At 62.3% G+C, this 115343-nt stretch carries 104 protein-coding genes and 3 pseudogenes (2 of these 107 only partly in view); 70 read left to right on the top strand and 37 right to left on the bottom strand.

What is annotated here, in order from left to right; genetic code table 11:
- The 9 genes and pseudogenes from PSH87_RS16395 to PSH87_RS16355 all read left to right on the top strand — a co-directional run.
- Positions 1-535 (top strand): annotated as a pseudogene (locus PSH87_RS16395) (GGDEF domain-containing protein) (it extends 627 nt beyond the left edge of the window).
- A gap of 71 nt (positions 536-606) precedes the next feature.
- Positions 607-810 carry a hypothetical protein gene (locus tag PSH87_RS16390; RefSeq protein ID WP_017736014.1) on the top strand — a complete coding sequence of 68 codons (204 nt, stop codon included), beginning with the start codon at positions 607-609 and terminating at the stop codon, positions 808-810.
- A 174-nt stretch (positions 811-984) separates the two neighbouring features.
- Positions 985-1281: a putative quinol monooxygenase gene (locus PSH87_RS16385; RefSeq protein ID WP_017736013.1), complete on the top strand. Its 297-nt coding sequence runs from the start codon at positions 985-987 to the stop codon at positions 1279-1281.
- Positions 1282-1486: 205 nt separating this feature from the next.
- On the top strand, positions 1487-2125 hold the full coding sequence (locus tag PSH87_RS16380; RefSeq protein ID WP_017736012.1) for a hypothetical protein: 639 nt from the start codon (positions 1487-1489) through the stop codon (positions 2123-2125).
- A 109-nt stretch (positions 2126-2234) separates the two neighbouring features.
- Complete coding sequence (gene yddG, locus PSH87_RS16375) at positions 2235-3134, top strand: aromatic amino acid DMT transporter YddG (RefSeq protein WP_305430241.1); 900 nt, start codon at positions 2235-2237, stop codon at positions 3132-3134.
- 114 nt (positions 3135-3248) lie between these two features.
- A pseudogene (locus tag PSH87_RS16370) lies at positions 3249-3519 on the top strand (hypothetical protein).
- Positions 3520-3680: 161 nt separating this feature from the next.
- Positions 3681-5792 carry a TonB-dependent receptor domain-containing protein gene (locus tag PSH87_RS16365; RefSeq protein ID WP_305430240.1) on the top strand — a complete coding sequence of 704 codons (2112 nt, stop codon included), beginning with the start codon at positions 3681-3683 and terminating at the stop codon, positions 5790-5792.
- A gap of 579 nt (positions 5793-6371) precedes the next feature.
- Entirely contained in the window at positions 6372-6911 is a 540-nt protein-coding gene (locus PSH87_RS16360; protein ID WP_305430239.1) for a sigma-70 family RNA polymerase sigma factor, read from the top strand.
- On the top strand, positions 6911-7843 hold the full coding sequence (locus PSH87_RS16355; protein WP_017735074.1) for a FecR family protein: 933 nt from the start codon (positions 6911-6913) through the stop codon (positions 7841-7843). Before PSH87_RS16360 ends, PSH87_RS16355 begins: the two co-directional genes overlap by 1 nt.
- On the opposite strand, the gene PSH87_RS16350 is transcribed toward PSH87_RS16355, so the two are convergent.
- Positions 7840-9657, bottom strand: coding sequence for a sigma-54-dependent Fis family transcriptional regulator (locus PSH87_RS16350; RefSeq protein ID WP_017735075.1), 1818 nt, complete (start codon positions 9655-9657; stop codon positions 7840-7842). The two genes, PSH87_RS16355 and PSH87_RS16350, sit on opposite strands and share 4 nt — an antisense overlap.
- A 342-nt stretch (positions 9658-9999) precedes the next feature.
- Here PSH87_RS16350 and PSH87_RS16345 point away from each other — a divergent pair, with 342 nt between their 5' ends.
- From PSH87_RS16345 to PSH87_RS16320, 6 genes are read left to right on the top strand one after another with little or no spacing between them, the layout of a single operon-like run.
- Positions 10000-11094: an ABC transporter ATP-binding protein gene (locus tag PSH87_RS16345; RefSeq protein WP_305430237.1), complete on the top strand. Its 1095-nt coding sequence runs from the start codon at positions 10000-10002 to the stop codon at positions 11092-11094.
- On the top strand, positions 11094-12191 hold the full coding sequence (locus tag PSH87_RS16340; protein WP_017735077.1) for an ABC transporter ATP-binding protein: 1098 nt from the start codon (positions 11094-11096) through the stop codon (positions 12189-12191). Before PSH87_RS16345 ends, PSH87_RS16340 begins: the two co-directional genes overlap by 1 nt.
- Positions 12188-13054, top strand: a complete 867-nt coding sequence (locus PSH87_RS16335) for a carbohydrate ABC transporter permease (RefSeq protein WP_017735078.1) — start codon at positions 12188-12190, stop codon at positions 13052-13054. Before PSH87_RS16340 ends, PSH87_RS16335 begins: the two co-directional genes overlap by 4 nt.
- A gap of 10 nt (positions 13055-13064) precedes the next feature.
- Positions 13065-13865 carry a carbohydrate ABC transporter permease gene (locus PSH87_RS16330; protein WP_017735079.1) on the top strand — a complete coding sequence of 267 codons (801 nt, stop codon included), beginning with the start codon at positions 13065-13067 and terminating at the stop codon, positions 13863-13865.
- A 10-nt stretch (positions 13866-13875) separates the two neighbouring features.
- Positions 13876-14148, top strand: a complete 273-nt coding sequence (locus PSH87_RS16325) for a DUF2160 domain-containing protein (protein ID WP_017735080.1) — start codon at positions 13876-13878, stop codon at positions 14146-14148.
- Positions 14149-14180: 32 nt separating this feature from the next.
- Entirely contained in the window at positions 14181-15923 is a 1743-nt protein-coding gene (locus PSH87_RS16320; RefSeq protein ID WP_305430234.1) for an ABC transporter substrate-binding protein, read from the top strand.
- A 184-nt stretch (positions 15924-16107) separates the two neighbouring features.
- Here PSH87_RS16320 and PSH87_RS16315 read toward each other — a convergent pair whose 3' ends face one another.
- On the bottom strand, positions 16108-17007 hold the full coding sequence (locus tag PSH87_RS16315) for an AraC family transcriptional regulator N-terminal domain-containing protein (protein WP_017735082.1): 900 nt from the start codon (positions 17005-17007) through the stop codon (positions 16108-16110).
- A 129-nt stretch (positions 17008-17136) separates the two neighbouring features.
- Between PSH87_RS16315 and PSH87_RS16310 the strand changes: the two genes are divergently transcribed.
- The 4 genes from PSH87_RS16310 to PSH87_RS16295 are packed head-to-tail and all read left to right on the top strand — an operon-like array spanning position 17137 to position 19731.
- Positions 17137-17880: an SDR family NAD(P)-dependent oxidoreductase gene (locus tag PSH87_RS16310; protein ID WP_305430233.1), complete on the top strand. Its 744-nt coding sequence runs from the start codon at positions 17137-17139 to the stop codon at positions 17878-17880.
- A 16-nt stretch (positions 17881-17896) separates the two neighbouring features.
- Complete coding sequence (locus PSH87_RS16305; protein ID WP_017735084.1) at positions 17897-18298, top strand: VOC family protein; 402 nt, start codon at positions 17897-17899, stop codon at positions 18296-18298.
- Positions 18295-19254, top strand: a complete 960-nt coding sequence (locus tag PSH87_RS16300) for a trans-acting enoyl reductase family protein (RefSeq protein ID WP_017735085.1) — start codon at positions 18295-18297, stop codon at positions 19252-19254. Before PSH87_RS16305 ends, PSH87_RS16300 begins: the two co-directional genes overlap by 4 nt.
- Positions 19255-19272: 18 nt before the next feature.
- Entirely contained in the window at positions 19273-19731 is a 459-nt protein-coding gene (locus tag PSH87_RS16295) for a nuclear transport factor 2 family protein (RefSeq protein WP_017735086.1), read from the top strand.
- A 124-nt stretch (positions 19732-19855) separates the two neighbouring features.
- Here the strand turns inward: PSH87_RS16295 and PSH87_RS16290 are convergent, their stop codons facing one another.
- Both PSH87_RS16290 and PSH87_RS16285 read right to left on the bottom strand, forming a co-directional pair.
- Complete coding sequence (locus tag PSH87_RS16290; protein WP_305430230.1) at positions 19856-20281, bottom strand: hypothetical protein; 426 nt, start codon at positions 20279-20281, stop codon at positions 19856-19858.
- A gap of 86 nt (positions 20282-20367) precedes the next feature.
- Positions 20368-21264, bottom strand: coding sequence for a LysR substrate-binding domain-containing protein (locus tag PSH87_RS16285; RefSeq protein ID WP_207043974.1), 897 nt, complete (start codon positions 21262-21264; stop codon positions 20368-20370).
- Positions 21265-21436: 172 nt separating this feature from the next.
- Here PSH87_RS16285 and PSH87_RS16280 point away from each other — a divergent pair, with 172 nt between their 5' ends.
- The 7 genes from PSH87_RS16280 to PSH87_RS16250 all read left to right on the top strand — a co-directional run bounded on the left by PSH87_RS16280 (position 21437) and on the right by PSH87_RS16250 (position 28013).
- Entirely contained in the window at positions 21437-22384 is a 948-nt protein-coding gene (locus tag PSH87_RS16280) for a branched-chain amino acid ABC transporter permease (protein WP_305430228.1), read from the top strand.
- The gene (locus tag PSH87_RS16275) at positions 22381-23466 is read left to right on the top strand and encodes an ABC transporter ATP-binding protein (RefSeq protein ID WP_305430226.1); all 1086 of its coding nucleotides are present in this window, start codon (positions 22381-22383) and stop codon (positions 23464-23466) included. The genes PSH87_RS16280 and PSH87_RS16275 overlap by 4 nt, the downstream gene beginning before the upstream one ends.
- Positions 23463-24236: an ABC transporter ATP-binding protein gene (locus PSH87_RS16270; protein ID WP_305430225.1), complete on the top strand. Its 774-nt coding sequence runs from the start codon at positions 23463-23465 to the stop codon at positions 24234-24236. The genes PSH87_RS16275 and PSH87_RS16270 overlap by 4 nt, the downstream gene beginning before the upstream one ends.
- Positions 24229-24945, top strand: a complete 717-nt coding sequence (locus PSH87_RS16265; RefSeq protein ID WP_305430224.1) for an ABC transporter ATP-binding protein — start codon at positions 24229-24231, stop codon at positions 24943-24945. Before PSH87_RS16270 ends, PSH87_RS16265 begins: the two co-directional genes overlap by 8 nt.
- Before the next feature lie 66 nt (positions 24946-25011).
- Positions 25012-26151, top strand: coding sequence for a branched-chain amino acid ABC transporter substrate-binding protein (locus tag PSH87_RS16260; protein WP_305430223.1), 1140 nt, complete (start codon positions 25012-25014; stop codon positions 26149-26151).
- 154 nt (positions 26152-26305) lie between these two features.
- Positions 26306-26785, top strand: a complete 480-nt coding sequence (locus PSH87_RS16255; RefSeq protein WP_305430222.1) for an L-2-amino-thiazoline-4-carboxylic acid hydrolase — start codon at positions 26306-26308, stop codon at positions 26783-26785.
- Positions 26778-28013 (top strand): Zn-dependent hydrolase, encoded by a 1236-nt coding sequence (locus tag PSH87_RS16250; protein ID WP_305430221.1) that lies wholly within the window; start codon positions 26778-26780, stop codon positions 28011-28013. The genes PSH87_RS16255 and PSH87_RS16250 overlap by 8 nt, the downstream gene beginning before the upstream one ends.
- A 220-nt stretch (positions 28014-28233) precedes the next feature.
- Here PSH87_RS16250 and PSH87_RS16245 read toward each other — a convergent pair whose 3' ends face one another.
- Positions 28234-29022 (bottom strand): helix-turn-helix domain-containing protein, encoded by a 789-nt coding sequence (locus PSH87_RS16245; protein ID WP_017735101.1) that lies wholly within the window; start codon positions 29020-29022, stop codon positions 28234-28236.
- Between the two features lie 86 nt (positions 29023-29108).
- Between PSH87_RS16245 and PSH87_RS16240 the strand changes: the two genes are divergently transcribed.
- From PSH87_RS16240 to aqpZ, 9 genes are all read left to right on the top strand, one after another.
- On the top strand, positions 29109-30107 hold the full coding sequence (locus tag PSH87_RS16240) for a bile acid:sodium symporter family protein (protein WP_017735102.1): 999 nt from the start codon (positions 29109-29111) through the stop codon (positions 30105-30107).
- A 106-nt stretch (positions 30108-30213) separates the two neighbouring features.
- Positions 30214-30999: an EAL domain-containing protein gene (locus PSH87_RS16235; RefSeq protein ID WP_017735103.1), complete on the top strand. Its 786-nt coding sequence runs from the start codon at positions 30214-30216 to the stop codon at positions 30997-30999.
- 63 nt (positions 31000-31062) lie between these two features.
- Positions 31063-31689 (top strand): response regulator transcription factor, encoded by a 627-nt coding sequence (locus PSH87_RS16230; RefSeq protein WP_017735104.1) that lies wholly within the window; start codon positions 31063-31065, stop codon positions 31687-31689.
- Complete coding sequence (locus tag PSH87_RS16225) at positions 31690-35298, top strand: transporter substrate-binding domain-containing protein (protein WP_305430220.1); 3609 nt, start codon at positions 31690-31692, stop codon at positions 35296-35298.
- A 103-nt stretch (positions 35299-35401) separates the two neighbouring features.
- Complete coding sequence (locus PSH87_RS16220; protein ID WP_032864706.1) at positions 35402-36613, top strand: EAL domain-containing protein; 1212 nt, start codon at positions 35402-35404, stop codon at positions 36611-36613.
- Positions 36610-36882, top strand: coding sequence for a hypothetical protein (locus PSH87_RS16215; protein WP_017735107.1), 273 nt, complete (start codon positions 36610-36612; stop codon positions 36880-36882). The genes PSH87_RS16220 and PSH87_RS16215 overlap by 4 nt, the downstream gene beginning before the upstream one ends.
- Before the next feature lie 83 nt (positions 36883-36965).
- A complete protein-coding gene (locus PSH87_RS16210) occupies positions 36966-37325 on the top strand; it encodes a type 1 fimbrial protein (RefSeq protein WP_305430219.1) in 360 nt (119 codons plus the stop codon).
- Between the two features lie 123 nt (positions 37326-37448).
- Positions 37449-38633: a sugar transporter gene (locus PSH87_RS16205; protein WP_017735109.1), complete on the top strand. Its 1185-nt coding sequence runs from the start codon at positions 37449-37451 to the stop codon at positions 38631-38633.
- A gap of 90 nt (positions 38634-38723) precedes the next feature.
- Entirely contained in the window at positions 38724-39422 is a 699-nt protein-coding gene (gene aqpZ / locus PSH87_RS16200; protein ID WP_017735110.1) for an aquaporin Z, read from the top strand.
- 112 nt (positions 39423-39534) lie between these two features.
- Here aqpZ and PSH87_RS16195 read toward each other — a convergent pair whose 3' ends face one another.
- The 3 genes from PSH87_RS16195 to PSH87_RS16185 all read right to left on the bottom strand — a co-directional run bounded on the left by PSH87_RS16195 (position 39535) and on the right by PSH87_RS16185 (position 42306).
- On the bottom strand, positions 39535-40479 hold the full coding sequence (locus tag PSH87_RS16195; protein ID WP_017735111.1) for an aliphatic sulfonate ABC transporter substrate-binding protein: 945 nt from the start codon (positions 40477-40479) through the stop codon (positions 39535-39537).
- Positions 40480-41154: 675 nt separating this feature from the next.
- On the bottom strand, positions 41155-41463 hold the full coding sequence (locus tag PSH87_RS16190) for a hypothetical protein (RefSeq protein ID WP_305430216.1): 309 nt from the start codon (positions 41461-41463) through the stop codon (positions 41155-41157).
- Positions 41464-41583: 120 nt separating this feature from the next.
- Positions 41584-42306, bottom strand: coding sequence for a pirin family protein (locus PSH87_RS16185; protein WP_017736391.1), 723 nt, complete (start codon positions 42304-42306; stop codon positions 41584-41586).
- Between the two features lie 180 nt (positions 42307-42486).
- On the opposite strand from PSH87_RS16185, the gene PSH87_RS16180 reads away from it, so the two are divergent.
- Both PSH87_RS16180 and PSH87_RS16175 read left to right on the top strand, forming a co-directional pair.
- A complete protein-coding gene (locus PSH87_RS16180) occupies positions 42487-43437 on the top strand; it encodes a GlxA family transcriptional regulator (RefSeq protein WP_017736392.1) in 951 nt (316 codons plus the stop codon).
- A 95-nt stretch (positions 43438-43532) separates the two neighbouring features.
- Positions 43533-45038, top strand: a pseudogene (locus PSH87_RS16175) (winged helix-turn-helix domain-containing protein).
- Here PSH87_RS16175 and PSH87_RS16170 read toward each other — a convergent pair.
- Both PSH87_RS16170 and PSH87_RS16165 read right to left on the bottom strand, forming a co-directional pair.
- Complete coding sequence (locus PSH87_RS16170; protein WP_305434328.1) at positions 44985-47747, bottom strand: winged helix-turn-helix domain-containing protein; 2763 nt, start codon at positions 47745-47747, stop codon at positions 44985-44987. The pseudogene PSH87_RS16175 and the gene PSH87_RS16170 sit on opposite strands and share 54 nt — an antisense overlap.
- Before the next feature lie 57 nt (positions 47748-47804).
- A complete protein-coding gene (locus PSH87_RS16165; RefSeq protein ID WP_026136755.1) occupies positions 47805-48203 on the bottom strand; it encodes a helix-turn-helix domain-containing protein in 399 nt (132 codons plus the stop codon).
- A gap of 204 nt (positions 48204-48407) precedes the next feature.
- On the opposite strand from PSH87_RS16165, the gene PSH87_RS16160 reads away from it, so the two are divergent.
- The 6 genes from PSH87_RS16160 (at position 48408) to PSH87_RS16135 (ending at position 55349) form a co-directional block, all read left to right on the top strand.
- Complete coding sequence (locus tag PSH87_RS16160; RefSeq protein WP_017736396.1) at positions 48408-49316, top strand: LysR family transcriptional regulator; 909 nt, start codon at positions 48408-48410, stop codon at positions 49314-49316.
- 149 nt (positions 49317-49465) lie between these two features.
- Positions 49466-50425, top strand: a complete 960-nt coding sequence (locus PSH87_RS16155) for a hypothetical protein (RefSeq protein ID WP_305430215.1) — start codon at positions 49466-49468, stop codon at positions 50423-50425.
- Between the two features lie 821 nt (positions 50426-51246).
- On the top strand, positions 51247-51837 hold the full coding sequence (locus tag PSH87_RS16150) for an antibiotic biosynthesis monooxygenase (RefSeq protein WP_305430213.1): 591 nt from the start codon (positions 51247-51249) through the stop codon (positions 51835-51837).
- Positions 51834-53672 carry an amidohydrolase gene (locus tag PSH87_RS16145; RefSeq protein ID WP_305430212.1) on the top strand — a complete coding sequence of 613 codons (1839 nt, stop codon included), beginning with the start codon at positions 51834-51836 and terminating at the stop codon, positions 53670-53672. Before PSH87_RS16150 ends, PSH87_RS16145 begins: the two co-directional genes overlap by 4 nt.
- Positions 53673-53699: 27 nt before the next feature.
- Positions 53700-54314 carry an isochorismate family cysteine hydrolase YcaC gene (gene ycaC, locus PSH87_RS16140; RefSeq protein ID WP_016980087.1) on the top strand — a complete coding sequence of 205 codons (615 nt, stop codon included), beginning with the start codon at positions 53700-53702 and terminating at the stop codon, positions 54312-54314.
- A 153-nt stretch (positions 54315-54467) separates the two neighbouring features.
- Positions 54468-55349 carry a LysR family transcriptional regulator gene (locus PSH87_RS16135; RefSeq protein ID WP_305430210.1) on the top strand — a complete coding sequence of 294 codons (882 nt, stop codon included), beginning with the start codon at positions 54468-54470 and terminating at the stop codon, positions 55347-55349.
- On the opposite strand, the gene PSH87_RS16130 is transcribed toward PSH87_RS16135, so the two are convergent.
- Both PSH87_RS16130 and PSH87_RS16125 read right to left on the bottom strand, forming a co-directional pair.
- A complete protein-coding gene (locus PSH87_RS16130) occupies positions 55336-56373 on the bottom strand; it encodes an AraC family transcriptional regulator (protein ID WP_305430208.1) in 1038 nt (345 codons plus the stop codon). The genes PSH87_RS16135 and PSH87_RS16130 overlap by 14 nt on opposite strands.
- A 1-nt stretch (position 56374) precedes the next feature.
- On the bottom strand, positions 56375-57289 hold the full coding sequence (locus PSH87_RS16125; protein WP_017736159.1) for a GGDEF domain-containing protein: 915 nt from the start codon (positions 57287-57289) through the stop codon (positions 56375-56377).
- 403 nt (positions 57290-57692) lie between these two features.
- On the opposite strand from PSH87_RS16125, the gene PSH87_RS16120 reads away from it, so the two are divergent.
- From PSH87_RS16120 to PSH87_RS16100, 5 genes are all read left to right on the top strand, one after another.
- Positions 57693-60206: a TonB-dependent receptor gene (locus PSH87_RS16120; protein WP_017736160.1), complete on the top strand. Its 2514-nt coding sequence runs from the start codon at positions 57693-57695 to the stop codon at positions 60204-60206.
- A 143-nt stretch (positions 60207-60349) separates the two neighbouring features.
- Complete coding sequence (locus PSH87_RS16115) at positions 60350-62212, top strand: phytase (RefSeq protein WP_305430207.1); 1863 nt, start codon at positions 60350-60352, stop codon at positions 62210-62212.
- A 46-nt stretch (positions 62213-62258) separates the two neighbouring features.
- Complete coding sequence (gene tolQ / locus PSH87_RS16110; RefSeq protein WP_305430206.1) at positions 62259-62951, top strand: protein TolQ; 693 nt, start codon at positions 62259-62261, stop codon at positions 62949-62951.
- 15 nt (positions 62952-62966) lie between these two features.
- Entirely contained in the window at positions 62967-63413 is a 447-nt protein-coding gene (gene tolR, locus PSH87_RS16105; protein WP_207046889.1) for a protein TolR, read from the top strand.
- Positions 63410-64174 carry an energy transducer TonB gene (locus PSH87_RS16100; RefSeq protein ID WP_305430203.1) on the top strand — a complete coding sequence of 255 codons (765 nt, stop codon included), beginning with the start codon at positions 63410-63412 and terminating at the stop codon, positions 64172-64174. Before tolR ends, PSH87_RS16100 begins: the two co-directional genes overlap by 4 nt.
- 5 nt (positions 64175-64179) lie before the next feature.
- Here the strand turns inward: PSH87_RS16100 and PSH87_RS16095 are convergent, their stop codons facing one another.
- From PSH87_RS16095 to PSH87_RS16070, 6 genes are all read right to left on the bottom strand, one after another.
- Positions 64180-66300 carry a TonB-dependent receptor gene (locus PSH87_RS16095; protein ID WP_305430201.1) on the bottom strand — a complete coding sequence of 707 codons (2121 nt, stop codon included), beginning with the start codon at positions 66298-66300 and terminating at the stop codon, positions 64180-64182.
- Between the two features lie 295 nt (positions 66301-66595).
- A complete protein-coding gene (locus PSH87_RS16090) occupies positions 66596-67540 on the bottom strand; it encodes a D-isomer specific 2-hydroxyacid dehydrogenase family protein (protein ID WP_305430200.1) in 945 nt (314 codons plus the stop codon).
- Entirely contained in the window at positions 67537-68706 is a 1170-nt protein-coding gene (locus tag PSH87_RS16085) for an acyl-CoA dehydrogenase family protein (RefSeq protein ID WP_305430199.1), read from the bottom strand. Before PSH87_RS16085 ends, PSH87_RS16090 begins: the two co-directional genes overlap by 4 nt.
- A 142-nt stretch (positions 68707-68848) precedes the next feature.
- Positions 68849-69532: a peroxiredoxin-like family protein gene (locus PSH87_RS16080; protein ID WP_017736152.1), complete on the bottom strand. Its 684-nt coding sequence runs from the start codon at positions 69530-69532 to the stop codon at positions 68849-68851.
- Positions 69529-70878, bottom strand: a complete 1350-nt coding sequence (locus tag PSH87_RS16075; RefSeq protein ID WP_305430198.1) for an LLM class flavin-dependent oxidoreductase — start codon at positions 70876-70878, stop codon at positions 69529-69531. The genes PSH87_RS16080 and PSH87_RS16075 overlap by 4 nt, the downstream gene beginning before the upstream one ends.
- An 11-nt stretch (positions 70879-70889) precedes the next feature.
- Positions 70890-71864, bottom strand: coding sequence for an ABC transporter substrate-binding protein (locus PSH87_RS16070; protein ID WP_305430197.1), 975 nt, complete (start codon positions 71862-71864; stop codon positions 70890-70892).
- Between the two features lie 286 nt (positions 71865-72150).
- On the opposite strand from PSH87_RS16070, the gene PSH87_RS16065 reads away from it, so the two are divergent.
- The gene (locus tag PSH87_RS16065; RefSeq protein ID WP_305430195.1) at positions 72151-76458 is read left to right on the top strand and encodes an RHS repeat-associated core domain-containing protein; all 4308 of its coding nucleotides are present in this window, start codon (positions 72151-72153) and stop codon (positions 76456-76458) included.
- Positions 76459-76480: 22 nt separating this feature from the next.
- Positions 76481-76924, top strand: coding sequence for a hypothetical protein (locus PSH87_RS16060; RefSeq protein WP_081609221.1), 444 nt, complete (start codon positions 76481-76483; stop codon positions 76922-76924).
- 572 nt (positions 76925-77496) lie between these two features.
- Here the strand turns inward: PSH87_RS16060 and PSH87_RS16055 are convergent.
- From PSH87_RS16055 to PSH87_RS16035, 5 genes are all read right to left on the bottom strand, one after another.
- Positions 77497-77859 (bottom strand): ferredoxin family protein, encoded by a 363-nt coding sequence (locus tag PSH87_RS16055; protein WP_305430194.1) that lies wholly within the window; start codon positions 77857-77859, stop codon positions 77497-77499.
- Between the two features lie 133 nt (positions 77860-77992).
- Positions 77993-79510, bottom strand: a complete 1518-nt coding sequence (locus tag PSH87_RS16050; RefSeq protein WP_305430193.1) for an FAD-binding protein — start codon at positions 79508-79510, stop codon at positions 77993-77995.
- A 9-nt stretch (positions 79511-79519) separates the two neighbouring features.
- Complete coding sequence (locus PSH87_RS16045; protein WP_305430192.1) at positions 79520-79657, bottom strand: hypothetical protein; 138 nt, start codon at positions 79655-79657, stop codon at positions 79520-79522.
- Between the two features lie 90 nt (positions 79658-79747).
- Positions 79748-81331 carry a rhodanese homology domain-containing protein gene (locus PSH87_RS16040; protein ID WP_305430191.1) on the bottom strand — a complete coding sequence of 528 codons (1584 nt, stop codon included), beginning with the start codon at positions 81329-81331 and terminating at the stop codon, positions 79748-79750.
- The gene (locus PSH87_RS16035) at positions 81328-81939 is read right to left on the bottom strand and encodes a cysteine dioxygenase (protein WP_305430190.1); all 612 of its coding nucleotides are present in this window, start codon (positions 81937-81939) and stop codon (positions 81328-81330) included. The genes PSH87_RS16040 and PSH87_RS16035 overlap by 4 nt, the downstream gene beginning before the upstream one ends.
- A 214-nt stretch (positions 81940-82153) precedes the next feature.
- Between PSH87_RS16035 and PSH87_RS16030 the strand changes: the two genes are divergently transcribed.
- On the top strand, positions 82154-83059 hold the full coding sequence (locus PSH87_RS16030; RefSeq protein ID WP_017736142.1) for a LysR family transcriptional regulator: 906 nt from the start codon (positions 82154-82156) through the stop codon (positions 83057-83059).
- Between the two features lie 242 nt (positions 83060-83301).
- A complete protein-coding gene (locus tag PSH87_RS16025; RefSeq protein WP_305430188.1) occupies positions 83302-84096 on the top strand; it encodes a class II aldolase/adducin family protein in 795 nt (264 codons plus the stop codon).
- Between the two features lie 170 nt (positions 84097-84266).
- Here PSH87_RS16025 and PSH87_RS16020 read toward each other — a convergent pair whose 3' ends face one another.
- Both PSH87_RS16020 and PSH87_RS16015 read right to left on the bottom strand, forming a co-directional pair.
- Entirely contained in the window at positions 84267-85349 is a 1083-nt protein-coding gene (locus PSH87_RS16020; protein WP_305430187.1) for an LLM class flavin-dependent oxidoreductase, read from the bottom strand.
- A gap of 177 nt (positions 85350-85526) precedes the next feature.
- A complete protein-coding gene (locus PSH87_RS16015; protein ID WP_017738969.1) occupies positions 85527-86390 on the bottom strand; it encodes a helix-turn-helix domain-containing protein in 864 nt (287 codons plus the stop codon).
- A gap of 109 nt (positions 86391-86499) precedes the next feature.
- On the opposite strand from PSH87_RS16015, the gene PSH87_RS16010 reads away from it, so the two are divergent.
- Both PSH87_RS16010 and glsB read left to right on the top strand, forming a co-directional pair.
- Positions 86500-86910, top strand: a complete 411-nt coding sequence (locus PSH87_RS16010; RefSeq protein ID WP_305430186.1) for a hypothetical protein — start codon at positions 86500-86502, stop codon at positions 86908-86910.
- A gap of 111 nt (positions 86911-87021) precedes the next feature.
- Positions 87022-87930: a glutaminase B gene (gene glsB / locus PSH87_RS16005; RefSeq protein WP_305430184.1), complete on the top strand. Its 909-nt coding sequence runs from the start codon at positions 87022-87024 to the stop codon at positions 87928-87930.
- Positions 87931-88060: 130 nt separating this feature from the next.
- Here glsB and mddA read toward each other — a convergent pair whose 3' ends face one another.
- The 4 genes from mddA to PSH87_RS15985 all read right to left on the bottom strand — a co-directional run bounded on the left by mddA (position 88061) and on the right by PSH87_RS15985 (position 92256).
- Positions 88061-88852: a methanethiol S-methyltransferase gene (gene mddA, locus PSH87_RS16000; RefSeq protein WP_305430183.1), complete on the bottom strand. Its 792-nt coding sequence runs from the start codon at positions 88850-88852 to the stop codon at positions 88061-88063.
- Positions 88853-89104: 252 nt separating this feature from the next.
- Positions 89105-89344 carry a DUF6124 family protein gene (locus PSH87_RS15995; protein ID WP_017738965.1) on the bottom strand — a complete coding sequence of 80 codons (240 nt, stop codon included), beginning with the start codon at positions 89342-89344 and terminating at the stop codon, positions 89105-89107.
- 541 nt (positions 89345-89885) lie between these two features.
- The gene (locus PSH87_RS15990; protein ID WP_026137074.1) at positions 89886-91130 is read right to left on the bottom strand and encodes a saccharopine dehydrogenase family protein; all 1245 of its coding nucleotides are present in this window, start codon (positions 91128-91130) and stop codon (positions 89886-89888) included.
- 28 nt (positions 91131-91158) lie between these two features.
- Positions 91159-92256, bottom strand: coding sequence for a carboxynorspermidine decarboxylase (locus PSH87_RS15985; RefSeq protein WP_017738963.1), 1098 nt, complete (start codon positions 92254-92256; stop codon positions 91159-91161).
- Positions 92257-92536: 280 nt separating this feature from the next.
- On the opposite strand from PSH87_RS15985, the gene PSH87_RS15980 reads away from it, so the two are divergent.
- The 7 genes from PSH87_RS15980 to PSH87_RS15950 are packed head-to-tail and all read left to right on the top strand — an operon-like array spanning position 92537 to position 99352.
- Entirely contained in the window at positions 92537-93556 is a 1020-nt protein-coding gene (locus tag PSH87_RS15980) for a LacI family DNA-binding transcriptional regulator (protein ID WP_305430181.1), read from the top strand.
- Positions 93540-94544, top strand: a complete 1005-nt coding sequence (locus PSH87_RS15975; protein ID WP_305430180.1) for an ABC transporter substrate-binding protein — start codon at positions 93540-93542, stop codon at positions 94542-94544. The genes PSH87_RS15980 and PSH87_RS15975 overlap by 17 nt, the downstream gene beginning before the upstream one ends.
- On the top strand, positions 94545-95363 hold the full coding sequence (locus tag PSH87_RS15970; RefSeq protein WP_305430179.1) for an iron ABC transporter permease: 819 nt from the start codon (positions 94545-94547) through the stop codon (positions 95361-95363).
- Positions 95360-96154 carry an ABC transporter permease gene (locus tag PSH87_RS15965; RefSeq protein WP_305430177.1) on the top strand — a complete coding sequence of 265 codons (795 nt, stop codon included), beginning with the start codon at positions 95360-95362 and terminating at the stop codon, positions 96152-96154. Before PSH87_RS15970 ends, PSH87_RS15965 begins: the two co-directional genes overlap by 4 nt.
- Positions 96151-97182, top strand: coding sequence for an ABC transporter ATP-binding protein (locus PSH87_RS15960; protein WP_305430176.1), 1032 nt, complete (start codon positions 96151-96153; stop codon positions 97180-97182). Before PSH87_RS15965 ends, PSH87_RS15960 begins: the two co-directional genes overlap by 4 nt.
- Positions 97183-97191: 9 nt before the next feature.
- The gene (locus PSH87_RS15955; RefSeq protein WP_124528447.1) at positions 97192-98025 is read left to right on the top strand and encodes a phosphodiesterase; all 834 of its coding nucleotides are present in this window, start codon (positions 97192-97194) and stop codon (positions 98023-98025) included.
- A 7-nt stretch (positions 98026-98032) separates the two neighbouring features.
- On the top strand, positions 98033-99352 hold the full coding sequence (locus PSH87_RS15950; protein ID WP_305430175.1) for an OprD family porin: 1320 nt from the start codon (positions 98033-98035) through the stop codon (positions 99350-99352).
- A 282-nt stretch (positions 99353-99634) separates the two neighbouring features.
- Here the strand turns inward: PSH87_RS15950 and PSH87_RS15945 are convergent, their stop codons facing one another.
- On the bottom strand, positions 99635-100009 hold the full coding sequence (locus tag PSH87_RS15945; RefSeq protein WP_305430174.1) for a GFA family protein: 375 nt from the start codon (positions 100007-100009) through the stop codon (positions 99635-99637).
- A 166-nt stretch (positions 100010-100175) separates the two neighbouring features.
- Here PSH87_RS15945 and PSH87_RS15940 point away from each other — a divergent pair, with 166 nt between their 5' ends.
- Positions 100176-100784, top strand: a complete 609-nt coding sequence (locus PSH87_RS15940) for a LysE family translocator (RefSeq protein ID WP_305430173.1) — start codon at positions 100176-100178, stop codon at positions 100782-100784.
- Positions 100785-100881: 97 nt separating this feature from the next.
- Entirely contained in the window at positions 100882-103170 is a 2289-nt protein-coding gene (gene metE, locus PSH87_RS15935; RefSeq protein WP_305430172.1) for a 5-methyltetrahydropteroyltriglutamate--homocysteine S-methyltransferase, read from the top strand.
- 139 nt (positions 103171-103309) lie between these two features.
- Here the strand turns inward: metE and PSH87_RS15930 are convergent, their stop codons facing one another.
- Complete coding sequence (locus PSH87_RS15930; protein ID WP_305430171.1) at positions 103310-104464, bottom strand: DUF1624 domain-containing protein; 1155 nt, start codon at positions 104462-104464, stop codon at positions 103310-103312.
- A 246-nt stretch (positions 104465-104710) separates the two neighbouring features.
- On the opposite strand from PSH87_RS15930, the gene PSH87_RS15925 reads away from it, so the two are divergent.
- Positions 104711-105247, top strand: coding sequence for a DUF924 family protein (locus tag PSH87_RS15925; protein ID WP_017738948.1), 537 nt, complete (start codon positions 104711-104713; stop codon positions 105245-105247).
- 93 nt (positions 105248-105340) lie between these two features.
- Positions 105341-105973, top strand: coding sequence for a glutathione transferase (gene yfcF / locus PSH87_RS15920; protein WP_305430170.1), 633 nt, complete (start codon positions 105341-105343; stop codon positions 105971-105973).
- 3 nt (positions 105974-105976) lie between these two features.
- Here the strand turns inward: yfcF and PSH87_RS15915 are convergent, their stop codons facing one another.
- Positions 105977-106222 carry a hypothetical protein gene (locus tag PSH87_RS15915; protein WP_305430169.1) on the bottom strand — a complete coding sequence of 82 codons (246 nt, stop codon included), beginning with the start codon at positions 106220-106222 and terminating at the stop codon, positions 105977-105979.
- Positions 106223-106354: 132 nt separating this feature from the next.
- Between PSH87_RS15915 and PSH87_RS15910 the strand changes: the two genes are divergently transcribed.
- Both PSH87_RS15910 and PSH87_RS15905 read left to right on the top strand, forming a co-directional pair.
- A complete protein-coding gene (locus PSH87_RS15910; protein WP_017738945.1) occupies positions 106355-106999 on the top strand; it encodes a hypothetical protein in 645 nt (214 codons plus the stop codon).
- Between the two features lie 32 nt (positions 107000-107031).
- Positions 107032-107373, top strand: coding sequence for a hypothetical protein (locus tag PSH87_RS15905; protein WP_017738944.1), 342 nt, complete (start codon positions 107032-107034; stop codon positions 107371-107373).
- A 133-nt stretch (positions 107374-107506) separates the two neighbouring features.
- Here PSH87_RS15905 and PSH87_RS15900 read toward each other — a convergent pair whose 3' ends face one another.
- On the bottom strand, positions 107507-108253 hold the full coding sequence (locus tag PSH87_RS15900; protein ID WP_305430167.1) for a creatininase family protein: 747 nt from the start codon (positions 108251-108253) through the stop codon (positions 107507-107509).
- Between the two features lie 30 nt (positions 108254-108283).
- On the bottom strand, positions 108284-108997 hold the full coding sequence (locus tag PSH87_RS15895; RefSeq protein WP_305430165.1) for a murein L,D-transpeptidase catalytic domain family protein: 714 nt from the start codon (positions 108995-108997) through the stop codon (positions 108284-108286).
- A gap of 39 nt (positions 108998-109036) precedes the next feature.
- Here PSH87_RS15895 and PSH87_RS15890 point away from each other — a divergent pair, with 39 nt between their 5' ends.
- Complete coding sequence (locus PSH87_RS15890; RefSeq protein ID WP_305430164.1) at positions 109037-110614, top strand: murein L,D-transpeptidase; 1578 nt, start codon at positions 109037-109039, stop codon at positions 110612-110614.
- Here the strand turns inward: PSH87_RS15890 and PSH87_RS15885 are convergent.
- Positions 110611-111114, bottom strand: coding sequence for an AAA family ATPase (locus PSH87_RS15885; protein ID WP_305430163.1), 504 nt, complete (start codon positions 111112-111114; stop codon positions 110611-110613). The genes PSH87_RS15890 and PSH87_RS15885 overlap by 4 nt on opposite strands.
- 74 nt (positions 111115-111188) lie before the next feature.
- Here PSH87_RS15885 and dapF point away from each other — a divergent pair, with 74 nt between their 5' ends.
- Positions 111189-111995 carry a diaminopimelate epimerase gene (dapF, locus tag PSH87_RS15880; RefSeq protein WP_305430162.1) on the top strand — a complete coding sequence of 269 codons (807 nt, stop codon included), beginning with the start codon at positions 111189-111191 and terminating at the stop codon, positions 111993-111995.
- 150 nt (positions 111996-112145) lie between these two features.
- Here dapF and PSH87_RS15875 read toward each other — a convergent pair whose 3' ends face one another.
- Both PSH87_RS15875 and PSH87_RS15870 read right to left on the bottom strand, forming a co-directional pair.
- Positions 112146-113294: a PAS domain-containing sensor histidine kinase gene (locus PSH87_RS15875; protein WP_017738938.1), complete on the bottom strand. Its 1149-nt coding sequence runs from the start codon at positions 113292-113294 to the stop codon at positions 112146-112148.
- On the bottom strand, positions 113284-114099 hold the full coding sequence (locus tag PSH87_RS15870) for an alpha/beta fold hydrolase (RefSeq protein ID WP_305430160.1): 816 nt from the start codon (positions 114097-114099) through the stop codon (positions 113284-113286). Before PSH87_RS15870 ends, PSH87_RS15875 begins: the two co-directional genes overlap by 11 nt.
- 127 nt (positions 114100-114226) lie before the next feature.
- Between PSH87_RS15870 and PSH87_RS15865 the strand changes: the two genes are divergently transcribed.
- Positions 114227-115343 carry the 5' portion of a YgcG family protein gene (locus tag PSH87_RS15865; RefSeq protein ID WP_305430158.1) on the top strand. The gene runs 80 nt beyond the window's last position, so only the first 1117 of its 1197 coding nucleotides appear in the window; it begins with the start codon at positions 114227-114229; the stop codon falls past the right edge of the window.

The raw sequence follows: 115343 nt of genomic DNA, 5'->3' as shown, positions 1-115343 counted from the left end.
AGTGAATCGCGCTTTCAGTACCTGGCGTTGCGCGATGTGTTGACCGGCATTCTCAACCGTCGGGCGATCCTCGAACAGTTCGCCAAGGAGCTGGAGCGCGCACGTCGCGACGGCTCCAGTCTGGCGGTGGCGATGGTGGATATCGACCACTTCAAGCAGATCAATGATGTGCACGGCCATCTGGCGGGGGATGAAGTGATTGTTCACTGTGCCGGGCACCTGTCACAGCGTCTGCGCCAATCCGACAGCATCGGCCGTTATGGCGGCGAGGAGTTTCTGCTGTTGCTGCCGGGCACCAGCCCTGAAGGCGCGGTGGCGGTACTCGATGAGCTGCGCGCTTCGCTGGCCGAGACGCCGGCGGGGGTATGGGGCGTCAAGCATTGCGGTGCGGATCAGTATCGGTGTGTGTTGCGGGGTGCCAGGGGCGGCGTCCGACACCGCCGCCAGCCTGCTGGCCCGCGCGGATGCGGCGCTGTATGAGGCCAAGGGCATGGGGCGCAATACCTTGCGGTTGGCGCCGCCGCTGCCTGGCTAGGCTCGCCTCGGCCTGCTAGTGGCACGTGGGTGTTCGGGGTATTCTTGCGGCCGAACTCAAGGAGGCGTGACGTGAAAGGAATCAAAACGGAAACACTGCGAATGGTCGGACTTTTTATTGTTATCGCAATCGGAGGCGCCTTGCATGGCGCGGGCCTCGTCGGGTTCTGGGGAATGTTCGCGGTGATGATGGCGCCGCACGTGGTGTTTTACGCGTGGGATAACCGGGGCCGTTTTCGGAACTTCACCAAATCGCAGACAAAGAAAAGCCCGTGATGGGGAGCACGGGCTAAAAGGGATGTTCATTAGGAGCTGGTTTGACCATAAGCGCTTGACTGTGAAAACGGTGTGAAAGGACAGCACCTGGTGCGATCTTTTTGTAGGACTGTGCGACGGCTACGCGGCTGGCATACTCTGTGGGTTCTTTTCCCACATTGCAGGGTGTAGTCCATGTCAGATGAAGTACGGCTTGTCGTCATTATCACTACTCAGCCGGGTCGAGGTTCCGACCAGTTGGCGGCGTTTGAGACGCTGGCTCCGCTGGTCAGGGCTGAGGAGGGGTGCATTCAATACGACCTGCATCCCGTGGCGGGCAACCCTGACAGCTTTGTGCTGATCGAGAAGTGGGCATCAAAAGCCGCGCTGGAAGCCCACCACCGTACGGCTCATATGGAAGAAGCCAGTCGGCACAATCCTACATTCCGCGCCGGGCCTTCCACGGTTTTGCTGCTTGAGCCGGCGGTTTAAGCCATCGCCTATCGCACTTTTTCGCATTTCCCCGCTCTATCTGTGACCCAGCCACATTCATTCCCCGTGGACACAAGAGCGAGACCTGGTGCCGATAGATCACCTGAAAGCCAGATGTAAACGTCGCCGGACGCGTCAACCACTGCTCTTGGTTGCCGCGTTCCTGCTGTGTGTCGCCGGTTGCAGCCAGCAGCAGGCACAGGACATGGCCAAGCAGTTCAGCAACGGCAAGCCGGATGAGTTCTTCCAGACCAGCGTCGATCGCATGGCGACCCTGGGCATGCGCGACAACCTGCAAAGCCTGTATCTGCTGATGAACAAACTCTACCTGCGCAACCCCAGCCAATGGCGGCAATCGGGTTACCCGGATGCGGTGAGCGCGGCCCGGGAAATCCGCCTGGCGATCGAGAACCGCCGTTCACTGCCGGCCCTCGGCGAACGTCGCGACCTGGCTGCATTGAGTTACTCCCTGAGCCCCGAATTTCGCGGCGACCGGGTTGGCGCCTTCATCTATGCGATCGGCAGCATGATCGTCACCGCCCATGGCGGGCGCACCGAGTTCTACATCACTGACTCGATCAACCCGCAATTCGTCAGCAACGCTGCGCGCAACATCGAGAAGGCCACCTGGCTGCTCAGCCAGCGCCAGGATGCCAACGGGGTGTTGCTGCTGTTTTCCAATGAAATCTCGGAGGAGGGCAGCAACCTCAGCTTTGCCGTGGAGTTCGGCAAGATTGTTGCGCGGCTCGACCTGTTGACTCAGCTGCTGGATGAGCGCTACCGGCGTATCGGCGTCAACTATGCGCAGAGCTTGTTGCTGATGAATTTTCTGCCGGTGCAGTAGGCTCCTCACCTGTGCGGCTTTACATTCGTGTGGCTAAAAATGTCCAGTTGCAGCGTAATAGACGGCTTGCGCCGCATTTCATCCCTCCCGTTTTACCCACGAGGTTCCCATGCAGATCAACAGCGAGCGTGCAGCCACTGCATGCGGTTTGGTAGCGATTCTCCTGTGGAGTACCGCCGCCGGGCTTATCCGCAGTGTCAGTGAACTGTTCGGCCCATTGGGCGGCGCGGCGTTGATCTACACCTTGGGGGCGGTGTTGTTGGTGTTGTTCCTAGGACGGCCGCGGGTGCGCGCGACCTCTTGGTTCTATCTGATTGTGGGCAGTGCGCTGTTTGTGGCGTACGAATTGTGCCTGTCGCTGGCATTGGGTTACGCCAGCACTCGCAACCAGGCGATTGAGCTTGGGGTGGTGAACTACCTGTGGCCCTGCCTGACCGTTTTGCTCGCGATTGTCATGAATGGGCAGAAAGCCCGCTGGCTGATCCTGCCTGGCACCGCACTGGCGTTATTTGGCATCGTGTGGGTGGTGAGCGGTGATGGCCTGGCATTGGCCACCCTTGTCGCCAACGTGAGCACCAACCCCCTGAGCTACAGCCTCGCCCTGGGCTGCGCGGTCACGTTCGCGTTGTACTGCAACGTCACCCGGCGCTACGCCGGTGGGCAAAACCTGGTGATGCTGTTTTTTACCCTGGCCGCCGCTGTCCTTTGGTTGAAATACGCGCTGAGCACTGAAGTGCTGCCCGCGTTCACCCTCAACAGCAGCCTGCAACTGGGCGCGGCGGGCATCGCCATGGCCGGCGGCTACGCGCTGTGGAACCTGGGCATCCTGCGCGGCAACCTGACCCTGCTGGCCACGGCCTCGTATTCTGCGCCGGTGTTGTCGTCGGCATTTGCCGCCGTGTGGCTGGGGGCCCACCTGACCGCACAGTTCTGGCAGGGCGCCGTGTTGGTGACTGTGGGTTCGCTGATGTGCTGGCAAGCGACGCGCACGCGACCGAGTGATGTTTAGGAGTGCGCTGTTTCTCTTTCCTATGTAGGAATGGGCCTAACGTCACACAGGCGCCTTGAAACGCTTACTACTCGGCAATAGCCTCGGACTTTTCTTAAAAAATGAGTGCCTGCCTTGGGTAAGTCAAAAACGCGTTGGCCGACTGAACGCGAAATCCGCCTGCGATTTATCCTGTTTGCCGTGATTGACGTCGCGAGTGTTCAAGGCGTTTGCGCCGAGTTGTTACTGCCTGCGCATAAACTGCTGCGTGATTCGCCCACGGAAGTGCAGTTGTGCGAAACCCTTGCCGGGATTTTGGCTACCGAAGAAATGTATGGCTTTCGGTTTACCCAGGGGCTCAGAGGCGGATGAGTTGATGCAGACGCTGAATTTTCAGCGTGGCTAGATCGATTGTTTCCTTCGGGTGGCTGGCAAGTCCTGCATCGGACATCTTTTCCTGTTCCACCACGGCGCTGGTTCGTTAATCAGGCGTGACTTGCCGGGCGTCCCTGTCTTCCCATCTGGGCCCCGCCTTTTACGTCCCCCCGAATTCCAAGGACCCGCCCCATGTTGTTGCGCCAACCTCCGCTCCTGTTTGCCGCCCTGACCTTAAGCTCGCTGGTGCACGCCGAAGACCTGCAACTGGCCCCGGTCGAAGTCACCAGCAGCGAAGCCAGCGCCGGCGAAATCGCCGAGGCCCAGCTCAAGAGTGTGCCCGGTGGCACCAACTACATCGACATGAACAGCGTGCAGCAGGGGCGGGTCAGCACCAACGAGGACGTGTTCAAGTACCAGGCCGGGGTGTACGCCAAGGCGGCGAACAACGAAGGGGTGAAACTGTCGATCCGCGGTTCGGGCCTGAACCGCAGCCCCGGTTCCCATGGTTCGGGCTTGTATGAAATGTTCGATGGCCTGCCGCTGACCGGCCCTGGCGGCACGCCCTATGAGTTGAAAGACCCGCTCTGGCAAAGCCGCGTCGAAGTGCTGCGCGGCGCCAACGGTTTTGATCAGGGCGCGTTGGCCTTGGGCGGCGCGGTCAACTACGTGACCCGTACCGGCTATGACGCGCCCAAGCTGCAACTGCGTTATGAGGCGGGCAGCAAAGGCTACGCCCAGCGCGAGATCAGCTCCGGCCAGGTGCTGGGGGATGCCGATTACTACATCAGCCTTACCGACTCCGAATCCGACGGCTACCAGCGCCAGAGCGCCGCCACGGGCAAGGGCATGGCGGCCAATTTCGGCTACCGTTTCAGCCCGGAACTGGAGACCCGTTTCTATTTCCGCTACCGCGAAACCACCAACGACACCCCGGGCAAACTCACCCGCGCGCAGATCAGCCACGACCCCCGCGCCGCCAACAGCCTCAACGCCGCCCGCGACTCCAAGCGTCTGCAACCGGGCTCGACCTGGATCGCCAACAAGACCACCCTGCAACTGGATGACAATTCTCGCGTCGAGTTCGGCCTGGCGTATCACGACTATCCGATGGACCTGCGCGAAGGCACGATTCGCCTGAAAGTCGCCTACACCGACATCAGCAGCACCCTTAATTACATCCGCCAGGACACGCTGTTCGGCCACGACAGCAAAACCACGATCGGCCTGCGCACTACCCAGGCGATGCCCAACAACGGTGGCGCGGAATACGTGCGTATCCCGGCCGGCAACACTGCGACCTATGCCCCCGGCACCAAGACCCGCGACTACAGCTACCTGGGCTCCGACACCGTGCTGCATATCGGCAACGACCTGGAACTGGTGCCCGACCTGTGGCTGACCACCGGCCTTGCGGCGATCTACACCCGCCGTGAAACCGAAGTGACCTACCCGGACACCCATGCGCCGCTGAGCCAGCACGACTGGGACTACGCGCCGCGCATCGGCCTGCGTTACGACGTCAACCCGCAATTGCAGGTGTACGGCAACCTGAGCCGCTCGGTCGAGCCGCCGCATGCGTGGTCGATGATCTGGGGTTCCAACAAGTACTTCACCAGCGGTCCAGCCAAGGGCATGGCGCGCGAAGGCATAAGCCTGAAAAACCAGACCGCCACCACCCTGGAAATCGGCGGTCGCGGCGAACACGGGTTCGGCCAATGGGACCTGGCGCTGTACCGCTCCGAAGTGCGCCACGAACTGCTCACTGTGGAAACCCAGGCCCAAACAGGCACGACAAACGCCATCGTCGCTGAAAACAACGCCAGCCCCACCGTGCATCAGGGTGTTGAACTGAGCCTGCTCAGCCCGCTGTGGGACGGCGGCCGCAACGGCAAGCTGGCCCTGCGCCAGGCCTACACCTTCAGCGACTTCCACTACCGCGACGACGACCGCTTCGGCGGCAACACCTTGCCGGGCATCCCCAAACACTATTACCAGGGGCAACTGCGCTATAGCCATCCGACGGGGTTCTACAGCAGTTTCAACACTGAGCATTCGTCAAAAGTGGCAGTGGATTACGCCAACTCCTACAACGCCGCGTCCTACACGATTGTGGGCGCGACCTTCGGCTACGACGCGCCGAAACAGGACTGGCAAGCCTGGGTCGACCTGCGCAACCTCACCAACCGGCGTTACGCCAATACCATCACACCGGGCTATGACGACAAGGGTGTGGACATGGCGCGTTCCACGCCGGCGGATGGTCGCGGTATCTACACCGGTGTGTCCTGGAGCTGGCGCTGAGCCTGACCGGCCGCCATCGCAGGCAAGCCAGCTCCCACAGTTGAGCTGTGTGAGCCTGATCCCGCGAGCCATCCCCAATCCCCTGTGGGAGCGGGCTTGCCCGCGAAGGCGTCCTGTCAGCCAACACATATGTAGCTGACCCACTGCCATCGCAGGCAAGCCAGCTCCCACAGTTGAGCTGTGTGAGCCTGATCCCGCGAGCCATCCCCAATCCCCTGTGGGAGCGGGCTTGCCCGCGAAGGCGTCCTGTCAGCCAACACATATGTAGCTGACCCACTGCCATCGCAGGCAAGCCAGCTCCCACAGTTGAGCTGTGTGAGCCTGATCCTGCGAGCCATCCCCAATCCCCTGTGGGAGCGGGCTTGCCCGCGAAGGCGTCCTGTCAGCCAACACATATGCAGCTGACCCACTGCCATCGCAGGCAAGCCAGCTGCCACATTTTCGCCGGTGTGCATCTGATCCAAAGTGGCAACCCAATCCCACAGTGCCAGGCGCTGCCCAGCGGTTCTTGCTCATACTCCGTTTTACTGGCATTGTTCGCGCAATTGGTAATATTTCCCATTTGAGAAGTTTTTGCGCATGCATGACATTCCGGCCGTGCTGAACGATTCAACCCGTCAGCAGACCCTTGCGGCTATGTACAGCGAGCACCACGGCTGGTTGCACAACTGGCTGCGCAAAAAACTGGGCTGTTCGCAACACGCCGCCGACCTGGCCCACGACGCGTTCATCCGCGTGCTGCTGCTCGCCGAGCCGCACAACATCAAGGAACCCCGCGCCTTTCTTGCGACCACCGCCGGGCGCCTGCTGATCGATGGCGCGCGCCGCCGGCGTATCGAAAAAGCCTACATGGAAGCCCTGGTGATCCAGTGCGAAGACGCCGGCATGCCCGACCCGGCTGCGATCCATGTGGCGCTGCAAGCCCTGGAGCGTATCGCCGAGATGCTCGCCGGCTTGCCCGCCAAGGCCCGCGAGGCGTTCCTGTTGAGCCGTCTCGACGGGCTGACCTACAGCGAGATCGCCACGCGCCTGGAGGTGTCCTCCAGCACCGTCAAAAACTACATCTCCAGCGCTCTGGTGCACTGCTACCACAGCCTGCACGGAGCCGATCCGCTGTGATGAGCTCCGAACAAATCATTCAGCAGGCAGCGAATTGGCTGACCCGCCTGCACGACGAAGACGTCACCGAAGAGGACCGCCAAGCCTTCCACACCTGGTGCGACGCCGACCCACGGCATGCCGTCGCCATCGAGCGCATGCGCGGCCTGTGGGGCAGCCTGGAGACGTTGCCCGCCCAGCCTGCGCGCCGAGCCCTCAACCGCGCGTTCGCGCCGCAACGCTCGCGTGGCGCGCAGGCGGTCGGTGTGCTCGGCCTGGTGCTCTGCGGTTGGTTCGGCCTGCAACACCTGCCGCTGTGGATGGCCGACCAACGCACCGGCGTCGGCGAACGCCGCCAGATCGCCCTCGAAGACGGCAGCCAGCTACAGCTCAACAGCAATTCGGCGGTGGACGTGAAGTTCGACGGCCAGCAACGGGTGATTGAGCTGCTGCAAGGCGAGCTGTGGGTGGAGGTGGCCAAGGATGCACGACGGCCGTTCGTGGTGCACACCGACCAAGGCACGGCGACCGCGCTGGGCACCCGTTATCTGGTCAAGCGCGCGGCGGACGGCACGACCGTGGTGACAGTGATTGAATCCACCGTGGCCGTCAAAGGTGATAGCAGCGATGAGGTCAAGGTCACGGCCGGCCAGCGTGCGATCCTTGATCATGGCCGCGTCCAACCCGCGCAAGCCACCGGCAGCGCCGACCCGGACGCCTGGACCCGTGGCCTGCTCAAGGTCAACGACCAGCCCCTCGGCGACGTCCTGCAAACCCTGGCCAGCTACCGCCACGGCATGGTGCGCTTTGATCCCCAGGCGCTGCAGAACCTGCGGGTGTCCGGGGTGTTCAAGCTCGATGACACGGCGGCGGCCCTCGCGGCACTGGCAGACAACCTGCCGATCCAGGTGGAGTACTTCACCGACCTGCTGGTGGTGGTCAAGCCGCGCTAGCGCTCGTTCTGGCGCAGGCGCTTGTACAGGGTGTTGCGGCTGACGCCCAGTTCCCGCGCCAGGTGGGAAATATTCCCGCCGAGCGCCTTCAAGCGCTGGTTCAAGTCGATGCTGTCATCCAGCGATTCACCGGTTGGCAGTGGTGCCGGCACGTGCAAATCCACAAAAAAATCATCTGGCAGATGCTCCGCACGGATCGGCTGCTCCTCGGCCATCGCCAGCGCCACCTGCAACACGCTGCTCACCTGGCGCAAATTCCCCGGCCACGGGTGCTGCTCGAACAGCGCCAGCACCTCGGCGCTCAGCCCGGCCCATTGGGTTGGCTCGCGGTGCTGCTGCCACAGTTGCTGGAACAACGCCTGCTTGTCGGTGCGTTCGCGCAAGGGCGGCAGCTCCAGGGTCAGGCCACCGATGCGGTAGTACAAATCCTCACGAAACCGCCCGGCCTGCACCCACTCCCGCAGGGCGCGGTTGGTGGCAGAGATAATGCGCAGATCCACCGGGAACAACTCGCTGCTGCCCACAGGCTGCACGCAGCGTTCCTGCAAGACCCGCAGTAAACGCGCCTGGGTCGGCAGCGGCATGTCGCCGATTTCATCGAGGAACAGCGTGCCCTTGTCGGCCTTGCGGATCAGACCAATGCTGCCTTTCTGATTGGCGCCGGTGAACGCGCCTTTTTCGTACCCGAACAGTTCCGATTCCACCAGCTCCGCAGGAATCGCTGCACAGTTCACCGCGATAAATGCCTGCTGGCTGCGGGAACTGGCCTGGTGCAGGGCTTTGACGAACACCTCTTTGCCCACCCCGGTTTCGCCGTGGATCAGCAGCGGGATGTCCTTCTCCAGCAGGCGTTCGGCCTGGCGCACGGCTTTTTCCACGCGTTGGTCGCCAAAGTGCAAGGTTTTCAGCCCAATCGACGTAGGCTTTGGCGGCGTTGGTTGTGTGAATACTCGTGCCTGCACCGGCATCTGCTTGGGCCGTTTCAACAGGCACTGGAACCGATTGCGTCCCGCCGCCTGCAACGAGAACGGCAGTCCCTCCGGCTGGTTCAACAGCTCCAGCAGCGACACCTTGAACAAACGGTCGATCATCACCCGCGACAAGCTGATCCCCAGCAGGTTGTCCGCGCGGCGGTTGGCCGACAGCACCTGGCCGCTGTCGTCAAAGATCAGCAGGCCGGCCCATTGGCTGTCCAGGTTGTTCAGGCCGGTGTTGAAGGTCAATTGGAAATGCTCGCCGCGAAACAGGTTGAGGATCAGCCGGTTTTCCACGGTCTGGCTCATCATCTTGACCATGCCCAGGGTGTGGGAGGGCGGCAGGTAGCTGTCGCTGGACACGTCCAGCACGGCAATGATCTCGCGCTGCGCATCGAAGATCGGCGCCGCCGAACCGGTCATGAAGCGGTTGGCCTTGAGGAAGTGTTCGTCATGCTCGATATGCACGGCCTGGGCGCAGGCCAGCGCGGTGCCGATGGCATTGGTGCCGCTGGAGCACTCGCGCCAGCTGGCGCCGGGGTTGAAGCCGCGGGCCAGCTTTGGCTCGATGAAGCGCTGGGTACCCCATGACGTCAGCACCTGGCCCTGGTTGTCGGCCAGCATGATCAGGCAGTTGGAATTGCTCAGGATGTTTTCGTAGTAGGGCAGCACTTCCTGGTGGGTGGTCTGCACCAGCGAATGCTGGCTTTCCAGCAGTTGGCTGATGCCTTCGGCGGGCAGTTGGTCGAAGCTGGGGGCGCTTTGATGGTCCAGGCCAAACGCGCGGCAACGGCGCCAGGATTCCTGGATAAGGGTGTCGTGAGCCAAGGGTTCGGCCATGGGGTGACCTTCTTTTATTGTTATTTTTATACAGCCTTGCGCAGCTCCAATGTGGGAGCGGGCTTGCCCGCGATAGCGGTGGGTCAGTCACTGAATAGGCAAGCTGATACACCGTCATCGCGGGCAAGCCCGCTCCCACATGTTGCCTGTGTCGATGGCCAAGAGAGTGTTGTTCAGAACTGTTCATTGTCAACCCCCGAACTGTTCAGTTGTTCACCCCAATTGTTCACACCTGAACATGCCGTTCAAGCCAACTCCTCACACATCAAGCACTTGCAGTTTTGGCACGAAACTCGCTCTGACGAATGGCCAGATTCATTCCAATAATAAAAAGGTCGTGTCATGTCATTGACCCTGGAACATGTCTCCCGCGTCGTTGAAGGCCAAACCTGGATCGACGACGCCACCCTGCGTTTCGAGCCCGGCTCCTTTAACGTCCTGCTCGGCCGCACCCTGTCCGGCAAGACCAGCCTGATGCGCCTGATGGCCGGCCTGGACAAGCCCGACAGCGGCCGCATCCTGATGAATGGCGTGGATGTCACCCACAAACCGGTGCGCTTGCGCAACGTGTCGATGGTGTACCAGCAGTTCATCAACTACCCGACCATGACCGTTTTCGAAAACATCGCCTCGCCCTTGCGCCAGGCCGGTGTGGCCAACGAGTTGATCCAGAGCAAAGTGCTCGAAACCGCCAGAATGTTGCGCATCGAGAAATTCCTGCAGCGTCATCCGCTGGAGCTGTCCGGCGGCCAGCAGCAACGCACGGCCATGGCCCGCGCGCTGGTCAAGGATGCCGAGCTGATCCTGTTCGATGAGCCGCTGGTGAACCTGGACTACAAACTGCGTGAAGAACTGCGTCAGGAAATGCGCGAGCTGTTCAAGGCGCGCCACACCATCGCCATCTACGCCACCACCGAACCCAACGAAGCCCTGGCACTGGGTGGCACCACCACCATCCTTCACGAAGGTCGGGTGATCCAGAGCGGCAAGGCCGCCGAGGTCTATCACCAGCCGCAGAGTGTGCTCGCCGCCGAGTTGTTTTCCGAGCCGCCGATCAACCTGATGCCGGGGCGCATCAGTGGCAACGAAGTGAGCTTCGCCAATTTCGTGCACTTTCCGCTCAACGTCGATTTGCGCCCCATCGGCGAAGGGGAATTCCGCTTCGGTGTGCGCCCCAGCCACATCAGCCTGGTGCCCAGCAACGACGACGACCTGGAACTGGCGGTGACCGTGGAAGTCGCCGAGATCAGCGGTTCGGAAACCTTCCTGCATGTGCGCAGCGAACATTTCCTACTGGTTTTGCACCTGCCTGGGGTGCATGAGTACGACGTCGACGCGCCGATCCGCGTGTATATCCCCACCCATAAACTGTTTGTGTTCGATAGCCAGGGCCGTCTGGTCCAGGCCCCCGGGCGCCGTGTCGCGAGGGTTGCCTGATGGCCGAGATCCATTTGCAGAACCTGGCCCACAGCTACAGCCCTACGCCCAGTGGCCCTGAGGACTACGCGATTCGGGAAATGAACCATGTATGGGAGCAGGGCGGGGCCTACGCCTTGCTCGGGCCCTCCGGCTGTGGCAAATCGACCTTGCTCAATATCATCTCCGGCCTGCTCAGTCCGTCTGAAGGCCAGGTGCTGTTTGACAGCAAGGTGGTCAATGACCTCACCCCGGAAAAACGCAACATCGCCCAGGTGTTCCAGTTCCCGGTGGTGTACGACACCATGACGGTGTTCGACAACCTGGCTTTCCCGCTGCGCAACCAAGGCATGGCGGAGGCGAACATTCACAGCAAGGTGCAGGAAATTGCCGAAGTCCTCGACCTGCAAAACCTGCTGTCGAAGAAGGCCCGCAACCTTACCGCCGACGAAAAACAGAAAGTCTCCATGGGCCGTGGCCTGGTGCGTGACGATGTGTCGGCGATCCTCTTCGATGAGCCGCTGACAGTGATCGACCCGCACCTCAAGTGGAAACTGCGGCGCAAACTCAAGCAGATCCACGAGCAGTTCAACATCACCATGGTCTACGTCACCCATGACCAACTGGAAGCCTCCACCTTCGCCGACAAGATCGCGGTGATGTACGGCGGGCAGATCGTGCAGTTCGGCACGCCCCGCGAGTTGTTCGAGCGGCCCAGCCATACGTTTGTCGGCTATTTCATCGGCAGCCCTGGGATGAATCTGATCGAGGTGCAGGCCGAGGCGGGCGGGGTACGGTTTGCCGGGACTCATCTGCCGTTGTCCGCGGCGATTGCGCAGCGCATCAGCGACACGTCCTACAAGAAATTGCAGGTCGGCATCCGCCCGGAATTTATTCATGTGTGGGACGAGTACAACCCTGACGCCCTGCAAGCCGATATCACTCATCTGGAAGATCTCGGCACCTACAAGATCATGACCCTCAACCTCGACGGTACGCTGTTGAAAGTACGCCTGGCCGAAGACAAACCGGTGCCGCAGGGCAAGGCTTCCATCAGCTTTCCCGCGCAGTGGCTGATGGTCTACGCCGACGATTACCTGCTGGAGGTGCAGCCATGAACAAGGTGCAGAACAACAAGGCGTGGTGGCTGGTGCTGCCGGTATTTCTGCTGGTGGCGTTCAGTGCCGTGATCCCGATGATGACGGTGGTCAACTACTCTGTGCAGGACATTTTCGACCAGTCCAGCCGCTACTTCGTCGGTGCCGACTGGTACAAGCAGGTCCTGCTCGACCCACGCCTGCATGACTCATTGCTGCGCCAGTTCATCTACTCGGCCTGTGTCCTGTTGATTGAGATTCCCCTGGGCATCGCCATCGCCCTGACCATGCCGACCAAGGGCCGCTGGTCGTCGCTGGTGCTGATCATCCTCGCCATTCCGCTGCTGATTCCGTGGAACGTGGTGGGCACGATCTGGCAGATCTTCGGCCGTGCGGACATCGGTTTGTTGGGTTACAGCCTCAACGCCCTGGGCATCAGCTACAACTATGCGGCCAATACGGCGGATGCCTGGGTCACCGTGCTGGTCATGGACGTGTGGCATTGGACGTCACTGGTAGCGTTGTTGTGCTACTCAGGACTACGGGCCATCCCGGATGTGTACTACCAGGCGGCGCGGATCGATCGCGCATCGGCGTGGGCGGTGTTCCGACATATCCAGTTGCCGAAGATGAAAAGCGTGCTGTTGATCGCGGTGATGCTGCGCTTTATGGACAGCTTCATGATCTACACCGAGCCCTTCGTACTGACTGGCGGCGGGCCGGGTAACGCCACTACCTTTCTCAGTCAGACGCTCACTCAAATGGCTGTAGGTCAATTCGACCTGGGCCCGGCCGCCGCGTTTTCCCTGGTGTACTTCCTGATCATCCTGTTGGTGTCCTGGCTGTTCTACACCGCCATGACCCACTCCGACGCCAATCGCTGAGGCCGCCAACATGAGTAAGCGCAAGGTTATCCCGCTGCTGATCTACATCCTGTTCCTGCTGGTGCCGATCTACTGGCTGCTGAACATGTCCTTCAAGAGCAACACCGAAATCCTCGGCGGGCTGACGCTGTTTCCGCAGGACTTCACCCTGGCGAACTACAAGGTGATCTTCACCGACCCGAGCTGGTACACCGGTTACCTCAACTCGCTGTACTACGTGAGCCTGAACACGGTGATTTCTCTTACCGTGGCGCTGCCAGCGGCCTACGCGTTTTCGCGCTACCGTTTCCTGGGCGACAAGCACCTGTTCTTCTGGCTGCTGACCAACCGCATGGCCCCCCCGGCGGTGTTTTTGCTGCCGTTCTTCCAGCTGTATTCGTCCATCGGGTTGTTCGATACCCATATCGCGGTAGCCCTGGCGCACTGCCTGTTCAACGTGCCGCTGGCGGTGTGGATTCTGGAGGGCTTCATGTCCGGTGTGCCCAAGGAAATTGACGAAACCGCCTACATTGACGGCTACTCGTTTCCGAAGTTTTTCGTCAAGATTTTTATCCCGCTGATCGGCTCCGGCATCGGCGTCACCGCGTTTTTCTGCTTTATGTTTTCCTGGGTCGAGTTGCTGTTGGCGCGCACCCTGACCTCGGTCAACGCCAAGCCCATCGCGGCGGTGATGACCCGCACGGTCTCGGCGTCGGGGATCGATTGGGGCGTGCTGGCAGCGGCGGGGGTGTTGACCATCCTGCCGGGCATGCTGGTGATCTGGTTTGTTCGCAACCACGTGGCCAAGGGCTTTGCCCTCGGCCGGGTCTGAGGAGTCGATGATGGAATGGATGGCCTGGACCACCCCAACCGCACTGTTCTTTGGCGGCATCGCGCTGATTTTGGCGGGCATGACCACCTGGGAACTGCGTTCGCCGAGTATTCCCCGGCGCGGCTTTTTGCCGATCAGCACCACCCGTGGTGATCGTTTGTTTATCGGTCTTCTCGGCAGCGCCTACCTGCATTTGCTGGTAATCGGCGTCACCGGCTGGAGCATCTGGGCAGCGACTGCGCTGTCCCTGGTGTGGCTGTTGAGCGTGATGCGTTGGGGCTAGTGCCCTTATGAATAAACAACCAGGAGGTCTCTATGTTCGATAAAAACAATAAGCTGCGACATAGCATTTCATTGGCCGCCGTACTGGCCCTCAGCGGTTTGAGTGCCTCGGCCTGGGCTGATGCGTACGAAGATGCGGCAAAAAAATGGATCGGCAGCGAGTTCAAGCCATCAACGCTCACGGCCGAGCAGCAGCTCGAAGAGTTGAAATGGTTTATCAAGGCGTCGGAACCGTTCCGTGGGATGAAGATCAACGTGGTGTCGGAAACCCTCACCACCCACGAGTACGAATCCAAGGTGCTGGCCAAGGCCTTCAGCGAAATCACCGGGATCAAGCTGACCCACGACCTGCTGCAGGAAGGCGACGTGGTGGAAAAACTGCAAACCCAGATGCAGTCCGACAAAAACATCTACGACGGCTGGGTCAACGATTCCGACTTGATCGGTACACACTTTCGCTATGGCAAGACCGAATCCATCACCGACCTGATGGCCAACGAAGGCAAGGCCTTCACCTCGCCAACCCTGGATATCAAGGACTTTATCGGCATCTCCTTCACCACGGCGCCCGACGGCAAGATCTACCAGCTGCCCGACCAGCAATTCGCCAACCTGTATTGGTTCCGCGCCGACTGGTTCGAACGCGCGGACTTGAAAGCCAAGTTCAAGGAAAAGTACGGCTATGACCTCGGTGTGCCGGTGAACTGGTCGGCCTACGAAGACATCGCCAAATTCTTCAGCGAAGACGTCAAGGAAATCGACGGCAAGCGCGTTTACGGGCATATGGACTACGGCAAGAAAGACCCGTCCCTCGGCTGGCGCTTCACCGACGCGTGGTTCTCCATGGCCGGTGGCGGCGACAAAGGTCTGCCTAACGGCTTACCGGTGGACGAGTGGGGTATTCGTGTCGAGGACTGCCACCCGGTGGGTTCCAGCGTCACCCGGGGCGGCGACACCAACGGCCCGGCGGCGGTGTTCGCCACGCAAAAATACGTGGACTGGATGAAGGCTTACGCGCCACCGGAAGCGGCGGGCATGACCTTCTCCGAGTCCGGCCCGGTGCCGTCCCAAGGCAATATCGCCCAGCAGATCTTCTGGTACACCGCGTTTACCGCCGACATGGTCAAGCCAGGGTTGCCGGTGGTGAATGCCGACGGCACGCCGAAATGGCGCATGGCGCCGTCGCCTGTCGGACCGTACTGGGAGAAGGGCATGAAGAAGGGCTATCAGGACGTAGGCTCCTGGACCTTCCTCAAATCCACCCCGGAGAAGCAGAAACTCGCGGCGTGGCTCTACGCCCAGTTCGTGACCTCGAAAACCGTGTCGCTGAAGAAAACCATCGTCGGCCTGACGCCGATTCGTGAGTCCGACATCAACTCCCAGGCCATGACCGACATGGCGCCGAAGCTCGGTGGCCTGGTGGAGTTCTACCGCAGCCCGGCCCGCACCGAGTGGTCACCGACCGGCACCAACGTGCCGGACTACCCACGCCTGGCACAGCTGTGGTGGAGCAACATCGCCGCCGCCGCCAGCGGCGAGAAAACCCCGCAGCAGGCACTGGACAACCTGGCCAAGGAGCAAGACGCGATCATGACGCGCCTGGAACGCTCCAAGGTGCAACCGGTATGCGGCCCGAAAATGAACGAAGAACGTGACGCCCAATACTGGTTCGACCAGCCGGGTGCGCCGAAGCCGAAACTGGCGAACGAAAAGCCGAAAGGCGAGACCGTGGCATACGGTGATCTGCTTAAGCAGTGGGAGGCGGCGCGTAAGTAATCGAGTTGGGTAAAACAAAACGGCACTCAGGTGCCGTTTTGTTTTTCGGATTGAAATACAAGCCTCAGAACAAAAACGATCAAATGTGGGAGCTGGCTTGCCTGCGATCGCGGTTTATCAGTGACGGATACATAGCTGACCCACCGCGATCGCAGGCAAGCCAGCTCCCACAATAGTCCAGCGCTTACTGACGAACTTTGTTCGCCGCCAAAATCCGCGCCGTATCCCGCGCCGGCGGCAACCCAAACACCCGCGCATAATCCCGGCTGAACTGGGTCGCGCTCTCATACCCCACCTCAAACGCCGCGCTGGTCACGCTGCTCGCACTGGCCACCATCAAGGTGCGCGCCTGCAACAGCCGCACACGTTTCTGATACTGCAACGGGCTCAGGTTGGTCACCGCCTTGAAGTGCCGGTGAAACGCCGAAACGCTCATGGTTGCCATTGATGCCAGCGCGTCAACGCGAATCGGTTCGGCAAAGTCACGGCGAATCCACTGGATGGCCCGGCTGACCCGCGCCATGGCCGTATCCGGTGCGGCAATCTCGCGCAACATCCAGCCGTGGGGGCCTTGCAATACGTGATAGAGGATTTCCCGTTCATAAGCCGGCGCCAAGGCGGCAATCGCCACGGGATCGCCCATCAGTCGCAGCATGCGTACCCACGCATCCATCAGCGCGGGCGTGACGGCCGCCACCGAAAACCCCGCTTCCTGCTCGCAACGCCCGCTGGGCACTGGCAGGTCGTTGAGCAACGTGGTCAGCACGGTCGCGTCCAGGGTCAAGCTCACCGCCAGGTAAGGCTCGCCGGTACTCGCCGGGTTCACCACCCCCACGGCGGGCAACTCGATAGACATCACAAAATACGTCGCCGGGTCGTAATGCAAGGTGCGGTCGCCGACGGTCATGCACTTACTGCCCTGTAGGATCAGGTTGATCATCGGCTCATACACCGCCGCGAGCATATGCTCGGGAATCGCCCCCTGGACCATCGCCACGCGCGGGATGCCGGTCTCGGTACGGCGGTTTTCGGCGTTTGCGGCCAAGGCGCGCAGTTCGATCAGTTGAGTATTCATGACGGCCATGCTGTTCCTTCCTACGACGCTCGCGCAAGCAAAAAGCAGAAACAGGCAGTATTGAAGTAGGAACGGCTGAGTCGCGGGGTAGGGCGACGGCTACTGTGCTCACTCAACTTTTCAACAGTGGAGCAGGCCATGAGCGTCATCGTGATTACCGGAGGCAGCCGCGGGATCGGTGCCAGTACCGCCGAGCTGTGTGCTCGCCAAGGCCATGGCGTGATTCTCACCTACAACCGCAACCCGGCTGCGGCGCAGGAGGTGGTGCAGCGGATCGAAGCCGCCGGTAGCAAGGCCGTAGCGCTGGCATTGGATGTTGCCGCTGTCAGCACATTCGCCACTTTCCGCGAAACGCTGACACAAGCCCTGCAAAGCACCTGGGGCGTCAGCACCTTGAGCGGCCTGGTGAACAACGCTGGCTATGGCCTGTTCAACCCCCTGGAGTCGGTGACCGAGGCGCAGTTCGACGGCCTGTTCAACGTGCACCTGAAAGGGCCGTTCTTCCTGACTCAGACGTTACTGCCGTTGTTGGAAGAACACGCCAGCATCGTCAACCTCACCAGCGCTACCACCCGCGTCGCCACGGCCGGCGTGGCACCTTACGCCGCCTTCAAGGGCGGCCTCGACGTACTTACCCGTTACATGGCCAAGGAGTTCGGTGAGCGCCGGATTCGCGCCAATGCCGTGTCCCCCGGCGCTATTCGCACCGAATTGGGTGGCGGCTTGGACGATGAATTCGAGGCCCTGCTGGCCGGGCAAACCGCCCTCAGGCGTGTCGGAGAACCGGAAGACGTCGCGCGGGTAATTGCCATGCTGCTGTCGGAAGAAGGGCGCTGGATCAACGCCCAGACCCTTGAAGTCGCCGGCGGCTACATCATCTGAATCAGGAGGTCACACGATGCTCGATCATCTGTTTATCTCGGTAGGCGACATTCAACGCTCCATCCGCTTCTATGAAGCCACCCTCCAGCCACTGGGTATCACCGCACGGCTCGACTACGACGGCAAAGACGGCCCTCCCGGCCACCCGGACCTGAAGGGCTTCGGCGCCAACGGGCGCATGTTCTTCTGGCTGCGCGAAGGCGTGGTCGAAGGGCGGGCGGTGCACGTGGGCTTTGTCGCCAACAACCGCATAGAGGTGGAAAAAGCCTACGCCGCCGCCCTGGAAAACGGCGCCACCGACAACGGCGCGCCCGGCGCGCGCTTGCACTACGACCCCAACTACTACGCGGCCAACGTCCTCGATCCGGACGGCTACAGCCTTGAATTCGTCTACAAAAATTGGCAGCACACCCCATGAAAACCCTGATGATCTACGGCGCCACCGGCTACACCGGGCGCATGGCGGCCGAACATGCCCAACAGCTCGGCCTGAACCTGGTGATCGCTGGCCGCAACGCCGAGCGCCTGGCATCCCTGGCTGCAGAGCTGGACGTGCCGTATCGCGTGTTTGCGGCTGACGCCAGCCAGTTGCAGGGCATCGACGTGCTGCTCAACTTCGCCGGTCCGTTCGCCCACACCGCCGAACCCTTGATGCGCGCCTGCATGGCCAGCGGCACCGACTACCTGGACATCACCGCTGAAATCAATGTGTACCGCCTGGCCGAACAGCTCGGCGCCGGGGCGGATGTGATGCTGCTGCCCGGCGTGGGCTGGGACGTGGTGCCCACTGACTGCCTGGCGATGCACGTCGCCCGCCGCGTGCCGCAGCCGCAGTCGCTGAAAATCGCCTTGCAGGTGCCGGGCGCGATGTCCCGGGGCTCGGCGCTGAGTGTCGGCGAGATCATCGGCGCTGGGGTGATGGCGCGCATTGACGGCGAATTGCTTGCCACCCCGGACGCGCAATCGCAGCTCCTGGACTTTGGCGACGGCCCTGCGCTGTGCGCACCGTTGTCGTTTGGCGACCTGATTACGGCCTGGCATTCCAGCGCCATCCCGAACATCGCGATGTTCGTGCACATCACCGGCGAAGCCTTCCCCGAAGGCGACCTGTCGCTACTGCCCGACGGCCCCACCCAAGCCCAGCGCGACGCTCACCGTGCCCGCGCCGTGGCCGAAGTCACGGGCATCGACGGCACGGTTGCGCGGTCGGTGATCGAAACCGTCAACGGCTACAGCTACACCCCACTGGCCGCCGTGGAAGCGGCGCGTCGAGTACTCGGTGGCGAGCGCCGGCCCGGCTTTGAAACCCCGGCGAAGCTATTTGGCGTGGGCTTTGCCCTGACCATCGACGGCACTCAAATCACTGATTATTGAACTCACAGGAATTGCACCATGACTGATCTGCAAACGGCCGCCGAAAACAGTGCGGTGATCGACACCCTGCATCGCTTCGCGGCAGGTATTGACCTGAAGGACTCGGCCCTGCTTGCCTCGGCATTCACCGCCACCGCCATCTCGGACTTCCGACCGGCCGCCGCCAAGGCTGGTTTTGAATACCCGGTGCTGGAAGGGCGCGACGGCATCGTCGGCGCGCTGTCCGCCGCGCTCGGCCAGCTCGATACCACACACTCGGTGAGCAACGCACGGGTCACGCTCGACGGTGATAACGCGCGGCTGGATGCGTTAGTGGAGGCGCAGCACGTACCGCAAAGCGATCCTTCGCGGCATTACTTGATGAAGAACCGCTATGACGTTGAGTTGGTGCGGGAGGAGGGCGTATGGCTGATCCAGCGCGTGACCGTGGATAACGTCTGGCGCTCGGGCGACCCGGCGGTGCTGGCAGGCATTTAAGAACACTGCGAATCAAATGTGTACTCGGGCAATGTGGGAGCTGGCTTGCCTGCGATAGCGGTGGGTCAGCCAAGCCTATATAGACTGACAGTCCGCCATCGCAGGCAAGCCAGCTCCCACATGTTTAGTCCTGCGGTTGAATCTGAAATTCGCCATCCACATCCTTGACCAACCCACTGGCCAAGAACAGCGGCGCCAACCGCTTGTGCAGCTGCGGCTCGACAAACTCCTTCACCGTATCCAGCGCCAGCACACCACTCAGTGGCAACTCGGCCTTGGTGTACGACAGCCACGCCTTCTTCAACACCTGCAACACATCACTGCCCGCCGTGGTGGCAAAGCGGCGGTGGGTGGGTTTGCCGTCAAAGGTAAAGGTGTGCTGGAACGCGTAGCCTGTTTCATCGCCACCACTGGCGGTGCAGCGGATGCAGGTGCACGGGCCGTCGCCGAAGGCGGTGCGCAGGTAGCTGTTGAAGTCCACCACGGGTTTGAGTGACAGGCGCTTATCCACCTCGAACAGGTCCCCGGTCATTTTTTCGTCAGTGTTCAACAGGTATTTCCTCGCAGGTTCGGCGGTTTTTCAAAGCGCGGCACAATAGCAGCCGAGCGCCGGTTTGTGGGGGATTAATCAACGGTTCAGGCTGCAATCAAGCTGCGCTTGATCCAGTCGTACAAATCATTGCCCTCGCTGGACAACTCGCTGTTGGCCCGGCGGCACAGGTAATACTGGCGGCCATCATTCACCTCCAGCTCAAACAACTTCACCAACTCGCCACTGGCCACCAGCGGTGCCACCAGCGGTTCGCGGAGTAACGCGCAGCCCAAGCCGGTGAGGGTGGCAGTGAGCGCCAGTTGGCCGTCTTCCAGTAGCAAGCCATTCAACGCGGTGGCATCCACCTCGGCGGCTTCGAACCATTGGCCCCAGGTGCCGCGTTCTTCGTCGTGCAGCAGTGGCAGCTGGCTCAAGGCCTCGGGCGTGTCGATGGGCCCGTGCTGTGCCAGGAAGGCGCGGCTGCAATAGGGTGTCACGGCGCCGGAAATCAGCGGTTCGCTGTGATAGCCCGGCCAGTGCCCGGTGCCGAAGCGAATCGACAGGTCGGCTGCGTCGCTGGGGTAGCTGCGGTGGTTGGCGTAGGTCACGTTGATGTCCAGCGCCGGGTGATCCTTCAGGAAATGCGCCAGGCGTGGAATAAACAGGTTGATGCCAAACAGTGGGATCAGGCTGATGGTCACCTGGCGCGTGGCGCTTTTTTCGCGCACATGTTCGGTGGCGCTGCGCAGCACCGCAAACGCCGAGCGAATCGCGCGGTAGTACTCGCGGCCTTCATCGGTGAGCACCAGGTTGCGGCCCTGGCGCAAGGTCAGCGGTTGCTGCAGGAAATCTTCCAGCAAGTGCAGTTGATGGCTGATGGCCGAGGCGGAAACTTCCAGCTCACGCGCGGCGGCATTCACCCCGCCATGGCGCGCAAAGGCTTCGAAAGTGCGCACGGCACGCAGGGGCGGGTCATTGGCTAACTGTTCTGATTTATTCATGTGTTGAATTAAATACTAACTCAAGCGCCGAATAAAGAGCCATAAGTGCCGTATTCATGGCATAAATAGCCTGTTTCAACGTTGATATAACCATATGACTTTCTGTTATTTGATAAAAACAGAATAGATGCTTAGTGTGCCGCCCTTGCACGCACTGAGGTCGATGGTTTTCATGGATGGGTTTATCCAACAGCTGCTCAACGGTTTGATGACGGGCAGTCTCTACGCGCTGGTGGCCCTGGGTTACACCATGGTCTACGGCATCTTGCGCATCATCAACTTCGCCCACGGCGATGTGTTGATGATCGGCGCGCTGGTGGGCTTGTCGGTGATTCGCCTGTTGCAGGCCGCCTTTCCAGCCCTTGCGCCGATGCTGGTGCTGCTCTGCGCGACGCTCGTCGCCATGGCCTTTTGCGCGGTGTTGGCGGTAGTGATCGAACGCGTGGCCTACCGCCGCCTGCGTCACGCCCCGCGCCTGGCGCCGTTGATCAGTGGCATCGGCGTGTCGCTGCTGCTGCAAACCCTCGCCATGCTGGTGTGGACACGCAACCCGCAGATGTTCCCGCAACTGCTGCCGCTGGAGCCGATCGAAGTGCTGGCCGGCGCCTCCGCACACCCGGCCATCACCAACGCCACGGCGCTGACCACGATTGCCGTCGCCTTGTCGGTGATGGTCGCGTTGCTGGTGCTGGTGGAGCGCACGCGCTTCGGCCGGGCCATGCGTGCGGTGGCGGAGAACCCGCAAGTCGCCAGCCTGATGGGCATCAGCCCGAACCGCATCATCGTCATGACCTTCGCCATCGGCGGCGCCCTGGCGGCACTCGCCGGGATCATGATGGCCAGCAACTACGGCAGCGCGCACTTCTACATGGGCTTCCTGCCCGGTATCAAGGCCTTCACCGCTGCAGTGCTGGGCGGCATCGGCAACCTCAAGGGCGCCATGCTCGGCGGCCTGCTGCTGGGCTTGATCGAAGCCCTCGGCACCGGTTACCTCGGTGCGGCCACCAACGGCGTATTCGGCAGCAATTACCAGGATGTGTTCGCCTTTATCGTGTTGATCGCGGTGCTGGTGTTCCGGCCTTCCGGGTTGTTGGGCGAACGTTTGGCGAGCCGCGCATGATCAAGTCCCTGACCCCCAACAAACGCGCCAGCCTGGGCCTGTTGCTGCTCGCCGTGGCCCTGGTGCTGGCGCCGTGGATTGTCGGCCACGCCGGCGGCAACACCTGGGTGCGCACCCTCGACTTTGCCTTGCTGTACATCATGCTCGCCCTCGGCCTGAACATCGTGGTCGGCTACGCCGGGCTTTTGGATATGGGCTTTATCGCGTTCTACGCGGTGGGCGCCTACCTGGCTGCGTTGCTCTCGTCGCCGCATTTGCTGCAACAGTTCCCCGCACTGGCGGCGCTGTTGCCGGCGGGCATGCACACCTCGATCTGGCTGATCCTGCCGTTGGGCGCGCTGCTTGCCGCGGGTTTTGGCGTGGTGCTGGGCGCGCCGACCCTGCGCTTGCGCGGCGACTACCTGGCCATCGTCACCCTGGGTTTCGGCGAAATCATCCGCATCCTGCTGCGCAACCTCGACCGCCCGGTGAATATCACCAATGGCCCCAAAGGCATCGCCCAGGTGGATCCGGTCAGCCTGCTCGGCGTCAACCTGGGGCGCACCCAAGAGCTGTTCGGCCTGCGCCTGCCGTCGGTGTACCTCTATTACTACCTGTTTGCGGCGCTGGTGGTGTTGATCCTGTTTGCCTGCATCCGCCTGGAGCGTTCGCGCATCGGCCGTGCCTGGGTGGCGATCCGGGAAGACGAAGACGCGGCCCAGGCCATGGGCATCAATACCATGCGCCTCAAGCTGCTGGCGTTTGCCATTGGCGCGGCGTTCGGCGGCGTGAGCGGCTCGTTGTTCGCCTCGTTCCAGGGCTTTGTCTCGCCGGAATCCTTCACCTTGAACGAATCCATCGCCGTACTGGCGATGGTGGTGCTGGGCGGCATGGGCCATATCCCCGGGGTCATCCTCGGCTGCGTATTGCTCGCGGCCCTGCCCGAAGCGTTGCGCGCCAGCATGGGCCCGTTGCAGCAGGCGCTGTTCGGCCAGGTGCTGGTGGACCCGGAGATCATCCGCCAGTTGTTCTACGGCCTGGCGCTGATCCTGGCGATGCTCTACCGACCCGCCGGATTGTGGCCCAAAGGAGTGGCACGATGAACGCACCGCTGTTGCAGATCGACAAGGTCAACAAACACTTCGGCGGCGTCGCGGCGCTGAGCGACGTGAGCCTGAGCATCCAGCCCGGCGAGATCTACGGCCTGATCGGCCCGAATGGCGCGGGCAAGACCACTTTCTTCAACGTCATGACCGGCTTGTACACGCCGGACTCCGGGCGCTTTCAGCTGGATGGCCGCGACTATCAGCCCACCAGCGTGCACCAGGTTGCCGAGGCGGGGATCGCGCGTACCTTCCAGAATATCCGCCTGTTCAATGCCATGAGCGCCCTGGAAAACGTCATGGTCGGGCGCCATGTGCGCACTCGCAATGGCCTGTGGGCGGCCTTGAGTCAGCATCGCCGCGCCCGGGAAGAAGAGGCGCAAACCCGTGCCCACGCTCATCGCCTGCTGGCGTATGTCGGCCTGGCCGGCTACGCCAATTACCGCGCCGACAGCCTGAGCTACGGCCACCAACGCCGCCTGGAAATCGCCCGCGCCCTGGCCACCGAACCGCGCCTGCTGGCCCTGGATGAACCGGCGGCGGGCATGAACGCCAGCGAGAAAGTGCAACTGCGCGGCCTGCTGGAAAAGATCCGCGACGACGGCCACACCCTGTTGTTGATCGAGCACGACGTCAAGCTGGTGATGGGCGTGTGCGACCGCATCAGCGTGCTGGATTACGGCCAGGTCATCGCCGTCGGCCCGCCCGCCGACGTGCGCCAGCACCCGGCCGTGATCCAGGCCTATCTGGGAGCCAGCGCCCATGTCTGAAGCACTGTTGAACGTCGAAGGTTTGCAGGTGCGCTACGGCGCCATCGAAGCCGTCAAAGCCCTCGACCTGCATATCGATGAAGGCGAGCGCGTCACCCTGATCGGCGCCAACGGCGCGGGCAAGACCTCCAGCCTCAAGGCGCTCACCGGTTTGCTGCCTGCCGCCAAGGGCGAGATCCGTTTTGCCGGGCACTCCATCCTTGGCCAGGCGCCGGACAAACTGCTGCGCCAAGGCATCGCGATGGTCCCCGAAGGCCGCGGGATTTTCGCGCGCATGAGCGTGCTGGAAAACCTGCAGGCCGGCGCATTTTTGCGCCGCGACAACGCGCAGGTGCAGCGCGAAATGCGCCAGTTGTTCGAACACTTCCCCCGCCTGGAAGAACGCCTGCAGCAATCCGCCGGCCTGCTCTCGGGTGGCGAGCAACAGATGCTCGCCCTGGCCCGTGCGTTGTTGTCGCGCCCGCGCTTGCTGATCCTCGATGAGCCGTCCATGGGCCTGGCGCCGATCATGGTGGAGAAGATTTTCCAGGTGATCGACGACGTCTGCCGCCAGGGTATGACCCTGTTGCTGGTGGAACAGAACGCGCGGCTGGCGCTGCAAGTCACCGACCGCGCCTATGTGATGGACACAGGGCGCATCAGCCTCACGGGCCCATCCCAGGATTTGCTTGAACACCCCGAGGTGCGCAGCGCGTACCTCGGCGAATAACTAAACCATGACGCTACCGGACGCCCGGCGTGTTCCGACCCGCCCGAAAAGAAGCAGGAACCACTGATGAGTATTTTGAAGAACACCGCATTGATCGGCCTGGCCCTGAGCAGTCTCGCCAGCGCCATGGCCCAGGCCGACCAGACCGTGCTGATCGGCCTGGCTGGCCCGCTGACCGGCCCGTCCGCACGCATCGGCAAAGACCTGGAAAACGGCGCCAAACTGGCCATCGACCAGGCCAACGCCAAGCACCCGAAGATCAACGGCGAAGCCGTGACCTTCAAGCTGGTCTCCGAGGACGACCAGTCCGACCCGCGCACAGCCGTCACCGTGGCCCAGCGCCTGGTAGATGAAGGGGTGGTCGGCGTGGTTGGCCACTGGAACACCGGCACCAGCATCCCGGCCGCGCGGGTCTACCACGACGCCGGGATTGCCCAGGTCGCACCGGTTGCCACCGGCCACGCCTACACCCAGCAGGGTTTCGACACCAGTTTCCGCATCATGGGCCATGACGACGATGGCGGTCAGGTCGCCGGCGATTACGCGTTGAACACGCTGAAAGCCAAGCGCATCGCCGTGATCGACGACCGCACCGCGTTCGGCCAGGGCCTGGCGGACCAGTTCGTCAAAGCCATCGAAGCCGGTGGCGCGACAGTCGTCGGTCGTGAATACGTGGACGACAAGACCATCGACTTCAGCGCCGTGCTCACCAACATCCGCAGCCAGAACCCGGACCTGATCTTCTTTGGCGGCGTCGACGCCCAGGCCGCACCGCTGGCGCGGCGCATCAAGCAACTGGGGATCAAGGCACCGCTGATGGGCGCCGGTGGTTTTGTCAGCCAGACCTTCTTGGAGTTGGCGCAGAACGAAGGCGAGGGCGTGATTGCCCTGGAGCCGGGCCTGGCGATAGCGCAGATGCCGGGTGGCAAGGCGTTCGAGCAAGCTTACAAAGAGCGCTACAAGACCAACATCGAACTGCACGCGCCGTTTGCCTATGACGGCGTTGGCGTGCTGGTCGCGGCTATCGAGAAGGCCGATTCGGTTGATCCGCAGAAATACCTGCCGGTGCTGCGTGCCATCAGCTACGCGGGTGTGACGGGGACTATCGCGTTTGATGCGCAAGGTAACTTGAAGAAGCCGTCGTTCACCGTGTACCAGGTCAAGGCCAACCAATGGCAGCCCGTAAGCGTCGCAGGCGGTAAATAACTGGATCGACTGTGGGAGCTGGCTTGTGTGGGAGCTGGCTTGCCTGCGATGGCGGTATACCGGCCAATGATTTGCCGGCTGGGACACCGCCATCGCAGGCAAGCCAGCTCCCACATTTGACGGTGTGCACACGTTGGATTGGAGGAGAGATGAAATGAGCAAACTGGAAGGTGAACTGGGCATTCTTGCCCGGCGGCGGATCGAGGCCGAAATCATCAAGCCGATCTACGAGATTCTCAAGCGCGAGCAGGGCAAGGACTTTGCCGCTGCCGTGATCGGCGAAGCGGTGGGCAATGCGGCGATCCAGGCGGGCAAGCATTTTGCGTCGCTGGAAGAGCGCGCCGACCTCAAGAGCTTTGTCGAACTGCAAGTGCTCTGGGAAAAAGACGACGCGCTGAAGGTCGAGATCATCGCCAGCGATGCCGAGCACTACGACTACGACGTCAAGCGCTGCCGCTACGCCGAGATGTACACCGAAATGGGCCTGGGCGAGATCGGCCACTTGCTGTCGTGCAACCGCGACGAGCTGTTTATCGTCGGCTACAACCCCGACATCGAGCTGACCCGCACCCAGACCATCATGGGCGGCGACCATCGCTGTGATTTCCGCTACCGGGCCAAACCCCATGAATAATCTGGCACGTGTCAACGGCGAGCGTTTGTGGGACGCGCTGATGGAGATGGCGCAGATCGGCGCCACCGAAAAAGGCGGTGTCTCGCGCCTGGCGCTGACCGAGGAAGACCGTCGCGGCCGCGACCTGTTCGTGCAGTGGTGCACGGCGGCCGGCTGCAGCATTCGCGTGGACGCCATGGGCAATATCTTCGCCCGTCGCGCCGGGCGTCTTGATCACCTGGCGCCGGTGCTGACCGGCTCCCATGGCGACTCCCAGCCCTTTGGCGGCAAGTACGACGGCATCTACGGCGTGCTCGCCGGGCTGGAAGTGCTGCGCACCTTGAACGACCTCGGCATCGAGACCGACCGGCCGATCGAGGTGGTCAACTGGACCAACGAAGAGGGCTCGCGCTTTGCCCCGGCGATGATTTCGTCGGGGGTCTACGCCGGGGTGTTTGACCTGGAATATGGCCTGTCCCGCGCAGACAAGAACGGCGTGAGCATTGGTCAGGCGTTGCAGCAGATCGGTTATGCCGGCCCGCACCCGGTGGGCGGCCAGGCGGTGCATGCGGCGTTTGAGCTGCACATCGAGCAAGGCCCGATCCTTGAAGCGCAAGGCATCACCATCGGCGTGGTCACCGGCGCACAGGGCCAGCGCTGGTATGAAGTCGAACTAAAGGGGCGCAGCGCCCACGCCGGCACCACGCCGATGGACCATCGCCTGGACGCCTTGCTTGGCTTCGCCCGCGTGGTCGAGGCGGTCAACGGCCTGGGCCTGGAACAAGGCGCCGAAGGGCGTGCCACGGTGGGCATGGCGAATATCTTCCCGAACTCGCGCAACGTCGTACCGGGGCGCGTGTTTTTCAGTGTGGAATTCCGTCACCCGGACGAAACCGTGCTGGCGCGCCAGGACCAGCAACTGCGCGAAGCGGTGGCGCAGATCGCCGAGGGGATTGGCTTGCAACACAGCGTGCAGCAGATCTTCCAGTACGCGCCGATTGCGTTTGACGCTGATTGCGTGGAGGTGGTGCGAGCGTCTGCCGAGGCGTTGGGTTACAGCCATCGGCCAATGATTTCCGGCGCGGGGCATGATGCCTGCTACCTCAACCAGGTAGCGCCGACCGCGATGATCTTTGTGCCGTGTGTGGATGGGTTGAGCCATAACGAGGCGGAGGAAATTTCGCCTGAATGGTCGACGGCGGGGGCGGATGTGTTGCTCCAGGCGATCCTGGCCAAGGCCCATATCTAACAGACACATACAAATCAAACTGTGGGAGCTGGCAAGCCAGCTCCCACAGTTTGATCGGTGTAAACCTGATCCGAAGTGGAAACCCAATCCCCTGTGGGAGCTGGCTTGCCTGCGAAAGCGGTGTGTCAGCCAAAGATGTTCCAACTGACCCACCGCATTCGCGAGCAAGCCCGCTCCCACACAAGCCCGCTCCCACATTTGCATCACCTACACCTGTAAGTCAGCGAAAAAACTCCCCCGGCGTCGCCTCAAACTGCTGGCGAAACGCATTGATAAACGCCGAGGTCGATTCATACCCACACCCCAACGCCACATCCGTCACGCGCTCGCCTTGCTCCAGGGCGGGCAGGGCGGTGAGCAGGCGCAAGCGCTGGCGCCAGGCGCGGAAGGTCAGCCCTGTGTCGCTCAAGAACAGGCGGCTCAGGGTCTTTTCACTTACGGCCAATTTGCGGCTCCAGTCCCCCAGGGTGGTCTGCTGCTCCGGGTGCAGGTTCAGGCTGCGGTAGATCTGGCGCAAACGCGGGTCCATGGGCAACGGCAGCATCAAGTCCACCTGGGGCGCTGCGGCCAACTGGTCCAGCAGCACCTGGGCCAGGCGCCCGTCCGCGCCGTCCTCAACATAGGCCACCGGCAGTTCGCTGAAGCTGCGGATCAATTCGCGCAGCAGACTGCTCACTTCCAGCACGTGGCAACGCGCGTCCGCCCAGGTGGTCACGCTGCAATCGAGGTACAGGCTGCGCATCTCGGTGCGTGGCGAGCTGAACACGCGGTGGGGCATGCCCGCCGGAATCCACACGGCGCGTTGCGGCGGCGCGACAAAACGGCCAACGCTGGTCTGAATCTCCAGCACCCCGGAAATCGCGTACGACAATTGCACCCACGGGTGACTGTGGCGGCGGGTCAAGGCGCGATTGGGCAATGATTCGGTGCGCCCATACACCGGCCTCGGCAAGCTGGAAAGCCCGGGCACGCTGCGGCGCACGGTTTTGTCATGTCCTTTAGGCGGCATTTGTTGGCTCATTGGCGTTAGTCGGTAACAAGCCGTTACGTTAGAGTCGCCGAGACGCTCTTGGCAACCCCCGGAAGAACTCACTTATGACCCGTCCGCGCTTTCTCCCCGACAACTTCACCCTGACCCTGATCGCCACGGTGATCCTCGCCTCGCTGTTGCCCGCCAGCGGCCAGACCGCCGTGGCCTTTGGCTGGGTCACCAACCTGGCCATCGCGCTACTGTTTTTCTTGCACGGCGCCAAGCTGTCGAACCAGGCCATCATCGCCGGTGCCGGCCACTGGCGCCTGCACCTGTTGGTGTTCAGCCTGACCTTCGTGCTGTTCCCGTTGCTGGGCCTGGCGCTCAAGCCGCTGCTGTCGCCGCTGATCGGCAAAGACCTGTACATGGGCATGCTGTACCTCTGCGCCTTGCCGGCCACGGTGCAGTCGGCGATTGCCTTTACCTCGCTGGCGCGGGGCAATATCCCGGCGGCGATTTGCAGCGCGGCGGCGTCGAGCCTGTTTGGCATCTTCCTCACGCCGCTGTTGGTGACGCTGTTGCTCAACGTGCACGGCGAAGGCAGTAACACCCTCGACGCGATCCTCAAGATCAGCGTGCAACTGCTGCTGCCGTTTATTGCCGGGCAGATCGCCCGGCGCTGGATTGGCGCGTGGGTGGGGCGCAACAAGTCCTGGCTGAAATTCGTCGATCAAGGCTCGATCCTGCTGGTGGTCTACGGCGCGTTCAGCGAAGCGGTCAATGAAGGCATCTGGCACAAGATCCCGCTGTGGGAACTGGGCGGCCTGGTGGTGGCGTGCTGTGTGTTGCTGGCCTTGGTACTGGTGGCGTCGACGGTATTGGCCAAGGCGTTCGGCTTTAACCAGGAAGACCGCATCACCATCCTGTTCTGCGGCTCGAAGAAAAGCCTGGCGACGGGCGTACCGATGGCCCAGGTGCTGTTCGCCGGGGCAACCATGGGCGTGCTGATCCTGCCGCTGATGCTGTTTCACCAGATCCAGCTGATGGTCTGCGCGGCGCTGGCCCAGCGCTATGCGCAACGGCCCGAGTCGGTGGCAGAGCTGATGGAGCAGGTTGACCCTTAATTGCTTGTGGGAAATGTCCTACGCATCGGCAGGACGCTTCCCTTATAGATTCAGCTGATTCCAGGCCACTATCCGCCCCATCGCACCCGCAAAGTGGTTGGTAAGCATGGCCTCTCCCCGCGTCAAACCCCTGCCCAGTGAGCTGGAGATCCAGCGCGGCCTGGCCCTGGGCGAATTCCGTGCGTGGTTCCAGCCCAAATTCGTGATCCGCACCGGGCAACTGGCCGGTGCGGAAGCCTTGGTGCGCTGGGAGCACCCGGCCCGCGGCGTGTTGTTGCCCGAAGACTTCCTGGCCGCCGTGTTGGCCTACGACCTGATCGACGACATGTTCAAGCAACTGCTGGAACAGGGCCTCAGCCTGCTGGGCATCCTGCGCCGGCAACAGGTGCCACTGGAGCTGGCGTTCAACCTGCATGCCTCGCAATTGCTCGGCGGCAGTCTGGTCGCACATATCCAGTGGGCCTTGGGCCGTCATGGGTTCAGCGGTTCCGTGCTGCGCTTCGAGTTGGCCGAAAACGGCCTGCTCAACAGTGCGCCGGCCGTGCAGGAGAACCTGCTGCGTCTGCGTGTGCTGGGCTGTGGTTTGTCGATCGATGACTTCGCCAACGGCTTTTCCTCCCTCAAGCTGCTGTGCCAACTGCCGTTCAACCAACTCAAGCTGGATGGCGGTTTCGTGCGCCACAACCCCAGCATGATCAAAAGCACCCGGGCGCTGGCCAATGTGCTGGGCATGAGCCTGGTGATCGAAGGGATCAGCACCGCGCCTATCCGTGATGGTGTGCTGGCCCTGGGTTGTGAACTGGGCCAGGGTTTTTACCTGGCTCGGCCCATGGCGGGGCACCACTTGTTGCCCTGGCTGGAAGCGCATGGGACCGGCCTCTCAAAGTTTTGAGATATTTCCTACACTCAGGTCGCGCTCGTGTATTTTGAGCCGGCATGTCGCACAGGGGTTGTTATGTTTAAAGCGTTAGTCGTGGACGATCATCCGTTTATTCGTTCCTCCGTGAAGATGCTCTTGAAGCAGGAAGGCTTCGAGGTCGTGGCCGAGGCGGATAACGGCGCCGACGCCGTGCAATTGGCCCGCGAGCATGAGCCCGAGCTGATCGTGCTGGATATCGCCATGCCCAAGCTGGACGGCCTGGAAGTGATCTCGCGCATCTGCGCCCTGGGCCTGTCGTGCAAGATCCTGGTGCTGACCTCGCAGTCGCCGCTGTTCTATTCCATGCGCTGCATGAAAGCCGGCGCGGCGGGTTATATCTCCAAGACCAATGACCTCGACGAGTTGGTCAAGGCGATCAAGGCGGTGATGGGCGGCTATACCTTTTTTCCGAACCTGGCCAACAGTTCGGTGCGCCGCAGTGATGCGCAAACCACTGACCTTGAGTTGATCCAGACCCTGTCCGACCGTGAACTGACCATCCTGCAGCAACTGTCCCAAGGCCTGAGCAACAAGGAAATCGGTGACGCGATGCTGCTCAGCAACAAGACCATCAGCACCTACAAGACCCGCTTGATCGAGAAGCTCAAGGTCAAGTCCGTGGTGTACCTGGCCGATTTCGCCAAGCGCAACAATCTGGTCTGAATGAACACTCTCCTGCATAAATGGCTGCTGGGTGCGCTGCTGGCGGGCTGCCTGAACGGGGCTGCCCTGGCGGCTGCGCCTGCCGAGACCTATCAGGTGCTCGGGCGTTCCCATGTCTCGGAATACGCCGTGTCACTGTCGGAGCAGGACTGGGGCTGGCTACGCAGTAAACGCGTGTTGGTGCTGGGGGCGTCGGCGCCGGATTATTCGCCCTTCGGCATGACCACCAACGGCCGAGATTACGAAGGCCTCACCGCCGACTACGCAAAGCTCCTCAGCGAGCTGTTGCGCACGCCGGTGGAAGTACGCCGTTATGCCTCCCGTGCGGACGTGATCGACGCCCTCAAGCAAGGCGCGGTGGATTTTCTCGGCACCGCCAACGGCTTTGAACAGGCAGATCACGACCTGCTGATGTCCACGGCCTACGCCGAAGACCAGCCGACCCTGGTCACCCAGGTCGCCAAGAGCCAGGTGCTGGCGCCGGACCTGGCGGGCAAGAAAATCGCCATGCTCTACCACTACCTGCCACCGGATGCGGTGCAGGCGTTCTACCCCCAGGCCACGTTGCAGCTCTACCCCTCGACCTTGAGCGCGATTGGTGCGGTGGCGTTCGGCAATGCCGACGTGTACCTGGGCGACTCCATCAGCGCCCAGTACCTGATCAACAAGAACTACCTGAACAACGTGCAGTTGGCTGACTTCTCGCAGATGGAAGTGAGCAATTTCTCGTTTGCGTTCGCCCAGGCCAACGCGCGCTTGCTGCACATCATCAATTCGGCGCTGGCGGCGATTCCCCAGGGCGAGCGCATGACCATCCTGCGCCGCTGGAGCGCGGGCGGCGGCAGCATGCCGGGGCGCATCGCGCTGCACTTCAGCGCCAGCGAGCAGCGCTGGATGGCCGCTCACCCGCGTTTGAAGGTGGCGATCGATGACAGTTTCGTACCGTTCTCGTTTTTCAACGAAGACGGCGAGTTCCGTGGGATCAGCGCCGATGTGCTGGCCAAGGTCGCGTTGCGCACCGGCTTGAAGTTCGATGTGGTGCGCACGCAGTCTGTCGCCGACCTGATCGAGCAGATCCGTACGGAGGAAGCCGACCTGCTGATCACCCTTACACCCAGCGCGGCCCGTGAGAGCCATCTGCGCTTTACCCGGCCCTACCTGAGTTCACCCTACGTGCTGATCAGCCGCAGCGGCCCGAACAGCCCGGCCACCCTGGATGACATGGCGGGCAAGCGCCTGGCGATCATCACCGGCAACCCGGTGCGCGACCAGTTGCTGGAGGCGTTCCCCAACATCGCCCTGGTCAACGCCGAGAGCGCCCAGGAAGCCATGGCCATGGTGGCCGACGGGCGGGCCGATGGCGCGGTCAATTCGTTGATCACCGCGCGCTACATGATCTCGCGCCAATACCGTGACCGCTTGCGCATCACCGCCACGGTCGGTACCGAGTCGGCGCGTGTGGCGTTCGCGACCTCGCGCGGCGCGCTGGAACTGTATTCGATCCTGGAAAAAGCCCTGCTGAGCATCCCGCCGGAGGAGATGGACGAAGTCACCAACCGCTGGCGCAACGAGATTGCCGTGGACGACAGCTATTGGCTGCGCAACCGCACCCTGATCCTGCAAGGCTTCGTCGTGGCGGGTGCTCTGCTGCTGGTGGCGCTGGGTTGGATCGCCTACCTGCGCAGGCTGATGCGCCAGCGCACACAGGCGCAGATTGCCCTGAACGACCAGATGGAATTCATGCGCGTGCTGATCGACGGCACGCCGCACCCGATCTATGTGCGCGACCGCGAGGGGCGGCTGCGCATCTGCAACAGCGGCTACCTGCACGTGTTTGGCGTGGAGCGTGACGCCGTGCTCGGCAAGACCGTGGTCGAAGGCGTGCTGAAAGACGCCGACGAGGCCGCCGCTTACCACGCCGATTATCTGCAGGTGATGGAGGAGGGCGTGCCACGGGTGCAGGACCGCCGCCTGACCATGGGCGCCGACAGCGTGCTGACCATCTACCACTGGATGCTACCGTATCGCGGCAGTGACGGCGAAGTCAGCGGCATGATCGGCGGCTGGATCGACATCAGCGAACGCCAGCATCTGCTCCTGGCCCTGCACGACGACGCCAAGGACGGCGCCGACGCGGCCAACCGTGCCAAGACCACCTTCCTGGCGACCATGAGCCATGAAATCCGCACGCCGATGAACGCGATTATCGGCATGCTCGAACTGGCGCTGAAAAAGGCCGACCAGGGCGTCACCGACCGTCTCTCCATTGAAGTGGCGTCAGGCGCGGCCCGGGGCTTGCTGGATCTGATCGGCGACATCCTCGACATTGCGCGCATCGAATCCGGCCGCCTGTCCCTGGCCCCGGAACGCGCCAACCTGCGCGAACTGGTGGAGTCGGTGGCGCGCATCTTTGAAGGCCTGGCGCGGCAGAAGCAGCTGCAACTGATCCTCGACCTCGACGCCAGCGTCAACCGCCAGGTGCTGGTGGACCCGCTGCGCTTCAAGCAGATCGCCTCCAACCTGTTGAGCAATGCGATCAAGTTCACCCACAGCGGCCACGTGCGCCTGCGGGTCAGCGCCGAGCCGGGGCAGGATGATGAACGCCTGGCGCTGTGCCTGCGGGTGGAAGACAGCGGCAGCGGGATTTCCAGCGAAGACCAGCAGCAGCTGTTCAGCCCGTTTGCCCAGGCCAGCAACCATGGCCAGTCGGCGCGTGGCGGTTCGGGGCTGGGCCTGATGATCAGCCGCACCCTGTGCGAAATGATGGGCGGCAGCCTGGTGCTCAACAGCGTGTTGGGGCAGGGCACCCAGGTGGAAATGCGCGTCAGCTTGCCCACCCTGGTCGAGCTGGATATCCCGCCCGCCGTCGCCCCGCTGCAAGCGCCGGCCTCCCGGGCGCTCAAGGTGCTGGTGATCGATGACTACCCGGCCAACCGCCTGTTGCTCACCCAGCAACTGCATTACCTCGGCCACCAGGTAGTGGATGCCGAGGACGGTGCCCACGGCTTGCGCGCCTGGCGGGCGCAGGCGTTCGACGTGGTGATCACCGACTGCAATATGCCGTTGATGAACGGCTACGCGCTGGCCCGCGCGATTCGTGACGAAGAACGCGCCAGGGGCTTGCCGGCCGGGTTGATCCTCGGCCTCACCGCCAACGCCCAACCCGAGGAAAAAGACCGCTGCCTGGCGGCGGGCATGGACGACTGCCTGTTCAAACCCATCAGCTTGCAGGACCTCAGTGCGTGCCTGGTGTTGCCGGTGCCTGGCGATGAGGGACCGGACGACATCGACTTGACCAGCCTGGAGCAGCTCAGCCGCGGCGACGCAGCCTCGATCAAGAGCCTGCTGCAAGACCTGGCCGCCAGCAACGAGCAGGACATGGCGCGGCTGATGCAACTGTTTACCCAGCATGACGTCAGCGGGCTGGCCGACCTGGCGCACCGGGTCAAGGGCGGTGCGCGGATTATCAAGGCGCAGCGGTTGATCCAGGCGTGCGAAGCCTTGGAAGTGGCCTGCGAGGGGCTGAACTCGGCCCTGTTGACCGAAGCCGTGGATGGCTTGCAACAGGCAATGGATGCGTTGGAGCAACGGTTGGCGGCGTACCTGTAGCGGCTTGGGAAATTTCCTACGTGTCTGTGCGTAATTTCCACGCTAACCGCGTGGCTCAATCGCACACCATGCAGGTATTCCCTTCTTCAGCGAGTGCCCCTTGATGCCCCCATTGCCGCTTCGTGTCCTGGTGCTGGAAGACCACCTGTTCCAACGGTCGGTGGCGACAAGCCTGCTCAAACAGTTGGGTTGCCGTGACGTGTTGGAGGCCGCCAACGGCACTGAGGCCCTGGCCGTGCTTGCACAAGAGGGGCCGGTGGACGTGGTGGTGTGCGACCTGCAAATGGATGGCATGGACGGGCTGGAGTTTATCCAGCGCATCAGCGCCACTGGCCAGGTGGGGGCAATCATCGTCAGCAGCGGCTTGCCCTGGGACGTGCGCCGCGCCGTACGGCAGATGGGCGCCTTGCTGGGGCTGAACATGCTCGGCGATATCGGCAAGCCGCTGCTGGCCGAAGCGTTGCAGCCGCTGCTGGCACTCGCGTTGAGCCAGCGGCCTGCGACGTTCGAGGCGCCATCGCCGCTGGAAGTCGCCGATGAACAGCAGGTACGCCGGGCGCTTCGCGATCAGCAGCTGCAAGCCTGGTACCAACCCAAATTCGATTTGCAGACCGGCAGCGTGGTCGGCGTGGAAGTGCTGGCGCGATGGCACCATCCGTCCAAGGGCGTGCTGTCACCGGCAGTGTTTTTACCGGCGATGGAGCGTGCGGGGCTGATGGACGACCTGTTGTTCGCCTTGATGCAGCAGGCCCTGGCCCAGCAGCGCCAGGCCAAGGGCCTGGGGTTGAGCCTGGAGCTGGCGTTCAACCTGCACGCGGCGCAGTTGGCCGATGTCGGGTTGACCGCCCATATCAAAGGCCTATTGGCGGCCTACCAGGCGCCGTGTGGCAGCATTACCTTTGAACTCACCGAGAGCGGCTTGCTGGAAGTGCCCGCCGTGTCCCTGGAAAACCTGGTGCGTTTGCGCATGCTGGGCTGTCGTTTGTCTATCGACGATTTCGGCGCAGGGTTTTCGTCGCTGCAGCGCCTGTGCCAGTTGCCGTTCAACGAGATCAAGCTCGACGCTGAATTTGTCCGCGGCCTGGCCCATGAGCCGCGTTGCCGAGCGGTGATCGGCAGCACCCTGGCCCTCGGCGAGACCCTGGGCATGTCGGTGGTGGTCGAAGGCATCGAGACCGCCGAGCAGCAACAACAACTGCTGGAAATGGGCTGCGCCCAGGGCCAGGGTTACTGGCACGCCCGGCCCATGCCCGGTGCCGACCTGCTGCGCTGGTTGCAGGGGCGCGGGCAAGTCCAGTGCTGGAGTCGGCCATGATCAATAAACGCCTGCGCATCATGATCGCCGACCCCCAGCACCATCAGCGCCTGCGCCTGGAACGGGACTTCAATCGCCAGGGCTATTACGCGATTGCGCCGGTGTCGAGCCTGGATGAGATGTTGACGCTGCTGGCCTGCGGCGGCCTTGGCTTCGATCTGGTCGTGGTCAATGCCAGCCTGGGGACGAACGAGCGTTTCGACTTGTCGACGTTTTGCCGGCACAGCCCGCAGGTTGGGCAAGCGGTGATCTACGCGCTGCCTCACTAGGCCGGGCTTTTTGAGACGATTGTCCTAAAGTCTGCGGCTGCGCGGACGACTACCTTCTTAACTACCCAAGAAGGAAAGTCGTCATGCACGTCAAACGGTTATCACGGGTTACCGGCTTCCTTGCGGTATGGGCGGGCAGTTGCCTGGCGGCATCGGGCGGTGTCATTCAGTTTCACGGCAGCATTGTCGAGCCGGGTTGTGCCAGCAGTGCGCCGGGCGGCGCGGTCATGGAGCTGAAGGGTTGCCCGCAGGCCGTTCGCGGCAATCAGTTCGATGTGCAACCGGTGCGCAGCGTCCAGGCGCTGGGTACTGCGACGGCCAACGTCAAGTTGGTGAGCGACAACGCCAACGGGCGCTATTACGACCAGCGGTATGTGCTGGTGGATAGCCTTGGAAAGCCGATTCAGTCGGGGCTTTACGTGGTCACCCTGACCGCGCCGTGATGAAACTGATGGCTTTTTGATCAGGATCAGCGCCAACAGACGGGCGAGAAACCTATAGAATGTTCAACGGCGGCGCTTGTCCTGGGTAGCCGTTTGATCATCGTCCGAGTACCGCGCCCTTCAATGAGCATTTCAGCCGCAACTCCCCAAGCCAATTGGCAGCCGGTCATCGCCCTCGCGTTGGCCGCCTTTGTGTTCAATACCACCGAATTCGTCCCCGTCGGGCTGCTCAGCGCCATTGGTGCGAGCTTTGACATGCCGGTGTCGAGCGTCGGCCTGATGCTCACCATCTACGCGTGGATTGTGTCCCTGACGTCGCTGCCGGTGATGTTGCTGACGCGCAACGTCGAGCGGCGCAAGCTGCTGATCGTGCTGTTCTGCATGTTTATCGCCAGCCATGTCCTGTCCAGCGTGGCCACCAGCTTTGGTTTGCTGATGGTCAGTCGCATCGGCATTGCCTTGTCCCATGCGTTGTTCTGGTCGATCACTGCGTCGCTGGCGGTGCGCCTGGCGCCGGCCGGCAAACAGGTGCAGGCCCTCGGCCTGTTGGCCACCGGTACGTCCCTGGCGATGGTGTTGGGCATTCCCCTGGGTCGCCTGCTCGGCGAGGCCATGGGCTGGCGCACCACGTTCCTGGTGATCGGCGCCTTTGCCGCCGCGCTGGTGTTCTGGCTGGCGCGCACCTTGCCGCTGTTGCCGAGTCAGAATTCCGGCTCGCTGCGCAGCCTGCCGCTGCTGTTCAAGCGCCCGGCGCTGGTGGCGCTCTATGTGCTGACCGCCCTGACCGTGACCGCGCAGTTCACCGCCTACAGCTACATCGAACCCTTCGTCGAAGGCGTGGCCGGCATGAGCGGCAGCGCCGTGACCCTGATCCTGCTGGTGTTCGGCGGCGCGGGCATCATCGGCTCATTGCTGTTCAGCCTGGTGCACCGCTTCAATCCCCATTTGTTCGTGGTCGGCGCGGTGTTCATCCTGGCGGCGTGCCTGGCGCTGATGCTGCCGTTGAGCGGGGCCGAATCCTATCTCGTCGGCCTGAGCATTTTCTGGGGCATGGCGATCATGGGCTTTGGCCTGGCGATGCAGTCCAAGGTGCTGGTGCTGGCGCCGGATGCGACCGACGTGGCCATGGCGATGTTTTCCGGCATCTACAACATCGGCATCGGCGGCGGTGCGTTGATGGGCAGCTGGGTCGGCAGCCAGTTCGGCTTCGCCTGGATCGGCGCGGCGGGTGGCTTGCTGGCGGCGCTGGCGTTGATCGGCTATTGCCTGGCGATCCGCAAGTTTGGGACGGGTGTGTCGCCCAGCTAAAACCAGACAAGTCTTACAGGGCGCCGCGATGCCCATTGCTACCGTCGCCCAGGACCGCCCACGCCCTGTGGTGACGGCACTTGAACAGCAATGGAGTCGATTGTGCAAAAGCGTTTGACCGCAGAGTTTCTGGGTACTTTCTGGCTGACCTTCGGCGGCTGTGGCAGCGCCATCCTGGCGGCGGCGTTCCCGGAGTTGGGTATTGGTTTTGTCGGCGTGTCCCTGGCGTTCGGCCTCACGGTGTTGACCATGGCCTATGCGGTGGGCGGCATCTCGGGCGGGCACTTCAACCCGGCGGTGACTGTGGGCCTGTGGGCCGGGCGGCGGGTGGCTGGGGTTGACGTGCTGCCGTACATCGCGGCGCAGGTCAGCGGTGCGATTGGCGCGGCGGCGGCGCTGTACCTGATCGCCAACGGCCAGGACGATTTTGCCGTGGGTGGATTTGCCGCCAACGGCTATGACGCCTTGAGCCCAGGCCACTTCGACATGAAGGCGGCCTTGTTGGCCGAACTGATCGCCACGTTCTTCTTTGTCTTTATCATCCTGCGCGTGACCGCCCCGGGCGCGGTGGCCGGTTTTGCGCCGATTGCCATCGGCCTGGCACTGACCTTGATCCACCTGATCCTGATCCCGGTGACCAACACCTCGGTGAACCCGGCGCGCAGCACCGGGCCGGCGTTGTTTGCAGGCGGCGAGTACATTGCGCAGCTGTGGCTGTTCTGGCTGGCACCGATGGTGGGCGGGGTGTTGGGTGCGCTGGCGGCGCGTGGGCTGACTGAGCGCGGTTAAACGGGGCTGGCGGTTTAACCGGTGGGAGCGGGCTTGCCCGCGATTGCGGTGTGTCAGCCAAGAAATCTATTGCTGAACGAGCGCTATCGCGGGCAAGCCCGCTCCCACATTTTTAAGGTTTCCAGGTCTGTACATCCTTGGCATCGACCGCCTTGGGCAACAAGCCCGCCTTGAAAAACGCATCGGCAATCTTCTGCTGCTCACCCAACTGATCAACCGTCACCGGCTGCACCCGATAGCTGCGATGTGCATTGGCGGCTTCCACCGTGGCCACATCCAGGTTGCCCCACAGCGGGCCAAGCACTTTCGCCGCGTCCTGCGGGTGGGCCTTGACCCATTGGCCGGTCTTTTCCAGCTGCTCATACACCACCTTCAACACCTCGGGATGGGCTTTGGCATACGGCGTGCCGGTCAGGTAATAGCGCTTGTAGCTGGCCAACCCGGCGCCGTCCGCCAGGGTGCGGGTGGGTAGTTGGCGTTGCACGCCGGTGAGGAAGGGTTCCCAGGTGACCCAGGCATCCACCTTGTTGTTCTCGAACGCCGCGCGGCCGTCGGCGGGTGACAGGTAGGCGGGTTCGATATCAGCGAATTCCAGGCCCGCTTTGGCCAGTGCGGCGATCAGCAAGTAGTGGGTGCCGGCGGCTTTGGTGACGGCGATTTTCTTGCCTTTCAAGTCGCCCAGTTGCTGGATCGGCGAGTCTTTGCGCACCACGATGGCCTGGGCCGAAGGCGAGGGCGCTTCCTGGGCGAAGTAGGTGAGCTTGGCCTGGGCGGCCTGGGCGAAGATCGGCACGGTGTCGGCGACATCGGCGCTGATGTCGACGTTGCCCACGTTCAGGGCTTCGAGCAGGGGTAGACCGCTGGGGAATTCGTGCCAGGTTACGTCGATGTGGTTGGCGTTGAGGGCTTTTTCCAGGGTGCCTTGGGTTTTTAGCAGGGTGATCAGGGTGGAGGATTTCTGGTAGCCGATGCGCAGGGTTTCCTGGGCTTCGGTGGTGGCTGCGATGGAGAGGGCCAGGAGTCCTAGGACGGCGATGAGGGGGCGGGGTATGGGCATGGGGGGCTCGATCTTCTATTGGAATAGGGATGAGCTTATGGTTCTAAAAACTGTTCGTTAAATACTCTTTTGTTCTTTTGGGGTGCATATCCGTTATTTAGGTAACGGCCACTTAGGGTCCCGTTCTTACAGCGGGTCACTTTTGGAGGGACATGTACGGACCGGTATTTGTCCAGTCGCTCACCATTCAACTGTGGGAACCAGCTCCCACAGGGGAGCGCGTCAGCTCCAGAGACCCGGTCGGCTACTAGGCCGCCGCGCTTTTGCTTTTGATTTTGATCTTAGGCGCCCCGTTAAACACGCTGGCCGGAATTCGACATGGATTTGGGGGGTAAACCGGCAGGGATGCCGGTTTAGCCGCCCCGCGCCATGGATGGCGCGTGGCGGCGGCCCCCCAAATCCATGTCGGATTACGGGCATGCCGAGCCTAGGCGAGGCACCGAGTGTTGGGGCAAGAGCCCTTTTGGTTACTTTTGGGGCTCTTTTCCAAAAGTGACCCGCCGTAAGGGCGGAACCATAGGTAGCCGTTACCCAAATAACGGATATGTACACTGACAGACCGCCATCGCAGGCAAGCCAGCTCCCACACTAAACCGTGTTCCCAACACCATTATCCCAGGCGAAAAAAAACCGGCTGATCAGGCCGGTTTGGGGTCCCCTGCAAACAACGCAGGCTTACACGTGACTACTCAACAGACGTTCCGCCCCACCTTCAGCCAAGCGACGTTCTTGCAACCGCTCCGAACCACCTTCCGCCACACGACGTTCTTGCAACCGCTCCGAACCACCTTCCGCCACACGACGTTCCAGCAGACGCTCCGAACCACCTTCCGCCACACGACGCTCCAGCAACCGTTCCGCCCCACCTTCAGCCACACGATTCCCCTGCAACCGCTCAGCACCCCCTTCAGCAACCAGAGGATGAGCAAAAGCATTGACAGCCACTACCGAAAAAGCAAGTCCAAGCAAGATTTGGCGTTTCATGATGATGTGCTCCAAGTATTTAAGTTGAGTGTTTCCGGGTATGGATTCGATGTTACGCGCCGCAGTTTTTAAGAGAACTTCATTGCGCTGATGGTGACTATCGACACCAGCGATGGCGCCTCAAGGCATCCGTGGCAACTCCTGAGGGCGCAGGTCAAACACCAGCACCTCGGCATCGTCGCCCTGGCTCACACGGATCTGCCGCTCATCACGCACACGGGCACCGTCACCTTCCTCAAAGCGCTGCCCGTTGATCTCAACACTGCCTCGCGCCACATGGATGTACGCATGGCGATCCGCTGCAAGCTCGAGGGTCGCGCTTTCGTCGCCGTTGAACAGCCCGGCATACACCCGCGCATCCTGGCGTACGTTGAGTGACCCCTCGGCACCGTCCGGCGAGATGATCAACTGCAAGCGCCCACGTTTCTGCGCCTCACTGAAATGCTCCTGTTGATAGCGCGGTTCAGCGCCGACTTCATTGGGCACGATCCAGATTTGCAGGAAGTGCACGCCACGGCTTTGGCTGTGGTTGAACTCGCTGTGGGCCACGCCGCTGCCGGCGCTCATCAGTTGCACGTCGCCGGGGCGGATCACCGAGCCGGTGCCCAGGGTGTCCTTGTGTTCCAGCGCGCCTTCCAGCACGTAGGAGAAAATCTCCATGTCGCGGTGCGGGTGCTGGCCGAAGCCTTTGCCGGCCGCAACGCGGTCGTCGTTGATCACCAGCAGGTCGGAGAAACCCTGTTCTTTCGGGTTCCAGTAGTTGGCGAACGAGAAGGTGTGGAACGACTTCAACCAACCGTGATTGGCGGCGCCGCGTTCGGAAGCTTTGCGAAGGGTCAGCATGGTCTTGTCCTCAAGTAAGCGCGGGCTGCGAAGTGCAGGGCGCTGTTGTTGAGAAGAAGGTTAATGGTTATCCGGATATTCATTAAGAAGATGGAATCTGAATAACTGTCCTATTCAGATTGACAATAAAAGACATGCCATAATGCCCGCCCGTACCTGATTCGATGGACGTTCCACCCTATGAAAACCGTGGCCATGGCGCTGTTCCCAGACTTCCTGCTGCTCGACATGGCCGGGCCGCTTGAGGTGTTCTCCATCGCCAACCGCTACCTGCCGGCGGCCGAGCATTACCGCATCCTCACCCTGGGCACTGAACCCGGTGCGTTGCGCGCCTCCAATGGTGTGCTGGTGCAGCCCGACCTGCTGCTGGAACACGCCGTTGATGCCTATGACCTGTTGCTGGTACCCGGCGGCCCCGGTGCCTATAACGAATGCCATCCCGCGCTGCTGCCGTGGCTCAAGGCTGCTGCCCCCAAGGCGCGGCGCTTCGGTTCGATCTGTACGGGCGCGTTTGTATTGGGGCACGCCGGGCTGCTCGACGGCCACCGCGTGACCACCCACTGGCACTACACCGAACGGCTGATCCAGGGCTTTCCCAAGGCCATTGTCGAGACCGATCGCATCTACTTGCAGGATGGCCGCCTGATCACCTCGGGCGGCGTGACGGCCGGCATCGACCTGGCGCTGTCGGTGGTGGCCCAGGACCACGGCAAGCAGGTCGCGGTGGATGTGGCCAAGGTGCTGCTGGTGGTGATGAAACGCCAGGGCGGGCAGGCGCAGTTCAGTCCGATGACGGCTGCGGTGGCGCCCCAGGAAACGCCGATCACGCGGGTGCAGAACCATGTGCTGGCGCAATTGGATCAACCGTTCACCATCGACTCCATGGCCGACCTGGCGGGCATGAGTGCGCGCCACTTCGCCCGGGTGTTTGCCAAGGAAGTGCACATGACGCCCATGGCGTTCTTGCAAGGCGCGCGCATCGACCGTGCCCGGCACCTGCTGGAAACCACCGACCTGCCGCTCAAGACCGTGGCCTTCCACGCCGGTTTCGGCAGCGTGCGCTACATGCGTTTTCTGTTCAGCGAAAAACTCGGCCTTAACCCGACCCAGTACCGCCAGCAGTTCAGTTAAGGCCGATATGGCCGTCTGACGCACCTCAAAGTCCGTGTGGCTCCCCGTGCCAGCATTGTCCTGTCACGGCGAGGTGGCAAGATAGCGCCAAGCCCATGGAAAAGGATGCGCAAACGCCCAAGGCCGGGTGTTTCAGCGCTTTATCGACATGCACAACACGCCCACGGTGAGCTTCGGCCGCTACACCTTTCACCCGCAGCAACGGCTGGTCAGCAAGGCTGGCTTTCCGGTGCCGCTGGGCGGGCGGGCGCTGGAGATTCTGGCAGTGCTGCTGGAAGCGCCGGGGCAATTCGTCAGCAAGGACAGCCTGATCGCCCGCGTGTGGCCCAACAGCGTGGTGGAAGAAAACAACCTGCGCGTGCACATCGCGGCCCTGCGCCGTGCCTTGGATTGCCAACCCTGCATCATCAACGACCCCCCAGCGCGGCTACAGTTTTGTCGCACCGCTGCACAGCGCTGCGCCTGCCGCCAAGCCCCGGCACAATCTGGCCGTGCGCCTGAGCCCGCTGATCGGTCGCGACGAAGTGTTGGGGGGGGTGGTGCGGCGCCTGTCCGGGCAACGCCTGATGACCCTGACCGGGTGCGCCGGCGTGGGCAAAAGCAGCCTCGCACTGGCCCTGGCCGAACGCGTGCTGCCGCGTTATCGCGATGGCGTGTGGTGGGTGGACCTGGCGACGGTGCAAGCACCGACGCAAATGCTCCGCCATCTGGCCAAGGCGTTGGACCTGGAGCCCTGCGCCAGTGCCCAGGCATTGTGCAAACCCCTGGCGACACGCCAACTGTTGTTGGTACTCGATGGTGCCGACTTGCTGCTCAGCGCCTGCCGTCACCTCGTGCGCACACTGGCGCAGTACGCGCCCCAGGTGAGCGTGTTGCTGAGCAGCCGTGAAGCCTTGCACCTGCCCGGTGAGTGGGTGCAACGCGTGCCCGTGTTGGCACTGCCGACCCCGTGCGGCTGGGGCAGTGTCGAGCAGGCGATGGCCTCTCCCGCCGTGCAGTTGTTTGTTGCACGGGTACGCGCCAGTCAGCAGGGCTTTGTGTTGCGCGCCCAGGACCTGGCGCCGCTGCGGGATATCTGCCGCAGTCTGGATGGCATTCCCCTGGCCCTGGAGCTGGCGGCGGCCCAGGTCGAAGCCCTGGGCCTGCACGGTGTGCAGACGCAATTGCGCAGCAGCTTGCAGGTGTTGACGCGGGGCCGCCGCACGGCGGTTGAACGTCACCAATCCTTCGCCGCTGCACTGGATTGGAGCTACGCGCGCCTGAGCCTGCCGGAGCGTTGGTTGTTCCTGCAATTGGGCTTGTTCAAGATGGCCGTGACCTTGCCCACGCTGACCGCGCTGGTGGCGGGCACCGAGCTGGAACACGCCGACCTGCCGTACCTGCTGGCGCGGCTGGTGGGCCTGTCGTTGCTGGCCCAGGAACCGGGCCCCGGTCCCGCGCGTTATCGGTTGCTCAACAGCCTGCGCAGCTACGCCCTGGCGCAACTGCGCGATCCCGCACAGGTGGCGCGTTTGCAGGCGGGTTATGGGCATTACCTGGGGCCGTTTTCAGGCCGGTCGTTTGTCCTGCAACTCGTCGAGCAGGCCGCGTACGCGGAGTAGGTCGGCGGTGGCAAACCCTTCGGTGAAACGCCCGTACACCGACACCAGCAGATCCCGCGCCGCCTGCACGCGGCCTTGCCCCTGCCACAACCGCGCCAACGCCGTGGCGCTGCGCAATTCCCAAGCGAGCGCGCCTTGCTGGTGTGCCAGACCCAGGGCCTCCAGCAACAGGGCTTCGGCGGCACGGCTGTCGCTGAGGCGTTCGGCGCGCCCCCGCAGGATCTCCGCAGTGCACCAGCCGGCGGCGCCGTTGCGGGCGCGTTCGAACACGGCGTCGCTCGGCTCGAGGGCGTTGAAGGTGACGAGAATATCTTCCACCAGCCCCAAGCCCTGCACATCGGCGACCCGCGTGGTACCTGCGTAACAGCGCGCCCAGGTATGGAACAGTTGTACCGAGTGTTTTTGTGCCTGTTGCAGCAGCAGGTCCATGTGCGCGCGGGTCGTGGCGGCGTCGCCGTTGTAGCGGGCGATCACCACGCCGGCGAGGGCCAGGGTGTAGCAGATCGACGTGCCATGGTTGATCTGCAGCGCCAACGCCAACGCCTGGTCGGCGATACGGGCGGCGCGCTCCGGGAAACCCCGCAGCCACAGGATGCGCGCGAGGATGGTCAACGACGCCACGCTCTGGTCGTACTGCACGCCGAAACCATGGGTAAAGCGGTTCAGATGGCCGCTCTGGGCCATGCGCTGGATCACCTGCTCGGCGTTGTGCAAGGCCAGCGCCTGGTTGCCGGCGAAGTGTTGCGCGAGCACCCGCAGGCGTTGTGCGCTGAGGTCCAGCAAGGGTTCGGCCTGTGGCCCCAGCTGGTCGAAGTGCAGGCTCTGCGTCAGGGCTTCGCGATAGTTGCCGCAGCACAGGTTCACCGCCATATGCCCCGACACGGCGCGCAGCTGGCCGGCGAGGTCCTTGCCCGCTTCGGCCAGGCGCCGTGCACAGGCAAAGGCGTCGATGGTCTGCGGCGTGCCGCCCTGGGTGTGATAGGAAAAACTGCCCAGCGCCAGTTGCAAGGCCATATGCAGGCGCTGGCTTGGCGTTGCCGATTGCCTCAGCCGCGCCAGGGCCTTGCCCACGTACAACCCGTGTTCGCGCAGCAGCGACAACTCTTGCCACAGCGGCATGGCGCTGACGGTGAGACGAATGCCCAGCGAGTGCACGCCATGGTCGCCAAGGCCCCAGTCGAGGGCGGCGCGGATGTCTTCGCGCAGGGGCGCATAGCGGTCGATCCATGGTTGGGTCGCGATCAGCTCCCAATCGTCCTGCGCCTGGTTCATCAGGCTCAGGCAACGCTCGGCGTGGCGTGCGCGGGTGACGTCGAGCTCGCCGGCGCTGCTGAGTTTTTCCAGGGCGTAGGTGCGGGTGATGTCGTGCAGGCGATAGACCACCTCGTCATCGCCGGCCTCGACATTGAGCAAGGACTTGGCCACCAACTGCGTGATGGAGCCCAGCACTTCGACGGGCGCCACCTGTTCCCCGGCGATCACCGCCGCCGCGCTGGCCAGACTGAAGCCGCCGCGAAACACCGCGAGACGACGCAGGCAGATCTGCTCGCAGCCGGTGAGCAGCGCGAAGCTCCAGTCCAACGTGGCGCGCAGGGTTTGCTGGCGGGGCAGGGCACTGTCTCGGCCGCGGGTGAGCAGGCGGAAGTTGTCTTCCATCTGCACCAGCAGGCCCGGCAGGCCGAAGCGTTCGATCTGCGCGGCGACCAGTTCGATTGCCAGGGGGATGCCGTCCAGGCGCTGGCAGATATCGATGGCCAGCGGCAGTTCGGCGTCGCTGAGGGCAAAGCTGTCCTGATGGGACATCGCCCGTTCGATCAACAATTGCAGGGCCGGGTAACCGAGGGCCTGGGCGCGGTTGCCGGTGGCGGGCGGGCACGCCAGCGGTTCCAGGCGCTGCACGGATTCGCCCTCGGCACGCAGCGCTTCGCGGCTGGTGGCGATGATGTGCAACTCGGGCGCGTGGCGCAGCAGGGTTTCACTGATGAGTGCGATGTCGTCCAGCAGGTGCTCGCAGTTGTCGATCACCAGCAGCAATTGCCGGGCGTGCAGGCTGCGGGCAACGCTGAGCAACGGCTCTTGCTCGCTGAGGGTGAGGTCGAGCAGGGCCGCGAGGTTGGGCAGGATCAGCGCCGGCGCGCTCAGCGGCGCCAGGTCGAGCAGGCGGATGCCGTCGCGGTAGTGCCCAATGAGCAGTTCCGCCACCCGCAGCGCCACGGTGGTCTTGCCGATGCCGCCGGCGCCGGTGAGGGTGACGAAGCGTTGTGCGGGCAGTTGCTGCACCAGTGCATCGATCAGCGCCTGGCGGCCGATCATGCGCGTGCGCCGCAGCGGCAGGTTATGGCACGGGCGTTGCGGTGCGCCTTCGGTGGGCAGGCTCATGGGTTCGATGCTCAGTGGCGCGACAAAACTGTAGCCACGCTGGGCCACGGTCACGATATAGCGCTGCCCGGCCTGGCCATCGCCCAAGGCCTTGCGCAGCGCGGCCATATGCACCCGCAGGTTGCCGTCCTCCACCACGCTCCTGGGCCACACGCGGGCGATCAATTCCTGCTTGCTCACCACATTGCCGGCCTGCTCCAGCAGGATCAGCAGGATCTCCACGGCACGCCGTCCCAGGCGCAACGGGCGGCCGCCTTCCAACACCAGGCGCTGACGCGGGTGGATGCGGTAGGGGCCGAACTGCACGGCCTGGTCGCTGAGGTCATTCATGGCGGCCATGCTCTGGGAAAAGGGTGTGGCCAGCATATTCCAGGCGTGTGCCAACCACTAGGCCGCAATCACTTGCGGCCTGTGACGCAATTGGTGATTTCGCCAGGTCATCGGGTTGACGCCTTCGCTGCGGGTGAACATGTGACAAAAGTGCGCCTGATCACAAAAGCCACACTCCAGGCTGATCTGCGTGAGGCTCAAGGCGGAACCGGTGATCAACTCCTTGGCGCGCTGGATGCGCTGTTGGCGAATCCATTCCTGCGGCGACAGCCCGGTGGTGCACTTGAACGCCCGGGAAAAATGGCTGCGCGACAGCGCGCAGGCCTGGGCCAGTTCGGCAATCGCCAGGCTTTCACCGAGGTTGGCGAGGATCAATTGTTTGGCAATCCGCTCACGCCGGGCGCACAGGCCGCCGGTCGCGGATAAACGGGGAGCAGTGTGCTCAAGTCGGGCCATGACGGATATCCGCAGTCGATGGGAGCGTTCCCGGTGAATGGATGCAGTGTAGACCGACACATTCTTGGCGCCAGACCGTCTGGCTGACGAGTTAATCGTTGTTAATTTCGCCAGGTTCGGGCGTTGAAAAGACAGCACAGCGATGCAATCCAGGCTGCGTGTTGCGTGCTTATCTGGCGGCTCGCCAACCGTTTGGATACCGCCATGAACCGCAACGACCTGCGCCGCGTCGATATGAACCTGTTGGTGATTTTCGAAGCGCTGATGTTCGAGAAGAACCTGACCCGGGTCGCCGAAAAACTCTTCATGGGCCAACCGGCGGTGAGTGCGGCACTGGGGCGCTTGCGCGATCTGTTCGACGACCCGTTGCTGCTGCGCAACGGGCGGGGCATGGAGCCCACGCCACGCGCCGTGGCGATACTCAAGGAGTTGCAACCAGCCATGGACATCATCTCGGGCGCCGTCAGCCGCGCCAAGGATTTCGACCCTTCCACCAGCTGCGCGGTGTTTCGCATCGGCCTGTCCGACGATGCCGAGTTCGGTTTGTTTCCGCCGTTGCTCAGTCAGCTGCGTGAAGAGGCGCCGGGGATTGTCGTGGTGGTGCGTCGTGCCAATTACCTGCTGATGTCGGCGTTGTTGGCCAGTGGCGAGATTTCGGTGGGGGTGAGTTACACCACGGAATTGCCGGCGAATGCCAAGCGCAAGAAGCTGCGGGATATTCCGTGCAAGGTGCTGCGGGGAGATGGTGGGGAGGCGCCGCTGACCCTGGATGATTATTGCGAGCGGCCCCATGCGATGGTGTCGTTTTCCGGGGATCTGAGCGGCAATATCGATCTGGATTTGGCGCGTATTGGCCGGGCGCGGCGGGTGGTGTTGGCGGTGCCGCAATTCAGTGGGTTGCGGGCGTTGCTGGCGGGGACGCAGATTATTGCGACCGTGCCGGATTATGCGGCGTGTGCGTTGACCGAGGGATCGGCGTTACGGGCGGAGGATCCGCCGTTTGCGATTGAGGCGGCGGAGTTGTCGATGGTGTGGAGTGGGGTGCATGACAATGATCCGGCGGAGCGGTGGTTGCGTGGGCGGATCGGCGAACACATGTCGCGAGTGCTGTAGGTTCGGTAGCTGATCAGTCAACGCCACGTTGAAAGCCACAGGTATTGACACCCAGTAAAGTCTGAGCTTTGTGCGCGCTCCGTCTGACAGCTTGTTTGGGCAAAGGCTTTCTATCATGGGCTTACTTTCCAGAGAAGGCAGTCACCCATATGCGCATTGACCATTCACCGTTGATATCACACATAGCCCCTGAAACGTCTGTTTCCACACCGGGAACACCGACGGATCGCCAGGCTGAAGTGCAACGGAGTCGCCTGCATGAGATGCACGGCAACAGTCAGTTGTTGGCAGGGCGTGCCAGCACTTCGCAAACCACCACGTCGAAACTTGATAAGGTGAGTGAGCCAAAACTTCAAATAAACAAACACGCTAGCTCGCCGAATGGGCTATATGGTGTAAGTTACTATATTTCTACGCCTGACCCTGGATTGAGTAATATCACATTTCCAATCATTATCGATGAAGGGGCTCAACGTAAGAGCAGCAAGGATGGCGGGATCTATTATGCGATGCAGTTTGGCGTCAATGATGAAAGCGGCAAAAAACTGGGGGGCGGCTACATTGGTATGCAGCCACGAGGAGATGGCAAGGCGCTGATTACGTTTTCTGGGTTTGGCCCCCATTTCAGCGCTCCAAAAGGTCGTGACGGGGCGGATGGGGGACCAGGCGCCAGCAATAGCACATTGGTGGATTTTAAATTTGGTCATAAATATAACCTGACAGTGGCGCGAGATCCCGATAATCCCAAGAGGCTAAAGGCCTATGTTCAGGATGTTACGGATCCCGATAAACTTGGGCCCATGCAGCATGTTAAAGATCTTGATGTCGATCAGAAAGTTGCATTGGCTGGCTCCAATACCGGATTTGTCGAGCACTATGGCGCAAAGATCGACCGTAGCTCACAAATTGCAACGACAAGCGGTAGTTTTTTTGCTCCCTTTAGTACTGATGATAAAGGCAATGTTAAAAACGGTTCAGTTAACGGTACCGGGTTGTATGGCCGATTCGCGAATTCAATGACTGGTGGTCAAGAAATTACCAAAAGATCGGGGAGGCGTACTCAGGTGAAGTTTTCTTTGCAGGGGGTTGGTTATGAAAAGAAGACCTGAAGTTTAGAGTCGTAGGCGTTGTTGTTGTTGTTGTTGTTGGTGGTGGTGTGTATATCCGTTATTTAGGTAACGGCGGCTTATGGTTCCGCTCTTACAGCGGGTCACTTTGGAAAAGCCGGAATGCCGGCCCAGCCCAAAGTAACCAAAGGGCTCTTGCCCCAACACTCGGCACCTCGCCTAGGCTCGGTGTGCCCGAACGCAGGCTTGAATCCGTGGGCCGCCGCAATGGGCCATCCATGGCCCAGTGCGGCTAACCCGGCGTCCTGCCGGGTTGCCCACGGATTCAAGCCTGCGTTCGGCCAGCGTGTTTGACGGGGCAAGTAAGATCAAAAGCCAGAGCGCGGCGGCCTAGTAGCCGACCGGTATTTGTCCTGTCGAGCTCGGTTCAAAATGTGGGAGCTGGCTTGCCTGCGATGCAGGCAATTCGGTACATCAGGCACACCCAGTTGATGCCATCGCAGGCAAGCCAGCTCCCACAGGAGAACGCGCACGCTTCATCGATCAGGTCGGCTGTCAGGCCGCCTCGCTTTGCTTTTGATTTTGATCTTGGGCGCCCCGTTAAACACGCTGGCCGGAATTCGACATGGATTACGGGCATGCCGAGCCTGGGCGAGGCACCGAGTGTTGGGGCAAGAGCGTTTTGCTTACTTTTGCGCTCTTCAAAAGTGAGCCGCCGTAAGGGCGGAACCCTAAGCCGCCGTTACCCAAATAACGGATATGTACGCAGCCCACCCCAAACAGCACATACATCCAATTCCCCCCAAGTAATCCCTACCAAACTCCCCCCATCGCTCAACTCTCCAGGGGGGGAATCAAACACCATGGACCCAACACCCAAAACCAGCCCCGACGAAGTCGTCACCCTGGTCGTCAAACACCTCATCAAACCCGGCCACGAAGCCAATTACGAAGCCTGGCTGCGCCGCATCGTGCGCATCGCCGGCGAACGCCCCGGCCACCTCGGCGTGGACGTCGTACGCAGCAAACAAAACCACCTCGCGCTGTTCACCTGCGTCCTGCGCTACCGCTCCACCGATGCCCTGGAACGCTGGCTCGACTCCCCCGAACGCAACGACCTGATCGCCGAAGCCGCCCCCATGCTCGCCGACGGCGACAACACCGAAATCGGCGCCGTCAACGAGTTCTGGTTCAACCCCGAAACCGAACACGCCGCCAAGCCGCCACGCTGGAAGCAAGCCGTGGTCACCCTGTTCGTGATCCTGCCCCTGACCCTGCTGATCCCGATCATCTGGGGCCCGGTGCTGCGCCTGCACCCGTTTCTCTCCAACTACGTGGTCGCCACTTTCCTGATCACCCTGACCATCGTCCTGCTGGTGGTCTACCTGCTGATGCCGGCCGCCACCCGCCTGTTCGCTCCCTGGCTTGAAGCCTCTGTAAAGGAAACCCTATGAACGCCGACCTGATTCTGTTCAATGGCCAGTTCCACACCGTGGACCGGGAAAACCCGCGCGCCACCGCCGTCGCCATCCACCAGGGCCGCTTTGTTGCCGTCGGCACCGACGGTGAAGCCATGGCCCTGCGCGGCAGCGGCACCCAGGTCATCGACCTCAAGGGCCGCACCGTGATCCCCGGCCTCAATGACTCGCACCTGCACCTGATCCGTGGCGGCTTGAACTACAACCTGGAACTGCGCTGGGAAGGCGTGCCGTCCCTGGCCGATGCGTTGCGCATGCTCAAGGACCAGGGCGACCGCACCCCGACGCCGCAATGGGTGCGCGTGGTCGGTGGCTGGAACGAATTCCAGTTCGCCGAAAAACGCATGCCGACCCTGGACGAATTGAACCAGGCCGCGCCAGATACCCCGGTGTTCGTCCTGCACCTGTACGACCGCGCCTTGCTCAACCGCGCCGCCTTGCGCGTCGCCGGCTACACCAAGGACACGCCGAACCCGCCGGGCGGCGAGATCGTGCGTGACAGCAACGGCAACCCCACCGGCATGCTGGTGGCGCGCCCCAACGCGATGATCCTGTATTCGACCCTCGCCAAAGGCCCGAAACTGCCGCTGGAATACCAGGTCAACTCGACCCGCCAGTTCATGCGTGAACTCAATCGCCTCGGCCTGACCAGCGCCATCGATGCCGGCGGTGGTTTCCAGAACTACCCCGATGACTACGCGGTGATCGAGCAACTGGCCAAGGACGAACAGTTGACGGTGCGCATCGCCTACAACCTGTTCACCCAGAAGCCCAAGGAAGAACTCAGCGACTTCAAGAACTGGACTGGCAGCGTCACCCTGCACCAGGGCGATGACTACCTGCGCCACAACGGCGCCGGCGAGATGCTGGTGTTCTCGGCCGCCGACTTCGAAGACTTCCTCGAGCCGCGCCCGGACCTGCCGCTGACCATGGAGCAGGAGCTGGAACCGGTGGTGCGCCACCTGGTGGAGCAGCGCTGGCCGTTCCGCCTGCATGCCACGTATGACGAGTCCATCTCGCGCATGCTCGACGTGTTCGAGAAGGTCAACCGCGACATTCCATTCAATGGCCTGCCGTGGTTCTTCGACCACGCGGAAACCATCACGCCGAAAAACATCGAGCGTGTGCGTGCCCTTGGCGGCGGTATTGCGATCCAGGACCGCATGGCATTCCAGGGCGAATACTTCGTCGAGCGCTACGGCGCCAAGGCGGCCGAAGCCACGCCGCCGATCAAGCGCATGCTCGCCGAAGGCGTGCCGGTCGGGGCGGGCACCGACGCCACGCGGGTGTCGAGCTACAACCCGTGGACCTCGCTGTACTGGATGGTCAGCGGCCGCACCGTCGGCGGCCTGGAGCTGCACGCCGAAGGCTTGCCGCGCCTCACCGCGCTGGAACTCTTCACCCATGGCAGCGCCTGGTTCTCGTCCGAGCAGGGCAAGAAAGGCCAGATCAAGGTCGGCCAATTGGCGGACGTCGCCGCACTGTCGGCGGACTTTTTCAGTGTCGATGAAGAAGCCATCAAGTGGATCGAATCGGTACTGACCGTGGTCGGCGGCAAGGTGGTCTACGGCGCCGGCGACTTCGAAGACTACGCCCCACCGCGGGTGCCGGTGCTGCCGGACTGGTCGCCGGTGGTCAAGGTGCCGGGTCACTGGCGTCCAAGTTCGCCGTTGCAGGCGCAAGTCCACCAATGCAGCGGCCCCTGCGGCGTGCATGTCCACAGCCACGAAAAGGCACGGCTTTCCAGCGTGCCGGTCAGCGACTTCCAGGGCTTCTGGGGCGCGTTTGGCTGTTCCTGCTTTGCTTTCTGATTTCCCATCCCCGTAAGGAGTTGAACCATGGCTAGCCCACGCTTGAACAAAGATGACGCGGTTGTACTGTTGGTCGATCACCAGACTGGCCTGATTTCCCTGGTCCAGGATTTCTCCCCCAACGAATTCAAGAACAACGTCCTGGCCCTGGCCGATGTGGCGAAGTTCTTCAACCTGCCGACTATCCTCACCACCAGCTTTGAAAGCGGCCCCAACGGCCCGCTGGTGCCGGAACTCAAGGAACTGTTCCCGGACGCGCCGTACATTGCCCGGCCTGGCCAGATCAACGCCTGGGACAACGAAGATTTCGTCAAGGCGGTGAAGGCGACCGGTCGCAAGCAGATCATCATTGCGGGCGTCGTGACCGACGTGTGCGTGGCGTTCCCGACCCTGTGCGCGCTGGAGGAAGGCTTTGAAGTGTTCGTGGTTACCGATGCCTCGGGCACCTTCAACGAAACCGTGCAACAGGCCGCCTGGGCGCGCATGACCGCTGCCGGTGCACAACTGGTCAACTGGTTCGCCGTGGCCTGCGAGCTGCAGCGCGACTGGCGCAACGACATGGAAGGCTTGGCCAACCTGCTGTCGCCGCGCATTCCCAACTACCGCAACCTGATGAACAGCTACTCGGCGTTCACCAAATAACCCCACCCGCAAAACACCGCTGAACCCTGTGGGAGCCGGGCTTGTGTGGGAGCGGGCAAGCCCGCTCCCACATAAGCCAGCTCCCACATTTTGGTTTGTGGTGTTGCGACTAACCGGTTATACAACCGCTTAAATGTCCACCGAGAAGCGACAATGAACCCCTTTGAAGACATGCGCCTGTTCTGCCAGGTCATGGAGTCCGGCAGCTTCACCGCCGCCGCCGAACAGCTCGGCCTGTCCAAGCAGTTCGTCAGCCGCCGCCTGATCCAGCTGGAAGACCGCCTCGGCGTGCGTCTGCTCAACCGTTCCACCCGCCGCCTGGATGTCACGCCCCTGGGCCAGAGTTACTACGAATCGGCCCTGCGCCTGCTCGGTGAAGTCGAGCAAGTGGAGCAGGGCATCGCCGGGCAGAACAGCGAACCGCGCGGCACCATTCGCCTCAGCGCGCCGTTGTCGTTTGCCATGGCCCACCTGGGTTGCCTGTTGCCGCTGTTTTTGCAGCGTCATCCGCAAGTGGCGGTGGAGGTCGATCTCAGCGACCGCCCCGTGGACCTGATCGGCGAAGGCTACGACCTGGTCTTGCGCATCGGCACCCTGGAAGACTCCACCCTGATTGCCCGCCGTATCGCCAGTATTCCCCGGGTGTACTGCGCCAGCCCCGACTACCTGGCGCTGCGCGGTACGCCGCAAAAACCGGAGGATCTCGCCGCGCACGACTGCCTGCCTTACGGCCATGGCCGCCAGGTGCAATGGCGCTTCAAGGGCCAGGTGCAGGCGCTGAATGTGAGCGGGCGCATGCGCGTGAACAACGGTGATCTGTTGCGCGACACCGCCATCGCCGGTCTGGGCGTGACCTATCTGCCGACCTTTATCGTCGGCGACGCGCTGAAGGACGGGCGCCTGGTCAGCGTATTGGACGAATTCGCCCCCGAAGACCTGACCCTGTCGGCGGTGTACCCGCAGCACCGGCAAAGCTCACGGCCGGTGCAGGCGCTGGTGGAGTTCTTGCGCGAGCGGCTGGCTAGCGGCTGTTGAACAGCTGGCGGATCAGGTTGGGTGTGCTGCCGGTCCAGCGTTTGAACGCGCGACGGAAGTTCGCCGCATCGTTGAAATTCAAGTACGCCGCCACTTCCTCATTGCTGTAGCCCTTGACCTGGTACAGGTGCAACGCCACCTGCTTGCGCACCCGGTCCACTTGCTGCTGAAACCCGGTGTCGTGCTTGTGCAGCTTGCGCTTGAGGGTCGCCGGGCTCATGGCGAACGCCTGCGCTGCCTGTTCCAGGCTCGGCGGTTGGCGCACCAGGTCGCGCAGGTAGTCGTCGAGGCAATCGAGAAAGCTGGCGGCAAAGCCCAACTGTTCGATCTGCTCACGGGCCTGCTGGCGCGCGACCTGCCCAGCCGTGACGGACGCGCCCGGCCACGTGCGGGTGAGGTATTCGCGGGGGATGCAGAGCATGTCCAGCGGGCGTTCGAAGCGCGTGTCTTCGCCCAGGTGCACCCAGTACTGCTCGACATAACGCGGCTCGGCATGGCTGAAACTGGCCACCCACGGCAGGCGTTCACCGCTGAGCCATTGGCTCATGGCAACCAGCGAGGTCATGCTGGCTTCGAGCAGGAAACGCCAGTGTTCGCCGGCACCACAACTGTCCAGCCAATACAGGTAGGCGTGGTGCTCATCCAGCGCCAATTGCAGGGTGACCAGCGGGCTGAGCAGCACTTGCTGCTGGATCAGGATGTCCAGCGCCTGATGCAGGTTCTGCGCGTGGCCCAAGGCATGGCTGGCCGCGCCGTAGTAGCCGGGCAGCAAGCGTTGGCCGAACAGGAAGCTGCTGTCGTCGGCATCCAGCAGTTTGCGGCTGTTGCCGATCAGGCCGAGGAACTGCTGTGGGCTCAGCCGCGCAGTGCCCGCCAGGATGTCCTCATGAAACAGCCCGGTGCCGCGCAGCAGGCGATGGCTGTCGATGTCCCGCGACAACGCCAGGTCGATCAGGGTGGCGGGTTGGTAATGCCCCGGGATGAAGCGGCTGTCGGCTTCATACCAGTCGGTTTTCACCGCCATCTCAGGCGCTTTTCGCAAGCGGTTGCTTGGCGCGGGCCAGCGCCAGGTTGAGGCGCTTGAGTAAATCCTGCGGCGCCTCGTCCAGGGCCATGACCACGGCGGTGGTCGCCGCCAGTTGCAGGCGTTCGCCTTGCAGCCGGGTCTTGTGGGCGAGGGCGCGCACGGTCTGTTGCAGCTCCAGCGCAAGTAGCTGGGCCTGGCGTTCGCCGGTGTTGGGCAGCAGCACCACGAAGCGGTCGCCGGCCAGGCGGCAGAGCAAATCCTGACGGCGCAGGTTCAGCAACAGCACATGGCTGAGGGCTTGCAACACCGCATCGCCTTCGGCATGCCCATAGGCCTGGTTGATGGCGGCGAAGTTGTCCAGGTCCAGGGCCAGCAGCGACAGCGGTTGCTGCTGCTCCTGGCTGTCACGCAGGCTGTCGGCGAGCTGGCGCTTGAGGTAGTCGGCGCCGGCCAGGGGCGTGAGTTTGTCGAACAGGCGATGCTCGCGGAACAGCCGCTCGCGTTTCTCCATCTGCGCACTGATCGCCAGTTGTTCGCGGTGCCAGTGGTAGATGCCGATGGTCAGCAAAATCATGCCCACCGGCATCGGCCCGGACTCGAGCCAGTGGTCCCAGGTGATGCTGTCGGGCAGGCGGATGAACTCGTCGAGGCTGTCGATCCACCACGAGAAAAAGATGCACGACAGGCCCAATGCCAGGTAGTTGGTGACGCGCCCGGCGGGACGGCTTTTCAGCACCAGGCCGAGCCACACCAGGGCGAGCAGGGCGGAGCCGCCTTCGCCGAAGATGTCCAGCCACACCCATTCGCTGAAGCTTTTCAACTCGCCACAGGCCAGGTGCAGGATCAGCCCGAGGTTGGCGGCGATCAGCAGCAGGGAGAGTTTCCAGCGGTGGGGTTTGAGCACGGAGAACATGGCCGGCGTCCTTGGGGTAATTCAGTCGTGGGCGCCAGCACAGCAGATGGTTGTGACAGTTGCGTGACGGGGTGGGTGGGTCGAATCAGCTCATGTCCTAAGCACCATTCACTGGCAAACACAGATCAAATGTGGGAGCTGGCTTGCCTGCGATGCAGACACCTCGGTCTTTCAGTAACACCCGGGTGATGCTATCGCAGGCAAGCCAGCTCCCACACAAGCCAGCTCCCACAGGTTGACCGAGGTCATTTCAGCTCATTTGTACGCTTGAGGTCGCTCCAAACCCCGGGTTATGGCCTTCACACGCTGTACCTGTCACAGAACCGTCATCCCCCACCCCTAGCTTGCCCTCCCAGTTGCCGGGCCTCTTGCCTGGCGCCAACGGATTCTTGGGGAGGATTGCATGTACAAGCGCACCGGGCTCGTCGGCTTCACGCTTACCGCCTTGGCCCTGGCCATGGCCAGCGAGCGGATCAACGCGGCCGAAGCGGCCACCACCGAGCACGTCGAAGTGGTCGGCCAGGCCGCCGCGATCGATTCGGCGCTGAAAGAACAGCGCACCGCCGACAGCATCAAGAGCGTGGTGCACGCCGACGGCGTCGCCCAGTTGCCGGATGAAAACGTCGCCGAAGCGGTGCAGCGCCTGCCGGGTGTCAGCGTCGAGCGCGACCAGGGCGAAGGGCGCTTCGTCAGCGTGCGTGGCCTGGGCCCGGACCTCAACAGCGTGACCATCAACGGCACCCTCGTGCCCGCCCCGGAAAGCGCACGCCGCGCCGTGGCCCTCGATGTGCTGCCTTCGGAGCTGGTGCAGTCGCTGTCGGTGATCAAGACCCTCACCCCGGACATGGACGCCAACTCCCTCGGCGGCACCGTCGATGTGCAAAGCCTCTCGGCCTTCGACCACAAAGGCCTGTTCTACACCGGCAGCAGCGAAGCCAGCTACGACAAGAACACCCACCAGACCAGCCCCAAATTCTCCGGCGCCGCCAGCAACCGTTTCAGCCTCGGCGACGGCATCGACAACTTCGGCGTCGCCGCCGCACTCAGCTGGCAGAAGCGCGACTTCGGCTCGGACAACGTTGAAACCGGCGGCGCCTGGGACTTCACCGACGGCGCCAAGCTCAACGAATTCGAACAGCGCGACTACGACATCAGCCGCGAACGCGCCGGTGGCGGCCTGAACTTCGACTACAAGCCCGACGACCTCAGCAGCTATTACCTGCGCACCCTCTACAGCCGCTACAAGGACACCGAGACCCGCAACTCCACCAGCATCGAATTCGCCGACCCACTGGCACCGGGCGAACTGGGGGATGCCGAAGGCAAGCGCAAGCTGAAAAATCGCGAAGAGACCCAGGAAATCCAGTCCTACGTCTTTGGCGGCGAACGCATGCTCGGCCTGTGGACCTTGAGTGGCCAGGCCGGTTACAGCCAGTCCAGCGAAGACAGCCCGGCGCACATCGCCGGCGCGACCTTTGACGGCGGCGACTTCGCCAACAGCGGTTTCTACGACAAGGACAAACCGCGCCCGATCATCGGCAGCGCTTTCTACGACGCGAGCAACTTCACCCTCGACAAGGTCGACTGGGAAAAACAGAACACCAAGGACACCGAGAAAAACCTGCGCCTGGACCTGGCCCGCGACTATGACCTGAGCGGCTACGCCTCGCAGTTCAAGTTCGGCGGCAAGGTCAGCCGCCGGCACAAGAGCAACGACCTGGAAGCCTGGGTCTACAAGGATTTCGACGAGCTGGGTTTCAGCGACGAACAGCTTAACCTCACCCAGTTCCAGAAGGGCACGGTGGATTATCGCCTGGGCAACTACGGCCCCGGCATCAGCCCCAGCAGCATCAAGCAGTTGATCGGCGGCCTCAACGCGGCGGACTTCTATGACGAGACCGAATCGCGGGTCAACGACTTCACCATCCGCGAAGACATCAACGCCGGCTACCTGATGAACACCATCGACATCGACGACTGGCGCTTCATTGCCGGCCTGCGTTACGAAGGCACCGAGTTCGAAGCCAAGGGCACCGGCGCCACCGATGGCGTGTTCACCGCCACCGACACCAAGCGCCGCTACCACCACTGGCTGCCGGGCCTGCATGCGCGCTACCAGATCGACAAGAACACCCAGGTGCGCGCGGCCTGGACCAAATCCGTGGTGCGCCCGACCTTCGGCCAACTGGCGCCGGGTTTTGTGATCGACGATGACGAAGCTACCTTCGGCAACCCGGACCTCAAGCCGCTGGAATCGAGCAACCTGGACCTGGGCATCGAGCACTTCATGGGCCGCGCCGGCACCGTTTCGGCGTTCGTGTTCTACAAGGACATCAAGAACTTCGTCTACAACACCGACCTCGCCGGCACCGGCGCCTGGACCAACTTCTCCGAGGCCCACACCTACGCCAACGGCGACAGCGCCAAGCTGTATGGCCTGGAACTGGCCTACTCGCAGAAGTTCGATTGGCTGCCGGCACCGTGGAACGGTTTGCTGGTGGGTGCCAACACCACCTTCAGCCGCTCCAGCGCCGACATCGAAGGCTTTGACAGCGCCAGCGGCGGCAACCGCAAACGCAACATCAGCCTGCCGAACCAGTCGGACACGGTCGGCAACCTGATGCTCGGCTGGGAAGACGACAAGCTCAGCCTGCGCCTGTCGGCCAACTACAAGTCGGCCTACCTGTATGAGCTGGCGTCGATCAATGACAAGGCCCATGACCTGCATGTGGATGCGCAGACCTTTGTGGACTTCAGCGCGCGCTATTCGCTGACCAAGAACCTGCAAGTGAGCTTCGAGGCGCAGAACCTGACGGATGAGTCGTACTTCGTCTACACCGGCCATCGTAGCTACAACGGCCAGTACGAAGAGTACGGCCCGACCTACAAGGTCGGCCTGACCTTCACCCACTTCTAAGCACCAACACCGATCTGAATGTGGGAGCTGGCTTGCCTGCGATAGCGGTGGGTCAGCTGCATCATTGCCAACTGATAGGCCGCATCGCAGGCAAGCCAGCTCCCACAGTTGATCTTCACTGTATTTGAAGGATTTGTTTGTTCATGAGAATTTCCAAGTTGTACCTGCTGATCGCATTGGCAACCTGCGGTCATGCCATTGCCGCTGATTTGGCCCTGACGCCTTGGGCTCCAAGCCTCAACGCCGAGGCCATGACGATCTTGAACACCCACACCCGCCTCGCCGCCAGAACCCGCGACGGCCTGCAACTGCTCGATGCCAAGGGCGCCGAGCTGGCGCGTTTCAACGGCAACTTCAGCAGCCTCGACACCCGCGCATCCGGCACGCAGACACTGGTGGCCAGCCTCGACAACGATCGCCAGCAAGCGCTGCTGATCAGCCTCGACATCGCCGCCAAAACCTTCGGCAAACCGCTCTACCTGCCGTCCCGCGACTACGCGGTGAACGGCCTGTGCCTGTACCGCGATTCGGCGGCCAACCTGTTTGTGTTCCTGGTGGGTGAGGAAGGCAAAGGCGAACAGTGGCTGGTGGGCACTGGCGCCACGCTGTTGAGCGAACCCCAGCGCGTACGCGGTCTGCCGCTGCCGCCGTCGGCGCAGTTCTGCCAGGTGGATGACGCGGCCAATCGCTTGGTGGTCAACGAAGAAAACGTCGGCTGGTGGGCCTACCCGGCGCACCCGGAGGCCGATGTGAAGCGCACGCCTGTGGCGGTGTTCGATAATCCCAAGCGTGAAGCCGGGGCCATGGCGCTGGTGCCGGGGGGTGTGGTGGCGCTTGATCCGAAGACCGCCCAACTGCATCTGTTCCAGCAAACCGCTGAGCGTTGGGTCGAGCAAGCGAGCCTGAACCTGCCGGGCCTCAAGGAGCCGGAGCAGCTCAGCATCAACGGCCAGCAGGTGCTGGTGCGCGATGACGACACGGGCAAGCTCTACCAGGGCACGCTCAGCTGGCAGGCCAAGCCGGTGCCGGTCGACGCAGTGATCCCGGAAGTCGCTGCCGTGCGCCAGACCGATCCGGTCGGGCGCCAGGGCGATGCAGCGGATGATCCGGCGATCTGGATTCACCCCGAGCAACCGGCCAAAAGCCGTGTACTCGGCACCAACAAAAAACAGGGCCTGCTGGCCCACGACCTCGACGGCAAGCTGTTGCAGGAGCTGGCAGTCGGGCGCCTGAACAACGTCGACGTGCGTCCCAACTTCAAGCTGGGTACGCAAACCGTTGACCTCGCGGTCGCCAGTAACCGCGATCACAACAGCTTGAGCCTGTTCAGCATCGACCGTCACACCGGCGAGCTGCGCGAAGCCGGTGAAGTGCCGACGCCGCTGAAGGCGATCTATGGCATTTGCCTGTTCCAGCCCGCCAGCGGTGAGATCTATGCCATCGCCAACGACAAGGACGGCACCTTCCTGCAATACCGCCTGAGTGCGCCGGATGGTCGTGTGCAGGGCGAGCTGGTGCGCCAGTTCAAGGTCGACAGCCAACCCGAAGGCTGCGTCGCCGATGACCAGCGTCAGCGCTTGTTTATCGGTGAAGAAGACGTCGGCGTGTGGGCCGTGGATGCCCGTGCCGATCAACCGGCCAAGCTCACCAGTGTGATCAAGGTCGGCCCGCAGCTGCATGCAGACGTTGAAGGCCTGGCCCTGTACCAGAGCGACAAACGCGACTACCTGGTGATCTCCAGCCAGGGCAATGACAGCTATCTGGTGGTGGATGCCGAGCCACCGTTCGCCACCCACGGCGCCTTCCGCGTTGGCCTCAACGCTGCGGCCGGCATTGACGGCGCCTCGGAAACCGATGGCCTCGAAGTCACCGCGATCAACCTCGGCGGGCCGTGGAGCCAGGGCATGCTGGTGGTGCAGGACGGGCGCAAGCGCATGCCCGAGCAAACCCAGAACTTCAAGTTCGTGCCCTGGGCCGAAGTGACCCGCACGCTGAAATTGCCCTGACCCGTCATCACCCGGTCATCACTTTTTATTCGAATAGGAGTTCACCATGCACGCGACGATGGAACATATGACGATCTGGGGGTTGATCAGCGACGCCAGCCTGTTGGTCAAGGCGGTGATGGTCACGCTGCTGCTGGCGTCCTTGCTCAGCTGGTACTTGATCATCCAGCGTGGCGCTGTGCTGCGCCGCCTGGAGCGCCAGTTGAATGGTTTTATGCAGCGCTTCCGTGCGGCCCCCGACTTGCAGGCGCTGTGCCGCGACACCGTGCAGGCGGGCGAGGGCGGCATTGCGCCGATCTTTATCGCCGGGGTGCAGGAATATCAGCACCTGCACAGCCATGATCCGGCCGTGCTCGAAGGCGTGGAGCGGGCCTTGCAAGTGGCGATCACCGAGCAGGAAATCGAACTGGAAAAGGGCCTGCAATTCCTCGCCACCGTGGGTTCGGTCAGCCCCTATATCGGTTTGTTCGGCACGGTGTGGGGCATCATGAATTCCTTCATCGGCTTGTCCCAGGTGCAGCAGGCCACGCTGTCCACCGTTGCCCCGGGGATTGCCGAGGCGTTGATCGCCACCGCCATTGGCTTGTTTGCGGCGATTCCGGCAGTGATCGCCTACAACCGTTTTGCCGCGCGTGGCCAGACCTTGCTCACCCGCTATTACGCCTTCGGCAATGAACTGCAAGTGCGCCTGCACCGCACGTTGCGCGGCACGTCGATCAACCTGGCCGTGGCCGCCTGAACAAGGAAACTTCCCATGTTGACCAGGCCGCAACGCAAGCACGGGCCCAAGGCCGAGATGAACGTGGTGCCCTATATCGACGTGATGCTGGTGCTGCTGGTGATCTTTATGGTCACTGCGCCGATGCTGACCCAGGGCGTGAAGATCGAACTGCCCAAGGTCGCCGCCGAGGCGTTGGCCACCGATACGCGTCAGCAGATCCTCACGCTGTCGGTGCAAGCCGACGGCGGTTACTACTGGAACCTCGGCGGCGAACTTGATACCCAGCACCAGACCGACAGCGCCGTGAGCCTGGAGGAAATGGGTGCCAAGGTCATGCAGGTGGTGGCAGCGCGCAGCGACACCCAGGTGTTTATCCGCGCCGACGACAACGCCGGCTACGGTCGCGTGGTCGCGGCCATGGCGGTGTTGCAGAAGGGTGGTGTCAGCAACCTGGGGCTGGTGACCGAGGCCCCGCAATGACGGCGATGATCATGCACAGTCCACCGCTTTCAATCGCGCCCAGGGACAGCGCCGGATTCTGGCGCAACAGCTTCGCCGCCAGCCTCGCGGTGGCGTTGCACGTCGGTGTGCTGGCCGTGCTGATGCTGGGCTGGTCGACGGAAAAGCCCGTGGTGGAGGCGCCACGGGTGATGCACACGCAGTTGGTCATGTTGCCGCCAGCCCCCGCGCCAGTGCCGGAACCGGTGGCCGTCGCAGCACCACCGCCACCGGAGCCGGTCGTCGTGCCGGTGCCGCCCAAACCCGTGGTCGATCCGCAGATCCAGGCGCAAAAACTGGAGAAAGCCGCCTTGGCACGCAAACGGGTCGAGGACAAGAAAATCGAGCAGCAACAGGAGCGCTTGGCCAGCGAACAGCGCAACCGTGAGTTGGAACAGCAGCGGTTGAACCAGGAACGCCTGGCCGCTGAACGCGCGCGTCCGGCGGCACCAGCAGCGGCGCCGGCTTTCGACAGCCGCCAGTACCAACCCTTGAGCAAGGAAGCGCCGGACTATCCCGAGCGCGCCCTGGACAAGAACATCGAAGGCGATTGCTCGGTGGAGTACACCGTCAACCCTCAGGGCCGCGTGGAAAACCCCAAGGTGCTGGACGGTTGCCACCCGCTGTTCATGCGCCCGTCACTGGCCGCCGCCAACACCTTCCGCTACCAGCCGCGCATCGTCGAAGGCAAGGCCGTCGCCGTACCGGCGGTGCGCAATACCTTCCACTACCGCATCAAGTAAACCGGTCAAAGATCGTAGCGCACCGACAGCAACAGGGTGCGCGGATCGTTGACCGAGTAGTAGCGAGCGCCGCTGGACGGCACGTAGCCCACCGATTGCGGATAGGCGCGATCCAGCAGGTTTTTCACCGCCAGGGTGGTGGTCCAGTGGCCGTCGCCGCTGATGTAGCGGGTGTTGGCGTTCCAGAAGGTTTGCTGCGGCACTTCCTGGATATCGTCGTTCAACGCGTTGGCATAGGACTTGGTCTGGAACTGCGCGTCGGTGCCCGCCAGCCAGGTGCCGGGCAATCCGGCCGGGATGGTGTAGTTGAGCCCGACACTGGCGTTCCAGCGCGGCGAGAACACCAGTTGCTTGCCGTTGGCATCCACCCCCGCGCCGCTGGCGTTCTGGAAGTCGTCGTACTGGCTTTCCAAGTAGCCGAGGTTGGCGGTGAGCTGCAAGTCGCGGCTCAGGGCGGTGAGGGTTTCCAGCTCCACGCCATAGGTGTGGGCCTGGCCGACGTTGGTACGCAGGCTGACGCCCAGCGCCGGGTCGTAGGCGTTGGTTTGCAGGTCCTTGTAGTCGTTGTAGAACAGCGCGACGTTGGCGCGCAGGCGCTGGTCGAAGAAGTCGCCCTTGAAGCCGGTTTCCCAGGTGGTCACGTCCTCCGGCGAAAACGCCTGCTCGGCGGCGGCGCGGGTCGGCGCGCGGTTGTCGTAGCCGCCGGCCTTGAAACCCTTGGCGACGTAGGCGTACTGGTTCAGGTGCGGGGTCCAGGCGTATTCGAAGCCGATTTTCGGGCTGGTGGATTGCCAGGACTTGCTCGACTCGGCGGCAAAGTTGGTGCCGGTGATCTGCCGGTCGGTGTTGATCGCGTAGTTGGTGAACTCGAGGTTCTTGTGCTCGCGGGTAAAGCGCAGGCCCGCGATCAGCGACAGTTGTGGGGTGATCTTGTAGGTGCCCTGGCCGTACAGCGCATAGCTTTCGGTGTTGGTGGTGCTGTATTGGCCTTGGCCGATCACCCGGTTGCGCGCAATGGAGTAGGTGAGGTTGTCGCGGTCGGCGTCGAAGCGTTCGCGGTACAGGTACAGGCCGGTGCTGAAGCTGAAGTCGTCGTAGTCGCCGTTGAGCTGGAACTCCTGGGTGGCGTAGTTCTGCTTGTAGAGGATCAGGTTGTTCTGGATCAGCGCGGCCTGGCCGGAGTTGTCGTAATCCACCGGCTGGTTGAAGGACGACCAGGCGGTGACCGACTTGACGTTCAGGTGATCGTTGATCGCGTAGAGGGCGCGCAGCACCGAGCTGCCCTGATCGAGGCGGTTTTTCGGGTCGAGGCTGCTGTAGCTCTTGAACTTGTCAAAATGGCCGTTGGCATCGAACGGCGAATAACTGGTGGTATCGCCGCGATCAAAGGTGCCGGCCAGGGTCAGCTGCACATCCCACGGTGAATCCTCCGGCTTGTAGCGCAGCTTGCCGCGATAGGATTGGATATCGACGTTGTTCACGTCCTTGTCCCGTGTCGGGTTGGACACGGTGCCGTCGCGGGTCAGGCGGATCGCCGAGAAGCTGCCGAACAGGGCGTTGTCCACCAGCGGGCCGCTGATCAGGACGCGCCCGTTCTGCGCGTTGTAATTGCCCGCGCCGAGCTCGACGAAGCCACGGGTTTCCTGGTTCGGGTCACGGGTGATGACGCGAATCGCGCCGGCGCTGCTGTTGCGCCCATACAGCGTGCCCTGGGGGCCGCGCAGCACTTCGACGCGTTCGACGTCGTTGAAATCCAGCATCGAGGAAATCGCCCTGGGGATGTACAGGTCGTCGGCATACACCGCCACGGCGGCTTCCTGGATCGGGTCGGTTTCGCCGATGCCGCGGATGCCGTAGGTCTGCGCACTGTAGGAGATCGACTGGCGGCTGAGGGTCAGGTTGGGCACTTGGCCGGAGAGGTCGCGTACGCTGCGGATCTGCTTGTCTTCGAGGGTCTTTTCATCGAAGGCGGAAATCGCTAGCGGGGTTTTTTGCAGGTCTTCGCTGCGGTGTTCGGCGGTGACATTCACCACCGGCAGGGCGGCGTCATCGGCGTGGGCGTAGGCACTGAACAAGGCGAGCGAGACGGCGAGGGTGAGGCGATTGGGCGCAGCGATATGGCTCATGGTAGACCCCTGAGAGAGTGGTGGTTGGCAAGGCCTCCACCTGGTCAGGGGTCGGTGCTGGGGGTAACAATATGGGTATGAAAGGGGTTCGTAAAAGTCCGTTTTGTTATATGTTAATTATTAATAATATGCATTTTGTTGGTGCATAAAATGCTATCTGATAATCATACTTCCAGCCCTGCAACTATCTCATGTGGGAGCTGGCTTGCCTGCGATAGCGGTAGGTCAGCCAGCATCTCTGTGACTGAACCACCGCTATCGCAGGCAAGCCAGCTCCCACATTTATGATGTTGTGTCAGGTGTTGGCGAGGTTGGCCAGTTCGATTCCGCCCAGATAGCGCTGCAGGTTCGCCAAGAACGCATCCGCAATCTCATGGCGACTATTCGTCGAAATCGCCGACGTATGCGGCGACAACCGCACCCGCGGGTGCGTATACAACGGATGCCCATCCGGCAACGGCTCCGGCTCCGTCACATCAAGCGAGGCCAGCCCAACCTGCCCGTTATCCAGAGCCTCCAGCAACGCCTCCTGGTCCAGCAAGCCACCGCGCGCAATATTGATCAGATGCAGCCCCGGCTTGGCACTGCCCAGCACGTCGCGGTTGATCAGGTTGCGTGTGGCCTCGGTCAATGGCGCGGCCACCACCAGGTGGTCAGCGCGGGCGAACAGGTCGTGGATATCCTTCGCGGCTTCGACGCCCGCACTGAACGGCGCCTGGCTCTGGCGCAGCGCTACCACGTTGATGCCCAGCGCCAAGGCCTTTTGCGCCAGGCTCTCGCCTATCGCGCCGAAGCCGAGGATGCCCAGCGTGGTGCCCTTGAGCGGGCGCAGCGGGGTGAAATTCCACTGTGAGTCCTTCACCCAGATATCCGGCAAATGCTTGGACGCGGCAAAGATTGCGGCGAGGGCGAACTCGGCGAGGTTGTCGGCCGCACTGCCGCGTGAGGTGGTCACCGGCGGGCCGTTGAACAGCCACTGCGGGTAGAAATCGATGCCCGACGACACCAGGTGCACCCACTGCGCGCCGTACGGCCAGCCCGGTGGTGGCGTATCCGGGGCGGTGTAGCCGCGTACGTTGATCGGGCGCAGCAGGAGGATATTGGCCTGGGGCGGCAGGTCGCTCGGCACGCCAACCGGTACACCAATCACTTGGGCGTCTGGGTGAATGGCTGTGAGGCGCTCACGGATCACCTCGTTGAAATCTTCGTCCAGCTGGCTGGCGATAATCACCTGACTCATGTGCGTTCCTTTTGGCGTTGGGCGAAGACGGCTTTGCCGACGCCTTGCAACACGGCGTCGTTCTGCGGGGTGTGTACGCGGCTGCACAGCACGTCGCGATAGTGCCGTTGCAATGGATTGAGGCGCGACAGGCCAGGGTTGCCAGAGGCCTCAATGGCGAGTTCTACGGCGCGGATTGCGTTGTTGGTCACCAGGTACTTCAACTGCGCGGCATTGGCGGCCGGGGTATGGCCGTCGGCGGCGGCGTCCAGCAGGCTGCGGTTGGCAAACAGCAGGGTGTCGATATGGCCGACGGTTTCCTGGAAGCGTGGCAAGGTCGCCAGCGCGGCGCCGAGGTTGGACGGCGCGCGTTGTTCCAGCCAGTTCACCAGCCAGTCCCGCGCGGCGTGTGCCACGGCGTCATACACCGAGGACAGCAACACCGACATCCACAGGAAACCCTCGGCATCCAGCTCCGGCGACGGCGCGCTCCACGGGCTGACGCTGACGGCGTGGTCCAGGGGCACCAGCACGTTGTCGAGCACCACTTCGTGGCTGCAGGTGGCGCGCATGCCGAGGTGGTCCCAGGTGTCGATGATGCTCACGCCGGGGCTGTCCTTGGGCACCAGCCAGGCACCCACCAGCGGGTCGGCGTCGTCGCTGCGGCCCCATACGCTGAACCACGTCAGGCCGTGGCTGCCGGTGGAGTAGATCTTGCGCCCGCTGATGCGCCAGCCTTCGGCGGTGCGCACGGCGGTCGTCGCCGGCAGGCCGCCACGGGCCGGGGTGCCGAGGTCGGGTTCGACGCGCAGGGCGTTGATCAGGGCGCCGTTGCGCACGGCGTCTTCGGCCACTTGGGCACGCAAGTGCGCGGGCCAGGTTTTGCTGTCTTGCAGGCGCGTGTGTTGCAGGTACTGCATCACCAGGATCAGCGCGGTGGAGGGTTCGCCCTTGGCAATCGCACTGACCGCCTTGCGTGCCTGGGGCAGGCTGGCGCCGCCACCGCCGAGGGATTTGGGTACGGTGAGGGCGACGAGGCCGTGTTCGTGGAGCAGTTTGAAATTGGCATGGGGGAAGGCGCCGCTCTCGTCATAGAGGTGGGCGGTGCTGGCCAGTTCAAGGCTAAGGCGTTCGAGCAAGGCTTCGAAATTGGCGACTTCGACGGAGCGTAGAGACGGTTGGGTCATAGGAATGTACTCGGTCAAAAAATGTGGGAGCTGGCTTGTGTGGGAGCGGGCTTGCCCGCGAAGGCGTCGTGTCAGTCGATGCAAATGCTGGCTGACCCACCGCCATCGCAGGCAAGCCAGCTCCCACAGGGATCGGGGTGGGTCAGATGGCGAGGCGTACGGGCTGCTCGCCCAATAAACGCTCGACGGCCTGCAACACCGGCTCAGCCTCCGTGCGCACCAACCAATCCGGGCTCACCTGCACAAACGCCACGGTGCCGTCCTGGGCAATCACCACCACCGTCGGTTGCGGCAACTCCCACGTGCCGGTGCCGGTGGTTTCGCCAATGCTGTTGCCCTTGGCCAACGCGGCATTACGCGACGCCTCGTCAAAGCTGTAGAGAATCCCCAGGCGCCGGCCCAGGTTGTTGGCCTGGTCACTGGCCACCAGCAATTGCAGGTTGTGGCGGGTCTTGATCTCCACCAGGCGCTCCGGCACTTGCGGGCTCACGGCCACCAGCGGTACGCCAAGTTCACGCAGTCGCGGGTAGAGCTGGCGCTCGTAATAGGGCAGGGCGATGTTGCACGCCGGGCACCCGGCAAAGCGGAAGAACACCAGCACCGCCGGGCCGTCGGCCAGCAGCAGCTCGCGGTTGAGTTCGCCGCCTTCGACGTTGAGCAGGGTAAACGGGTCCAGCTCGTCGCCGACCTGCACGTAGTCGTCCGGCCGGGCCTCATCCAGCAGGCGCTGGCGCTGGTCGATATTGACCTGCAAGGACTCCGGCGCCCAGGTCGCTACACGCTCGGCGTGCAGGTCCGCCAGTTGGCGGTTGAGGGATTCGCTCATGCCAGCGCCTCCTGCTGTTCTTCTACCTCGGCGGCGACGCTGTAACGGTTGGCCGGCACATCGAGGCCAAGGTTGTCGCGCAGGGTGTGGCCGCTGTATTCACTGCGGAACAGGCCGCGCTGTTGCAGCACCGGCACCACCAGTTCGGTGAAGTATTGCAGGCCGTCCGGCAGTACCGAGTTGACGATAAAACCGTCGCTGGCGCCGGTTTCGAACCAGGTCTGGATCGCGTCGGCGACTTGCTCCGGAGTGCCGACAAAGTCACGTTTGGGTCGTGAGAAACGCAAGGCCACTTCGCGCAGGGTCAGGCCTTCGTCCTTGGCCAGTTGCTTGATGCGGTCGGAGCCGCCTTTCTGGCTGTTGGAACCGAGGTCGCCGAGTTCCGGGAACGGGGCGTCCAGCGGGTATTTGCTGAAGTCGTGGTCATTGAACGGGCGGCCGAGGGCGACGATGGCGTCTTCGACGGTGACCAGGTCCACGGCTTGCTGATAGCGGCTTTCCACTTCGGCGGCATCGCGGCCGACAATCGGGCGGATGCCCGGCAGGATCGACAGGCTGTCGGGGTCACGGCCAAAGCCCTTGGCGCGGCGTTTCAGGTCCTGGGCATACGCCAGGCCTTCCTCGATGCTCTCCACATGCACAAAGATTGCATCTGAGTTTTCGGCGGCAAAGTTGCGCCCATCTTCAGAGGTGCCGGCCTGGAAAATCACCGGCTGGCCCTGGCGCGAACGGGCGATGTTCAACGGACCTTTGACCGAGAAAAATTCGCCCTTGTGGTTCAGCGCGTGCAGCTTGCTCGGGGTGAAAAACTCGCCGCTCTGTTTGTCGTAGGCAAAGGCGTCGTCCTCCCAGGAATCCCACAGGCCCTGGACCGCGTGCACGTGTTCCTTGGCGATGCGGTAGCGTACCGCGTGCGGCGGGTGTTCGGCCTTGCCGAAATTGTCGGCGGTGCCACTCAGCCACGAGGTGACCACGTTCCAGCCGGCGCGGCCGCCGCTGATATGGTCCAGGGACGCGAACTGGCGCGCCACCTGGTAGGGCTCGGTGTAGCTGACGGTCACGGTGGCGACCAAGCCGATATGGGTGGTGATCGCGGCGAGTGCCGAGAGGATGGTCAGCGGCTCGAAACGGTTGAGGTAATGCGGGCTGGATTTGGCGTGGATATGCAGGCTGTCGGCGATGAACACGAAGTCGAACTTGGCGGCTTCGGCCAGTGCAGTCTGCTGCTTGTAGAAGCCAAAGTTCGTGCTGGCGTTCGGTTGGGCGTTCGGATGGCGCCATTCGCCCCAGCCGTGACCGACCCCATGGACCATGGCTCCGAGTTTCAATTGACGTGGCTTGCTCATGTTCTACTCCTTTAGCGCGAGGCTTGATTGAGGGGGGCACGCTTGGCGTTAAAGCTCTTGTCGAAGCCCTGCGACACGTCGATGTGCTTGGTCAGCAGGCCTTCTTGTTGGTAGATGTCGGCGGTGGCTTGCAGGCCGCTGATGACGCTGTCGTCGATGGCGACCGGCGTCAGGCGCGTGTCCTTGGCCACTTCCACATGCACTTCCAGCGGCAGGCCGGTGATCTTGGCTTGCGCTGCGGCGTATTCGTTGGGGTGCGCGTTGGCCCAGGCGTAGGCACGGTCCACGCGCGCGACAAAGTCATCCAGCTGCGGGCGCTTGTCGGCGATGGCCTGGCTGGTGGCGGCGAGGTACAGGTGGTTGCTCAACAGCTGGTTGCCGCTGATCAGCACGCGGGCCTTGCTTTGCGAGGTGACCACGGTGGTGTAGGGGTCCCAAGTGGCCCAGGCGTCGGCGGTGCCGTTATCCAGCACCAGGCGCGATTCGCTGGGCAGCAGGAAAATGAACTGCACATCCTTGGTGGTCAGGCCGGCAGTGGCCAAGGCCTTGATCGCCAGGTAGTGGCCGATGGAGCCGCGTCCGGTGACGATCTTCTTGCCTTTCAGGTCCGCCACGGTCTTGATCGGCGAGTCTTTGTTCACCAGCAGTGCCGTGGTGTTGCGCCCTTCGGCGTGGATGATGCTGACCACCTTGAGCGAGGCCCCTGCACCGAGGGCGAAGACGTAAGGCGCATCGCCGAGGGCGCCGATATCCACGGCGCCGGCATTCAGGGCTTCGCCCAAGGGCGAGGCCGAGGGGAATTCCGACCACTGGATTTCGTAGGGCACATTTTTGGTTTCGCCGGAGACTTCCAGCAGCGCCTTGATCGTCGATTTCTGATTGGCCACCCGCAGCGGTTGCAGGTCGGCGGCGTGGGCGGTGCCGGTCAGGCCGAGGGCGAGGGCAGTGCCCAGGAGCAGGCGTTTGAAGGGGGTGGTAAAGACCATGGGATGCAGGCTCCAGGCAGATCAAGATAGGGTTCGGCTACCTCCGCCTGGAGAAGGGGTCGGTGAGTGGGTCGACGTTATTCCCATAAGAACGCTCTGTGAAGTTCTTTTTGGTTATATGTTAATTATTAAAAATATTGATTATGAATCTGTTGATTATTCTTTAATTGCATTTGGTTGCGGGCGGATTCAAGAGCTTTCCTACGTGCGACTCGGAAAGTGTCACCTGAGCATCAGCGTGTCTGCGTGATTTGATCCCGGGCTTTTCAGACAGGGATTGTTGCGCATGACGGATACGCTGTGGGCCGCCCGCGAGGGCGATGCGCTATTGCACAGCGCGATGCTGGCGGACGTGTTGGGCGGCGTGCTGGAGATAGCGGCGACGGTGGCTGTGACCGCACTGGCCACGGCGGCCGTTGTGGCTGCAACCGGCATCACCGTGGCGACAGGCGGCCTTGGCTGCGTTGTACTGGGCGCTGTGGTGGGTGTGGTGGTGGGGCTTGGCATGGGCGCAACCGGTGCCGACACAGGCCTTTCACGATTATGTGAGTCTTTCGCCAACGCACTGTTCCCACCCGTGATCGATGCATTCATCAGCAGCGGTTCGCCGGATGTTTTTATCAACGGCAAACCGGCTGCGCGGGCGGCCGGAAAAGTCGCCGCCGCCGTGGCAGAAGCGGGCAGTGAACCGACTTATCTGGATATCGCCGAAGGTTTTTTCTCTCAGCTCTGGTGCCCTACGGTCGCTGCACCGGTGGCGGGCGCTGTGCCTTGTCCTGCCGATACAGTCGACTGCAATAAACACCCGGCCATGCCCGAGCAGTACCTCGCCGAAGGTTCCAGCAAGGTCTTCATCAACGGCCAGCCCGCCGTTCGTAGTGGGGATAGAAGCACCTGTGAAGCCACGGTGGGCAAGGTGCAGATTTCGCCCAACGTGGTCATCGGCGGCGCGTCGGTGGTGGTGCGTGAGATTCGCAGCGGCAAGACGCCGGGTGTGGGGCTGGCGGTAACGGCGTTGCTGGCATTGCGGGGCGGTGGGGCGAAGTTCTTCAGCAAGCTGCCCTGCATGGCGGTGGGTGGGATGGTGTCGTGGGGATCCAGCCGGGTGACCAACGCCCTCGCTTCGGCGGTGGTGGGTTCGCCCAATCCGGTGCACTGCGCCACGGGCGCGAAGATCCTCGACGGTGACGACGATCTGGATTTCGCTGTGCCTGGCCGGCTGCCGATCGAGTGGCAGCGCTACTACAGCAGCCGGGATGAGCGCCGTAACGGTCTGTTCGGAGCCAGTTGGAGTGTGGACTATGAGGTGTTCGTCGAGATAGGCCCGCATTCCGACGGTGGCGAGCGTCTGGTCTACACCGATGAGCAGGCTCGCCGGATCGACATGGGCATGATTCCGCTGGGCGGTGCGGTGTTCAGCGCCGGCGAAGGGTTGAGCGTGCGGCGCCATGCTGGCGGCCAACTGCTGATTGAAAGTGTCGATGGGTTGTATCGGCTGTTTGAACCCGCACCGGGCAACCCTGCGCATTTGCGCTTGAGCCAGTTGGGTGATCGCAATGACAACCGCGTCTTCCTTGACTACGACGTACAGGGCCGTCTGAGCCAGTTGCGCGATACCTTTGGCGTTGTGCGAATCGAGTTGGGCTACAGCCAGCAATGGCCCGGGCGGGTCGAGCTGATTGAGCGCTTGTACCCTGATCACCGTCGCGAAACGCTCTCCAGCTATACCTACGACACGCGCGGCGATCTCGCAGCAGTGCGCGATGCCGATGGGCATGTTCAGCGCCGCTTCGCCTATGACAACGCCCAGCGCATGGTCGAGCACCAACTGCCCACCGGCCTGCGCTGCTTCTACCAATGGGGCTGTGTGGACGACCGTGAGTGGCGCGTGGTACGGCACTGGACCGATGAGGGCGACGATTATCAGTTTGACTACGACCTGCTGGCCGGGATTACGCGGATTACCGATGGCTTGCTACGGGTCAGTGCACGCCATTGGAATGCGCAGTACCAGATCACCGAATACACCGACAACCTAGGGCACACCTGGCAGTTCGGCTGGAATGATGAGCGCCAGTTGCTGCGGGCTATCGATCCCTTAGGCGGCCAGTGGCGGTTCAGCTACGACGAATCCGGCAACCTGTGCAGGACGCAAGATCCGCTGGGCCGGATTGAATCGACTGTGTGGCTGGAACACTGGTCCCTGCCGTTGGTGGAAACCGATGCAGCCGGCCACAGTTGGCACTACCGATACGATCAGCGCGGCAACTGCGTCAGTGAAACCGACCCGCTGGGACACGTCACGCGCTATCGCCATGATGGTTTTGGTCAGGTCGTCGAAATCACCGACGCCACGGGCAAGCGCAAAACCCAGCGTTGGAATGAAACCGGGCAGTTGATCGAGCAGGTCGATTGTTCGGGCTATGCCACAAGATTCGAGTACGACCGACGAGGTCATTTACAAACCCTTATCGATGCAGTCGGTGAACGGCAGCGTTATCAACACGACAGTCACGGCCGATTGCTGCAAATCGAACGGCCCTACGGTTACATCGAACATTACCTGCGCAACACCAGCGGCCAGTTGAGCGCCTACACCGATGCGGCGGGCCATGTCACCCGCTACCAATTCGACCGGCGCGGGCAGCTAGTGCGGCGCATTGATGCCCATGGCCGCCAGATCGAATATCGGCACGATGCCTACGGCCGACTGCAGACCCTGACCAACGAAAACAGCGAGCACTATCGCTTTGCCTGGGACCAGGGCGACCGCCTTACACAACAGCAAGACCTGGATGGCAGTGCTCGACGTTACGCCTATGACGCGCTGGGTAACCTGATCGCAGTCGAATACCTCCCTTTGGATGAGGCCTCTTCCATCGTGCATCGCCTGGACCGCGACGCCGTCGGCCGCCTGTTGGCCAAGGAAACTGACGATGGTCGAACCGAATACGCCTACGATCTAACCGACCAACTCACTGGCGTCACCTTCAATGGCAATGACCAGACCACCCAGACCTTGGCGTTCGCCTACGACCCGCTGGGCCAACTGCTCAGCGAGCAGAATGCTGCCGGCGTCCTGAACCACCACTACGACGAACTCGGCAACCTTAGCCAGACGCAACTGCCTGACGGCCGCTGGCTCAACCGCCTTTACTACGGCAGCGACCACCTGCACCAGATCAACCTCGACGGGCACGTCGTCAGCGACTTCGAGCGCGACCGCACGCACCGCGAAGTCCTGCGCACCCAAGGCCAGATCACCACCCGCAGTGAATACGACCGTTGCGGCCGGTTGCGCTCGCGCAAACGCAGCCCTACAGGCCAGCCCCGACAGTTGCCGCCCGCGCAACAAAAAACGTTCGAATACGACCCCGCGGACAACCTGATCGGTCGCTTGGAGGGGAGCCAACGCCAACTGCTGCATTACGACGCAATCGGCCGGATCATTGCCACCCAGGACAACGCCCAAGGCCAGCAGGAAACCTTCGCCTACGACGCCGCCGCCAATCTGCTGGATCGCCCTTACGGGCAGGGCGGTTTTGTACGGCACAACCAACTGCTGACCTACCAGGACAAGCGCTACCGCTACGACGGCTTCGGTCGAATGATCGAAAAGCGCAGTGCTCTGCGTGGCCTGCAACGCTTCACCTACGAAGCCGAACATCGCCTGATCGAAGTGCACAACGCCAGCGGCAACGTGGTACGCATGACCTACGACCCGCTGGGACGGCGCATCGCCAAAACCGAGCAGGACAGCAGCGGTCGCCTACTGGGTGAAACCCGCTTCACCTGGGATGGCCTGCGCCTGTTGCAAGAGCATAAGCACAGCCAGACCAGCCTTTACGTCTACGTAGACGAAAGCTACGAGCCGTTGGCGCGCGTCGATGGCATCGGCCCGCAGCAGAAAATCCGCTACTACCACAACGACCTCAACGGCTTGCCGGAGCAGTTGACTGAAACCGATGGGCACAACGTCTGGCGCGCGACATACCGGGTGTGGGGCAGCACGCTGGAAGAGGTGCGCGAGCCTGACTACATTGAAGAACAGAACCTGCGGTTCCAGGGGCAGTATCTGGATCGGGAGATGGGGCTGCACTTCAATACGTTCAGGTTTTTTGATCCAGAGGTGGGGCGGTTTACGACGCCGGATCCGGTTGGGTTAATGGGCGGTCTGAACCTCTTCCAGTACGCACCGAACCCGATTGGCTGGGCTGATCCGTGGGGATGGACATGCTGGGGCACGGCGAGGAAGAATCATTGGAAAGAAGGCGCACGCACAGCTCTCAGTGGTAAGTACTCTACGAAGAATCTGTCGCGGATGTCAGAGGGGAAAGCGCCTAGGATGAAGGTAGAAGTGCGCTACCGTGATAGTGCCAGGAACCGAAGACTCAAGCGTGTCGGCGAGAAGAGGGTGATAGATGTATCGATGGAGCTCAACCATCAGCACATTCCTCAGCGCTCTGGATCGAAGATCGCTCATGAGGATTGGAATCTGACCAGAACCACCCCTTGGGGACATGAGTCTATGGACAAGTATCGTCATACTGGTTGGGATGTGGTGAGAGTTATAAAAACAACGGGTCAATGGTAGCCCGGGTCATATCGGAGAAAACATGAGTGTGTTAACGGATTTTCACGTTTTTTGGGGCGCTGCCATGGGGGTCGCACAAACGCAGTCCGCCTCCATGGAAGCTGACGGTGCAGAGGATTTTGCTCGATTGCTGTATGGCGACTATGTAGCGCAAGGAGCTCCGAAAAATAAAAAAAGATGGCTTTCTGAGCGTCTTAAAAGTGAATTTCTTTGTTTGAACACGAAACCTGTATGGGTTGGAGAACCCGCTTGGCTGTATTACCAGGGGCACCCAATGGTTTTTCTACACCAATTTTCAATATCACCTTCGGCGCAGCACTTAGGAGAAAGAATTCCATTGGGCGATACCCTCTATGTATTTGGCTCAAAGCATATTTTCGAAAAGTCAAAGGAGGGTGATTGGACAGTGGTATATCGAACAGCCGTGCAAACACCTGAAGGTGAAACGGTGACGGAATCTTTATGAGGTCCGTAGGCAACAACTGCAGGCATTGATTTAGGCGTGGACTCTGAAAGTCCATACAGCATCGGCTTCCATGAGTTGGATAAACGTCTTTGAAAACACTGGTGAGCTAGTTGTGAAATATTCATATCGGATAACGAAATATGGGCACTTCAATAACGAATGCTCGATTGACGAGTGGACAAGCTTTCATGATGTCGGAAAAACCGTCTCGGAGGAGGACTATCTGGCTGTCGAGGATGACTACGTACAGACTCTGATTTCCATCTGTGAATGCTTGGGTGTTTTCCTCTCTCATGATTTGCGGCCTTGAGTTGAATTCTGAATGTGAATCCTATTTTGAAGGACAAGAGATTGATCGGGATCGGCTCCCCTCCGTTGTCAAAGCTGTCCTGAGAGAGGAAATCTGGTGCAAGCTCAACTCGCCTGTCTGCGAGTTTCATTTTGGTTATGACTTTTACATGTACCTGATATCAGACATTAATGCGGATCCTTGCTTTTCCTCGAGAGAAAAGCCGGTTGAATTTTGAAATTTTTCAATCGCCCTATATCGATCAACGTGTTTGAGGCCGGCGTCATACTTTCAGGGTGCCGCCCACACCCCGCGCCAACGCAAATATCCCATCCATCCGCCAATGCTCATTCTGATGCCTGGGATCATCCGCCCATTCATCCCACCCCGAGTCACGGCGGTATTGCCCGAGCAACCCGTCCTCACGCACAGCCACCGGGTCGGGATGGCGCAGGTGTTCGGCGTCGGGGTCCACATACAGCGCGTCGCTGCTGCAATACAGTTCGCACATGAAGCAGGTCTGGCAGGCCTGTTGCTCGGCGATCACGGGTTTGCCCAGCACGTCGGCTGCCAGCACATTGGTGGGGCACACGGTGATGCATTGGCCGCAGCCGTTGCACAGGTCGGAGTAGATCAGTTCAATCATGTTGGGTATCTCTTGTGTGTGAATCACTTGTGGCGGGGGAGCTTGCTCCCGCTGGAGTGCGCAGCGCTCCCAAAAAGCCGGCTCCAGCTGCGCTGTCGAACGGGAGCAAGCTCCCTCGCCACAAGGGGCGTCATCAGCCTGGGGAAATGGGGTCGAAGCGCGTTTGTATCTGGTCCACACCGGACACACGCAAGTGCGCGTCATACCTCGCGCTCTGCTGCGGCGTGTCGCTGCGTTGGTGCATGCCGCGGCTCTCCTTGCGCAACGCAGCGGCGGTGTAGCACCAGCGTGCGGTGGCGGCCATGGCGGCGGTTTCGCGGGCGCGCAGGGGGTTGGTGCCAGGCTGTGCGCTGCGCACCTGATCCCAGATGTTGTCGAGTTCGCGCAGCGAACGTGCGAGTTGTTCGCCGCTGCGGAACAGGTTTTTGTCCAGTGGATGGACTTCAGCCTGGATCCGTTGGATCAGCTGCGCACTGCCCCCCGCAGCGCCATCGAACCCGCGCAGTGCGCCGTGATACGTAAGCTTCTGTCGCGCCAAGCGTGCCGCCCCACGACCAGCCCATTGCCCGGTGGACAATGCCCATGCCGAGTTCTGCGCGCCGCCGCCGGAGGTGGCGCCGGCAATCGGTTCACGGCTGGCCGCATCGCCAGCGGCGAATACGCCGGGCACCGTGGTCTGGCAGTCATCATCGAGCAGGCGCAAACCACCCACGCCGCGAATGGTGCCCTCGGGATGCAAGGTCACGGCAAACCGCTCGCGATACGGATCCACCCCGCGCCGATCAAACGGCAGCATCAGGTTGGGCTGGATGCTTGGCAGCTGCGCCCGAATATCCGCAGGCACCCGGTTCAAGCGGCAATACACCGGGCCGTTGAGCAGTGCCCTGGCCAAGTCCTCGGTAAACCCCGGGCCGCCACTGATCGCCAAGGGCCGATCCGCCGCGTCGAAGTAGTCGCCAAAGCTGTACACCATCGAACGGGTCATGCTGCTGCCCGCTGCGGCGATGCAGTAGTAGTTGGAGAACTCCATGCCCGACAGTTCGGCACCGGCTTCGGCGGCCATCAGGTAGCCGTCGCCGGTGTTGGTATGGCTGCCCAGCAGGCGCGAGAGGAATGCGCAACCGCCGGTGGCCAGCACCACTGCATTGGCGCGGATCAGCCAGTCGCCACTGGCCTGGCGCCGCCAGCCACGGGCACCGGCCACGCGGCCGTGGTCGTCGCGCAGCAGTTCCAGGGCGGGGTGGTGGTCGAGGATCGTCACGCCGCTGTCGAGCACGCGGCGGCGCAGGCCGCGCAGGTATTCCGGGCCGCGCAGGCCACGGTATTGGGTTTCGCCCTTGTCGTTTTTCGGGAAGGCGTAGTAGTCGCCAAGGCCCGGCAGGCTGGTCCAGGTGGTGTCGATGGCGCGGGCCATCCAGCGTGCATCGGCCAGGCCGTAGGCGGTGCCCAGGCGCTTGTCGATGGCGGCTTCGCGGGCGCCGGGCGGCACCCACCAGTGGCCGGGGCCGGCGGTGGCGGTGACGCCGCTGGTGCCGCAGTAACCCTTGTCCACCAGGATCACCCTGACCCCTTCGCGGGCCGCCGCGATGGCGGCCCAGGTGCCCGCCAGGCCGCCGCCGATGATCAACACATCGCAGCTCGATTCAGTCATGTAGGGGTCTCAGAAGTTGTACGCCAGGCGCGTGTAGTAATAGGCGCCGCCAACGCCGAACGGCGAGAGTTGCCCGTATTCATAGGCCCCGGCCCAGTCCTTGATGCCTTGGTTGCCTGGGGTCGCTTCACGACCCAACGGGAGCAAGCGCCCTCGCCACAGGGGTTCAGCCTCCGCCTGGAGAGGGGTCGGATGTAGGGCCTGCACCCGGTGTGGGTGCAGGTGGATCGGGGTGGGTCAGATCACGTAGAAACCGTGGGTGCCGTCGCGGGCCAGTTGCGCCACCAGGCCGAATTCCCAGTCCAGGTACGCCTGCATGGCTTCCTTGGGGTTGTCGGTGCCTTCGTACGGGCGGCGGTAGCGGTCGATGCGCGGCGAGGCGAGGTGGGTTTCACCTTCTTCCAGCGGCAGTTGGGCGTTGATCCAGCCAGTGGTGCCGTCTTGCAGCAGGAACACCTGTTTGCCGGTGATGGCTTCGACTTCGGCCACCGCGAGGCGCGCCAACTGGCTGCTGCCGCAGGTCAACACGTAGCGCTCGGCGGTCGGGGCCTTGGCCAGGGCGGCGGGCAGTTGCGCGCGCAAGGCCCACCAGGCGCCGGGGATATGGCGCTTGACGTAGTTGGCGCTGGCGGTGAAATCGAGCACCACGGTGTCGCCATGGGCCAGCCACTCGGCGAGGGTGTGCGGGCTGATCGACTCGGCTTGTGGCGGCGCCGGTACGGGGGCGACCCACGCACCTTGCTCACTGAAGTGCGCCGCTTGCAGGCCGTCCAGCACATGCACTTCCCAACCCAGTTGGGCGAGCCAGGACGCAGACATATTGGCGCGCACACCATCGTCATCCGCCAGCACAATGCGTGCACCGCGCACGCTGGCGACGTGGTCGGTTTCCTGCACCAGTTGGCCGCCCGGTGTGGAGCGTGCGCCGGGCAGGTGGCCGGCTGCGAATTCTTCCGGGGTGCGCACGTCGAACAGGTAGGTGGTGCGTTGTGCTTCCTGCTGCCACCGCGCAAGGTCGGCGAGGCTGGCGCGGCCGACGCGGGCCTTGTCGGCAACGCGGCGCGCATCGACGGCGGCGACTTGGCGATGCGCTTCCGCGGTCGGTGCAAAGCGGCGCGATTGGCCGTGGGCGAGTTTCTGCCCGGCCAACGTCCAGCCGATGGTACCGTTGCGCAATGCCGACACGGGGTTGGCCACGCCGGCGTTGATCAGCGACTGCGTGCCGATGATGCTGCGGGTGCGTCCGGCGCAATTGACGATGATGCGGGTGGCTGGGTCCGGCGCCAGTTCACGGGCGCGCAGGACCAATTCGGCACCGGGCACGCTGATACTGGTGGGGATGCTCATGGTCTGGTATTCGTCGAAGCGGCGGGCGTCGAGCACCACCACATCGGCCTGGCTGTCGAGCAGGGCCTGCACTTCCTCGGCGGCGAGGGACGGCGTGTGGCGCTCGCTTTCCACCAGTTCGCCAAAGGCCTTGCTCGGCACGTTGACGTCGATAAACAGCTCGCCACCGGCCTGGCGCCAACCGTCCAAGCCACCTTCCAGCAGGCTGACCCGGGTGTAGCCCAACGCGACCAGGCGCTCGGCAGCGCGGGCGGCGAGGCCTTCGTCGTTGTCGTACACGGTGACCTGGGTATCACGGCGTGGAATGCGCGAATACACCTCCAGCTCCAGCTTGGACAGCGGGATGTTCGCGGCAAACAGCGGGTGGGATTCAGCGAACGGCGCTTCTTCGCGCACGTCGATCAGGGCGACTTCATGACGGTCCAACAGGGCCTGGCGGATCTGGGCGAAGCTTCGGGTCGATACGGTGCTCATAGGGCAGGGCTCTTTTCTTTGGACAAATCCCAGATATTCGGGAGGAAGGCGTTGGAATAACCGGAGATAAACAGTTTCTCGCTGCCATCGGGCTGGTACACCGCGCGGCGCACTGCACCGATATTGGCGCCGTACACATGGATGCTGATGGACACCTGGTCGCTGTGGGCATTGCTCACGTGATGGATGTCCCCGACCTTGGGCGACACCGCTTCAACCTGGCCCGGCACCAATGCAATCGGCTTGCCTTCGGCCACCAGGCTGCCGTCGGGCGCGCGCGCAAAGCCTTGGGAAAGCTCTGCGCCGCGCAACATGCCGATCAGCCCCCACACCCGATGGTCATGAATCGGCGTGCTTTGCCCCGGCCCCCACACAAAGCTGACGATGCTGAAGCGCTGGCGCGAATCGGCATGCAGCAGGAACTGCTGGTAACGCTCGGGGTTGGGTTGGGCGAATTCGTCGGGGAGCCAGTCATCATGGCTGACCAGTTGCGCCAACAGCTTGCCGCCACGGTGCAACAGGTCGCCTTCGCGTGGATTGCCGTCGATCAGTTCCGCCAGGGCGCCAATAAAGGCTCGGAGTCTTTCGGGGTGCTTGGCCTGGGTCATGGCAATTCCATCAGTCGCTGTTGATAGAGCTTATCTAAGCATAATGTTTATAGTTAATATGCTATTTTTTAATGATTAGCTTATAGCTGAAGGTAATTTAGAACTGCTCCGACTAGGCTTAGACGTTATCGATCACAGCGTGGACTATTCAGATAGCAATCCTGCAACTATGCTTCGCACACATCTTATTGACTGTTCTCTATGTGCGGCCCAAATGAAAATTGACGATATAGACGCCTTTGTCGAAGTGATTCGTTGCCAGTCCATCAGCCATGCCGCCGAATCCTTGCAACTGACCCAGCCCGCCATCACCCGTCGCGTGCAGAACTTTGAGCAGGCGCTGGGGGTGGAGCTGTTCGACCGCAACACCAAGCCGCTCAAACCGACATTGATCGGCACCCGGGTTTACGAGCAATGCCGGCTGATCCTGCGCGAGATGGATGCCCTGCGTGAGCTGGTGGCCACCGACGCACCGCCCACCGGCCTGTTGCGCCTGGGCGTGCCGCAAACCATCGGCGACGTGGTGCTGCTGGATGCCCTCAAGCACCTGCGTACCGAATACGCCGACCTGCGCGCCCAGGTCGCCACCGGCTGGGGCAGCCAACTGGTGGGCAAGATCGAGCGCGGCGAATTGGACGCGGCGGCGGCGTTGTTTCCGGCGGGCAAGATCTTCCCCGACAATATTGTCGGCGAGTCCATCGGCAAGATGGAATTGGTGGTGGTGTGTGCCAAGGCGCAGTTGCCGAAGAAGCCGTGCAAGCTGGCGGACGTGTACCAGGACGGCTGGATTCTCAACCCGGATGGCTGCGGCTTCCGTGCGGGGTTGCAGCGCACCTTGTCTGATCAGGGCCTGGCCTTGCGGGTGAACCTGGAGACGTTTGGCACCGAGCTGCAATTGGGCCTGGTCGCCGATGGCCTGGGGCTGGGCCTGGTGCCGCGTCCGTTGCTGGAACGTAGCGCTCATCGCGAGCAACTGGCGGTGATGCCGCTCAAGGACTTCAAGCCGGTGATGGATTTGTGGCTGATCTATCCGCACTTCTTGGGCAACTTGCAGGGGCCGGTGGATGCGTTTGGCAAGTTGGTTGCGGCTTCGTTGCACAAGATTCGCGACGCCGCTTAACCCCAGTGAAGGATGCTTATGTGGGAGCTGGCTTGCCTGCGATAGCGGTGTATCAGTGACAGAGATGTTGGCTGACCCACCGCCATCGCAGGCAAGCCAGCTCCCACATTTGCTCTGTGTTGTTGCTTGATTGGTTATGAAAAAAAATAATAATTAGCTTAGATTAAAATGTGCTTTTTATTATTTTTATCCATCCCCTAGGCTTGCCTGGAAGTCCTTAAGGCCATCCAGGAAGTTTTGCCATGAGCAGCGTCACCTCGATTTCCAGCGTTTCCACCAATGTCCGCCAGCGCGTCACCCCGGAAGAATGGGAAGTGCGCGTCAAGCTGGCCGCCGCGTATCGCCTGGCGGCCTTGTACAAGTGGACCGACCACATCTACACCCACTTCTCCGCCCGCGTGCCGGGCCCGGACGAGCATTTCCTGATCAACGCCTTTGGCTTGTTGTTCGATGAAATCAACGCCTCCAACCTGGTCAAGGTCGACCTCGACGGCACCATCGTCGACGACCCTACCGGTCTGGGCATCAACTACGCCGGCTACGTGATCCACAGCGCCATCCACGGCGCCCGCCATGACCTGCAAGCGGTGTTGCACACCCACACCCGTGACGGCATTGCGGTGTCGGCGCAGAAGGACGGCTTGCTGCCGATCTCCCAGCATTCCATCGGTTTCTCCGGGCGCGTGGCGTACCACGGTTATGAGGGCGTGGCCCTGGACCTGGACGAGCGCGAGCGGTTGGTGGCGGACCTGGGTGACAAGAGCGTGATGATCCTGCGCAACCACGGGCTGCTGACGGCGGGTGTGAGCGTCGAGCATGCGTTTCAGCAACTGCAGCAGCTGGAGCGTGCGTGCAATATCCAGGTGGCGGCGCAGGCGGCGGGGAATGGGGAGTTGATCTTTCCGCCCCAGGAGGTGGTGGAAAAGGTCGAGCAGCAGGCCAAGGTGTTTGCCAGCGGTGAGGGGCCGGGTGTGGCGCGGCATTGGAATGCGTTGATCCGGCAGTTGGAACGTACCGATATCGACTACAAAAACTGATCTTGAATTCAGTAGTGAAGATCTAAACCTGTGGGAACTGGCTTGCCTGCGATAGCATCACCTCGGTATGACTGACAGACCGAGGTGCCTGCATCGCAGGCAAGCCAGCTCCCACAGAAGCCAGCTCCCACACAAGCCAGTTTCCACATTTGGTTTTGCAGTGTTCTGGATTATGCGACTTGCTGGGCCTGCTCGCGTTCGGCGATCAACTGGCGGGTGAGCGGGATCAGGCGTTTGCCGTAATCAATCGCATCATTCAGCGGATCAAACCCGCGGATCAGGAACGTAGTGATCCCCAGGTCGTAGTAGTCCACCAACGCCTCGGCGACTTGCTCAGCCGTACCCACCAATGACGTGGAGTTGCCCTGCGCGCCAAGCAGTCCGGCAATCCCGGTCCACAAGCGCTTGTCCAGGCGCGAGCCTTGCGCCGCGGCGGCGAGCAAGCGGCGCGAGCCTTCGTTCGGCGGCTCGCGGCGCACAAAGCCATTCTGTTCCGCCAGCGCGGTGGCCTGCTGCAAGATGCTGTCGGCGCGTGCCCAGGCCAACTCTTCGGTCTCGGCGAGGATCGGGCGCAGCGACAAACTGAAGCGAATCGTGCGCCCGTGCTTGGCCGCCTCGGCGCGCACCTGGGTGACGATTTCACGCACTTGCTCGTAGGTCTCACCCCACAGCGCATACACGTCGGCATGCTTGCCGGCCACGGCGATGGCTTCGGGTGACGAACCGCCGAAGTACAGCGGGATATGCGGCTGTTGCGGCGACTTCACCGTGGAGTGCGCGCCTTCGACCTGGTAGTAGGTGCCGGCGAAATCGAAGGGTTGCTCGCTGGTCCATTCCTGGCGCACCACGCTCAGGTATTCGTCGGTGCGGGCGTAACGTTCGTCCTTGCCGATATGGCTGCCATCGGCGCGCAGTTCGCGGTCATCGCCGCCGGTGATGATGTGCACCGCCGTGCGCCCGCCGTTGAACACATCCAGCGTGGTGAACTGGCGTGCGGCCAACGTCGGTTGGGCGAAACCCGGGCGATGGGCGATGAGGAATTGCAGCTTCTTTGTCACGCTGGCGGCGTGGGAGGCGATCAGCGTGCTGTCCGGGCTGTTGGAATGGAACGCCACCAGGGCACGGTCGAAACCGGCTTCTTCGTGGGCGCGGGCCACGGTTTCGACGTAGTCCGGTTGCAGGGTGGGGCCGCTGCGCGGGTGGATCTCGGAAGCGTGATGGCCGCCAATGTAGCCGATGAATTCAATGCTCATGGTCTGTCCTTGTCTGGTGCGGGATGGTCACCTCCACCGGGCAGGGGGTCGGTTGTTCGCGTCCAAGGTAGGGGCAGGCGGCGGGGCTGTAAAAGGCCGTTTGGTTCTAACCTAATTATTAAAATGTAGAATCATAAAAAGTTGGTGTATCAGTATTTTGCATTTTTATCGGCGAGATCAGTGTTCAGCATCCAGCGTTTCCGTCATCGCAATGCCGGGCAGTGCGGCATTGCCTGGGGTGCCCATGCGGTCCGCCAGGTAGCGCGCCGGTGGTTGGCCCACGGCCTTGCGGAACATGGTGATGAAACCACTGGCGTTCTCATAACCCAGGTCCAGGGCCACGCGCTGCACGCTGTCGCCCTTGGCCAGCCGTTGCAGGGACAGGATCACGTGCAACTGCCGGCGCCAACGGCCGAAACTCAGGCCCAGTTCCTCCAGCAAGAGCCGTGTCATGCTGCGCTCGCTCATGCCGATGCGCACGGCCCATTGGCCGAGGGTGGCCTTGTCCGTCGGCTCGGCCAGCAGGCTGTCGGCCAGGCGCCGCAGCCGTGGGTCTTGCGGCATGGGCAGGTGCAGGGCTTCGATGGGTGCGGCGGCCAGTTCATCCAATAGCGTACTGATCAAGCGGCCCTGGGCGCCGTGCTCTTCATACAGTTGCGGGAAGCCGACGGCCTTGCTGATCAGCTCATGCAGTAGCCCCGACACCGCCAGGGTGCAGCATTGCGGGGGCAGGGCGCGGGCGGCGTCGGGGTCGATCAGCAGGCAGTAGACCTGCGCCTCGCCAGACCCGCGTGCGGCATGAAAGGTGCCGCCGGGAATCCACAGCGCGCATTGCGGCGGCACGATCCAGATGCCCGCTTCGATTTCACAGTGGATGACCCCGCGCAGGGTGTACATCAACTGGCCTTTGCGATGGGCGTGCTGGGCATGTTCCCAAGTATCCGAGGTGCTGCTGGCGCCCACGGCCACCACGGCGCGGGGGAAGACGTCGGCGTCCTTGGCCATCATCGGGTCATGCAGGTCGAGGCGGTGGTGTTTCATGGTGTGGGCGCAACTTGGCTGAATTGCGAAATAGTCTGGCTATTCTGTGCAATGCCGTCCAGGGTTTTGTCTCTTATAGTGAGAGTCACTCTCATTAAGGAGCTTTGCCATGCGACTCGACAGTACAACCTTCCCTGTGGTCAAAATCTTCTTCGACGCCCCCAACGAAGGCGGGCCGGAAGATGCCTTCTTGGTTTTCGAAGGCCTGTTGGCCCGTCAACAAGCCTTCGTGCTGCTGCACGAAAAATCGGTGGATGAAAACAATCACGAGCACGCCCATGAAGAGCGCAAGCAGGCCTCGATCTGGATGAAGAAAAACAAGCCGGCGTTGCGTGCGTACGTCAAAGGCATGATCCAGGTGGAACCGAGCGCGGCCCAGCGCCTGGCGCTCAAGCCGTTTGCCGTGATGTTCGGCAAGGCTTGGGGTTATCCGCTGTTGGTGGTGGAGTCCAAGGACCGCGCCTGGGCGCTGGCGCGGGATGTGCTGGATGAGCAGGTGTCGGATGTGGCGCATTTCTAACCCTGGAAATACGCAGTTGTGGGACGGGAGCAAGCTCCCTCCCCACATTGAGATCAGGTATCCTCCGCGCCCCGCTTATCACCGATTCCAAGACAGATGACAGGACAAGACATGCAGGCGTTGCTGGAGTCGATCCTGGACGAAGTTCGTCCATTGATCGGCCTCGGCAAAGTGGCCGACTACATCCCCGCGCTGGCCGATGTGCCGGCCAATCAACTGGGGATCGCCGTGTACGGCAACGACGGTGCCGCCTACTGTGCCGGCGACGCCGACACGTTGTTTTCGGTGCAGAGCATTTCCAAGGTATTCAGCCTGGTGCAGGCCATCGACCACGGTGGCGAAACCATCTGGGAACGCTTGGGCCACGAACCGTCCGGGCAGCCTTTCAACTCGCTGGTGCAGTTGGAGTTTGAGCGCGGCCGGCCGCGCAATCCGTTTATCAATGCCGGCGCGCTGGTGATCTGCGATATCAACCAGTCACGTTTTGCCGTGCCGATCCTGTCGATGCGCGATTTTGTGCGACGCCTTTCCGGCAATCCGCAGATCCTGGTCAACAGCGTTGTCGCCGAATCCGAAGCCCAGCACGGCGCGCGCAACGCGGCCATGGCTTACCTGATGAAGTCGTTCGGCAACTTCCACAACGACGTGGACGCGGTGCTGCACAGCTACTTCAACTACTGCGCGTTGCAGATGAGCTGCCTGGACCTGGCCAAGGCGTTCAGCTTCCTGGCCAACGAAGGCGTGAGCGCCCACAGCGGCGAGCAGATCCTCACGGCGCGCCAGACCAAGCAGGTCAACTCGATCATGGCCACCAGCGGGCTGTACGACGAGGCGGGGAATTTTGCCTACCGCGTCGGGTTGCCGGGCAAGAGCGGCGTGGGCGGCGGCATCGTCGCGGTGGTGCCGGGGCAGTTTACGGTGTGCGTGTGGTCGCCGGAGTTGAATGCAGCGGGGAACTCGCTGGCGGGGATCAAGGCGTTGGAGTTGTTGAGTGAGCGGATTGGGTGGTCGGTGTTTTGATAAAGCGGCACGTGAAATAGCCCCGAGCACCGCAAATCCCATGTGGGAGCTGGCTTGCCTGCGATAGCGGTCTGTCAGCCAGCACATCTGGCCCTGGAAGAACGCCATCGCAGGCAAGCCAGCTCCCACATCAAGATACAGGCTTCTTTTTCCGACACGCAGGCCGGGCGTTCGACCAAGGTAAAACCATGCCGACCGCTTGCTTGTACTGCCGATACTGCTCACCGAACAGCGCCACAAGATCCTTCTCTTCAAAGTAGGCACCCACAAAAATGTAGGCCGTCAGCCCAACCGCAAACAACAGGTGGCCAGCGGTCATGTGCGGCGTTGCCCAGAAGGCGATCAGGAATCCCAGGTACAGGGGGTGGCGGACAATCCTGTAAAGCGATGGCGTTCGGAATATCGACAGCTGTTGTGCCGTGCCACGCCAACGATCAATGGCCTGCTTGAGGCCAAAGAGTTCGAAGTGGCTTATCAGCAACGTTGCCACAAAGACAACCACCCAGCCCAACCAGAACAGGCCGGTCAGCAGCACCCTGGCCCAAGCCGCCTCAACCTGCCAGATGGTGAATGTGATCGGCTGCCACAACCAGAACATCAGCACGAGCACCAGGCTGCTGAGCAACACGTAGGTCGAGCGCTCGGCAACGGGCGGGACGAATGTCGTCAGCCAGCGCTTGAAGCTTTTACGCGCCATCACCGAGTGCTGGGCGCCGAATAACAGCATCAGCAAGCAGTTGATCAAGGTTGCCAGAGGCCAACCGATGAGGGGGCCGGAGTTGATGTGCTTGGGTACGACGACACCGCCTACGAAGCCGATCAAGTAGAAAAACGTGACTAGAAAGACCAGATAACAGCAGGTGCTGAAGACCAGCCCGGCTATACGTGCAGTATGGCCGTTGGCGGTTTTTTGCAGGTTCATGGACGAATCCTTTCGCACATGGTGAGGGGGTAAGCCAATCGATGATTGAACTCTCGCCCTGTCAAGGTTAGCGGGGTTTGAGGATTCGGCTACCTGGGTACATAGAACCCTAGGGCACCGCAAATCCCATGTGGGAGCTGGCTTGCCTGCGATAACAGTGTGTCAGTCAACACATCTGGCCCTGGAAGACCGCTATCGCAGGCAAGCCAGCTCCCACAGTTGAGCTTCGTTGATTTCGAGAGGGTTGTTCGATCAGGTCACCGGATGAGTCTGATCCAGAGCCTTGTCCACCAACAGTTGCACACCTTCAAGCATGCGGCAGATGCCCAGCGCTACGTTGCGTTGGGCGCCATCGACTTCAAAGGCGAGATGGGCGGCGATGTCGTTGAGGCAGGCCAGGTCTTGCGCGGCATTGGCCAGCAGGGTTTCGGTGCCCAGGTCGGGGCGGACGGTGAAGGGGGTTGCGGGGGGATTTGGACTGTCTTTGATCATGGTGGAACTCCGTCGACAAGTGGAGCCGCCAGCGTTCGCGGTCAAACGAAGAGGGTGGCAGCTGTACGCGGGTTGACCGACCGGTTGTCAACGAACCCGGCATACCCGAAGGTATCCCGCGCACAACTGCCGCGACACAATACCTCAGGCACAAAAAAACGCCTAAGACGGGTGCAGGGCGTAGCAGTTCGTTAACAAGGTCGGACGGTCAAATCCGGCCGCTGAATGTGCAGCGACGGCGAGGAGATTATCCAGCGAAGTTCCCAGGGACAACCTGAAAGCCTTGTGGGAAATATCTGAACACCGCAAGCGCCGTTTACCACTGTGCCAGGGCAACACAAATCCCTTGTGGGAGCTGGCTTGCCTGCGATGACAGTGTGTCAACCAACACATCCGGCACTGGAAGACCGCTATCGCAGCGATGCGGCGGCCCGACAAGCCAGCTCCCACAGTTGACCTCATCGGTCGTGAGGGCTTTGCTTGGCTCCAAAAAAAATGCGCCCCTGAGGGCGCATTTTTTTGTTCGGTCCGCTATCGCCTATCAGGCAATCGCATCCCACGCACGATCACCGTGCTCGTCCTTGATCCGCGTCGGCAAGCCCATCACGTCCAGCGCCTTGAGGAACGGCTCGGCCGGCAGTTCTTCGACGTTGGCCATGCGTTGCACATCCCACTCGCCACGGGCCACCAGCAGCGCGGCGGCTACTGGCGGCACGCCGGCGGTGTAGGAGATGCCCTGGCTGTCGGTTTCGGCGAACGCTTCTTCGTGGTCAGCTACGTTGTAGATGAACACCTCGCGCGCCTTGCCGTCCTTGGTGCCTTTGACCAGGTCGCCGATGCAGGTCTTGCCGGTGTAGCCGGGCGCCAGCGAAGACGGGTCGGGCAGTACGGCCTTGACCAGTTTCAATGGCACGACTTCCAGGCCTTCGGCGGTGGTCACCGGTTTTTCGGAGAGCAGGCCGAGCTTGTTCAATACGGTGAACACGTTGATGTAGTGTTCGCCGAAGCTCATCCAGAAACGCACGTTGGGCACGTCGAGGTTTTTCGACAGCGAGTGCACTTCATCGTGGCCGGTCAGGTACAGGTTCTGCGAACCGACGACCGGGAGGTCATCGGTGCGTTTGACTTCGAACATGGTGTTGCTGGTCCACTGGCTGTTCTGCCAGCTCCACACCTGTCCGGTGAACTCGCGGAAGTTGATTTCCGGGTCGAAATTGGTGGCGAAGTATTTGCCATGGGAGCCGGCATTGACGTCGAGGATGTCGATCGAATCAATGCGGTCGAAATGCTGTTGCTGCGCCAGCGCGGCGTACGCGTTGACGACACCCGGGTCGAAGCCCACGCCAAGGATGGCGGTGATGTTCTTCTGTTTGCACTCTTCCAGGTGGTTCCACTCGTAGTTGCCGTACCACGGCGGGGTCTCGCAGACCTTGCCCGGCTCTTCGTGGATGGCGGTGTCGAGGTAGGCCACGCCCGTGTCGATGCAGGCACGCAGTACCGACATGTTGAGGAACGAGGAACCGACGTTGATGACGATCTGCGATTCGGTCTCGCGGATCAGGGCCTTGGTCGCTTCCACGTCCAGGGCGTTCAGCGCGAAGGCTTGGATTTCGGCGGGTACTTTGAGGCTACCCTTGGCCTTGACGCTGTCGATGATGGCCTGGCATTTGGAGATGTTGCGCGACGCGATAGCAATACGACCGAGTTCGTCGTTGTGCTGCGCGCACTTGTGGGCCACCACCTTGGCGACACCTCCTGCACCAATGATAAGAACGTTCTTTTTCAATTGCTTTCTTTCTCCTATATCCGCCAGCTTACGAAAGGCTGGACAGGTAGTCGTCGTAACCAAATTCACGAACCACTTCGACAGTACCGTCGAGTTGTTTCACTACGATGGACGGCATTTTCAGGCCGTTGAACCAATTTTTCTTGACCATGGTGTAGCCCGCGGTGTCGATAAACGACAGCCGATCGCCGATGGTCAGCGGACGATCAAATTGGTACTCGCCGAAGATGTCCCCGGCCAGGCAGGATTTGCCGCACACCATCACGGTGTGTTCGCCATCGCTCGGTGCCAGCTTGGCGTTGAGGCGATAGATCAGCAGGTCCAGCAGGTGGGCTTCGATGGAGCTGTCTACCACGGCGAGGTTCTTGCCGTTGTAGAGGGTGTCGAGCACGGTGACTTCCAGGGAGGCGCTGTTGGTGATCGCCGCTTCGCCGGGTTCCAGGTAGACCTGCACGCCGTACTTTTCGGAGAACGCTTTCAAGCGCGCGCAGAATGCGTCGACCGCATAGTCTTCGCCGGTGAAGTGGATGCCGCCGCCGAGGCTGACCCACTCGACTTTATGCAGCAGCGCGCCGAAGCGTTCTTCGATGGTGCCGAGCATTTTGTCGAACAGGCTGAAATCGCCGTTCTCGCAGTTGTTGTGGAACATGAAGCCGCTGATCTGGTCGATCACGCCTTCGATCTTCACCGGGTCCCATTCGCCCAGGCGGCTGAACGGACGCGCCGGGTCGGCCAGCAGATAATCGGAGCTGCTCACTTGCGGGTTCACCCGCAGGCCACGGGTTTTGCCTTCGGAACGCTCGGCAAAACGCTGCAATTGGCTGATGGAGTTGAAGATGATCTTGTCGCAGTTCTCCAGCATCTCTTCGATTTCATCGTCGGCCCAGGCCACGCTGTAGGCGTGCGCTTCACCGGCGAACTTCTGGCGACCGAGCTTCAGCTCGTACAGCGACGACGAGGTGGTGCCGTCCATGTATTGCTGCATCAGGTCGAACACCGACCAGGTGGCAAAGCACTTGAGCGCCAGCAGGGCCTTGGCGCCGGACTGTTCGCGCACGTAAGCAATCTTCTGCATGTTGACCAGAAGCTTCTGTTTATCGATGAGGTAGTACGGCGTTTTGATCATTTTTGAGAGCCTGCGGCGGTGCCTGCCAAAAAAGGACACGCATTGTGCCCGCACTTGGGGCGAATCGGAAGGTTAGTGGGCGGATTTTGCTGCGCCAGGTTTTTAACTCTACTCGCTGAGTATGACTATCCATAGGTCCACCCCAGCTCCCACAGTTGATCTCCACTTGGCGGGAGAGGGGGGATCTGCACTGCCATGAAAGCGTCATCTGTTCAGCACCGAACTGCCACATTCCCCCGCTACTGTCCTCGCCAATGAGATCGATCTCAAGCGAGTGCCAATGACTGACCTGAAAGACGTTGCCCGACTGGCCGGTGTATCCCGTGCCACCGCCGCCCGGGCCTTTGCTTCGCCGGACCAGGTGCGTCCGACGACCCGCGAGCAGGTGTTCGCCGCCGCCCGTGAGTTGGGGTTCCGGCCCAATCTGCTGGGCCGCCAACTGCGCCTGCAAACCACCCAGTTGATCGGCGTGGTGGTGCCCAACCTGCTCAACCCGGTGTTCGCCGAGCAGTTCCAGGCCATGGAGCGTGCCGCGCGTGCACGGGGCTACAGCCTGGTGCTGGCCACCACCGACTACAACAGCGAGCGCGAAAGCATTGTGGTGGAAGAGCTGCTGCGCCAACGCGTCGATGGCCTGGTGCTGACGGTCACCGATGCCGAAAGCAACGCGGTGCTGAGCAGCCTGAACACCGAGCAAACGCCGTTCGTGCTGGCCTATCACCAACCGGGCAACCCCAACTACAGCGCCGTGTCGGTGGACAACCGCGCCGGCATGGCCTTGGCCACCCGCTATCTGCTGGACGCCGGCCACCGGCGCATCAGCATGGTCGCCGGGCCCGCGTTGCAATCGGACCGCGCTCGCCTGCGCTACGCCGGCTATTGCGATGCGATGCACGAGTACGGCCTCGGCGCGCGCCCGGTGATCGAAATGCCGGCGCACACCCAGGCCGAATTCGCCGCCATCGCGCCGTCTCTGCAAGGCCCCGACGCGCCCACTGCGCTGGTGTGCTCCAACGATTTCCTCGCCATCAGCCTGATCGCCGAGCTGCGCCGCAACGCCTGGAATGTCCCCGGGCAACTCTCGGTGATGGGCTTCGACGGCATCAGCCTCGGTACGCAGATGCACCCGACGCTGTGCAGCGTGGTGCAACCCATCGCGCTGCTCGCCAGCACGGTGATTGACCAACTGCTGGCGCAGATCGCCGGCCACGCACCGATTTCCCATTGCCTGCCTTGCCACATCCGGCCCGGCGAAAGTACTCAACCCCGTGAGGAGACCCCTGATGCGCGCATTCAGTAAAACCCTGGCCGCCGTGCTGCTGTGCGGCGCGGCCAGCCTGGCCCAGGCCGCCGACACCGCAATCTGCTACAACTGCCCGCCGGACTGGGCCGACTGGGGCACCCAGCTCAAGGCCATCGCCGCCAGCACCGGCGTGCAGGTGCCGCTGGACAACAAGAATTCCGGCCAATCCCTCGCGCAACTGGTCGCCGAGAAAGCCGCACCGGTGGCCGACGTCGTCTACTACGGCGTGACCTTTGGCCTGCAAGCGCAAAAAGCCGAGGTGGTCGGCACCTACAAACCCAAGGGCTTCGAACAGATCCCTGCGGGCTTGAAAGACCCGGCCGGCCACTGGTTCGCGATCCACTCCGGGACCTTGGGCATCATGGTCAACGTCGATGCCCTCGGCGGCCTGCCGGTGCCGCAAAGCTGGGCCGACCTGCTCAAGCCTGAGTACAAAGGCATGGTCGGCTACCTCGACCCGTCCAGCGCCTTCGTCGGCTACGTGTCGGCGGTGGCGATCAACCGCGCCCTGGGCGGCGACCTGGACAACTTCGCCCCGGCCATCGACTACTTCCAGAAACTGGCGAAAAACGCCCCCATCGTGCCCAAGCAAACCGCCTATGCGCGGGTGCTGTCCGGTGAGTTGCCGATCCTCGTGGACTACGACTTCAACGCCTACCGCGCGCGCTACAAGGACAACGCCAACGTCGCCTTCGTGATCCCCAAGGAAGGCAGCATCAGCGTGCCCTACGTGATGAGCGCCGTGGCCAACGCGCCGCACCGCGCCAACGCCGAGAAGGTCCTCGACTTCGTCCTCTCGGATCAAGGCCAGGCACTCTGGGCCAAGGCCTACCTGCGTCCGGTACGTCCGGTAGAAATGCCGGCCGAGGTCGCCGCACAGTTCCTCCCCGACAGCGACTACGCCCGCGCCGGTGTGGTGGATTATCAAAAGATGGCCGCCGTGCAGGAAGCGTTCGCCGCCCGTTATCTGAACGAGGTCAAGTAAGTGGCTGCATCGGCAAAACAGGCGGCCTGGGCGCTGGCCCCGGCCTTCGCAGTGCTGCTCGCGTTCTGGCTGTTGCCGCTGGCGCACCTGGTGCTGCTCGGTGCCGAGAGCCGCGACAGCAACGGCAGCGGCTACTGGCAAGTGCTTAGCAGCACGCAGTACCTGGGCAGCCTCGCGCAAACCTGCGCGCTGGCGGTGTTTGTCACGCTCGCCGCGTTGTTGGTCGGGGGTATCAGCGGGGTGTTCCTTGCGCGCCAGCAGTTTTTCGGGCGCTCGGCGTTGGTGGCGCTGCTGACGTTTCCCCTGGCATTCCCGGGTGTGGTGGTGGGCTTCCTGGTGATTCTGTTGGCGGGGCGCCAGGGCTTGTTCGCGTCGCTGGGCCTTCAACTGGCCGGTGAACGCTGGATTTTCGCCTACTCGCTGGCCGGGCTGTTTGTCGGCTACCTGTACTTCTCGATCCCCCGGGTGATCCTCACCGTGATGGCCGCCTGTGAAAGCCTCGACCGCAGCCTGGAAGAAGCCGCGCACTCCCTCGGTGCCGGGCATTGGCGCGTGGTGTGCGACGTGATCGTGCCGGGCCTGGCGCCAGCGTTGGCCTCCTGCGGGGCGATCTGTTTTGCCACGTCCATGGGCGCCTTTGGCACGGCGTTCACCTTGGGCACGCGGCTCAACGTCACCCCGGTGGCGATCTACAACGTGTTCACCAACTACGCCAACTTCGCCGTCGCCGCCGCGCTGTCGGTGGTGCTCGGCGCGCTGACGTGGGCAGTGTTGCTGCTCACCCGGCGGCTGGTGAAAAACGCGGGGACCGTCCTGTGAAGCGCTCATCGTTGTTTGTGCTGCAACTGCTGTTCACCTTGCTGGTGTGCGCCTTCATGTTGGTGCCGGTGCTGATGTCGCTGCTGGCTGGGCTGACCCGCAACTTCTTCGTCGGCGTGTCCAGCGGCCTGACCTTCGACTGGTTGATCCAGGTGTGGCAGGCCTACTCGCCGACGGTGTGGCTGTCGCTGCAACTGGCCCTGGCCTGCGCGGTGTGCGTCTGCGTGATTGGCGTGCCGGCGGCTTACGCCCTGGTGTGCATGAACAATCGCTTCAGCCGCGCCTTTGAAGAGCTGATGGTGCTGCCGGTGGCCATGCCGGGCCTGGCCAGTGCGTTGGCGCTGTTGCTGACCTACGGCCAGTTCGGCGGCTTTCGCAGCAGCTGGTTGTTCATTCTCGTTGGCCATGTGCTGTTCACCTTGCCGTTCCTGGTGCGCCCGGTGATGGCGGTGATGCAACGCCAGCAATTGCCGGTGCTGGAAGAGGCCGCGGCCAGCCTCGGTGCGGGGCCGATCAAGCGCTTTTTCAGCGTGGTGGTGCCCAACTGTCGCGCCGGGATTCTCGCCGGCGTGCTGATGGTGGTGACCCTGTCCCTGGGTGAATTCAACCTGACCTGGATGCTCCACACGCCGATGACCAAGACCTTGCCCGTGGGCCTGGCCGACAGCTACGCCTCGGCGCGCCTGGAAATCGCCAGCGCCTACACCCTTATCTTTTTGCTGATGATCGTGCCGCTGCTGATTGCGTTGCAGGCCATCAGTGCCCGTTTGTCCCGTGGAGAGCGTCGATGACCGCTATCACTATCCGCCTGCAAGGCTGTCGCAAGGCATTCGCCGACGGCACTGTGGCCGTGCATGACCTGGACCTCACCGTCAGAGGCGGCGAAACCCTGGCGATTCTCGGCCCGTCCGGGTGTGGCAAGACCACCACCTTGCGCCTGATCGCCGGCCTGGAACGCCCGGATGTGGGCCAGGTGTTTTTCGGTGATCAGGACGTAACGCGCCTGCCCATCGAACGCCGCGACGTGGGCATGGTGTTCCAGAACTACGCGCTGTTTCCCAACCTGGATGTGGCGGGGAATATCGTCTACGGCTTGAAGATTCGCGGCGTGCCCGTGCAGGAGCGCAACCAGCGCTGCGAGGAATTGCTGGAGCTGGTGGGCTTGCAGGCTCACGGCCCGCGCAGCATCCATGAATTGTCCGGCGGCCAGCGCCAACGGGTGGCACTGGCCCGTGCCTTGGCGCCGCGCCCCAAGGTGTTGCTGCTGGATGAGCCGCTGGCGGCCCTCGATGCACAACTGCGTGAACGCCTGCGCAGTGAACTCAATGAGTTGCTGCGCGGGCTGGGCATCACCTCGGTGTTCGTCACCCACGATCAGGGCGAAGCCATGGCCCTCGGTGATCGCATCCTGGTGATGGAGCGAGGCCGGGTTGCGCAGTTGGCGAGCCCGCGCGACATCTACCAGAAACCGGCCAACGCCTTCGTCGCCGGCTTTGTCGGCAACCTCAATGCCTTTGCGGTGATCGCGCCGTCAGCCCATGGCTTGAAAGTCTGCGGCGGCGAGTTGCCGTGGCACGAAGCGAGCCTGCCCAACACCCTGTACTGCCGCCCGGAACACCTGCGGGTGATGGAGCGCGAAGGGCACCTGCACGGCCATCTCGTCGCGCAGTTTTTCCAGGGCGCGCAAAGCCGCCTGCTGGTGGATGTCGGCGCCCCGCAACCGCTGCTGGTGGACAGCAGCGACAACCAGTTGTACGCCGTCGGCGCGCCGATTGCCCTGGCGATTGCGCCGCACATGTTGTTCACCCTGAATGCTTAAGAATCTATGTTGAATCGTCCGTTCCTCGTTGCGCAGATCAGCGACCTGCACCTCAAAGCAGGCCAGCGCCTCACCTACGGTGTGGTCGACACCCTGGGCGCCTTGCGCCGTGCCGTCGACCACCTCAACGCCAGCCAGCCACGCCCCGATATCGTGGTGATCAGCGGCGACCTGGTGGACTTCGGCCGCGCCGATGAATACGCCGTGCTGCACCCCGAACTCGCGCGCCTGCACATGCCGTGCTACCTGGTGCCGGGCAACCACGACACGCGCGGGCCGTTGCTCGAGGCGTTTCGTGATCACCCCTACTTGCCGGCCTCGGCAGACGGCCCGCTGGATTGGGTAGTGGACGACCATCCCCTGCGCCTGATCGGCCTGGATTCCACCATCCCCGGCGGCCACGGCGGGCAGTTGCTGGACAGCCAGTTGCATTGGCTGGATGCGCAATTGGCGCTGCGGCCTGACGCGCCGACCTTGCTGATCCTGCATCACCCGCCGTTTATCAGCGGCATCGGCCATATGGACCGCGAGCCGTTCATCAACGCGGCGGCGCTGGAGCACGTGGTCGCCCGCCATCCGCAAGTCGAGCGCCTGTTGTGCGGGCACTTGCACCGGCCGATGCAGCGGCGTTTCGGCGGCAGCCTGAGTTGCGTGTGCCCCGGCACCTCGCACCAGATCGTCCTGGATCTACAAGAAGCGGCGCCCGCGCATTTCAACCTGGAGCCGGCGGGCTATCTGTTGCACCGCTGGCAGGCGCAACAGGGTTTGATCAGCCACAACGGCGTATTCGGGGACTACCCGGGGCCGTACCCGTTTTATGACGCCCATGGATTAATTGACTGAGGTTGTGATGAAAGCCACTTTGAATGTGTTAAGCGTATTGACCGGCGGCCTGGGCATTGCCCTGAGCCCCTTGGCTTCGGCGGATTTCCTGAGCGACAGCAAAGCCAACCTGAGCATGCGCAACTTCTACTTCAACAACGACAACCGTGACGGCACCGCCGCACCGTCGAAGACTGAAGAGTGGGGCCAGGCCTTTATCCTCAACTACCAATCGGGCTTTACCGACGGCACCGTCGGCTTTGGCCTGGACGCGGTGGGCATGCTTGGCATCACCCTCGACAGCAGCGCCAGCCGCCACGTCGGCAGCTCGATGATCCCCAACGACGACGGCAAGGCTACCGACAACTGGGCCCGTGGCGGCGCCACGGCCAAGGCGCGTTTTGCCAAGAGCGAACTGCGCTACGGCTACCTGCGCCCGAACCTGCCGATCCTGGTCAGCAACGACGGCCGCCTGTTGCCGCAATCCTTTGAGGGTGGGCAGATCACCAGCAAAGACATCGACAACCTGACCCTGATCGGCGGCCAACTGCAACACACCACCGGCCGTGGCTCCAGCGACCGCAGCGGCCTGGCAGCGGCGGGCGGCACCCAGGAAAGCAACAAATTCAACTACGCCGGTGCCGACTACCAGGTGAACAAGGACCTGCTGGTCCAGTACTACTACGCCAACCTTGAAGACTATTACCAGCAGCACTTTGCCGGGCTGATCCACGTGTTGCCGCTGGGTGACTACGGCTCGTTGAAGACCGACCTGCGTTACTTCAAGACCACCTCTGACGGTAAAAACAGCACCGCCGCCGGGCGTGCCGAGGGCTACAAGCTCGGTGGCTATACCAAGAACGGCAACGGTGAAATCGACAACAACACCTGGAGCGCGGCGTTCATCTATTCCCTGGGCCCGCACGCCATCACCGCCGGTTACCAGCAGGTGTCGGATAACAGCAACTTCGCCCAGCTCAACCAGGGTGGCCTGGTGAACAAAGGGGAGGGCGGTTCCAGCCTGTACCTCTACACCGACCGTACCGTGCAGACCTTCATCCAGGCCGGTGAACGCACGGCCTTTGCCCAATACGCCTACGACTTCGCGGCACTGGGCGTGCCGGGTCTGAAGGCGTCGATGATCTACCTCAAGGGCGATAACATCCGCACCGCCAGTGGCAAGGATGCCAGCGAGTGGGAGCGGGATATTTCTTTGGACTACGTGGTGCAGAGTGGCACGTTCAAGAACGTCGGTTTTGGCTGGCGCAATGGCGTATCACGCAGCGAAGTGGCGCGGGACCAGGATCAGAATCGGGTGTTTGTGAATTATTCGATTCCGTTGATGTAACCAGGCACCCCCAGACACAACTGATCCCTGTGGGAACAATCAACCCTCTGTGGGAGCTGGCTTGCCTGCGATAGCGGTCTACCAACCAATATTTTTTTAGCTGACCCACCGTCATCGCAGGCAAGCCAGCTCCCACATTTTGAGCTGTGTTGCTGGGGAGAGAGTGTCCGGCCGGAAATCCCCCAGGCACTGCTGATCCCCTGTGAGAGCTGTCGAGCTTTAGCGAGGCTGCGAAGGCGGCGGCACTGCTGGTAGAGATGTCGCCTGGCCCACCCTTGATCTTCATTCAGCCCATATCGCCTTCGACTCAATGCAACTGTGCGCCTGTTTCAGCGGGGTAAACGGGGTGTCGAGCGTGCCCAGCGCAATCGAAACCCACTCTGGATAAAGCCCCTTGGCGTCCTGCCAAAACAGCGATGACCCGCACACCAGACAAAACTGGCGAGTGGCCCCCGGTGAGGATTCATAGCTTTTCAGCGCATCTGCAACCGCCCGGATACTGACGGCCGATCGCAGCACACTGGCGTAACTGGCAAACGCAGCGCCATGGCTTTTCTGGCATTTGCGGCAATGGCAGTGGGTGACGGCTTTGAGCGCGGTCGAGACTTCATAAGTGACTGCGCCGCAGAGGCAACTGCCTTGGGTAACGGTATCCATGTAGGTTTCGATCCTGAAAGAAGCAGGCAAACACTATACCCGTGGCGAGGGAGCTTGCTCCCGCTGGGATGCGCAGCATCCCCAAACAGGGCGCAACCACAAACGTACAAGAATCCCCCCACCCCCCTCAGTAGACTCGCCCCACTTCCTCTACTGCAGGTTCTCCATGGACATCTTCCTCTACGCCTTCAGCGTCATGTACAGCCCTGGCCCAGTGAATTTCATGGGCCTCAACGCTGGCCTCACCGGCCAGTTCCGCCGTTCCACCGGTTTTTTCATCGGCGTGGGCAGCGCAATGCTGCTGTTGTTTGTGCTGTTCGGCTACACCGGCGAGGCGATCATTTCCCAAGCGGCATTGCCGTATATCTCGCTGATAGGGGGCGTGTACACGTTGTACCTCGCCTATCAGGTGTTCACGGCGCGCACGGTGGTGGATGAGACAACTGCAACCACGCCCGTCAAAACCCTCACGTTCTGGAACGGCCTGGTGATCCAGTTGCTCAACCCCAAGGGCATCATGGCGGTGTTGCCGATCACCAGTGTGATGCTCCCCGCAGCGCATATCACCGGGGTGTCCATTGCCCTGGTTTCGGCGGTGCTGGCCTTTGGCGCGTTCGGTGCACCGTGGCTTTACGCGTTGCTCGGGGCGCTGCTGGGGCGGCGGATCAACGGCACGTCGGCGTTTACGCTGTTCAACCGGTGCATGGGGGTGGCGCTGGCGGTGTGTGCGTATTTCATGTTTCACGCGTTCTATATCCACTGGATCGCAACATGAGTAGATCTTGTTATGATCTAGAATAATATGAGTTTGTCTCACTATCGCTGTGTGCCGACAATAGCTGCCATACATAACGACATCGGAGTTGTAAGTCATGGCAGTCGCTCATTCCCTGGGATTTCCGCGCATTGGACGCGATCGTGAACTGAAAAAAGCGCAGGAAGCGTTCTGGAAGGGCGAGCTCGACGAAGCCGGCTTGCGGGCCGTTGGCCGTGACCTACGCAAGACCCATTGGGACCTGCAAAAACAAGCCGGCATCGAGTTGCTGCCGGCCGGGGATTTCGCCTGGTACGACCAGGTGCTGACCCACTCGCTGATGTTTGGCGTGATCCCCGAGCGCTTCCGCCCGGCCGACGGCCAAGCCACCCTGCACACCCTGTTCGGCATGGCCCGTGGCGTCAGCGACAGCTGCTGCGGCGGCGCCCACGCCCAGGAAATGACCAAGTGGTTCGACACCAACTATCACTACCTGGTGCCTGAATTCAGCGCCGACCAGCAGTTCCACCTGGGCTGGGATCAACTGTTCGAAGAAGTGCAGGAAGCCCGCGAACTGGGGCACAACGTCAAACCCGTGGTGATCGGCCCGTTGACCTACCTGTGGCTGGGCAAGGCCAAGGGCGCTGATTTCGACAAGCTGGACCTGCTCGATCGCCTGCTGCCGCTGTACGGCCAGATTTTCCAGCACCTCGCCGACCTGGGCGTGGAGTGGGTGCAGATCGACGAGCCGATCCTCGTGCTCGACCTGCCGCAAGAATGGAAAAACGCGTTTGAGCGTGCCTACAACCTGATCCAGCGCGACCCGCTGAAAAAGCTCGTGGCCACTTACTTCGGTGGGCTGGAAGAGAACCTCGGCCTGGCCGCCAACCTGCCCGTCGATGGTTTGCATATCGACCTGGTGCGCGCACCGGAACAGTACCCGACCATTCTCGACCGCCTGCCGGCCTACAAAGTGTTGTCCCTGGGTGTGGTCAACGGCCGTAACGTCTGGCGCTGCGACCTGGAAAAGGCCCTGGCCACCTTGCAGCACGCCCATGACAAGTTGGGTGACCGCCTGTGGGTTGCGCCGTCCTGTTCATTACTGCACACCCCAGTGGACCTGGCCCGCGAAGACAAGCTGGATGGCGAGCTGAAAAGCTGGCTGGCGTTCGCCGTGCAGAAGTGCGCCGAAGTGGCGGTGCTGGCGCAAGCGGTCAACGAGCCTGAAGCCTCCAACGTGTTGGCAGCCTTAGTGCAAAGCCGTGCGGTGCAAGCCTCCCGTGCCGCTTCGCCGCGCATCCATAAACCTGCGGTGCAAGCCCGCGTCGCAGCCATCACGGCGAAGGACAGCCAGCGCCAGTCGCTGTTCGCCCAGCGCATCGAGAAACAGCGCGCCGGCCTCAACCTGCCGCTGTTCCCGACCACCACCATCGGTTCGTTCCCGCAAACCGCGTCGATCCGCCTGGCACGCCAGTCGTACAAGGCCGGCAAGTTGAGCGAAGCCGAATACGTCGAAGCCATGCACAGCGAGATCAAGCACGCCGTCGAAGTGCAGGAAAACCTCGGCCTGGACGTGCTGGTACACGGTGAAGCCGAACGCAACGACATGGTCGAGTACTTCGCCGAGCAGTTGGACGGCTATGTCTTCACCCGCTTTGGCTGGGTCCAGAGCTACGGTTCGCGCTGCGTGAAACCGGCGCTGATCTTCGGCGACCTGAGCCGCCCGAAAGCCATGACGGTAGAGTGGATCCGCTACGCCCAAGGCCTCACCCACAAGGTGATGAAGGGCATGCTGACCGGCCCCGTGACCATGCTGATGTGGTCCTTCCCACGCGAAGACGTGAGCCGCGAAGAACAGGCGCGGCAACTGGCCCTGGCGATCCGCGACGAGGTGGTGGACCTGGAAGCCGCCGGGATCAAGATCGTGCAGATCGACGAAGCGGCGTTCCGCGAAGGCTTGCCGTTGCGCCAGGCGCAGTGGCAGCACTACCTGGACTGGGCCACCGAAGTGTTCCGCCTGTGTGCCTCGGGCGTGCGCGATGAAACCCAGATCCACACGCACATGTGCTACAGCGAGTTCAATGATGTGATCGAAAGCATCGCGGCGATGGATGCCGACGTGATCACCATCGAGACCTCACGCTCGGACATGGAGTTGCTGGACGCGTTTGAAGCCTTCGCCTACCCGAACGAAATCGGCCCGGGGGTGTATGACATCCACTCCCCACGGGTGCCGGATGCGTCGGAAATGGCCAACCTGTTGCGCAAGGCGGCCAAGCGGATTCCAGCTGAGCGCTTGTGGGTGAACCCGGATTGCGGCTTGAAAACCCGTGGCTGGCCGGAGACGGAGGCGGCGTTGATTCATATGGTCACGGCAGCCCGTCAACTGCGTGCCGAATTGGCATAACACCGCCTGAACATGTGGCTGTGGGAGCTGGCTTGCCTGCGATAGCATCACCTCGGTGTGTCTGATGTACCGAGGCGCCTGCATCGCAGGCAAGCCAGCTCCCACACAAGCCAGCTCCCACAGAAGAGCAACCGAGTGTTTAGAGGTATTTGAGCCAAGCCAGGTCGCGGCGTCTTGCTTTGAGCCCGGCGAACCAGCGCACTGGCGGATACAGTGCAATCGGCAACAGCAACGCTATCAACCACACCGCGCCAATGCCATCGAAGCCAAAATAGCTGCCTTGATTGAGGCCAAACAACGCAACACAAGCCACATAGAGGACTTTCAACACATACAGATGCAGCAGATAAAAGAACATCGGCGCCGCCCCGAACGTCGCCAGCATGCCAATCCAGCGCTTTTGCCCCGCACGCTCAAACGCCAGCAACAGCAGCAACCCCATCCCCAGCGTCAACGCCAGGAACAACAGCGAAGGCGGATACTTGGTCACGTTGAAAAAACTCATCAGCGTCTGCACACCACTCTCATACGCCTGCCAGGGCTTCTCGCCGTAGCCATTGAGCGCACGCAACAGCACAAACCCAACCAACGCCCCCACGCCCGCCAGCGCCAGGTAGCGCTGACGCGACGCCGGCTGCACGCCATTGGCAAACCACGGGCCCAGGCCATAGCCCAAGGCAATCACGCCAATCCACGGCAACACCGGGTAGGTGATGCGCAGGCGCAGGCTGTCGCCCACGTCGATCCAGCTGCGTTCATGCAGGATCGCCCAGCCGTTTTGCAGCAGCGAACCCGGTGCGAAGTGCAGGCCATCCAGCAGGTTGTGCCCGGCAATCAGCGCAATCGCCACGGCGATCAGCAGCGGACGCGGTAGCCATACCAGTGCGGCAAGGGCGAGCATGCTCACGCCAATCGCCCAGATCACCTGCAGGTAGATCACGCTGGGCGGCAGTTGGAAGGTCCATGCGAAGTTGACCAGGGTGAATTCCAGCACCACCAGGAATAACCCCCGCTTGAACAGGAACGCCGATACGTCGCGGCGGCCTTGGTATTTCTGGCCGTAGAGCCATGCCGACAAGCCGGTGAGCAAGACAAACACCGGGGCGCACAGGTGGGCGAGGGTGCGGCTGATAAACAGCGCAGGCTCGGTGCTGTCGATGCTCATCGGGTCGCTGACCTGGCGGTGCAGCAGGAAGGTTTCGCGCACGTGGTCCAGCAGCATGAACAGGATCACCAGGCCGCGCAGGGCGTCGATGGAAAGCAGGCGTTGGCGTAGGGGAGCAGCGTCGGGCATGGGCAAGGGTCGCAGGGTAGGGTGAAAGTCGGGTGTTATCGTATAACATTAATCTGCCTGTTGCCGGTTTCTGCGCTGTGCACCGATCAAAACTGTGGGAGCGGGCTTGCCCGCGAAGGCGTCGTGTCAATCGCCACAAATGCTGGCTGATCCACCGCTATCGCAGGCAAGCCAGCTCCCACATTGGGCCGCGTCGTCTGCTCGACTCTGCTAACGTCTGCCAAATCGTTTTCACAGGCCCTCACCATGACCACCCCACAATCCGTCATCGACTTCTGGCAAAACGCCGGCCCCAAACGCTGGTTCGCCAAGGACGAGGCCTTCGACGCCAGCTTTCGCGACACCTTCCACAGCGCCCACCTGCAAGCCGCCCGCCGCGAGCTGGAAAGCTGGCTGGACTCGGCAGAAGGCGCCCTGGCCCTGCTGATCCTGCTCGACCAATACCCGCGCAATGCCTTTCGCGGCACGGCCCATATGTTCGCCACCGACCCGTTGGCGCGCTTGTATGCCGGGCGCATGGTCGAGGCCGGGTGGGATCAGTTGATCGTGCCTGCGTTGCGTGCGTTCTGCTACCTGCCGTTCGAGCATTCGGAAGACCCGGCGGACCAGCAGCGTTCCCTGGCCCTCAACCAGACGCTGGACGCCAACACCTACCACTGGGCCAAGGAGCACGCCGAGATTATCCAGCGCTTTGGGCGGTTTCCTCATCGCAATCAGGTGTTGGCTCGCGCCAGTACTGAGGAGGAGCAAGCATTTTTGGACAAGGGCGGGTTCGCCGGGTAGGTCATTCCCGTCAGGAATACCCCTATAAAAACCTGCCATTGTCTTTCCCGCCACAGATCTCGTAGCGTGAGATTTCACCCGAGGAGCCCTGCCATGCACCCACGTTCGCTGCGCCTGTACATCGATAATCTTTTCACCAGCCCCTATGCAATGTCTGTGTTTGTGGCCCTGCGGGAAAAAGGCCTGGCCTTCGAGACCGTGACCCTGGACCTGGACGCCGCGCAAAACCAGACGGCCGACTTTGCCAGGCTGTCCCTGACCCAGCGCGTGCCGACCCTGGAGGAGGGCGATTTTGCACTGTCGGAATCGTCGGCGATCACTGAGTACCTGGAAGAGACCTATCCCGAGCCAGCGCTCTACCCGGCCGACCCCAAGCAACGCGCGCGGGCGCGGCAGGTGCAGGCGTGGCTGCGCAGCGATTTGCTGCCGATTCGCCAGGAACGTTCGACGCTGGTGGTGTTCTGCGGGCAGAAGATGCCGCCGTTATCGCCCGTGGCCCAGGCGGCAGCGCAGAAGTTGATCGCTGCGGCGCAAGCATTGTTGGCAGGTAACCCGGACTACCTGTTCGGCACCTGGTCGATTGTCGACGTGGATCTGGCGGTGATGCTCAATCGCCTGATCCTCAACGGTGACAGCGTGCCCGCCGAGTTGGTCGCCTATGCGCAACGCCAGTGGCAACGGCCGTCGGTGCAGGCCTGGGTCAACCTGCCGCGCCCTGCGCTCTAGGGGTTACAGCCATTCCTGGGCGACGCGGCGGTCCAGGTCTTCCCAGTCGGCCATGCCCAGCACGCGCATGGTGTTCAAGCCGCGCAGGTAGCCGCGCAATTGCTGGGCGCTGGCGCAGCGCAGATCGGCGTCGGCCGTTTCGTCCTGCAATACGCTTTCATAATCGACCAGGTAATCGGCGACCCGCTCGCGAAACTCCGGTAGAACGGCTTCGCGGATGCGGTCGAAGGTTTTCTGGTGGGGCTTCATGGTCGGGTCCTTATCTATTTTTATGTAGGCACTATCGGTTCAGATAATAGTCACCATCACCGATTGCAAGTTCTGTTTTTTGCGCAAAAGCGCAAAATTGCCCCATCGAAACGCTGTTCAAGGAAATGCGCGATGAGGACGATTATCCAGCTGGCATTGATGGCCCTGATGCTGGGCACTGTGGCCGTAAACAACGCCGCCATTGCCGATGAACTGCGAACAGGCCATTTGCTACCCATCGACGCTAGCGTAGACTCCCTGCAGCACGCGCAATCGGTCGGTGTGTTGTTGAGTGATAGCACCCGCGACAACCTCAGCTACCTTGAACGCTACCACGACATGGCCATGAACGGCGCCAAGGATGCCCTCGACGAGCGTATCCGCCAGGCGTTCGTCAATAGCTCCGATCCGGAACTGGCCATCGATTGGCTGATGGGGTCGCTGCAAGGCGCCTTTGTCTCGGTGACGGTCTACGACACGCTGGATGCCCTGGTGCAGGCGCACCCGGATGTGGTGGTGATGCTCGACACCCATAATCAACTGCTGACCCAGCGAAACGACCGGGTCGAGGCGCGGTTTATTGCGCGGTTCTATAATGCGAGCCTGCAATACATCGCCAAGGCCGAAGGCTCGGTGTACAAGCAAGTGCCGTCGGTGTGGGTGCATGACAAGGCGGCGCCCGAAATTGCCGCGCAGATCGAGCAGCAGCGGGATGTACAGCAAGCGGCCTTGCGCCAGTTTGACGCATCGCTCAAGGCGTTGGTCCAAGCCGGTTGATGTGATTTTTTGATTATTTTCCAGGAATTTCTATGCGCTCTTTTTTCGTCCCGGCCCTGGCCTTTGCTTCGTTGTGGCTGGCCGGGTGTGTGTCTGCTCCCAATGCTCCGACGCTGACTCTGCAAACCACCAAGACACCCGAAGGCTATACCCAATGCGTCCTGCCCAAGCTGGAAAAGCACGGCATCACCTCGACGGTCACGCAGAACTCGCGCCACGCCAAGGTGGTGCTGACCAGCAAGATTGCGGCGGATGATGTGTTGGAGGCGTACAAGAGCCAGGATGGCACCAAGGTGTTCCTGTATGAGCGCAAGCCGTTGGCATCGACCCTGACGCCGTCGCGGTTGGAATTGGTGGCGCAGGAGTGCAAGTAGTCTGCACACACACACACAAACCCTGTGGGAGCGGGCTTGCCCGCGATAGCGGTGTATCAACCAACAAATGCTTGGGCTGACACACCCTCATCGCGGGCAAGTCCGCTCCCACATTTTTTGATCTGTGTGTGGCCTAGGGCTTGGCTTCGTTGCTGAAGGTGTTGACCGTCGCGATCAACCCCTTCGCCGCCAACGCCACCAACTCCCCCCCTTTCTCCACCGTCGCCAGCGCCGGATCCGAGCCCATGCGCCCGTCGGGGAAGCGTGCACGGAAGTCCAGCGCTTCGCGAATCGGCCCGGTATTGGCGATCTGCGGCGAGTACTCGGCCGATTTGATCGACGCCGGGTAGGCCCACTGCGTGACCGCAATCTCCGACGGCGTGGCGTGGCTGCCGTGGCCCACCGGGAATTGCTGCTGGGCCAGGGCGTTGACGCCTTCCAGGTCCCACCAGTTCACCAGCTTCAAGGCAAACCCGGCCGGGCGGCGGGCGAAGCTGGCTTCGGCATACAGCTCGGAAAACGCGGCTTCAATGGTGGCGATGTTGCCGCCGTGGCCGTTCAGGAACAGGATCTTGTCGAAACCATGCCCGGCCAGCGAACGCACCCAGTCGCCAATCGCGGCGATAAAGGTGGAAGGGCGCAGCGAAATGGTGCCAGGAAACCCGAGGTGATGCTGGGCCATGCCTATATTGAAGGTCGGGCCGATCAGGATGTCGGCGTTCTTCTGCGCCTCATGGGCGATGATCTCCGGACACATCCAGTCGGTGCCCAGCAGGCCGGTCGGGCCGTGTTGTTCGTTGGAGCCGATGGGGATCACCACCGTACGGCTGCGCTCCAGGAACTGCCCGATTTCGATCCAGGTGGATTGGTGTAGAAGCATGGGTTGCTCTCTTTTATCTATGGGGACAGGCTATCCGCCACGGATTGTACGACTACTCGCCACCTGTTGGGGTTTGCAGTTGAGGTACGTCGAGGACTTCAACCAATGCTGGTCCGGGTACCAGGAAAACATGAACTGGCCATCCTTGAGCTTGTCCACCACCTGGCGCGCCACCTGCGGGCGCACGGCCGGGCAACCCTGGCTGCGGCCGATACGGCCTTCGCGCTTGCTCCACAGCGGGCTGACGTAGTCGGCAGCGTGGATCACGATGGCGCGGTCGCGGGCCTGATCATTGAAGCCCGGCTCCAGGCCGTCCATGCGCAACGAATAACCGTGGGTGCCCAGGTAACTCTCCTGGGTGCGGAACAAGCCCAGGCTGGACTGGTGGCTGCCCTCGCGATTGGAGAACTGGGTGGCGAAGTTTTCCCCGGACTTGGCGCCATGGGCCACCAGGTCGCGCAGCACCAGGGTCTTTTTGCGCAGGTCGAAGATCCACAGCCGACGGGCGGTCGAAGGCTGGGAGTAGTCAATCACCGCCAGGCGCTCGGAGCGTTCCTCGCCATTATTGACCGCGCACTGCACCGCATTCAGGGCGCTTTTGAGTACAGTGGGATTGAGTTCTGGAGCCGAGCGCGCCAGGCTGCTATACAAGGTAGGAGGGTTGCCATTGGCGGCGAGCGCAATATTGCTCAACGCGGCCAGGCTCACGGTGATCAAGCCGAGGCGGCACAAAAAAGTCAGCATCTACAGTACATCCCCCCGCTGTGGATTGGAGCAAAGCCATTGTTCAAAAAACACGCATGTTACTTGAGCATTTGCCTGCTCGTTGCACCATTGGTCGCGACAGCCGACGAGCTGCCGGTGGAACCTGTGCCAATTGTTTCCGCCAGTCCGCTGCAACAAGCGTTGGCGGCACTGCCTGCGGTGTGCCCCCATCTGGCGCCGCACATCGATGCCGCCAGCCAATCGCGCCTGCAAGCGTTCTACCAGCAGCAGGGCGATATAGCGCTGTGGTCCGCCGAACGCCGGCAGGCATTGCAGGCCCAACTGTTGCTGCTTGCCGACGACGGCCTGGACCCCACCCACTATAGCCTGCCTGCGCCGGACGCCACGGCCAACGTGCTGTGCAGCGATATCGACAGCAGCCGCCAGTACCTGCAAGCCCTGCAGGATCTGCACTACGGCCGCCTGCAACAATCGCGCTTCGAACCGCTGTGGCACTCCCAGCCGCCGACTCGTGACGCGAACACCGAAGTGCTGGCCTTCGCCGCCGCCGGCCTGCAAGACATGCCCCAAGGGTTTGACCAGGCTCGCCCCAGCGCCGATTTGTACCGCAGCCTGCGCAACACCTATTCCACTGTGCGCCTGCAACCGTTGCCGCACTGGGACCCGATCGCCAGCGGCCCTTTGCTGCGCCCCGGCACGGAAGACGCCCGCGTGCCTGACCTGGCGCGGCGCCTGGTCAGCGGCGGCTACCTGGCCAGCGCGCCGAGCGGCAAACTCTATCGCGATGAGCTGGTCAAGGCGGTCAAGGCCTTCCAGCTCAGCCATTCCCTGCAAGCCGATGGCGTGATCGGCGCCGGCACGGTGACCGAGTTGAACATCAGCCCGGCGATCCGCCGCGAGCAACTGCGCATCAACCTCGAACGCTTCCGCTGGCTGGCCCAGGACCTGGAGCCCGAAGGCGTGCTGGTCAACGTCGCCGCAGCGCAACTGAGCGTGTACCAGAGCGGCATCCCGGTGTGGCAAACCCGCCTGCAAGTCGGCCGCGCCGAACGCCAGACGCCGCTGCTCAAGTCGCGCATCACCCGGCTGACCCTCAACCCCACCTGGACCATCCCGCCGACCATCATGCGCGAGGACAAACTGCCGGCGATCCGCCTCAACCCCGAATACCTGCGCCAGCAAAACCTGCAAGTGCTCGACCCCGAAGGCCGCCCGCTGGCGCCCGAACAGATCGACTGGGCACGCCCCGGCAACATCCTCCTGCGCCAGGAAGCCGGCCCGCGCAACCCGTTGGGCAAGATCGTGATGCGCTTTCCCAACCCGTATTCGGTGTACCTGCACGACACCCCCAGCCAACCCCTGTTCAGCAAGGGCCCGCGAGCATTCAGCTCGGGCTGTGTGCGGGTCGAACAGCCGTTGATGCTGCGCGACCTGCTGGTAACCCCGGCCGAGCGCGCGCGCACCGATGAACTGCTGGCCAGCGGCGTGACCCATGAATTCAGGCTGGCCACGCCGGTGCCGGTGTTGCTGGGGTATTGGACGGTGGAAGTGGATCGCCAGGGTGGCTTGGTGTATGCGCCGGATATCTACTCGCGGGACCTGGTGCTGATGAAGGCGATGGGCGCGACGCTTTAGCTGTAGGGGGCACTCATTCTTGCGAGCAGCGCTTGGACCGCCTGCGCCGGGCTGATCAAGGCGGTGTCGAGTGTCCATACATCCCAGGGCTCGTATTCATGGGCCAGTACGGATTGCCAGGTGGGCGGCGCCAATCCGGCAATATCACCCGTACGGGTTTCGACACGGCGTTGATGTTCGTGCGGGTCGCTGCAGATCACCTGAATATCCAGCAGCGCCACACCTGCAGTCGCCGCGATTTGTTGCCACGCTTCGCGGCTTTCCTTGACCGGGTTGACGCAATCGGCAACCACCGTATGACCCAGCTGCAGATTGCTCAGTGCCAGCGCATTGGCCACGCCGTAGCCGCTGGCACCTACATCGGTGACCAGCACACGGGCGTTGCGCAGCGCTTGTTCGATCACATCTATACGCAGGTAAACCGCTCCAGCCTGGCGGACCAGCGCCTGCGCAATGGTGGTTTTGCCGGTGCCGGGAAGGCCACTGAAAACAATAAGCATGCTGTGCTCTCGATTAGGTCTGGCCGGTTCAGAGTATCCTTCACTTCCCCCATTGGTCGACTAAAGGACAACCCATGCCCTTGCCGTTCGTAAAAATGCACGCCCACGGCGACGACTTCATCATCATCGACCGCCGTGGCCAGGCCGACCCGATCACCGCGCAAATCGCCCGCCGCCTGGGCAACCGCCATACCGGTATCGGCTTCAACCAGCTGGCCGTGGTCCTCGATTGCGACGATGCGGCGGCGCGGATCAAGTTCTGGAACCCCAACGGCACGCCACTGCAAACCTGCGGCAGTGCCACCCGTGGCGTGGCGGATCGCCTGATGCAGGAAACCGGCAGCGACTCGATTGTGCTGCGCACCGACCGCGGCTTGTTGACCTGCGTGCGGGCGTCGGGGCGCCAGGTGTCGGTCAACATGGGCGAGCCGTCGCTGGACTGGGCGGCTGTGCCGCTGGCCGAGGCCATGGATACCCGCACCTTGCCGCTCGAAGGTGAGCCGGCGGCGTGCAGTATGGGCAATCCGCATTGCACGTTTTTTGTCGACGACATAACGGCTGTCGACGTGGCGGCGGTGGGGCCGGCGCTGGAACAGCATCCATTGTTTCCGGCCAAGACCAATGTGCATTTCGTGCAGGTGCTGGACCGTGGGCACATCCGCCTGCGCATCTGGGAGCGCGGCGGGGGTGTGCCGCTGGGGTCGGGGTCGTGTTGTTGTGGGGCAGTGGTCAATGGCATCCGCCGTGGCTTGCTGGATGCCAGGGTTCAGGTGCACTGCGATGGCGGTAGGGTGACGGTGGAGTGGGCGGGCGAGGGGGGGGTGGTGTTGACGGGGAGTGTGGAGCCGGTGATGCAGGGTAGTGTGTTTGGCATCGGATGAAGGTAGGCAGTTGAAACTGTGGTGGCTGGGCGGCCGTCATCGCAGGCAAGCCAGCTCCCACAGTTTGATCGGTGCAAACCTGATCTGGCGTGCAAACCCAATCCCCTGTGGGAGCTGGCTTGCCTGCGATGACGGAGGTACAGGCGAAACCTAAAGCCCGCCAGGCACAAAACGCACACTGAACAACGTGCCGTCTTGCACGGTAGACCTCACCGCCACATCGCCGCCATGCACCCTGGCCAACTCCCGCACGATATACAGCCCCAGGCCCACGCTGCGCACGTCGCTGCCTTGTTCAGTGCCGCGGGTCATGGGCTCGAACAGCCCGTCCAACAGTGTCTCGGGAATCACCGCGCCATGGTTGTGCACGGACACGGTGCAACCGCCATCGCCCAATTGCGAAGTCACGGTGATGGGCCGTTGCAGGTCGCCATACGCCACGCTGTTGGCCACCAGGTTGCCGATGATCTGCTGCACGCGGTCGGCGTCCAGGCTGGCGTCGCCACTGCCCACGGCGTGATGTTCCAGGGTGGCCTTGGGGAAGGCCACGCGCAACTCATCCACGGCCTGCTGGGTTACGGCGTGCAGGTCGAGTGGCGCCACCTTGATGCTGATGCCGTGGCCGACGCGGGCCTGGGTGAAGTCCAGCAGGTCGGCGATCATGCGTTGGGCACGTTCGGAGGACTGGGCGATATGCCCCAGCAACTGGCGCTCCTTGGCACTGCGTTCGCCTCGGCTGAGGAAGTCCGAAGCCATGCGGATTGCCGTGAGCGGGTTCTTCAAGTCATGGCTGACGATCGCCACCATCTGCTCGGCAAACAGCGCGCGGCGCTGGGCGATGGCATAGGCCTCGCTCAGTTCGGCCTGGGCGCTCTTGAGGGCGAGTTCGGTGGCGGTCTTTTCCTGCAAGAGCGCTTCGGCCAGGTTGCGGGCGTTGAGCAGTTCACGCTCGTACTTGTCGCGGTCGGTGGTGCCGAACAGGGCCAGGTCGTAGACCACGCCATCCGCATGCTCGCGCTTGAGGCCATTGAGCAGCACGGTCACCTTGTGCCCGTCGCGGTGCAGCATCTCCAGCTTCACTTCGGTCACACTGCCGCGCAGGCGCAGCATCGGTGCCAGGTGGGTCTGGTGGAAGATTCGTCCGCCCATGGTCAGCAGGTCCTGGAAGCGCCGGCCGTAGAGTTCGGCGGCGCTGAACCCCAGCCATTCACAGAACCGCGCGTTGGCTTGCAGGATCGCACCGTCTTGCGCGGTGACGGCGAGAGCGCAGGCGGCGCTGTCGAACAGCTTAGCCGGCATGGAGGGCGGCCCACGGCGCAAGGAAGGTGTCCATCGCGGCGGTACACGCCTGTGGCGCACTCATGTGCGGGCAATGGCCGACGTTGTCGACCAGGCAATAGGTGCTGTTGGGCAGCACGCTGTGCAGGTATTCACCGACGACAACCGGAGCGATCAGGTCGTCGCTCGATTGCAGGATCAGTACCGGGGTGCTCAGGCCTGCGACGTCCTGGCGGTTGTCCGACATGAACGTTACCCGCGCAAATTGCTTGGCGATCTCCGGTTCAGTGCGGCAGAAGCTGTCGGCCAGTTCGTCGCTCAACGCCGGTTGCCCGGGCGCGCCCATGATCACTGGCGCCATCGCGCTGGACCAGCCGAGGTAGTTGCTGTCGAGGGTATCGAGCAGGTCGTCGATATCGCTGCGCTTGAAGCCGCCGACATAACCGTCGGCATCGATATAGCGCGGCGACGGGCCGATCATCACATGGGCGGCGATACGCCCGGGGGCCTGGCGGTCGGAGAGGGTGGCGATCATGGCGCTGACCGAGTGGCTGACCAGAATCACCGGGCCCACCGCAAAGGCCTGGATGATCTCGTTCAAGTCGCGGGCGTAACCTTCCAGCGTGCTGTACTTGGCCTTGTCGAACGCATTGAGGTCCGACAGGCCGGCGCCGACCAGGTCATACATCACCACGCGAAAGCGTGCGCCAAACTGCGGCGCCAGGTAGTTCCACATGGCCTGGTTGCAACCGAAACCGTGGGAGAACACCAGGGTCGAGGCGCCATTGCCCATCACACTGACGTTGTTGCGGTGGCGTAGGTCCATGGGCTTCCCGGTTATGGCGTTTTGCTATGCGTGGGCGGAGTTTAGATAGTCAACGGCACGGGGTCACGCGTTATAGCGCCGATAGGGTAAAGTCGGCGCCTTCAGGAAGAAACTTCAGGTAACAAGTATGTGGTTGATTGTGCGGCAATCCGTTTTCAGCTTGCTGGCGTTGGTCTGCATAGGCCTGTCGGGCGCCGCCCAGGCGGACACTTCGCCGATTGGCGTGGCCCTTGATCAGCGGGTGATCGACCTCACCAACACCCTGGACGCCGGCACCACCACCCGTCTGAAAGACCAGCTCGCCGCCCTCGAGCAGCGCAAAGGCGCGCAGGTCGCCGTGCTGCTGGTGCCCAGCCTCGGCGGCGCCAGCCTCGAAGACTATGCGAACCAACTGTTCCGTGCCTGGAAGCTGGGGCGCAAGGACATCAATGACGGCATCCTGCTGCTGGTGGCCAAGGATGACCGCAAGGTGCGCATCGAAGTGGGCTACGGTCTTGAAGGCACCGTCACCGACTTGCTGAGCCATCGCATCATCGAAGAACACGTCACCCCGGCGTTTCGCCAGGGCGACTACGCGGGCGGTGTGAGCCTCGCCGTCAATGACTTGATCGTGCTGGTGGACGGCGGCGACTTGCCAGATGTGGCGGGGCCGGCGACCGGGCCGCGGGCGCTGGCGGTGTTGCTGGCGTTTGTTCTGGGCGCCCTTGGCGGCGTGCTACTCGCCGCTGGCAAGCTGCATTGGCGTCGCGCCCTGATCGCGACCGTGGCGGCCACGGTGCTGCTGACGATTTTCAGCGGTGGGCAGGCCTGGCCGTTGTCCCTGCTGCTCATGCCGCTGACGATGCTGATCGGCGGCGCCACCTTTGGTGCGTTGTGGCTGGCGCGCACGGTGTTCTACTGCGTGCTCGGGTTGCTGGCCTACATCCTCGGGCTGGTGGTGGCTGATCAACACTATGCCGACGTCAACTTCATCCACTGGCTGGTGTATCCGCTGGCGGCGCTGGCTGTGCTGGGGTTGTACCTGATCCTGTTGGTGCTCATGAAAGACGCCTGGAAACAGAGCCGCGCAGGTTTTGTCGCACGGTTGCTGGCGGCCGTGGCGGTGTATGGCGCGGCCGTGTATGTGCTGGACATGGGCCGTAACGGCTGGTTGTTCGCGTTCCCCATCGCCTCGTTTGCGGCGTTGTGTATTTTTGGCAAGGTCGGCACGGGGTCGGGGTCGGGTTCTGCCGGTGGGTCAAGCT

This window comes from Pseudomonas sp. FP453, from assembly GCF_030687495.1.
Classification (GTDB): Bacteria; Pseudomonadota; Gammaproteobacteria; order Pseudomonadales; family Pseudomonadaceae; genus Aquipseudomonas.
This window is presented reverse-complemented; position numbering and strand designations above follow the sequence as displayed.

Coding starts and splice junctions, on each gene's coding strand:
- PSH87_RS16385 (WP_017736013.1), top strand. CDS start 985: ATGTCAGATGAAGTACGGCTTGTCGTCATTATCACTACTCAGCCGGGT.
- PSH87_RS16380 (WP_017736012.1), top strand. CDS start 1,487: ATGGCCAAGCAGTTCAGCAACGGCAAGCCGGATGAGTTCTTCCAGACC.
- yddG (WP_305430241.1), top strand. CDS start 2,235: ATGCAGATCAACAGCGAGCGTGCAGCCACTGCATGCGGTTTGGTAGCG.
- PSH87_RS16365 (WP_305430240.1), top strand. CDS start 3,681: ATGTTGTTGCGCCAACCTCCGCTCCTGTTTGCCGCCCTGACCTTAAGC.
- PSH87_RS16360 (WP_305430239.1), top strand. CDS start 6,372: ATGCATGACATTCCGGCCGTGCTGAACGATTCAACCCGTCAGCAGACC.
- PSH87_RS16355 (WP_017735074.1), top strand. CDS start 6,911: ATGAGCTCCGAACAAATCATTCAGCAGGCAGCGAATTGGCTGACCCGC.
- PSH87_RS16350 (WP_017735075.1), bottom strand. CDS start 9,657: ATGGCCGAACCCTTGGCTCACGACACCCTTATCCAGGAATCCTGGCGC.
- PSH87_RS16345 (WP_305430237.1), top strand. CDS start 10,000: ATGTCATTGACCCTGGAACATGTCTCCCGCGTCGTTGAAGGCCAAACC.
- PSH87_RS16340 (WP_017735077.1), top strand. CDS start 11,094: ATGGCCGAGATCCATTTGCAGAACCTGGCCCACAGCTACAGCCCTACG.
- PSH87_RS16335 (WP_017735078.1), top strand. CDS start 12,188: ATGAACAAGGTGCAGAACAACAAGGCGTGGTGGCTGGTGCTGCCGGTA.
- PSH87_RS16330 (WP_017735079.1), top strand. CDS start 13,065: ATGAGTAAGCGCAAGGTTATCCCGCTGCTGATCTACATCCTGTTCCTG.
- PSH87_RS16325 (WP_017735080.1), top strand. CDS start 13,876: ATGGAATGGATGGCCTGGACCACCCCAACCGCACTGTTCTTTGGCGGC.
- PSH87_RS16320 (WP_305430234.1), top strand. CDS start 14,181: ATGTTCGATAAAAACAATAAGCTGCGACATAGCATTTCATTGGCCGCC.
- PSH87_RS16315 (WP_017735082.1), bottom strand. CDS start 17,007: ATGGCCGTCATGAATACTCAACTGATCGAACTGCGCGCCTTGGCCGCA.
- PSH87_RS16310 (WP_305430233.1), top strand. CDS start 17,137: ATGAGCGTCATCGTGATTACCGGAGGCAGCCGCGGGATCGGTGCCAGT.
- PSH87_RS16305 (WP_017735084.1), top strand. CDS start 17,897: ATGCTCGATCATCTGTTTATCTCGGTAGGCGACATTCAACGCTCCATC.
- PSH87_RS16300 (WP_017735085.1), top strand. CDS start 18,295: ATGAAAACCCTGATGATCTACGGCGCCACCGGCTACACCGGGCGCATG.
- PSH87_RS16295 (WP_017735086.1), top strand. CDS start 19,273: ATGACTGATCTGCAAACGGCCGCCGAAAACAGTGCGGTGATCGACACC.
- PSH87_RS16285 (WP_207043974.1), bottom strand. CDS start 21,264: ATGAATAAATCAGAACAGTTAGCCAATGACCCGCCCCTGCGTGCCGTG.
- PSH87_RS16280 (WP_305430228.1), top strand. CDS start 21,437: ATGGATGGGTTTATCCAACAGCTGCTCAACGGTTTGATGACGGGCAGT.
- PSH87_RS16275 (WP_305430226.1), top strand. CDS start 22,381: ATGATCAAGTCCCTGACCCCCAACAAACGCGCCAGCCTGGGCCTGTTG.
- PSH87_RS16270 (WP_305430225.1), top strand. CDS start 23,463: ATGAACGCACCGCTGTTGCAGATCGACAAGGTCAACAAACACTTCGGC.
- PSH87_RS16265 (WP_305430224.1), top strand. CDS start 24,229: ATGTCTGAAGCACTGTTGAACGTCGAAGGTTTGCAGGTGCGCTACGGC.
- PSH87_RS16260 (WP_305430223.1), top strand. CDS start 25,012: ATGAGTATTTTGAAGAACACCGCATTGATCGGCCTGGCCCTGAGCAGT.
- PSH87_RS16255 (WP_305430222.1), top strand. CDS start 26,306: ATGAGCAAACTGGAAGGTGAACTGGGCATTCTTGCCCGGCGGCGGATC.
- PSH87_RS16250 (WP_305430221.1), top strand. CDS start 26,778: ATGAATAATCTGGCACGTGTCAACGGCGAGCGTTTGTGGGACGCGCTG.
- PSH87_RS16245 (WP_017735101.1), bottom strand. CDS start 29,022: ATGCCGCCTAAAGGACATGACAAAACCGTGCGCCGCAGCGTGCCCGGG.
- PSH87_RS16240 (WP_017735102.1), top strand. CDS start 29,109: ATGACCCGTCCGCGCTTTCTCCCCGACAACTTCACCCTGACCCTGATC.
- PSH87_RS16235 (WP_017735103.1), top strand. CDS start 30,214: ATGGCCTCTCCCCGCGTCAAACCCCTGCCCAGTGAGCTGGAGATCCAG.
- PSH87_RS16230 (WP_017735104.1), top strand. CDS start 31,063: ATGTTTAAAGCGTTAGTCGTGGACGATCATCCGTTTATTCGTTCCTCC.
- PSH87_RS16225 (WP_305430220.1), top strand. CDS start 31,690: ATGAACACTCTCCTGCATAAATGGCTGCTGGGTGCGCTGCTGGCGGGC.
- PSH87_RS16220 (WP_032864706.1), top strand. CDS start 35,402: ATGCCCCCATTGCCGCTTCGTGTCCTGGTGCTGGAAGACCACCTGTTC.
- PSH87_RS16215 (WP_017735107.1), top strand. CDS start 36,610: ATGATCAATAAACGCCTGCGCATCATGATCGCCGACCCCCAGCACCAT.
- PSH87_RS16210 (WP_305430219.1), top strand. CDS start 36,966: ATGCACGTCAAACGGTTATCACGGGTTACCGGCTTCCTTGCGGTATGG.
- PSH87_RS16205 (WP_017735109.1), top strand. CDS start 37,449: ATGAGCATTTCAGCCGCAACTCCCCAAGCCAATTGGCAGCCGGTCATC.
- aqpZ (WP_017735110.1), top strand. CDS start 38,724: ATGGAGTCGATTGTGCAAAAGCGTTTGACCGCAGAGTTTCTGGGTACT.
- PSH87_RS16195 (WP_017735111.1), bottom strand. CDS start 40,479: ATGCCCATACCCCGCCCCCTCATCGCCGTCCTAGGACTCCTGGCCCTC.
- PSH87_RS16190 (WP_305430216.1), bottom strand. CDS start 41,463: ATGAAACGCCAAATCTTGCTTGGACTTGCTTTTTCGGTAGTGGCTGTC.
- PSH87_RS16185 (WP_017736391.1), bottom strand. CDS start 42,306: ATGCTGACCCTTCGCAAAGCTTCCGAACGCGGCGCCGCCAATCACGGT.
- PSH87_RS16180 (WP_017736392.1), top strand. CDS start 42,487: ATGAAAACCGTGGCCATGGCGCTGTTCCCAGACTTCCTGCTGCTCGAC.
- PSH87_RS16170 (WP_305434328.1), bottom strand. CDS start 47,747: ATGAATGACCTCAGCGACCAGGCCGTGCAGTTCGGCCCCTACCGCATC.
- PSH87_RS16165 (WP_026136755.1), bottom strand. CDS start 48,203: ATGGCCCGACTTGAGCACACTGCTCCCCGTTTATCCGCGACCGGCGGC.
- PSH87_RS16160 (WP_017736396.1), top strand. CDS start 48,408: ATGAACCGCAACGACCTGCGCCGCGTCGATATGAACCTGTTGGTGATT.
- PSH87_RS16155 (WP_305430215.1), top strand. CDS start 49,466: ATGCGCATTGACCATTCACCGTTGATATCACACATAGCCCCTGAAACG.
- PSH87_RS16150 (WP_305430213.1), top strand. CDS start 51,247: ATGGACCCAACACCCAAAACCAGCCCCGACGAAGTCGTCACCCTGGTC.
- PSH87_RS16145 (WP_305430212.1), top strand. CDS start 51,834: ATGAACGCCGACCTGATTCTGTTCAATGGCCAGTTCCACACCGTGGAC.
- ycaC (WP_016980087.1), top strand. CDS start 53,700: ATGGCTAGCCCACGCTTGAACAAAGATGACGCGGTTGTACTGTTGGTC.
- PSH87_RS16135 (WP_305430210.1), top strand. CDS start 54,468: ATGAACCCCTTTGAAGACATGCGCCTGTTCTGCCAGGTCATGGAGTCC.
- PSH87_RS16130 (WP_305430208.1), bottom strand. CDS start 56,373: ATGGCGGTGAAAACCGACTGGTATGAAGCCGACAGCCGCTTCATCCCG.
- PSH87_RS16125 (WP_017736159.1), bottom strand. CDS start 57,289: ATGTTCTCCGTGCTCAAACCCCACCGCTGGAAACTCTCCCTGCTGCTG.
- PSH87_RS16120 (WP_017736160.1), top strand. CDS start 57,693: ATGTACAAGCGCACCGGGCTCGTCGGCTTCACGCTTACCGCCTTGGCC.
- PSH87_RS16115 (WP_305430207.1), top strand. CDS start 60,350: ATGAGAATTTCCAAGTTGTACCTGCTGATCGCATTGGCAACCTGCGGT.
- tolQ (WP_305430206.1), top strand. CDS start 62,259: ATGCACGCGACGATGGAACATATGACGATCTGGGGGTTGATCAGCGAC.
- tolR (WP_207046889.1), top strand. CDS start 62,967: ATGTTGACCAGGCCGCAACGCAAGCACGGGCCCAAGGCCGAGATGAAC.
- PSH87_RS16100 (WP_305430203.1), top strand. CDS start 63,410: ATGACGGCGATGATCATGCACAGTCCACCGCTTTCAATCGCGCCCAGG.
- PSH87_RS16095 (WP_305430201.1), bottom strand. CDS start 66,300: ATGAGCCATATCGCTGCGCCCAATCGCCTCACCCTCGCCGTCTCGCTC.
- PSH87_RS16090 (WP_305430200.1), bottom strand. CDS start 67,540: ATGAGTCAGGTGATTATCGCCAGCCAGCTGGACGAAGATTTCAACGAG.
- PSH87_RS16085 (WP_305430199.1), bottom strand. CDS start 68,706: ATGACCCAACCGTCTCTACGCTCCGTCGAAGTCGCCAATTTCGAAGCC.
- PSH87_RS16080 (WP_017736152.1), bottom strand. CDS start 69,532: ATGAGCGAATCCCTCAACCGCCAACTGGCGGACCTGCACGCCGAGCGT.
- PSH87_RS16075 (WP_305430198.1), bottom strand. CDS start 70,878: ATGAGCAAGCCACGTCAATTGAAACTCGGAGCCATGGTCCATGGGGTC.
- PSH87_RS16070 (WP_305430197.1), bottom strand. CDS start 71,864: ATGGTCTTTACCACCCCCTTCAAACGCCTGCTCCTGGGCACTGCCCTC.
- PSH87_RS16065 (WP_305430195.1), top strand. CDS start 72,151: ATGACGGATACGCTGTGGGCCGCCCGCGAGGGCGATGCGCTATTGCAC.
- PSH87_RS16060 (WP_081609221.1), top strand. CDS start 76,481: ATGAGTGTGTTAACGGATTTTCACGTTTTTTGGGGCGCTGCCATGGGG.
- PSH87_RS16055 (WP_305430194.1), bottom strand. CDS start 77,859: ATGATTGAACTGATCTACTCCGACCTGTGCAACGGCTGCGGCCAATGC.
- PSH87_RS16050 (WP_305430193.1), bottom strand. CDS start 79,510: ATGACTGAATCGAGCTGCGATGTGTTGATCATCGGCGGCGGCCTGGCG.
- PSH87_RS16040 (WP_305430191.1), bottom strand. CDS start 81,331: ATGAGCACCGTATCGACCCGAAGCTTCGCCCAGATCCGCCAGGCCCTG.
- PSH87_RS16035 (WP_305430190.1), bottom strand. CDS start 81,939: ATGACCCAGGCCAAGCACCCCGAAAGACTCCGAGCCTTTATTGGCGCC.
- PSH87_RS16030 (WP_017736142.1), top strand. CDS start 82,154: ATGAAAATTGACGATATAGACGCCTTTGTCGAAGTGATTCGTTGCCAG.
- PSH87_RS16025 (WP_305430188.1), top strand. CDS start 83,302: ATGAGCAGCGTCACCTCGATTTCCAGCGTTTCCACCAATGTCCGCCAG.
- PSH87_RS16020 (WP_305430187.1), bottom strand. CDS start 85,349: ATGAGCATTGAATTCATCGGCTACATTGGCGGCCATCACGCTTCCGAG.
- PSH87_RS16015 (WP_017738969.1), bottom strand. CDS start 86,390: ATGAAACACCACCGCCTCGACCTGCATGACCCGATGATGGCCAAGGAC.
- PSH87_RS16010 (WP_305430186.1), top strand. CDS start 86,500: ATGCGACTCGACAGTACAACCTTCCCTGTGGTCAAAATCTTCTTCGAC.
- glsB (WP_305430184.1), top strand. CDS start 87,022: ATGCAGGCGTTGCTGGAGTCGATCCTGGACGAAGTTCGTCCATTGATC.
- mddA (WP_305430183.1), bottom strand. CDS start 88,852: ATGAACCTGCAAAAAACCGCCAACGGCCATACTGCACGTATAGCCGGG.
- PSH87_RS15995 (WP_017738965.1), bottom strand. CDS start 89,344: ATGATCAAAGACAGTCCAAATCCCCCCGCAACCCCCTTCACCGTCCGC.
- PSH87_RS15985 (WP_017738963.1), bottom strand. CDS start 92,256: ATGATCAAAACGCCGTACTACCTCATCGATAAACAGAAGCTTCTGGTC.
- PSH87_RS15980 (WP_305430181.1), top strand. CDS start 92,537: ATGACTGACCTGAAAGACGTTGCCCGACTGGCCGGTGTATCCCGTGCC.
- PSH87_RS15975 (WP_305430180.1), top strand. CDS start 93,540: ATGCGCGCATTCAGTAAAACCCTGGCCGCCGTGCTGCTGTGCGGCGCG.
- PSH87_RS15960 (WP_305430176.1), top strand. CDS start 96,151: ATGACCGCTATCACTATCCGCCTGCAAGGCTGTCGCAAGGCATTCGCC.
- PSH87_RS15950 (WP_305430175.1), top strand. CDS start 98,033: ATGAAAGCCACTTTGAATGTGTTAAGCGTATTGACCGGCGGCCTGGGC.
- PSH87_RS15945 (WP_305430174.1), bottom strand. CDS start 100,009: ATGGATACCGTTACCCAAGGCAGTTGCCTCTGCGGCGCAGTCACTTAT.
- PSH87_RS15940 (WP_305430173.1), top strand. CDS start 100,176: ATGGACATCTTCCTCTACGCCTTCAGCGTCATGTACAGCCCTGGCCCA.
- metE (WP_305430172.1), top strand. CDS start 100,882: ATGGCAGTCGCTCATTCCCTGGGATTTCCGCGCATTGGACGCGATCGT.
- PSH87_RS15930 (WP_305430171.1), bottom strand. CDS start 104,464: ATGCCCGACGCTGCTCCCCTACGCCAACGCCTGCTTTCCATCGACGCC.
- PSH87_RS15925 (WP_017738948.1), top strand. CDS start 104,711: ATGACCACCCCACAATCCGTCATCGACTTCTGGCAAAACGCCGGCCCC.
- yfcF (WP_305430170.1), top strand. CDS start 105,341: ATGCACCCACGTTCGCTGCGCCTGTACATCGATAATCTTTTCACCAGC.
- PSH87_RS15915 (WP_305430169.1), bottom strand. CDS start 106,222: ATGAAGCCCCACCAGAAAACCTTCGACCGCATCCGCGAAGCCGTTCTA.
- PSH87_RS15910 (WP_017738945.1), top strand. CDS start 106,355: ATGAGGACGATTATCCAGCTGGCATTGATGGCCCTGATGCTGGGCACT.
- PSH87_RS15905 (WP_017738944.1), top strand. CDS start 107,032: ATGCGCTCTTTTTTCGTCCCGGCCCTGGCCTTTGCTTCGTTGTGGCTG.
- PSH87_RS15900 (WP_305430167.1), bottom strand. CDS start 108,253: ATGCTTCTACACCAATCCACCTGGATCGAAATCGGGCAGTTCCTGGAG.
- PSH87_RS15895 (WP_305430165.1), bottom strand. CDS start 108,997: ATGCTGACTTTTTTGTGCCGCCTCGGCTTGATCACCGTGAGCCTGGCC.
- PSH87_RS15885 (WP_305430163.1), bottom strand. CDS start 111,114: ATGCTTATTGTTTTCAGTGGCCTTCCCGGCACCGGCAAAACCACCATT.
- dapF (WP_305430162.1), top strand. CDS start 111,189: ATGCCCTTGCCGTTCGTAAAAATGCACGCCCACGGCGACGACTTCATC.
- PSH87_RS15875 (WP_017738938.1), bottom strand. CDS start 113,294: ATGCCGGCTAAGCTGTTCGACAGCGCCGCCTGCGCTCTCGCCGTCACC.
- PSH87_RS15870 (WP_305430160.1), bottom strand. CDS start 114,099: ATGGACCTACGCCACCGCAACAACGTCAGTGTGATGGGCAATGGCGCC.